This window comes from Proteiniphilum sp. X52 (assembly GCF_003712195.1).
Classification (GTDB): Bacteria; Bacteroidota; Bacteroidia; order Bacteroidales; family Dysgonomonadaceae; genus Proteiniphilum.
This window is the reverse complement of the sequence record NZ_RDSD01000002.1, coordinates 1-115,343: the sequence shown is the minus strand read 5'-3', so window position 1 is coordinate 115,343 and position 115,343 is coordinate 1. Positions and strand designations below refer to the sequence as shown.

Here is a 115,343-nt window from a genome sequence, read left to right as displayed (position 1 = left end):
GACATCTGAAACCGGTGCCGGGCGCGCCTTGCACAGATATTGTGTCCATTGAGGAAGATGCGCTGGGAAACCTGTGGGTGGGCACGGCTTACGGATTGGGGCGTTACGAGCGCGATGCCGGACGTTTCACCAATTACTTCGCATCGGCGGGCATTGGCGGGAATCAGTTCAGCGAACGCGCGTCTTGCCATTTGTCTAACGGCACGTTGGTATTTGGAGGAACACACGGGCTGACCTTTTTCGACCCCATAGACGTGCCCGAAAACCGAAAAATACCGCTGATATTCAAAAACCTGAAAATCCACAACAAATTAATTCGCCCTCAAGATGCGGATGCCGCCATCAACAAGCATCTTTCATACAAGCCCGATATCCGGTTGAGGCATTACCAAAACGGTTTCAGCATATCTTTTGCGGCATTGGATTACAGCGAGTTCAAGCGGGTAAATTATTATTACAAGTTGGAAGGGTTCGACAATTATTGGGTAGATGCCCACAACAACCGCGAGGCGTATTATGCCAATTTGCCGGCAGGTACTTACACTTTCTCCGTGCGGATCACAAACAGCGACCACAGTATTGCGGAAGCACAAGAGTCGATTAAGGTAATTGTGGAGCCCAAACCGTGGGATACCTGGTGGGCGTGGTGCGTCTACATCCTTGCGGCGGGCGCGCTGGTTGTTGCCTTGATGCGCGGATGGTGGCGCATCCGTCAGGAAAAACTGCTGTCGCGGCAGGCTGAGCGGGAGCGGGAACAGGAGCAACGGATTAACCGAATGAATATGCGTTTCTTTGCCAATGTATCGCACGAGTTTCGCACTCCGCTCACGATGATAGCAGGTCCGGTGTCCCAATTGAGTCAAAGTCCGGATATTCCTAAAACCGAAAAAGCCCTGCTCGCTATCGTTCAGCGCAGCGTTGCGCGTATGTTGCAGTTGGTTAACCAGATGATGGATTTCCACAAATTGGAGAACGACACGCTTCTTCTTTCCGTCAAGCAAGGCAACATAATAGAGGTGTTGTGCCGCATCGCGGAAGTATTCCGCGTCAATGCGCGGAGCAAGGGGGTGGATTTCCGCATGCAAGGCTTAGAGGAGAGTTTGGTGATGTGGATGGATGAAGACAAGGTGGACAAAATCGCGGGGAACCTGCTTTCCAACGCTGTGAAATATACTCCATCGGGCGGCACCATTACGATTGATTTCGACCTGGTCACCCGGCGGGATGCCGGCATGCACGTATGCCTGCGTTCCGATGACCGGGCAACCCGATTCGCAAAGCTAACCGTCTCCGATACCGGAAAGGGAATTCCGGAAGGAAAACAAGAGGAGATATTCAAGCGCTTCTACCAAGCAACCGATAGCGGGGGCGTCTATAATTATGGCACCGGCATCGGGTTATACTATGCGCGTAGCTTGGCCGAGCTGCACCACGGCTACCTGAAAGCCGAAAACAGGACAGATACGCGCGGGGCTGTTTTCACCCTGCTTCTTCCCGTGGACGAAGCGAGTTATGCCGACAATGAACGAGCTTGCGAAAAAACGGTTAAAGATGAGAATTATCCGTTAATGGTCGGCGATTCTTTCGCCCCCATCGGGGAAACGGAGAAAACCCCGCATCAGAAAACCGTATTGGTGGTTGAGGATGATTCGGAAGTAGCCCATTACCTTCGGGTTTTACTTTCGCCTCATTACAACGTTATCTGTCATTTTGAAGCCGACAGCGCATTCCGGCAGATGTTGGAGGAAGCGCCCGATGTGGTGTTGTCTGATGTGGTGATGCCCGGAAAAGACGGTTATTCGCTTTGCCGCGACATAAAAAACAGCCTGCAACTTTGTCATATCCCGGTTATTCTGGTAACCGCCAAAGGAACGGTAGAAGAACAGGTGGAGGGTCTCGATACGGGCGCCGACGCCTACGTTACCAAACCTTTTGAACCGGTTTATCTGCTGGCTCTCATAAAATCGCAATTGCGCAATCGGGAAAAAGTGCAGTTGCTGCTATCGGGAAGTACAAAAACCGAAAAAATCGATAAAAACATTCTTTCCCCCCAAGACAACGCCTTTATGACGGAGCTTTACCATCTGATGGAAACCGAATTGTCGAATGCGGAACTGGACATTACGCGCCTGACCGAGCGGATGAGGATTTCGCGTTCCAAATTCTATTATAAGCTCAAAGGTCTCACGGGGGAAAATCCGGCAGTTTTCTTCCGTATTTATAAATTAAACCGTGCAGCCGAACTCATAAAGGAAGGCCGGCACAACATGTCGGAAATTGCCGATATGACCGGATTCGCTACCCTGTCGCATTTCTCCGCAAGCTTTAAGAAACAGTTCGGGATATCGCCGAGCAAGTATAATTTGTGAGGTCAGGCCTTGTTTTTCAGCAGATGCTGATTGGTGATTTCATTCGGTACTTTTGCGGCCTGTTCCAATCCCGGCATAATGATTGGTGACTGTTGCCATTCCTTGAGGATAAGATACAGGTTATCTTCCCTTTGGGTGAGAGCAATCTGTTCGTTCCCGGATTTATTGGCGTTTCGCCACGGCCAGGAAGAATAGATAGCCTCACCGTTCATCTTCATCTGTGGGATCATATGGGTGTCCTCTTCATATAATAATTACCGCATGAAATTACCTATCAGTAATCGGTTGATATCTGGGAACAAGTGATTTCATGATTGTCCATCCGATCAGGTAGGCAAAGGCACAAATACAGAAGATAATGAAATAACCGGCGGGTTTTCCTTCAAATCCCATAAAGGTCATATTGGTTTCACCCGCAAAATGAAATAAATTACCGGCGCTTTTCTGCAGAATCATCGAGCCTACCCCACCGGCCATTCCGCCAATGCCTGTTACGGTTGCGATGGCGCCCTGCGGCAACATGTCGCCGATAGTTGAAAAAAGATTGGCACTCCATGCCTGGTGTGCCGCACACCCGATCGATATCAAAAGGACGGGAATCCAAGCGGCATTTTTGCCGAGATGGGCAAATTCCACACCCAAGGGCTGTGCCAGCAACACCAATAATGGGAAAAATGCAAAGATCAACATCGCCTTCATTCTCGCGGAATACGGATTCTGACCGCTTCTGTTAATGAAGATCGTGGGTAGTTTTCCGCCGTAGATGGATAATACGGTAACAATCAGATAAAGCGTAAAGATCAACGCCATGCCCAATCCTTCAGAAGTCCTGATCCCAAATTGTGTATTCAGATAAGAGGGAGTCCAGAACAGGAAGAACCACCATACTCCGTCGGTCATGAACTTTCCGGCGACAAATGCCCAGGTTTGTCTGTAAGAAAAACATTTTTTCAATGATACTTTTTTCACGCTTGGCTTCTGCCCGGTTTCGGTCAGTTCATGCTTATCCTGTTCAATATACTCCAATTCGAGCCGGTTAACCCTTTTGCTTTCCGCCGGTTTATCGTAGAAGAAGACCCACAATCCCATCCAGAGAAAACCTAAGGCCCCAATAATGATGAACGCCATCTCCCAGCCGAATATTTTAGCCAAAGGGGGAATAGTCAAAGGAGCGAACAACGCGCCGATGGATGCCCCGGAGTTGAAAATGGAAGTGGCATAGGCTCGGTCTTTCTTGGGAAAAAACTCAGCCGTCGCCTTGATGGCCGCCGGGAAGTTACCCGCCTCACCGAGTGCAAGCACACCGCGCGCCACCAAAAAGCACCACATACTGACAGTGGCAATCACAACTGCCACATCCCCTGTTGCCGCGGCCAGCTCAGCCGCACTTCCCAAACCGACGTAAGCCTCGGTTACAATACCGCACGCTGCATGCAAACACGCGCCGAAACTCCACACACCGATGGCCCAGAGAAACCCTTTTTTAGTTCCCATCCATTCAACAAAACGTCCCGCAAAGAGCATGCTGATGGCATAAAAAATGGAAAAGAATGAGGTGATTGTCCCATAGTGTGACTCGTTCCAGTGAAACTCCGGTTTGATAAATTCATCCCACGTGAGCGACAATACCTGCCTGTCCAAATAGTTGATGGTTGTTGCGAAAAATAACATCGCGACCACTGTCCATCGGAAATTGGTCATTTTTACCATTCCTCCTTCTTGTTGTTTACTCATGATTTTTACAATGATTATTTATTTAGAATATTTCCTGACAATCGACAGGCTTTCCGCGCAAAGCTCGGTGATTTTATGCCACTCCCCCTTTTTCAGTACCTCTTTCGGGAAAAGATTTGAACCCATCCCAACGCAGGTCACCCCGGCACGGAACCATGCCGACAGATTTTCCTCCGTAGGTTCCACGCCGCCCGTGACCATGATCTTCGACCATGGCATCGGGCCCTTGATGTTCTTCACAAATGAAGGGCCACCCACATTCCCGCCGGGGAATATTTTCACGATTTCCGCACCCAACTCCTGCGCCAATCCGACCTCGGAGGTCGTGGCACAGCCGGGTGAATAGGCTATCAGCCTGCGGTTGCATATTTTGAATATGTCGGGATTCAGCAGGGGGCCTACAATGAAGTTGGCTCCCGACTGGATATAGAGCGCGGCGGTAGGGGCATCCACTATGGAACCGATACCCAATATCATTTCAGGACATTCCTTATCTGCCCATTTGACCAGATGGGTGAACACCTCATGGGCAAAATCACCCCTGTTGGTGAATTCGAATACCCTGACACCTCCTTCGTAACACGCCTTCAACACCTTTTTCGCCATTTCGGCATCGGCATGGTAGAATACCGGCACGATACCCGTATCTGCCATTGTTTGATAGACTTGCAGTCTGCTAAATTTTGCCATTTGTTTAATTTATTTAAACCAAGAATCAAAATGAATGTGCTAATTTATTGATACGCCAATCCCGATAGATCGCGACAAGTAGTGCGGATGGGGTCATTACTCATCGTACCGGTAAATCAACCTATTCACCGATCATCTCACTACTCTTCCCGATCCGTCGCCCCTCATCAGTGTTTCCACTTCCGCCACACTGACCAGGTTGAAATCTCCGTAGATGGTGTGCTTCAGGCAGGAGGCGGCAACGGCGAAATCGAGTGCCTTCTGGTCGTCCCCGGCATATGTCAGCATGCCGTAGATCAATCCCCCCATAAAGGAGTCGCCCCCGCCCACTCTGTCCACGATATGGGTGATGTCATATCTTGCGGATTGATAGAGTTTGTCGGAATAGAGGCATCCGCCCCATGTGTTGTGGTTCGCGTTGATGGATCCGCGCAGGGTGATGATGACCTTTTTTGCGCGCGGGAATTTCCGCATAAGTTGTTTGCAGACCGATTCGAATTCGGCCGCATCTACCTCTCCCGCGGTATGTTCCACCTGAAAGCCTTCCGGTTTGATGCCGAATACTTTCTCCGCATCCTCTTCATTGCCGAGAATGATGTCACATCCTTCCACCAGTCCGGGCATGATTTCCGGCGCCTTTTTGCCATATTTCCAGAGATTCTTCCGGTAGTTGAGGTCGCATGAAACGGTTACACCCAGTTCATTCGCCGTCCGGATCGCTTCAAGGCAGGCGTCGGCCGCTCCCTGCGAGAGGGCGGGGGTGATTCCCGTCCAGTGGAACCATGAGGCATCCTTCAGTATCTCTTTCCAGTCGAACATCCCCTTTCCCACTTCCGCGATGGATGAATGGGCGCGGTCGTATACCACTTTCGAGGGACGGGCCACGGCTCCGGTCTCGAGGAAATAGATTCCCACACGTTCACCGCCACGCAGGATATGTCCTGTACCGACATTCATTTTCCTGAGTTCGGCGACACACCACCCGGCGATGTCGTTCTCGGGCAGGCGGGTGACAAATTCCACGGGAATGCCGTAATTGGCCAGTGAAACGGCCACGTTGGCTTCACCCCCGCCAAAGGTGGCGGTGAGGTGGTCCGACTGGATAAATCTTTTATAATCGGGGGTGGCGAGACGCAACATGATCTCGCCGAAAGTTACCACTTTTTGCATTTTAGTTAGTCAGAATGATGAGGGGTTGATCTATTTTTTCTTTTTCCTTTTTTACAAACCGGATCCAATCTTCAAAGCTGTCGAAACCGGCTTTGCTCCAGCCTCCACCCGTGTAATAGCTATACGAGCTGCCGGGCCGGTAGTTGTTTAGTCCCAAGTAATGTCCGTCCGCAACCTTGATTTCCTTAAATCCCTCGGGATGGATAGCCGCGGTATAAATAGTGCCGTTGACCCCATCCGTCGGGGTTTCATAGGCAATGATGCCGGATTTGTCGCCGTAGGTGATTTCCGGCTTGCCTTTTTCCATCACGATACCCGTTGCTACGGTCAGAGGATCGGCATCCACCTCGAAGATATTGGTCACTTTATTAAAGAGAGTGTATGCATCCAGGGAGATGACACGCGTTTCGCTTACTGTTTTGCCACCGGCGTTATAAGGATCGTAAGTGAGTTTGAAGGTGATGCGAAGCGGGCCGTTATCGAGGATTTCCGCCGTAACAAAATTATCTCCCAAACATAATGTGTCGTTATCAACGGGAGCAGTCATTCCCAGGCCGAGGGTTCTTCCCACCTTGTAACAATCCAACCCCTCGCCATGATCTTCATGATAAGAAGCCACACCTGCCAGGTCGTCTTTATACCACTTGTCGATGATCAGCGATTCGGTTTTCTTGGCCCAGAAGTCCATGCCGTTGCTGATCTCGCCGGTAGCTTTCAAAGCCGGGCCATAAACCCTGAAGGCACTCCGGTTGTTTTCCCAGGTGAAATCGTCTTTCCGTTCAGGTACCAGACGTCCGTACACAAGAGGTGTAAATGCTTCGGGTTCGCCTGTTGCAATCAGGAAAGAGGCTGTTTGCCCGGCTTGTAAAGAGACCGGGAAGATGAGGGTTTCTTCTGTTCCGGTTCCATTCGTCACAAGCTGATAGGGGAGTTGTACCCCGTGATTATCAGTTACAATAATGGTCTGTCCCGCAGAAAGCGATAGCTTTTGCTGTACAGATTTCCAATCGATTTCCACCATCTCGTTTTCCCTGTCTATAGAGCTTGGGTTGCTCACCTCCACGGACATCTCCTTTTTTGAGGGGGCACATCCGATAAAGATTGCGGTTACCAGAAGTAACGTGAGAGATCTTATTTGCATACCTGTTTGAATTAATTATGCTAAATTGAATTGCGCTAAAGTGAATAGTGAAAAAGTGAAAAAGTGGGAATACCTCATTTGGGATTGGGGATTTCCAGACTTTTTCACACTCTCCGGTCTTTTCCTCCTTACCACTTTTCCACCTCTTTCCACCGTTCCACTTTTTTCACCTAAACTATGGCTGCTTCCCGATATACGCCAGAATACCGCCGTCCACATACAGGATATGCCCGTTAACGAAGTTGGAGGCGTCCGACGCAAGGAATACGGCCGGTCCTGCCAGGTCTTCGGGAGTTCCCCACCGGGCTGCCGGTGTCTTGGCTATGATAAATGAATCGAACGGATGGCGTGATCCGTCGGCTTGTCTTTCCCTCAAGGGAGCGGTCTGCGGTGTGGCGATGTACCCCGGCCCGATACCGTTACACTGGATATTGTGTTCACCGTATTCCGAGCAGATATTTTTCGTCAGCATCTTCAAACCACCTTTTGCGGCCGCGTAGGCGGAAACGGTTTCACGTCCCAGTTCGCTCATCATCGAGCAGACATTGATGATCTTTCCATGCCCTTTTTTGATCATGTGCGGAATAACCGCTTTTGAAACGATAAACGGACCGTTCAGGTCGATATCGATCACCTGGCGGAATTCGGCGGCACTCATCTCGTGCATCGGTATACGCTTGATGATGCCGGCGTTGTTTACCAGGATATCTATTATCCCTACCTCTTCGGTTACCCGGGCAATGAATTGGTTCACCGCTTCTTCATTTGTCACGTCACATACATAACCGTGAGCATCTATTCCCTTCTCCTTATAAGCCGCAAGGCCCTTGTCCACCAAATCCTGATGGATATCGTTGAATACGATTTTCGCTCCCGCTTCCGCAAAGGCGGATGCCATGGCAAACCCTATGCCATAGGACGCTCCTGTGACAAGAGCGATTTTCCCTTCTAATGAAAAATTAACCATAATTGTTATTTCGAGATGAGCATTTCACGCAAGTGGATGATTAAAATTGTCTTGTGTCTTGGCGCTTGAGTTTCAATTTTATCTTAAATCTGTTATTTTTGAAAAGTCCTGATCGCCGTAATCGAGATTCTCGCCCGCCATACCCCAGATGAAGGTATAGTTGGTGGTGGCCGCGCCGGAATGGATCGACCATTCGGGAGAGAGGACCGCCTGGTCATTATGCATCCAGATATGACGTGTCTCGTCGGGTTCACCCATAAAATGGCACACCGCCTGGTCTTCGGGCACTTCAAAATAGAAGTAGGCCTCCATCCGGCGGGAGTGGACATGCGCCGGCATGGTATTCCATACGCTTCCCGGAGCCAGTTCGGTCATTCCCATCTGCAACTGGCAGGTGGGCAGTACTTGGTTGACGATCATTTTGTTGATGTTTCTGTGATTGGAGGACTCTAAAGACCCCATCTCAGCTACCACGGCTTGGGCTTTGGTCACTTTTTTATCGGGATAGTTGCGATGGGCTGTCGCCGAGTTAAAGTAGAATTTCGCCGGTTTGGCCGCGTCGTCGCTCTCAAAAAAGACTTCACGTTCTCCCGCACCGAGGTAAAGCGCCTCTTTGTAGTCAAGCTCAAACACGGTCTCACTTACTTTTACTTTTCCCTTACCCCCCACATTAAATATGCCCAGCTCGCGACGGCACAGGAACATGGGTTGCTTCAACGGGTCTATCGCTTCCAGGTGTAGCGGTTCGTTTACCGGCATCGCTCCACCCACGATCATGCGGTCGTACATCGAATAAACCATATTCACTTCATCCGCGGCAAATACTTTTTCCATGAGAAAATCTCTTCGCAAACGTCGCGTGTCATAAGATTTCGCGTCTTCCGGATGCGCCGCATAACGTAATTGATAATTTGTCTTCATATATTTGTTTTTCTGATTATTTCCCATTCAATCTCTGCAACTCTCTATTCCATGCAGGCTGTGTACCCGCACAAAATTACGATATGTTTTGACGTATTCAAAATAAAACATTAATTTTTTAGAGTTTATTGCATTTCTGTTTTAAAACAGGCATATTGTTTGTCGTTATTATTTCATTTGATACAGGAGAAATAGCTTATTCGGAGATTACACCACTTCCATATCAGTTCAAATCTCAAGGTCCGGAATAACGTCACATAAACTCACCTTTATTTTTTGTCCTTTTACCGTATCAACTATATCGGTAACTCCTCTATTACTGTTTCTATCATAGAAAAGAGACTCACCCGTTTTATCATTCTTGATTGATATGAAACTTCCGCCAGTATTTGTGAGATTACATTCTATGTTCCATCCTGCTATTTTTATATTATTGGCATCCACTATCATGTTGAAATCTTCTCTTTCCGGACCGTGTGTATCAATAATTGCCAAAAAACCGGCTTTTTCACTTTTGGGAGTCTCAGCCGTAAAATGCCAATGGTCAGGGTATTTCACTGTTTTACCCGATTTGTCGGTCACATTTTTCCAGTTCTCGGGCTCTTGGAAAAACTTATCGGTTACAGATGTTTTCATCCTTTGAGAACAAAAAATATGGGCGACTGATTTTCCTCCCGATTTGTTGGTTCCCGTAACCGTTACATATTCTTTGGAGTGGTTAACCTGCATGGGTTTTTCTACGGTGTGGAGTAGAAAGCTCCAGTTCACAGGCTCCATCGCCTCCAGTTCGTCAAATATGACATATACCCCCGACTTCCCCAACTGTATAATGTGTCTTCTAAAAAAAGTCAGTCTGTTTTTATCCCATCCGTTCTGGGGGGTAAATTCAATTTCGGAAAGTCCGGCTCTCTTGAGCCATAAAGCGGAAGTCACTTCTCCATAGGCATTGGAAGCGTCGCCAGCCACATAGGAGATTGCATTTCCCTCGTAATATCTGGGTATCCATCCATAGCCCTCCGTCCCAATCTTTTGTCCCATTCCATCCACCAGAATGGTGTTATGGGCACGGGTATTCCTGTATGAGTACATGCTGTGCGGATCGGAGAATCCTGTTCTATGCCCGCTACTGTAGAATATAGGCTTACCACCGTAAAAAGTATTAAAGCTATTTTGATTTGCCAAAGCATGAGACGTGCTCCCATAAGGACTGGAACGAAAAGAAAGCATTGCATTTGCCTCCGGCATGGCAATTGAAGTATGCATAATTGCCAGTCCCGTAGCCGGGAAAACTTTGTTAAGGGGGATTTCTGTCAGCGTCCTGTTGTCAGCAGGAAATTCTTTTGTAGTGGTGCATCGATACCATGTGAGATCTGCCGGCTTCGATTCGAAGGCGCTTGTAAGAATGCCAGGTGCACTCTTTTTAATCTGGTTCACATAGGCTGCTACCCAGGGGTTCCGGCACTCTCTGGCCAAGGCATCGGCATATCCCACTCGTGCTCCACTGGGTGTCTTCACGTTTTCGTGCGCGTTCCCTTGTCCCGCCGATTTGGAAAATGGAGGTTGGTTATAAACAACATAGTCGGCATTTTTATTATACCATGGATCACTGAAAAAATCGAAACCTGTAACTCTTGTATAAAAAGCAGGGACTTCGATAAGGGTGCGAATATTGACATGGAAATAGGAATCGCCATTATGCCAGCCGCCGTCGTTATTAAGACCCGGAAAACGTGATACCCACAAATTATAACAATAATCGGCCCATTGTGTGGCTTCGGGTAACTCTCCAACGGTGGCAAAAGCAGCCATTGTCAGTATCCGGAAGGTCATTTGCCAGACGTGGTTGTCGGCGATTCTGTTTTCGAGATGATTTACATATTCATGAAAGAAGATGCCTCCTAAAGTTTTTATTTCGTTCAATAATAAGTTTTTTTCGTGGAGGGTGAGAATATTATAAAAAGCATCATAAGCAGAGGTACATAACGACAGGATAGTAGATAAATTGAAATCGCCCGCGAAATATTGGCTATGTTGCCACCCAATTACTTCCGACAATCTCTTCATGCTTTCCGCATAATATTTGTGGTCCTTGGTTAGCAGGAATGCGCGGATCAAAGATTCCATATTTTTTTCCTCGCGGTCGACTATTTTTCGACTTTCTCTGATCAGTACAGCCTTGTACTGAACTTCATTGGATAAATTGGCCAGTTGGGCCGTATCGATCTCTTTATCCAGAGACTTCAAAGGTTTTTTCAGACATTTGTCGGCTGTCTCGAAATATGATTGCGTCTCCGGATTGTTTTTGTTCCGCTCGATAATATTATCCCACTCCTCTTTATCCAATAAAATGCGGGGATGGTGTGAGGGTAATCTCTGTAAAATCTTTTCGAATGACGGCGGATTGAATGCCGGACTGCTTTTATCTACGTAAAAAACAAGAACCGGAGACCATTCCTCGGCTCCATCTCCATCCACAAAAGCATGCTGCCAATACCATTTGCCTTCCTCCAATGGCTCGACCGGGTTAAAGAACGCCCAGTTTCTTTCTCCCGTTATCACATTCGATTGAAATGCCGCGTCTTTTGAGATTCTTATCCGGTAAGTTACCTCCGGCTTCAATTCGGTGTTCTCTACTCCATCTAAGGCTGGACCCCAATGAGGGTGTTTGTCCGGCCACCTAAATCGAGGTGGATTTAATTGAACATGCTCACCCGGCAATGGAGAAGGTGTCGCCCTCACCTCATGCATCATGGTCTCTTTCTTTATTTTGAGAATGCATTCCTGTGAAGATAAAGGTGAAGCGACCAGTAAGAACAGAATAAGAAGATGAAACAAACGCATGATTTTTTTAGTTTATAAGTAATTTGATCGAGTAATGAAAAAGCAAGTGAAGCCGCATCCGCTTTCCCGGCCATATTTCCCATCCGTCGGCGATGAATGGGGTACCTCCTGATACTGTCGCGCTATTGGAATAGCCGTCGAAGAGTTTGCCGTCGATTATTGCCGCGTCGCCAATAGCTGTACTTGCCGTAATGAAAACAATATGGTGGAAATTCTTTCCGGCACCGAACAGAGCTCTCTTAAGCTTTTTCTAACCAAATAGGAGAACTCCATGCCCACTGTTGATTTTTCTGCCTTACGCGCACATAATAATAGTCGACCTCTTTTTCAGCTACGCTGTCTTCCATATAATGCTCCACTTGGAAGGCGTTTTCGGGAATTGCCCTATTGAATGAGATTGCTTCACTGAGCCAACCAATCATGAAATGGGTTTTGGAACCCTCCATCAATTCGCCGATGGAGTGAGTGAATCTCTTTCCATTGAAATCTGCCGTTAATTTCCCCCTTTTCGGCATGGTCAAATCGAGTACGACTCCTTGCATTGCCGGTGTTGTGGTGTTGGGGTTCTTGGAGCTGTACATATCCAGCTCAACCTCTTTCTCAGAAGAGCCTAAAATCCTGTTTACCCTGGTTTCGAACGCTGTCTCTCCGGGTTGGGGTGCGGTATATGCGGCGCCTCTGAAGCAGGGAGTTACCCCATTTATTTTTCCCTGATCAATGGATAATTTACCATTCCAGTGTACATATTCTTCTTCTCGGTTCCAGCCAAATTCAACCTTTATCTTACATCTGAGGGTGTCTTCCTGCGGAATTTGAGGGAGAAGAGGTCCGTTCAAGCGGGCAATGCATTTCCCGTTTTTTATAATATCCACGTAATCAATGGAGTTCTCACCTTCCACGTGCAGGTAGATTCTCCGGTTATTTGCCTTGATTGCTTCACCCATGATAGCGTCATTAATTCTGAAATCGATCTTGATCTTATCTCCTGTGGCACATCCTACATGTCTGTTTTTCAAAGCTTTCCATATTGATTCGCGTTTGAGCGAAGGGGGGAGTGCCATAACGCGTCCATCTCCGTAACTACCCGGGTAGCCGGCATGCTGGTCGGTCGAGCCGATGATACCGAATTTATGGCCTTGCTGCAATCCATATAAAATGGTTCCTTCCCAATGCCTTGGTCCCATATCGTGGAGGTAGTTATAGTCGCCCTCATCACTTTCCGCCAGGCCGTGCCGGGAATACATTTCAACGAAAGGAGTTTGTGTTCCCTCCTCGAATGCATCCCAGTTATAGCCGCGGAAGCCGGTTTGATATCCCATATGATGAGGCGTGACAAATGCTTTTGCGCCTTTGAGTTGTGCTTTCATTCCTGCCACATTGGTAGGATCGATCATCGTTGCTTCCAAGTCATACAATAATGCAACGTGATCTCCATATGCCATGTCATGACACTCATAACCCAGGAATGCGAGGAACTCATCTTCTTTGTTATACTCGTTTGTCATTGCCACATACCTTTCCCAGCCTCCTTCCCGGAGTGCATCAAATGCTTTGGTATGGTAGTCGATTACCCATTGCAGGCGAGGATCATCCCTGCCGGGAATATCTCCCCACATCGCGTGAGGGGTAATCGATACGAAATCGAGTTGTTGTTTGGCTGCTTCAAAAGCATCCCTCATATCCCCGTGTCCGTAAGTAAGATTACAATGATTATGAATATCTCCCCAGTATAATTTCAATCCATGGGGGGCGGGCAGTATCTTTCTTGCTTCTTTCGATGCTGCATTGCAACCTTGCAAAAGGCTACCTGATGCGGCTAAACCTACGAATGTCCATCCGGTATTCTTGATAAATTTTCTTCTGTCCATAATTGTTTAAGTTATTCCACTTGCATATTTACTTCAATTTTTCCATTGGAATCAGGCGTGATAGCGATATGGATGAAACAGAAACTGGTATCGGATTAAAAATTATTCCGTTTGTTTCTGCCGTTTCAATAATCAAAATGTTTCTGCTTTCCAGAATTAAGTCTCCGAAATTCCACAGATTATGAACCACAGATTTTTTGGCATTTTTTTCTTGCGGTTTAAATGTTGTTATCCTTAAAACTTTCATCCTTATAGACTGATTGGATATTTCTCAGTAATTGGATCAATTCACCCCTTTCTTTATTATATTCCGGATTGTCGAATATATTGACCATCTCTTTCGGATCTTTTTTCAGGTCGTACATTTCCCACTCGTCGACATCGTTATAGAAATGGATCAATTTGAAATCCGCTGTACGTATCCCGTAATGGCGTTTTACCGAGTGTTCCCCCGGATACTCATAGAAATGGTAGTACACCGCTTCTCTCCAGTCGGGAGGAATTTCTCCCGCGTTGGCCAATACCGGTTTAAGCGATACCCCTTGCATGTCTTCCGGTATATCTATCCCCGCCATATCGAGGAAAGTGGGGGCGAAATCCACGTTCATGGAAAGTGCCCGGGATACGCTGCCTGCCTTGATCGATTTCGGATAACGGATCACCAAAGGCATACGTTGAGACTCTTCATAGATAAAGCGTTTGTCGAACCAGCCATGTTCACCCAAAAAGAATCCCTGGTCGGAAGTGTAGAAGACAATGGTGTTGTCCAACTCTCCTTTTTCCTCCAGATATGCCAATAACCGGCCTATGTTGTCATCTACCGCGAGCACGGTTGCCAGGTAATCACGCATGTATTGTTGGTATTTCCATCTGACCAATTCTTCCCCTTGCAGCCGGCCGCTTTTGTATTCGGCGATTCGTCCTGCATAAACCGAATCCCACTTTTGTTGAACCTTTTCCGGCATACGCTTGTACACGCTATACAGCCTGTTTGTGGTGTCGTTGAGTAACTCCTGACGGGTAAGGAGTTTTAAATCCCAATCAAGGGTAAGCGTATGGGCGATCGACATGTCTTGTTCTTTTGCCGCCCGGCCCCTGTGGCTATAGTCGTCGAACAGGTTATCAGGTTCGGGGAAAGAGGTATCGTTAAATACCCCTAAATGGCGCGGAGCAGGCATCCAGTTCCTGTGAGGCGCTTTTTGGTGATACATGATCATAAAAGGCTTGTCATTTTCCCTATTGTCGATAAAGTTAATAACCTTGTCGGTAATCACGTCAGTGACATAGCCTTCTTCGGTGATATGCCTGCCGTTTTCGATGAAATCGGGTGTGTAATAATCACCTTGTTCATGTTGCCCGCTCAGGATACACCAGTAGTCGAATCCTTGGGGTTCAGTGATCAGATGCCATTTCCCTATCATCGCCGTTTGATATCCGTTTTCACGGAGTATCTTAGGGAAGGTTTGCTGGTCGCCGTCAAATGCCCCGCTTTGATTATCTTTAAAACCGTTGACATGACTGAATTTCCCCGTAAGAATACACGCTCTGGAGGGCCCTGACAGGGCATTCACCGCATAGGTGTTTTCGAATTTAATTCCCTCTTTTGCCAGACGGTCGATATGGGGAGTTTGTATGAGATTACTTCCATAACAGGAGATCGCATTGGAGGCATGGTCATCCGTCATGATAAAGATGATATTGGGTTGTTTTTCGCCTTCCTGTTTGTCTTTTTTTGTGCTACAGGAGAATAAAGAAGTGGCGGCTACCAGTAAGGATATACCGGATTGATTCAGTATTTTGTTTGGAACGGACATAAGAGATGATTATTTTCTTGGATGTTGTCAAAAATTCAGGTCTTTGATCAACATCTTATCATTTACTTTTTGGGCATGATGTAACAATTCTGCTTTCATCTCACGATAGACATTTTCATAACGGCTATCGCGCATTAAGTTTGTTGTTTCGCCTTTGTCTGTCGATAAGTCAAATAGCTGTTCACGGTTTTTGAAGAACCGGTAAAAAACATACTTGAAATTGTCTTTTATTACACACCACGATCTGCCGTTGATAGCATCGAAATGAGTTTCCACGAAGATACTCCGGTGTGGTTCTTTTGTTCCTTCGATGATTCCTTTCAGGCTTATTCCGTTTAATTCCTCAGGAATCGGTGTATTGCCGTAATCACATATCGTGGGATAGAGGTCAATCCCTATATTCACCAAAGCGCCGATATCACGGTTTATGGTAGCTTTGCCGCCTTTCGCCGGTTTAACGATGAGCGGTACCCGGATCGATTCTTCGAACAATGCGCGCTTTTGGTTCCATTGATGGGCTGCCACGCCATCGCCGTGGTCACTGGTAAAGATAATGACAGAGTTGTCGTATAGGTCTTTTTCTTTTAACAGGTTGATGAGTTCCCCGATATGTGCATCTACCCGTTCGACCAGTCTGTAATAAGCATACAAATAATTTTTCCAATCCTGTTCTGTGTAGTTTTCGGTAGGGTGCAGCTTGGGTGACATTTTTTTATGAAGCGTGAGTAGTTCGGAAAGGTCTTCTGTAGCGTCGAAATTATCAGGCAATTCAGGGAAGACCGCGTCGTCCGCAATAGGTATTTCGCCATAATGAAGCGTTTGTGAACGGGCATATTCACAGATTTCGTGAGGATTGAGGTAGGAGGCGACTAAAAAAAGCGGTTTCTCCCTTTTTTCAGAGAGGGCTGCCTCAATGTGGGCGGCCATATCTGGATCGTACATCCCCGCTATTTTTTTGAAACCAAATTTTTTGTCGGGTATTTCTACGGCAGGGACATGCCACTTTCCGGCATATAAGCAATCATAGCCGGCTTGTAGCATGGTGAACCCTATTGTCTTTTTTTGTTCTTCTTCGGATAGCGGGTCATTATTCTCCAGTACATTTATCTCACTGGGCATTTTTCCGGTCATGATACTTGCGCGTGAGGGGCCACTCAACGGATAGGAGCAGTAGGCTCTTGAGAAAACAATGCCATCTGCAGCCAGTTCATCCATCGCGGGAGTAACCAGGTTCAGGTTACCTCTATTGCTCATCGCGTCCGCGGTTTGCTGGTCCGTCATGATGAGAATAATGTCGGGCTGGTTCTGTGCACTTATTTGCAAGGGAAGAACCGCTATCGATGAGCAAGCCACCACCTTTTTCAAGTATCTGTTACCATTTTGCATATAGGTCGTATTTTTGCTTATTGATTGTCAACGCTATTTGAACACCCTTTTCATTATTACCCGCATTCAGGTATTTTGCAGTGATATCGGGTGCTTTTTTAGAGAAAGGGTGGATTACGGTCACAACCGAAGTGGTATGATCAGACTGTTTCCGGGTTTTATAGGCAAATCCTGTTCTCCTGTTCTTTTGACGATATTCATAGGATACCCAGCTTTCCTCCTCTTCCATTTGAATGGATTCTGGACTAAATCCCTGTACGACAATATTATTTCCGTCACGGTAGCGGGTTGTCAACCGTTTGTTTTTATGGTCGAGCGCCATTTCTCCTTCCGACATGTGGTAATGTGCCGACACATCTCCACGGGCGGTTCCAATGGCATCATCCACGATGACGAAAAAGGTGTTATCCACAAAAAAGATAGTGCGGCGATGCTTTAAATCAGGATAGCCCTGATTCTCCACTACCAGTTTCTGGACATTGTTATTGCTAATATCCCATAATAAGCATGTTGAATTGGTCTCTTCCATGTTTTTTCCGTCGATTGTCAGGGTGTTGTGCACCCGCGTCTGTCGGAACCAATTCCGTTCTTTCAGCACTTCTTCGTCTCCACCATACACATAACTTCCGGCATCGGGGAAGAAATTACGTCCCCTGATATATAATTCAAAAGTGCCGTTATCGGGTTGGTTATGCCAGAATGCGGGAGGACCGGCTTTTACGACCATTACGGTAGATTCTTCCTTCCAGCCGTTCCTCAAGATATAGAAACCGGCGTCGCCATACATCTTCGAGAGGTGATCGGGTTTGCGTCCCTCTTTTCCTTCCGAAGCCATATACTGAATATAAGGATTCTCCGGGAAGAGGGTTGTCCAATCTTTGAAATTGTTCACCATTTGTCTCTTGTTGACCGCTTTGGCATCGCTGAAACAGGGCATTGTGTAGTCAGGAAATGAAACATCGATCAAAGCCATTATCATTCTTTCGAGTGTATCCAGATAACTCTGTGGGAATTCACTTCTGAACCCATTCACATCTGCCATCCGGAGCGCTTTGATAAAAATATTGATGGAAGCCAGATGGTAATGGAGATCCAACTCGTATTGGAATCCATCGTTGAACACTTGTACGTTCACTTCATTGTTCAACGTTTCAATACCGCTTTTACGCCACTTTTGAGCATCTTTGAATTCGGGAAAGAAAGCGCCGGCATAGATAACCCGTTGCGCTTCAAAAAGCAGATGATTCCCTCTTTCCGAATAATTCTCCAGGATAAGTTCCGCATGCCGGTGATAATTGGCCAGAAAAACAGTGAGAAATTCGGGTGTAAAGTGTGGGCTGGGCAAGAAATACATAAACTGCCAGGTTTGATCTTGCAAGCGGTGGCTCACCTCGAGTGGGCGCCATGCAAATCGCATATTTTCTATTTCTCGGGCTTCTTTCCCGGATAAATTATTCTTCTCCGGATTCTCTTTCTCCATATAAGGATTCTTTTCAATCCAGTCGAGATATTGAAAAACCCACTCTTTGGCATATTTCTCATCTTTGGAGACACGATAGGCTTTCCCCATGGGAGACCACCATTTATGGCGGTGCAATTGCCATCTCAATTCATTGTCTTTCACAGGCCAATGGGTCCAGTCAATATCCTCACCGTAAAAGAGTGAAGGCTGGTATCCCTTGTGTGCGAAAAAGCGGTGTGTCAGACTCTCATCTGCCCATTTTTGCTCCTCTTTTGAGATTCTGATATTTTGCAAGTCCACGTCGGGGTGGTTTACAAATGTCCGGCTTTTGTAATAATTTAAAAGTGCTTTTGCCGCAGCATTGTAATTTCCTTCTCCGTAAAACTTTTTCACATTTTCCAACCCTTTCCTGTCCAGATCGAGCAACTCGAAAACCTCCGGTTGAATGTTGGGAAATTCTAATCGGATATTTTCAAAAGATAATTGATGGGAGTCACTCGACTCTTTATGAGTGTTTTGAGCTCTCGAGGAGAAGACACTACATATGACGAAGATATAAATAATTGTCCTTGGTCTCATTTTGCTATTTTTTATGTGGCACCATCATCAGTTTGAATGATATGTCTTGTAACGTTTAAGTGATTCGAGATAGTAATAGTCCGCGTAATTAATCGGTGTGTCAATTTCGGAATTGGCCGGCAAATGCCCGGTAGAGTGCATCAGGATAAATCCGAAATTGTCTCCTACTTTCGATAGATACTTTTCACTCGATAGATTCTTTAAGATCGTCTCCGCGTAGTTATAATATGCTGTTGCATGCTGAGTGGAGTATTTGCTTAATTCGAACAGGGCAGAACAGGTTATCGCGGCGGCAGACGCATCTCTCGGGGCATCCGGAATATCAGGAGCCACGTAATCCCAGTAGGGGATAAGGTCGTCTGTCTTCACATTGTCCATGATAAAACGAGCGATATCCTCAGCGGCTTTCAGGTATTTTTCGTCTTTGGTGTGGCGGTAGCAAACCGTATAGCCATATAATCCCCATGCTTGTCCTCTGGCCCAATGGCTTTCATGGGAATATCCCTGGAAGGTCCCTTTCGAGATGGCATTGCCCGTTATCGTATCATAATCAATCACGTGATAGGATGACATATCATCCCTGAAATGATGTTCCAGCGTTGTATTGGCATGTCTGATAGCGACATCTTTGTATTTGGGGTCGTTGGTGTACTCGCTGGCCCAGAACAACAATTCCAGGTTCATCATGTTGTCGATAATAACCGGATATTGCCATTCACCGAAATCCCATGAACGTATTGTCTGTGTTGCATCGTTGAATCTCGAGATCAGGTTATCGGCAGTTTGCACCATTACGGGAATAATGGTCTTATCTCCGCCGGTAAGACGAAGTTCATTGCCGTAACTGCAGTAGACCATAAATCCTAAATCATGCGTTCCGGTATAATATCTGAGGTCATGAAGATATCCGGTAAATTTGGAAGCCTCATTTTTGAAAAAATCATTTCCTGTCAGTTCGTAGATATACCAGAGGCTTCCCGGGAAAAAACCGCTTGTCCAGTCATAGATATTATCGAGTCTCAGTGTGTCCGCTTTTATTGACCGTGGAAAACCTATTTTGTCTCCCATCTCTTCAATTTGCATGGTTAATTGTGATGAAGCGGTATTCACCGCATTTTGAAACCATGGTTTTTTGGCGGAAGAGCAAGAGCCCAGGAAAAATAAACTTACAATAAAAACAATTGGATAAGGGTTTTGTCTCATACTTTACAATTAAATTAATTTATGGTGCATATTTATCAATTTATCAATAAATTTCTTGTTGCAAATAAAAACCAAATGGTCGTGACCATGGTTAAGGAATGTTCAAAAAGATTTCACTTTTGTTTATCATTTGTCTTTTTTGTATGATCTGAAGGTAGATAACCAACATATTTCTTAAAACTGGTGGAAAAATAGGAAGATGAATTAAAACCCACCATATAACTCACTTCTGAAACATTGTACTTCCCGCTGGACAATAATTTTATTGCTTCGTTGAAACGGATCTTGCGGATAAAATCAATGGCTGATTTTCCGGTCAATGCTTTCAATTTTAAATGTAAATTTGTTCTGCTCATTCCCATTTCCACACATAACATTTCGGTTGTGAAGGAGGTATTGTCGAGATTTCTCAACACAATCTCTTTTGCTTTGGTAAGAAGTTCATTGTCTATCTGATTGGTCGCTATTTTCTCCGGTTCTATTTCTGTGGAATCTGAGTAATAGTTCAGTATCCTCTCTTTCGAAGCTATCATGTTGTTTATTTTGGCTTTCAGGATACTGGCTGTAAAAGGTTTGGTAACATAGTCGTCCGCACCGACCCCCAAACCGGAGAGTTGGTCCTCTACCGTAGATTTAGCAGAGAGTATGATAATAGGAATATGGCAGGTTTTAATATCCTCTTTCAATATCCGGCATAACTCTATCCCATCCATGACGTCCATCATGATATCGGTAAGCACTATGTCTACTTTATTTTGACTTGTCAGATCGAGGGCTTCTTTTCCATTTCGTGCTGTGATGATATTATATGAGGAAGATAAATTATTGGACAAATAGCTTAGCAGATCCTCGTCATCCTCCACGATCATAATAAGAGGTTGTTCATCTCCTTCAAATGTCATGTCATATAGTGTCTCCTGTTCTTCGGAAGGATCATTGACAGGCAAAAGTTTGATGCTATTCAATTCTTTTTTGCTGTAAAGATTTTCATTTTGGGGAATATAGATTGAGAAAGTAGTGCCTTCATTTATTTTACTTTTTACTTCAATTCTTCCATGGTGCAGCTCCACAAGACGTTGCGTTATTGACAATCCAATCCCCATCCCGATATCGTCTTTTTTACTATTCACTTTATGGAATCTGTTGAATATCAAACTCTGTTCATGCTCAGGTATGCCATATCCGGTGTCCTCTACTTCAAGGATCAGATACTCAAAATCTTCTATCAGGTTTACCGTGATTCTTCCGTTGGAAGGTGTGAATTTAAAGGAGTTCGACAAAAGGTTGCTCAATATCATGTCGAGATAATTTTCGTCTATGATATACTCATCATCATTGGTGTAATCTTCAAACGTATACTCAATGTTCATCCGTTTTGCCAATTTATTGAACAGCGCCATTGTTTTCACTATCGTTTTTTGGGGATCTGTCCTTTTGAGATTTAATTCAAAAACACCCAATTCAGCCCTTCGGTAATCGATCAGTTGGTTGGTTAAGTGTAGCAATTTATCCGTGTTGTTTTTAATGACAGTTAATTGTTCTTTTTCCCATGAGTCCGACACTTTTTCAATGATTTCCTGCAGGGGGGAGATGATGAGGGTTAAGGGGGTCCTGAATTCGTGAGAAATATTCACAAAGAAACTCATTTTGGCCCGATTAATCTCTTCGTTTTTTTCTTTGTCGAATCGCTCTTTGATCAGTTGTTTTTTGATCTCCTGCTTTTGATTAAAAAATTGTGATATGATATAGATAATGAATAGGACAACACTTATGACCAGCAGTCTGAACCAGAAAGTCTGGAACCACAAAGGCTTGACAATAACAGATAATTCCGTCATTGTATCACTCCAATAACCTTCGTTATTGGCGGAAAGCAGTAGAAATGTATATTTTCCATGAGGCAGGTTGGAGTAAGATGCAAAACGATTTTCAGATGTGATGATCCAATCTTTGTCATATCCTTCGAGCTTGTATTTAAAAGTATTGTGTTTGCCGGAAAGATAATTGGGCACGGCAAAACGTAATGAGAAAGTTGCTTGGTCGGATCTTAAAACAATCTTATCCGCGTTGATGATATTTTTCTCTAATATGCCATGGTCCGAAGGTGTGATGATGTTATTCTGGACATTCAGTTCTGTGATGATGGGTTGGAAAGAGAAAGGATTGTTTTTTAATTGTTCCGGTATAAAGGTGATAATTCCGTCGATCCCGCCAAAATAGAGTCGTCCTGATTCGGTCTTGCAGAATGAATAGTTATTGAATTGTTGAAACTGTAAACCGTCAGTCATCAGGTATGTCCTGAAGGTGGCTTGTTCAGGATCGAAACGGCTGATCCCGTAATAGGTGCTGATCCATAAAAAACCCATGGAATCTTCAATGATGCCGCATACCGTATTATTGGACAAGCCCTCTTTTTCCGTGTATCTGACAAATTCTTTATCTCCTGTATATTTGTATATCCCGTAATTGGTACCTATCCATATATTTTTCTTTGAATCTTCGATAATACAGTTGACTCTGACATTTTGAAAAGCATCATGGAATTCGATCAGGCTGTGGTTGTCGATCGTAAGACAAGCCAACAACTTGTCCCCCCCTATCCACAGCCTGTTTTTACTGTCTGTCTCCACATAGAGTATGTGGCTGGAAGTTAATCTGCTGATATCAACCTCTTCAACCGTATCTCTTTTTTCATCCAGCCTGAAAAGTCCCGATAGTGTGCCTATCCACACATTGTCGTTTAAGTCATACGCCAGTGAATAGACATCCTTGGAAGGAAGTTTAATGCCAATAGGTTTGTAACTATTCTTGTCGATCGCGATAAGTCCGCCACCATGTGAGCCAATATATATATGCCTGTTATCACGGGATAGAAGGAATGTTTTTATATTATTCGATGATAAGATACTGTTATTCTCTTTTGTAATATGCGAAAACATGCTGTTTTGCGGATCATACACATTTACACCGTTATCGTTGGTGCCTATCCATATCTTGCCATTGCTTTTATCCTCGACAATTCCACTTATAATTCTATCGTTTAAAGAGTTGTTACGCGAATTCTGCTTGATGTGAAAGAACTGGTTCTTGAGCGGATGATAATAATTTACACCACCATAGTAAGTGCCCAACCAAATACCTCCCTGAAAGTCTTGAATAATAGAACGGATGGAGTTCTGGGATATGGTAGTGGCGTCAAATGGATCGCTAAAGTAATTGTGAAACCTTTCACCTCTATCGTTCAGCACACTTAATCCGTGAAAGGTGCCTATCCATAAGCGGTTTTCATTATCAGTTAACAGGGTTCTGATATAATTTGAGCAGATACTCTCTTCTTTGTGTGGGTCATTTAAATAATTCTTCAGAATATTTCCTGTTTCAGGATTAATTGAGAAAAGCCCGGCTCCCTCTGTGCCTATCCACATTTTATTTTCAGACTCGCGCAGTATTGCCTGTATCCTAAAATCCTTAAGCGTGTCGTTAAGATGGTGGAAAGTTTTGTCGCGGTTGCTGTAATTATATAACCCTCTATCTGTCCCGATGAAGATCTTGTCTCCCGTATTTACTAACGAGAGCACCTCCATCTGTGGATGGTGGGCATAAGGAAAGATTTCGAAGTTCTTTCTGATTTTATCGAAAATATAGAGACCTTTATCGGTGCCTAGAAGTAAACTGTTTTCTTCGATGTCAATAACCGCGTTGATCTTCAGCCTGTCGCCCCTGACATCATTTGTGAAGTTTTCAAAAATATCTTTTTCATTTACATATCTGGAGAGGCCCTCGTTAGTGCCTATCCAGAGAGTATTTTCATGGTCAATAAACAAAGTTCTGGTGGAGTTGCTCTGCAAAGAAACTCTGTTCCCCTCTTCATACCTGTACACCTTGATTGAGTATCCGTCGAATTTATTTAAGCCGTCAAAAGTAGCAAACCATATCAACCCGTCCTTGTCTTGTGCAATGGAAATAACCGTGCTGTTAGATAGTCCGTCATTTAACCCGATAACTTCGAAAAAGCATCGCTCATCACTCGCGACTATATGAGTGTATGATAGGAATAGACTGAATATGAAGATTATAATATTTTTCACGCCACCATATTGTTTTTTATTATTCCCAAAGATAATCATTGTGAGACAGGTTTCATGCACCGGATCAATCTCCGTCTATGAGAAAGATAGATTGATCCGGCGCGCACTGTCTTAGTATTGTGGATTGTTTTTACCTTCCAATTTGGAGTTTACCTGTATTTCGTCCAAGGGGATGGGGAATAATTCATGTTTTCCCTTTATGAAATTATTACCCGCCGGGTAGTTGGTCCTGACTCTGGAGTCGGTCTTCCCATTGAACAACACGAGTGCTTCTTTCAGAAATCCCCATCTGATCAAATCAAACTTCCTCTGTCCCTCAAATGCAAGTTCAAAACCCCGTTCCCAGTACAAGGCTGTTCTGAATTTACCTGCTTCAGTGGCGTCATCAATAAACGGAAGGTCATGTACCTTGGGTGATTTTAATAAGTCCGCGTAATTGGCGCCGGTAATCTGCGTGGCGCCTGCCCTTATGCGCACACTATTGAGCAGGGACCATGCGGTGGCTGTCTGATTTAGCTCGTTGTATGCTTCAGCTGCCATCAGCACCACATCGGCGTATCGCAAGTTACAGTAATTTACGTCTGTATTGTTGGGGTCTTTATATCCCAATGGCATCCATTCTCTCCTCCATTTTCCCGGGTACCAGTTCCTTTTATTGCTGTTTTCCACTTTTACGTGGGAGGAAGTCGCGTTATTCCAGTTATATTGATAAGTGCATACCATTACATCCCGGCGCTCGTCGGTCTCTTCAAAGAAGTCTTTCCACTCAGGCACAACTCTGAAGAAAGCATTGGCCCTTCCCATATGATTCAGTGCATCGGAAGCGGGAACATTGGGGGGAGCTACGGCGGGGCCGTTATAGGTAGCCCAGTTACCTGAATCTTCACTTGATCCGTCGGCGCTGTGGAAGGCTATCTCGAACAGGCTTTCCTTGGAATTTAACGTGCCATGGGAAAATCCTTTGAACAATTCAAGGTATCCTCCATTGAAAAAACCATGATATCCCTTCTCCTGGAATGCTCCCCATTCACTGATCACCGCGTTAAAATATTCCTCCCGCTTCGTGTCATCGGGACGGGTGGATACGCCGTCCATTTGGAGGCTGTAGCCTGCTCTTTGCAGTAAAATGCGCATTAATAATCCCCTGGCGGCACCTTGGGTCGCACGCTCAGGTGAGGAGCCCGCATCAGCCCATGCCAGATTTGCTTTTGCAAAATTCAGGTCGTCGATGATTTGATCGTAAATTAATTCTCTGGCTACTCTTGCTCCATATGCACTTTCATAGTCGCCGGAATAGGAGGTCTTGAACGGCACATCTCCCCAATATTTAACCAGATCGAAAGCAAGGAAAGCGCGGAGGAATTTTGCTTCGGCTACCAGTTTCACTAACTTGGGATCAGGCGTATCGCCCTTGTAACCCTCCATGGATTCTATTCCGGAAATAGCGAAGTTGGCACGGTCCAACCCTTGGTATTTGTGGCTCCATACTTGTTCCACCCATTGATTGGCCGAAGAGAGCGTGTAGTGGGAAATATCTCTCCGGGTATTGTCGGTGGCAGTTCCTTGTATGTAATATGTATCGTCGGAACTGTGAAACGCCATTTCAAACTGTCCGTAGTGCTCCAATTTGGCAAAAACGTCATATATGCCTATGATCGACATTTCCGCATTGGCCGGAGAGATAAAGAAATTTTCCTTTTTATAATAGGATGCTGGTTCCTCCGTAAGAAGGTCGCTGCAGGAACTGTGTGCGAATAATGCTATAAGTAATAAAATACAATGATTTGCCTTCATCTTCTGACTTTTATTAGAGAGTTAAATTAATTCCGAATACAATGGTGCGGCTTCTTGGATATGCCCCGAAATCAACCCCGGGTGTTAATCCATTACCTCTGGTGGATACTTCGGGATCATAACCGGAATATTTAGTCCATACGAAAAGATTATTTCCTGTCACATAGAGTCTCAGGTTCCTTACCGATAGCTTGTCTGTGATCTGTTTGGGGAAGGAATATCCCATTGACACATTGCTCAATCTGATGAATGACCCGTCTTCTATGGCCCATGAATGTATATACTTGTCTCCCTCTTCAAGGTCGTGGTAGGCGGCAATTTTCTTGCCACTGTTCAGCGCTGCCAGCTCCGCGGGATCGGTCACAATTTCCCCGGCATGATTGATTGTCATCCAGCGATTGGCGCTATTTACCACATCCAGCACATTTTTGTTAGTTCTTCCCGCCAGGGAATTTGTCAATTTTGTGGCATTGAGGATATCATTGCCGTAATTGAAAGTAAAGAAAACGCTTAAATCGAAATTCTTATAGGTGAATGTGTTATTGAGTCCGCCGTGGAAAACCGGATTGGCTTTCCCTATAATGGTTTTATCGTCTTCGTCGATGATTTCATTGGAATCGTCCACATTCCTGAATTTCCACATACCCGGTACAATCTGATCTCTATTTCCGTGATAGGCAATGCCTTCTTTTAATGTATAGGTTCCGGCAGTCGCATCATAATTGAAATCATCCACACCGTATACACCGTCGGTAATATATCCATAAAATAGTCCTAACGGTTCACCAACTTGTATCAGGTGGGTTTTTAGATTATACCCGAAATTGGCTTCTTCCAGGAAGAAATCCTCACCTGATAAGGCTTTAATACTATTTTTATTATGGGAAATATTGAAGTTGGTGGTCCAGCTAAAATCTTTTTTATCGATATTCACTGTATTGATGGTCAAATCAACACCTTTATTTTCGGTCTCTCCTATATTCCGCATCATGTTGGCATACCCTGATGATTTGGGAAGCCTTGAATTAAGCAGCAAATTGGAACTTCTGTTTATATAGAATTCCGGAGTGATGGTGATGCGTTGATCCAGAAGACCAATATCGAATCCGGCATTGAATGTTTTGTTGGATTCCCACATTAAATATGGATTGGGTATCTGGGTGGAGGCATATCCCGGAGTGGTGGTACTTCCTTGGGGATAGGTGACAGAGCCCAATATAGGGAGTGAACCGTAACTCGGAATTCTGTTGTTACCTGCCATCCCGTATCCTAAACGCAGTTTAAGGTCGGAAAACAGATTCAGGTTTTTAATGAATTCTTCTTCCGACAAACGCCACGCGCCTGAGACCGCGGGAAAATAGCCCCATTTTTTCTTATCACCGAATTTAGAAGAGCCGTCCATACGCATGGATGCTGTTAACAAGTATTTGTCCTTGTGATTGAAATTGAAACGGGAAAAGAATGATAGCAGTTTATCGTCATAATCTGCGTAAGATTGAGGAATACCCGGTGTGGCTCCTAATGACAAATCGTTTAATCCTATGTCGTCGTTGGGAAAATTACTCGCGCTTGCCCTGAAGTAGCGGTTCCACCGCTGTACATATTCCTGTCCCACCATTACTTCGTAGCGGTTCCCTTTACTCCGGGTACTGTAATTTAACACGTTGGATGCTTGCGCGCTACCGGTTTCCCTGTTGGTGATCGACCCGTTAATACTGGATCGCTTGGCAGTAATTGAGCGGTCGCCAAAGAATATTTCATCACGACGTGTTTGATAACGGATACCTGAACTGTTCCTGAAAGACCAGTTCTTTGTGAATTTATAGGTAAAGCTTTCGCTTGCCTGTATGGTCCTGTATTCCTTGTTGTTTGTCTCCTCTTTCGCGGAGATTAAAGGATTTTGCATCACGTTACCACTGTCATCTACTAATAACGGATCTTCATCTCCAAGGAGGAGGTCGTCGGTACCTGTAATACCTGTGGTAGGCCTGTATTGAAGTATATGCTGCATCTTATTGAAACGATCTCCGTTCTCGGACGTGCCCATGCCATATGTTTTTATCTGGTCGTAATTGATTCTTCCGGATATGGAGAACTTCTCATTGGGCTTATGGTTGATGTTGAACAGGATATTATTCTTATCATTTCCACTATAGACCATAGCTCCCTGATCTTTAAAGTACAAATATGATAGGTTATATTGCAGATCTTTGGTGCCGCCATTGAGTCCGACGCGATAATTTTGGGTGTAAGCCGTTCTTCCCAGAGTTTCCTTCTGCCAGTCAATACCCGGACGATTACCGTAGTTAGCATGGATATCATTGAAGGGTCCGTACAATCTTTCGAAATTCTCGATACCCGTATCCCTGTTACCGCCGTATCTTCTTTCATAATCCAGCAGGACAAATTCCTCTGTGGAGAGAACCGGTAATTTGTTGGCCACCTTCTTGACGCCCACATAGCTGTCAAAGGTTACCGTTAATTTTTGCCCGTCTCTTAATCCACTCTTGGTGGTTATCAATACAACGCCGTTTGCTCCGCGTGCTCCATAAATAGCTGTGGCTGACGCGTCTTTTAGGATATCGATAGATTCTATTTCCGAAGGATCCAATGTAGCCAAACCGTCCTCATCGGGAAAACCATCAATAATATAAAGAGGTTCGTTGCTCTGGGTGATAGAGATACCTCCGCGGACTCTTATCGATATTGAGGCTCCGGGTGCTCCTTCGTTTTGAAGTACTTGTACACCGGCCATTCTTCCAGCTAAACTTTGGGTCACATCGGCGGTGGGTACTTTGGCTAATTCTGTGCTTCTTACAGAGGTCACCGAGCCTGTCAGATCACCTCGTCGGGTTGTCCCATAACCAATAGAGACGACTTCATCCAGCATTACCGAGCTGGATTTGAAGGTAACATTCATTACTTTTTGTCCGTTGACCGCTATTTCCTGGGTTTCCATACCTATATAAGAAAACACCAATATGTCCGTGCTTGGGTTGGGCACATTGATCTGGTATATTCCATCAATATTTGTGACTACCCCTGTGGAGGTCCCTTTTATTACCACGGTGGCCCCAATGGCTTCTTCTCCTTGTTCATCCACAATTTTTCCGGTTACCGTATGGGATTGACCAAAGGCATGCATCGCGGAGACGAAAAATAGCAGCAAGAAGAATTTGGCATAATTTTTCATATGATTGTTTTATTGTTTTATTTCGGTATATGGAACCTTTGATGTGCAAAATATTCACTAAAGTTAGATATTTGAGTCGCATTCGCTCCTCGATTTTCAATTCCTCGCTATGGCATAGTCCAAACAAGTTTGTCCTTTGCTCATTTAGCTTAACGGAAATATTCATTCCCTTCGGGTGCTTAATGATTATTTTAAACATGTCGGTTTCATATCTATTCGAAATTTAATGTTGTTGTTTGTTTTTCATTAAAACCTATGTCGAAAGCAAAAATATGGCAGATATAAGCGAATGCGTGTTAAAACACGCCGCTATTACTTTCAAATTTGTGTGTATTTATCTCAAATTTGATATTGATTGTTTTTTATTTTACCATCCGGGATTCTGTTTGAAATTAGTCATCAGGTCCAGATCTCTTTGAGGTATGGGTAAAAGCTCATGTTTATTCTTTTTGGTGTGATTGGCCGGGATATAATACTGAGGGCCGTCACTGTACCAATCCGCAATATCCTGTGCCGTCTTCATGATTGATTCATAATAGATACCCCATCTTGTTAAATCCTGCCGTCTATGACCTTCAAATGCCAGTTCATACGCCCGTTCAGCCCTGACGGCTGCCTGAAACTCTTCGTAGGTCAAATTTGCGGGAAGATCAGCCATGCTGCTGCCCGTGTTCATTGGCAGCCCAAAACCTCTGCGGCGTACACTATTCACCGCCTCATACGCATCGCTGTTCGGCCCCTTGTTGAATTCATTGATTGCTTCGGCATAAAGGAGCAATACATCGGAATAGCGTAGGATATACCAGTTTATGTTGGAGAGATTGGCGTCTACTAAATAATTGGCCTCGTCCACATACTTTTCCGTATCCCATTTGGCCGGCGAGAGGTTGTCCATGAACGGCCTCTTTATATTGTCGCTGGCATCCTGGGCCAGAGCTTCCTGGATTGTTGCATTGTTCGAAATCGGAATTTTAACGCCTTCCTGCCCTGTGCCGGGAGATACGCCGTATCTGTAATCGGCAAACGATATCTGCCATCTTTTATCATTTGAGCGGTTATTCCAGTCCCTTAAGAAAGTGGGGATCACCTTCCAGTTGCCTGCATTCCTTACCCCCCTGATATTGGTAGCGGTAACACCGTTCCATTTTCCGATACGTCCGCTAGGGTCAAAAGCCGCTGTACCCGTAATGGAGGGAGAATAAAAACTGACCTCCAGTAAACTTTCAGAGGGGTCCCATATTCCGTTGCATGTATTCTTCCAAAGCTGTTCGTAGTCATTTATCAGAGTGTGTTTGCCCGAATTAATCAATGTGCCCGCAATTTTTGCGGCATCTTCCCATTTACTTTGATCCAGGACGGGATGGCCGGCCCATGTGGCGTATACTTTTGTAAGTAATCCCATGACAGCGCCTTTGGAAACACGGAAGCTATTGTCTGACCTGAAATTATCATCCGTGGCATAAGGCAGATTGTCGATAGCGTACAGCAGGTCGGTCTCGATGAACTTATACACATCCACCGGATTGGCCTGGACGAAAGTGGCCGGATTCTGATGAGATTGGCCGGTATTGGTCATCAAAGCGACATTTCCAAACCATCTGACCAGTTCAAAGTAATAGAGGGCCCGCAGGGTTCTTGCCTCTGCCATATATATGGCTGCCAGTTGTTGTTCCCTTTCGGAATAGTTGGCGGACTTTCTGCTAAGTTGTTCAATAAAATCGTTGGCATCATAGATGGCGCTATACAAGCTGGACCATGTTTGTTGTACTTCAATCTGTGTGCTTGTATAGGAATTCGACGGTACCAGACGAAGCCCGTCAGGAGAGTTCCCCTGTACCTTGGCAATATCGGTCGGTATTGTAAAGAGCATGGAGAGGTGAAATCTGTACATGCCTTCCTCGACCATCTTCCTGTATACTCCCAATAATACGGTTTCCGCTTCAGAGGCTGTGTTCAAATAATTCTTCTTCTCTATCTCCGTATAACTTGCTTCATCGAGTGTACATGAAGGAATCATCATTACGGCGATGATCATGCATATAATATATGTGAGCTTATTCATCATTCTTGATTTTTATGTTTAAAAATGGACTTCAACTCCTGCGGTCAGAACTCTACTCATGGGATAAGCCCCCCAGTCGAAACCGGGCATTAAGGGGCTACTCTTCATGTTTACTTCGGGGTCTGACCCTTTGTATCTTGTCCAGGTGAGTAAATTTTGGGCAGTTCCATAAAAACGCGCATTGTTGATATATTTTCTGTTCAATAATTTTTTTGGTAGTGTGTATCCCAATGTGATATGCTTCAGTCTTAAGAAGGAACCATCTTCAACGAAACGGGAATAAAGTTCATACCTTACATAACCGTTGGCCGAGGGAACAACATTCGATGCATTGGTCGGTGTCCATCTGTCTACCACTTCAGCAAACTGGTTGGCCCTCTCGCTTTGCGTTTGCGTGTGGAACATGCGGGTTGCGTTGTACACGTCGTTCCCGTAAGTGAACTGTAACAGTACGCTCAAATCGAAACTCCTATACATGAAAGTATTCGTCAATCCGCCATAAAATTTAGGTAATCCGTTTCCGATAACTGTTCTGTCTTCCGTTGTGATCACACCGTCGCCATTGATATCCTTATACTTTACCATTCCCGGCTCGACCGGTCTTCCCGAGTGGGTGCTTATATCGGTAACACCGGGTTTTAAGACGCTCCTTCCGTCGGGAGTGATATTGAAGTCGGAACTTTGATACACGCCATCAAAGACATATCCATAGATCTGCCCGATGGATGATCCGACACTTGCTATATAATCATATCCCGAGAAGTTACTGTTAAACCTTGTGGCGGCATACATCGAGTTGGCACCACTTTGCAGTGATTTAAGTTTGTTTTCTATGAATGAAATGTTAAAGTCAGATTGCCAGAGGAAATGACGCTTCTGCATATTGACCGTGTTCAGGTTAATTTCGAATCCCTTGTTTTGGATCTTACCTATATTCTGCCACTGGGAGTTGAAACCGGTCACATGGGCAAGGTCCTGCGCCAGCAGCAAGTCTTTGGTGTTCTTTACAAAGTAATCAACGGTAAGATTCATGCGGCCGTTAAAGAAACCCAGGTCAAAACCGATATTTGCGGTGCTGGATCCTTCCCATTTCAGGTTCTTGTTGGCCAGCTGTTTCGGGTTCATTACTGTCACCAGCTTGTTCCCCACCCCGTACTTGCTATCTGTGTACAGGTCGAGTGACAGGTAGTTGGCTATCCGGTCATTTCCCACAACTCCCCAACCTAAACGTATTTTGAAATTGGAAAGGAATGGTATATGGGGCATGAACTCCTCTTCCGATACACGCCAGGCACCTGCGAACGACGGGAAGTAACCCCATTTGTTCCTGTCGGAGAAAACGGTAGAACCATCGGCCCTGAGGGTGGCGGTTAACAGATACCGGTCGGTGTAATTGAAGTTTGCTCGTGTGAAGTAAGAGAGTAGCAACTTGTCATTTTTTGATGTTTCAACCCTGCTTGGGGTGGCGCCAAGTCCTAAATTGTCATTTCCCAGATGATCGAACGGGAAGTCCTTTGTTTGCCCATAGAGGTGTTCACCGCTTCTGTAGGTAGCTTCCTGCCCGAGCAACAGGTCGTAAGAGATTGCTTTGTTCACTTTATTTCTGTAAGTAAGGGTATTACTATTCCCCCATCTGACATCTTTGTTCATTTGGGTAGAACCGTATACACCACCACTCCTGTAGGCCTGGCTTGAGTTTTCCCCATAGAATATGTCCCTTCTTGAATGGGTTGCATTGTATGTGGCCGAAGACCTGAAAGTCAACCCTTTTGTCAGTTGTATGTTCAGGGCTGCATTGATGCCCCACATTTCGAGATTGCGTTTATTGGTTACTGCCTCGGTTTGCTTGATGGGATTGATTTGGGAGAAAGTGGGATTTTCACTCAACTCCAGAGGGTCGAATACTGAGTTAAGCAACTCTTCGTTTGAAACCCGCAATCCTCCCGTATTCCTCGCGTTCAAAAGATTCGACAGCACGGTAAGCGTGCCTCCGGTACCCGAGGTGCCGATTCCTTCCTGGGTAGTGTTCGCGTAATTGACCGTGGTATTTAAGGTCACAGCCTGAGTGATCTTCTGGTTAAACCGTAACCTCCCCGTATATTTCTTGAAACCACTGTTTTTGAAAATCCCTTTCTCATTAAAGGCGGAAAATGAGGCTGCATATTGAGACTCCTTCGTCCCGCCGGTCAGGCTAATATCATGGTTCTGAGACCATGTGGGCTTGAAAGCCTCACTTTGCCAATCCACGCCACCCTCATGGATATAATCATCCAGGTTTTGGTATTTATACGGATTCCCTTCGCTGTCGACACCCTCCTGAAAATAAGTATTCCCATATTTACCCGGGTTAAGTTCCAATTGCAATTTCACAAATTCGTAGGGACTTAACAGGTCGAATTTCTTGGTTATTTCACGATAACTTGATGAACCGTTATAGGATATTTTGGGCTTGCCTTCTTTTCCCGATTTGGTGGTGACAAGCACAACCCCATTGGCGGCGCGGGCTCCATAAATGGCGGAAGCCGAAGCATCTTTCAGAATGTCGATGGATTCAATATCCGAATTGGAGAGATAATCTATATTCCCCACCTCAAATCCATCCACAATAAACAAAGGGGAAGCATCGCCGTTCAGCGTTCCCACACCACGGATTTTTATGTCAAAACCGGAACCGGGAGTGCCATCCGACTGAGTTACCTGCACTCCGGCAATTTGTCCACCCAATGCCCCTACCACAGAACTTGTCTTGAAGCCTTCGATGGCTTTGGAACCTACAGACGATACGGATCCTGTCAGGTCACTGCGTCGCATACTTCCATATCCAACCACCACCACTTCGTCAAGAAGGAGATCATCAGGTACTAGCCGAATGGTAAGGTTGCTCCTTCCCGAGACATTTATTTCCTGTGCCTGGTATCCGAGGTAACTGATGACTAACGTTGAATTAGCTTTCGTGGAGATGGAGAAGTTACCGTCCATATCGGTAACCACTCCCTTGCTCTCGCCTTTTACCTGTATGGCCGCCCCTATGGCCGGCATCTCCTCCTCGTCATATACCACACCGTTCACGGTGATTTCATTTGTCCTCTGTGCAAAAGCATTGACAGATATAAAGAAAATAGAGAAAAAGGAGATAAATATGAATCTAAAGATTTTGCTATTCAGAAATATCATATTATTATTCTGTTTTAATTTTAGAAATTTGTATCAAACCAGATGGCCAGCGGGAAAACTTGTGTGCCGGAACCCACGGAGCCTTCATTGCCGTTGGTGGCGAAAGTCATTTGGCCTATGATCACTCCATTGGCGTATCCGTTGTCGTCTTTCCATTTGTCGGGATTCACGATCACAGAAAGGTCGGGATTCACGTACGCGGCAGGTACCGATGTCCTGGTCTTGTTGTCAAGGTATGACATGGGGCTTCTGGCTCCGGTATTTACACTGGGTGAGCCAACAGCATCATAATAGGCCTTCCATATGCTATACATAAAAGAACGGGTATTGCTTGGTTGTCCATTCAGGTGAGAAGCCGGTCCATTGACATTATAATATTGGAAATTGCGCCTGTAATCCATAAGGAATTGGTCCATATTTGTCCCGGTTACTACCGGTCGCGCGGAATGGCCTCCTGTACGGGGGTTGACCTGCAGCACGAATGGGGTGTATTCTATCGTTACACCGGCAGCTGCTCCCGAGCAGTGAATAAATAGCGGTACCCTTACTACGGTTTCTTCCGGTAGTCCTTTACCGGTTGTAGCCTCCACAACTATTACAAATGTTTTTGAGGTAATCCATCCCTGGTTGAATGTAATGGCCCCCTCGCCATCTATGGCTACACTTCCCCCGGAGAAGTTGGTGGAAACTATCCGCCAATCTACTTCAACACCTTCCGGTATGTCAGAATCAACGACGGGGATAGCTAAATTTAAAAGGTTGCCACTTGATTGCACCCTGAATTGGCTCGCATAGTTTTCAGCAGGAGATAAATTCAGGTTATTACCCCACCTGAAGTAGGTGAAATAGTAGGGATTTTTCTTGATCCGGAGATTTATTGTCGCCCTCTTCTCACTTTTTATATTCGTTGCCGATACTGTCATGTTGTAATCCCCTATGGCTATTTTATTGCCTTTCTCGGCGGTAATTTTTCCGGTAAAACGATCGATTTGTAAATCAGCGAGGCCTGAAGGCAGATCGACAAATTCAAAAGTCACCTCATCTCCGTCGATCTCAGAAGGCGTTATTTCAAATCCTAAGGCTTGCGAGAATTCATTCGGCGTGGTGTAGCTAAAGTTCTCAATTGGATTGATAAACGCGACGATATCGATGGTGTATGCATTATCGAAATCGGCAGAGCCAAACTGGTTCATGACTGTGACAGATATTTCACATTGCGTGCCTATCGGAAGATCATTGTTTTCACTCAAAGAGATCTCACCGGTAGTTTCATTCATTGTAACGGGTGCGGATGCCGGTGTGACAGATTTAATGCTATAGCGTAGCATCTCATCCGAACCAATTAAGACGGGGGCCAAAGATGTGGCTCCTGAACCGAATTCAACCCGGGCATTATTGGGAGTATATGTGAGGGCCAAGGGTTTGGAAGTGATGTTTACCACTAATGCATCCGGGAAAATACCTTCTTGGGACTCCTCGTCAACGGCCGAAGTTGTTAACCGCAGATCAATGATATATTTACCCGGTTGGATATTCTCAGCCCCCTTATCCAAAGAGATTACCCCGGAAGAAGAGATATTGAATAATCCTTCATTTTTAACCACCACATCATTTTTCCGCACACTTGAAATAATATATTTCCGTATGGTGATATGATCGCCATCTGTGGTAACTTGTGCGGTGGTGATCTCATTGGTATTATCCGGATCCAACAAATCTTCCAACGAAACTTCAATCATATCAGGCTCAACAGAAATCCCTTTGGGAATCGGACGCATCATATTGATCGCGACGATATCCTCGAAAGTATAATGTTTGCCATTCGATATGCAAGAAATAGTCAAAGTATAAAGGCCTATCCCAAGATTATTGGTGTTGGCAATTGCAATGGCACCCGTAGTGGGATCGATCGTGAAACTGTTTGTTTCAACAGCATTGCCGTCAAGTTTAATATTGGTAATGCTGAAATCAGAGGGCTTTCCTCCATGATAGGTGGGGCCGTTGAGATTAAAACTCATCGATGGTCCGATATCGGTGACACCACTGTAATATAACTGAAATCCCTTGTTGTCTAAGCTGTCCATATCCGTACAGGATATATTGAACGCGAGTAAAGCGGATACAATATAAAAGTATAGTAATTTACTCCTCATGCTTATTTTTTTTATTATCATTGTTTTAGGCATGTTTTTATTGTTTAGTTTAATGTATAACTCAACTGATAATTGATCCCATTTATAGTGACTTCGGCAGAGGTTCCCCGGCCATTGAACAGGCCTTGGGAGTTATCAGTGAACTTTGCAGTGATATCCATACCGGCAAAATCAGCCTCGTTGGTAAACGGGTGGATTACCGTGATAAAGCGTGCCGCCCCATCTCTTGGTTTTTTTATGCTTACCTGGTAAAAGCGGCGTTGTGCTGATTTTTCTCCCAGTGTGTGTGAAATATAATTGGTGTTATTCAGTGCGGAGTAACCATCGGTTGTGCCGACAAAAGTCTTGAAGAGCATGTTGTTATTATCACCATAATTGGTATGTGCGCCGTAAATAAAATCGGCGGCATTATCATCGATGATTACGTCATCCCTCATGGGAGACAGGTTGAAGTTCACATTCACCAGGGGAGCCGCGCCTTCGCCATGTCCCTCATCGACTATAACAAAGAATCTTTTTTCTACAAAAAACACTGCGCGTCGGTGGGTCAGGTCTGCGTACGACTGGTTTTCAGTGACCAGCAGGTCATAGTCATTGGTAGATTCCAATTTCAAGAATTTACCATTCATATAGCCATCGGCGATATCCAGGCTGTTCTTGGTCATGGTATTATGCATCTTAGTCGCGCGAAAGGCCCTGCGGTCAGCATTGCTCTGCGAAGTACCTCCGTAAGAGTAGACGCCTGCATCGGGAGTGAAATTCCTGCCATTTTTATATAGGCCGAAAGTACCGTTGTCGGGTTGGCAATGCCATTTGTTATCGGGATTATAATTATTTTTCAGGATCATGACTGTCGAGTTTTTGCCCCAGCCATCTCTCAGCATGTAATAACCGGAATAGGTATAAGCCTGTGTCAATTCAGTCGGCTTTTTACCCATTTTACCCTCTGAGGATATCCATTTCAACTTTTCATCTTCCGGAAACATCTCGGAATATTGTCTCAGATTCCTTAGCAATACACTCTTAGTGTAGGACGAAGACCTTGTGTCATTGAAGTTGTCGATAGAATAGTCGGGGTAGATTATATCAGCAACAAACCCTACCGCCTTTCTCAGACTTTCGATGTATTCAGCGGGGAATAAATTGAGTTTGTGGTTGCTGCCGGCAATCTTATATATGTTATAAAAATCGGCAATAACACCTATATGATAACTGGGATCCAATTCGTTTTGGACTCCGTCTTCAAGGAATTGCGCCACCACCTGGTCTGTAATTTTGTTGGCTCCCTCGGAAAGCCATTCGGCAGATTTCTTGAATTCGGGGAATAACATGCCGGCAGTGACGACAGCTTGTGCCTGAGTCACATAAATATTGCTGCCATCTGTGTAATAGTTGTTTCTAATAGTCTCAACAGTATCATGAAAGGCTGTAAGGAAGAGTGTTAACCATTCAGGCGTAAATTGAGCCGAGAACATGAAATAATAAAATAAATCCACCTGAGAGATCACTCTTTCAGCCGGTTGCAAGGCATACCATGCCAGATTACTTTTGTTTACACTTCCTTCCGGAACAGGATAAGTATTCAACCAGTCGGTATATACTTCGATCCACGATTTCACATAATTTTCATTCTTTGTAACCCTGTAGGCCTTCGCTTGCGGCAACATCCATTGATGACGATGTTTCTGGTTGCCAAACTCTTGGTCCGTAATGTCGGAAGGCATGAGTTCCCAATCGATTTCATTGTCTTTTTTAAACAGGTAATAGACCTCCTTGTCATCAATTACATCCTCCTTGAAGTTCCGCACGTAAAACCGGTATTCAAGTGCCTGATTTGCCACATTGAGATCGAAATCGGTAATGCCGAGGGTGATTAAGTTGACATTGGGGTTGACAACATCAGCCCTGGATCTGTAATATTTTAAAAGCTCATATGCCGCATAATATAATTGGCGGTTTTCATAGTAGCTTTTCACTTTTTCAAGTCCTGGATAATCGAGATTGATCGCTTCGAATAATTTTTCATTGACAGACTCATTGGGCTTATCCGTCGGTATCAAATTTAATTCTCCGTATCCCTCTTCATTTTCTATTATCCCGGCTTCTTTACATTGAATAAAGAACAAACAGAGAATTAGTAAACTCGCAGAACTTAAAATTCTACCCTTTTTCATGTACATGATTGTTAAATAAATTATGATTTTAAAACTAAGATGATCTAATATCGATGCTCTGACCCTGCAAAATTACATACTTCCGGAAGAAATAATTGAAGATCTTGTTTTAAATACTTTTAGATTTGTGTATTTTATTTTCAGATTTGTTCAAATAGGGGAAAGGGAGGTGCCTTCGTGTGCTGGAAACGACGTGTTTTTTTTCTTCCAGCGCGGACAACTCGGATTCTGTCTGTGCGGTACCGAACCTTATCGGAAATGTATGATGACCATGGCTTTTATCTATGACTTGAACGCTTGCGTTTTGTGGGCCGATGTTTCGGTTGGATTGGCATACATCCCAATAATCCAGGTCATCCCAGATTCCGCCGTCATCCCCGTTGCCGGCTTCCTCCACATCCGGCCATTAGGGTTCGGGCCAGTCCGGCCAATCGGGATCGGGATCCGAATCGTCGGGAGTAATGATCACATCGTCAAGCCATCCGCCGTCGATGATATCGTCGCCCTCGAATCCCGAGCGGGCGGAAACCGGGGTATATAACCGCGGGGACAATCCGGTGGATGATTTTTCCACCCTTATACTCCCAGCCATTCACGATTTTTCTTGAAAACCTGCAAGGGAATACCGGCGATGGCAGGGTCTGTCACTCATAGGGAATCATATCTGCCAGGATCCTCTCGTTGTACCAGGGGTCTTCCGCTTTTTGGAGAAGCAGGGCCAGCTCTTTCAACAGCTCTCTTTTCTGGGCAGGATGATCGTCTAATGAGAGGTTGTCGAGCTGGTAAGGATCGGCAGCATCATCAAAGAGGAGAATCTCCTTCAACTTTTTTGTCTCTCTGTCGATGGTGAGTGCCAAGGTAAACTTATCCGTCTTCACGCCTCTCGATTCGGGGAAGTAGGTGGTCACTTGGCCGTTTTTGTCTTTCATTCCGTCTATGTTGCGGATGTAGAGCGCACTTTCCGGCAGTGGTTGAGTTGTCTGGCCGGTGAGCAGATAATCTGCAAAATTGTGACCCTGCACCTCTTGCGGGATGGCATCGGATAATCCGCATAATCCGAGGAGTGTAGGCATGATGTCGGGTGTTGAGAGAAGTGATTCTTCTACTTTTGGTTTGAGTTTGCCGGGATACCGGATAAGGAAGGGGATGTTTGTGGACTCTGTGTGGGGTGAGTTCTTGGGGTCGTTGAGCCCGTGGCTGCACATTGTTTCGCCGTGATCGGAGGCAAACACCACTATTGTATTGTCTGTCAGCTCCAAGCTGTCCAAAGCCTTGAGAAGCCTCCCAAACTCCCGGTCTACTCCGGTAACCTGTGCGAAATAGTAGCGGACCGATGCAGCTTTTTGCAGGGTGGTGTCCACATTGTCGCGGATCAGTAATTCTTCCAATGACTTGTCTTTGTAGAGATTGTAATCTTCCTCCATGCAATCGTCGAGTGAACCGTAGGGATGATGGGGCGGGTTCATGCTTATCATCATGAAAAAGGGTTTGGAACTGTCGCGCTGCCCGGCATTGTTCTTTAAATAGTCAATCGCTATGTCGACCTCGTGTTTGGGAGACCACTCGCGTATCTCATGTCTGGTACCCTTTGTATCCCAGTAGTGGGGTTTCTTGTGCACATCGAACGTGCCGTAAGAGTACCAGAAATCGAAGCCGTGTCTTTTTTCGGGGGGGGTGTAAGCATCCCACACCGGGGCTTTGTCCTCAACGTAATGTCCCGGACGATCGGGATCGTTGGGGGTGGGATAGTCGAGATGGTATTTCCCGATATAGGCGCAGTTGTAACCGTTTCGACCGAGCAGGTCACTGATGGTGACGACATCATCGCGCAGCGAGCTGACCGGTCGGGAGGAATTCATGTTCAACATCGCGCCGTTTTTGTTTGGGTACATTCCTGTGAGCAGTGAACCCCGGTGGGGACTGCTAAGCGGGCAGTTACTGAATGCCGAGGAGAAGACGACCGACTCATCGGCAAACCTGTTCAGGTTGGGTGTGATCACCGGGTCGCCCTTGTAGCGGATGTGTCGGGCATAGCGTTCGCTGCTCCAGAACTCCATGGCGCTGTTGCGCATCTGGTCCGGGAAGACGTAAATCACGCTGGGAGCCATTTGTGCCTTACTGTTGGAATCTGTTTTTCCAAAGCAGGATGAGAGAGGAATCAGGCCTATCATCCCGAGATATTGAAATGTCTGGTTGAGATTTTTCATTTTCACCTTTTGTGTCAACGGTTTAAAATTTTTCAGTCGGCAGGGATGATTTCCCTCCCTGTTGTTTCGATGCGGTTGTCAACGATCCACTGGTTGAGGAGCTTGCGGTGCCGGTTGAGCAGCTCCTTCTGTTTTTTTTTCTACTGCAAGATTGATCCGTTCACTCCTGTCGGTTTGCATGTCGAACAATTGTCAGTCTTCGGCCGAATAACCGGTTACCGGATAGGTGGGAAAATGACGCTGTTGTTCCTGCCTTCACGCAGCCCAATGCCGACGCTGTTTGCTGGTCGGTCATGATGTAGATGATGTGGGGCTGTTGCGCCTGCAGTCCCGTGGCCAGGCAGCCTGTGACGGCTGTAAAAATGAGTTGTTTCATCTTAATCTTATTTACGAATGAGCAATACCTCTTGTGACAATCCGTGCCGGCACTCAAATTCGACGAGGGTGTGGTCATTACCGCTCTCAACGATTCTTGCGTGAGGGTTGGCCAGACCCATTTCCCAGCTTCCGTCCAGCGTTACATTCAGGTAAGAAATCCCCGCCGGGTTATCGATCCATTCCCTGGAGTAGACGCTTCTCTCCGCCCTCTTGCCGTCGGCATCATACACCTCGTCCGAAGCTCCTTCGTAAAAGCGGAGATCGGGATCACAGGCGGAGAGGATCAACTTGTCCGGGTCGATTTCCCGAATCATGACCAGAGCCGGCAGGTTCACCTTTCGCAGCAGTTCATCGGCTGATATCGCTCCCGCTTCAAAAAGGACATAGCCGGTGGTCCGCGTCTCTCTGTCGCGGACAATATGAGCCAGTGAGTCCTGTTGCAGCACCTTGTAGAAAGCACCTGCCGCGGAACCTTCACGATGGATATTCTCTTTCTCTTCCTGTGAGGGTTGTACGAGAACCATGTACTCGTATGATCCATTCGCGGGGGCCGGCCCATGGTTGATGGCCGCCAGTGCGAAGTTGTTTTGCGTGGGAGCCCCTGTCTCCTCGTGCAGGGAGTGTTGCAGTTCTTTCTTGAAAATCACCTCTCCTTTTGGAACATGGAAATAGTTTCCCAATCCATCCGAGAGCAGGTTATGCCCACCCTTCAGGACGCACTGAAAGGGGAATTTGTTCTGCATCTCTCCATTCAGATGGAACGGCATTTTTTCATTCCCGAGGTAAACCTGGAACAGGGTGGTGTGCGTCTCTTCCGGTAGCGCGGACTCGATGTTGCTGCCCAATGCCACAACCCTGTTGTCGAAAAAGAAGACCGATTTCCTGGCCCGCAGCGAGCCGTTGTATTTGTCATGCTCGTGCAGTTTCATGCCGAAGGCCCCATTTTGGTGGCTGATGGAGATTCCCCCGCAAAAGGATTCATCGGAGAGCAGCATCTCCTCGAATCCCGACTGATTATCCACATTCTTCACATCGGCTTTCAGTTGCTCCATGGGAAGTACGGTGGCGGTGGTACCCGGAAAATGGTTCCAGTCCCATCCTTCCTGCCGGAATCCCGAGCCCTGGTTCGAGACTGGGTCGCCCGTAGCCAGTATTTGCAAAGAACCATGGTTGAGGTATCTTCCGTAAAGATTCTCACCGCGATAGCCCTCACTGGCCCACAGATACCTGCTGTGACCCATGGCGGAGACCATCCAGTCGTCCCTCCTGTGCACATTCAGGCCGGAATAATTGAATGTGCGGTTTCCAGCCGGCGATTTTTCAGGCGTAAAGCCTTTACTGAGAAAGAGGAGCGCATGGTCAGTGTTCCGGGTAACCAGTCTTAAATAGGCCTCTGCCATTTCCTTGTCGATGTCGTTCTTCCCGTCTGGTGTGCCTGCCAGGGCCAAGAGAGCGAAGTGCTCGGGATTCAGGCTTCCTTCCCCGTCGGGATGTCTCCCCGAGAGCGATAACGGCCAGGTTTGCAGGTTACAATATGTCCGCATGGCCAGCAGTGCTTTTTTTAATATTCTATGGCTCTGTTCCGATATTCTGAAAGGAGTGTTTCTCAGCAGATAAACGGCTGCCACGGCTCCATCAAGTCCTCCCACCGCATAAGCGGGGTAATTGTGGCGATGGTGAAACATGGTGCCGTCAATCTTAAAAGTTCCCCGAGTACCATCGGCATATTGATATCCGTTGTCAAGCCATCGGGAAAAAGCCTGCATATAGCGTACTTTATCGGGTATTGAATCGATCATTAAAATACTGGTTAATCTGGCTATCAGGTTGGTGTTGAAAGTATCCACATCCATTCCGGGCGTCAGGGGGGCTGTTTTTACTTCTCCTGTGCCGGCAAACCATTCCATGGCTTGCTGGAGTTGATTTTTCAACCGATGGCGGTCTAAAACTTCAGACATGAGAAAAATAGCCGGGTAATAATCGCGCATACTGTATCCGAGGTGGTGAAGCGTGCCCATGGCGCTGCCTGCCTGGAAGCCCTGATCAAGCATGTGGCGGATCATTTTCACGAACATCTTCTCCATTGCTCTTTTCTCCGATTCATCATCCGACAGGTTGTATGCCACGGAAAGATTCAGAAGAGTGGTGTTGAATTGGCTTATTCCCAATATGTTGTTATATATCCCGGAATATTTTTCGGCTCCAAACGCCTGATAGGTTTCACCGAACCGCTCGAAGAAGAGCGGCACCCCTTTGAGGGTTTTGTCGGGGTTCTCCGTGATCTGATATTGGCGCACCTGATTTTCCAGTTCGTGCACCGGTTTTGCTTTCCGGCCTTTCAGCAAATAGTCCTTCACCCTGTTTTCAATCTCGCGTATGTCATTGATTTCAAGCGGTGAGGCATCGGTTAGTGGCAGATCGAACTTTTTCATCCACGATTCATGCAGAACGAGCCAGTGATTGGAGGTTGCCCGGTTGATAAAAGGGGCCTGGAAATCGGCTGTGTGATGTCTGGCATCTTGCATGGATGAGAGGATGAGGTGGTCAAAATAGAGCGTGCCGGCAGGTTGACCCGGTACGGAGAAGCGGACCTCGTCCATCCCCTCCTGCGGCTTTCCCTGCATATCGCGATCAAAGGCAATCCAAGCGCCCCGCCAACCGGTAAAATCCAGTCCGTAATCAAACCAGCATTGCACTGTCCCCTGCTTCAGGAACTCCACCTTCAATTTTTTTTCGGTTATGGGTTCTTTTGCATATATCCAAAACACAAAGGAAGAGATGTACGCATCATCCGCTTTTTTAGGATGTTTATAACCAATGTCTTGCTTTATTCCCCACTTTGCTCCCGCACTTTTCCATTCCCATTTCAAACTATGTTTCAAGTGTTTAAAATGGTCATCGACAACAGCCAGTGACGATTTTTTGCTGTTAAACACGTTCCCGGTCATTTGTTCAAATGAAAATATGCTTTCATGATTGTATTCCTTATAATCTTGTGCCGATACCATACACAGGACAATACAAGAGAGAGCCCATGAGAGAAAATACCTTCGCATAAAAATCCAGATTGTTCCGGGGTGCAGATCTACTCCACGTCCCGGATATGTTTTTGAAAGAATCTATTTTATTAATATCCTTTATAATTAATTTGTTTATCATCCGTGAGACAAGTGTTGTCTTGTTTGTTTCGCCTGAAAATCATTACCTTGGAAGAAAAATTCCGCTCATTGTCCCAAGCATTGAACCCAAGGGAAAAGAGCAAAAAATTAATCCAATATGTTTTTCGTGTGCCGGTTGGTTTCCCAAAAGTCAGATCCTCCAACGGATTGTTCGTACATAAATTCGGAAAATGGGCGATCGTTTTCATGTATCTTGTTTTTCAATCCTGGATTCCGCATTATTAATCCAAGAAAGATTTACTCCCCGATTCTTTTTTCCGTGCCAATGCCTCGAGAAAGTAATAGTCGGCATAATTGATGGGCACATCAATTTCGTTGCCGTGGGGGATGCTTCCCACCGAATGCATGAGTAAAAAGTTGCCGTTTGTACCCACTATTGCCTTGTATGCCTCTCCGGCAAGCGAGGTCATTATTTTATCGGCGGTTTCCTCGTATTCTTTTAGTCCGAGAGTAACCAGTTCATATAAGGCGGAGGCAATGACGGCGGCAGCGGAAGCATCGCGGGGTTCGTTGGGAATATTCGGGGCGTTAAAATCCCAGTAGGGAACCAGGTCCTCCGGTAGATTGGGATGGGAAAAAATGAAGTGGCGGATCTTCTCAGCCATGGTGAGATAACGTTCGTCGTGCGTAAACCTGTAGGCCACGGTAAAGCCGTAAAGCCCCCATGCCTGTCCTCGCGCCCAGGCCGATTCATCTGCATAACCCTGTGCATTCTGTTTGCTTCTCACGCCACCCTGCTCCTTGTCGTAGTCTACTACATGATAACAGCTCCAGTCATTTCTGTAATGGTTCTCCAGGGTTGTATTGGCGTGAGATACAGCTATTTTGTGATAGGTTGAGTCGCCTGAGATCTCGGTCGCTTTAAACAGCAGTTCCAGGTTCATCATGTTGTCGATGATCACCGGGCACATCCATCCCCGTTTCGCTTGCCATCCCCTGTCTTCATCCCAGCTTTGGATCACGCCTGCGGCAGGTCTGAACCGTGTAGCCAGCGAATTGGCCGCTTCCACAATCACCTCTTTATACGCCTCATTACCGGTGGCCCTTAAAGCATTTCCAAAGCTGCTGTTGATCATGAAACCCACATCGTGGTGCCATTTGAGATGTTTGATGGAGTCAAGGTCTTCCGTATATTTTATTCCTGCATCCAGCCACTTAGGATCTTTTGTCAGATCGTACATGTAAAACAGGGTCCCGGGAAAGAATCCGCTGGTCCAGTCGTCTTTAGATATGTATCGCACATACCCGTTTTCGACTGTCCTTGGATTCAATATTTTGCCCGATTCTTCGATCAGCTTCACCTGATACCCTATTTGCTGTTCCGCTGTTTTTATTACTTCTGAAAATAGATCGTTATGGTCAGTAGACTGCTTTTGTCCCTTTTTTTCCGTACATGCGACGAAAGCGGTAGTAAGGAAAAATAATATCGTTAACCTTCTCATTATCATTTTTTTATTCTATGTGTTTATATTTACCGGTGGATGAAATATTTTCCGTTGTTCATAATCTGAAAATTATGTTGTTTTAATCGATTTTATGCAATCTGAGTTCTATGGGTATGCCATGCCGGCATATCCCTGTAATCACTGTGTTGTCCCCCGAAATGCGGAGTGATATGGAGTCTACCGGATTATCCAGGGAGTAATGTCCTTTTAGGGTGATCTCTTTGGTGACCGGTTGGCTTTCTTTTGGAGTGGTGTAGGTATACTCCCCTAAATTGAGATCAGGATGGCAAATACTCATGTTGAGCTGATTGGCTGCGGGTTGTAACATGATCATGATTTCCTTGTCGCTCCTAAGGAGAAACTCGTCCGCATCGGTGGTCAACTCTTCAAAGATTGCATATCCCACGGTGTTGCTTTCATTATCCAGCACGATATGTGCCGTTTTGTCCTTCCTTTTCACTGCATATCCGGTAATTCCTTTGTTCAGTTGGGATAATTGGGATGTGGTTGCGTCCAGCAATATCATGTACTCGTATGTCTCGTTTTGCGGAGCCACTCCGTGATCGATATAGGCTGTGGCGAATTTACCCTGGGTCGGATTCATCTGTTTATTCTCTTTGGAATCTTGCGTCTTCTTTTCAATCACGAATGATTGACCGGAAGGAATGTAGAAATAATCGCCTGTTAGACTTTTCACGAGAAGGTTTTCTCCACTGTTTTTTTCGACTGTATGGCGATAAGGAAACTCTGTTATCTTTTTCTTGTTGACAGTAATTTCCTCTTTTTCTTCCACTAATGCTTGTTGAAAGAGTGTAGTCTCGACGGGATATTCTCCTTTTTCATTCCCTATTGCCGAACCAAGGGCAATAATCCTGTTTCCAAAAGTGAAGACCGATTTATGTGCTTTGAATGATGGGGAAAAGTTCTCCCTGTCCCGCTCACCTAATTTCATGGCGAACATTCCCGATTCACCGCCATTCAGGCGACTGGCGCCGGCAAATGACTCCGGTTGGCGCAACATATCGCTTCCCCTGAGAGGTGAGTTCAGCAACTCCAAAGGGAGATGGATGGAGGTTGTCCCGGGGTTCCTGTTCCAATCCCACCCTTGCTCCCTGTACCTGCTTGCCTCTTCCGTAATGGGAAATCCTCCATTTACCGCCTCGGGAGAGGGGGTTCCGATGATTTGTATCGATCCGTAACTCTGGTATCTGCCAAAGCGGTTATCACGTGTATATATCTCGCTTCCCCATACGTTTCGGGTAAATCCTTTTAAACTGACCATTTTTTTATTGTACCGGTAGATACCCTGTGAAGCATAATTGTATACATAAAACCCCTGAGGATAAGGATTGGGTTTGATGCCTTCCGACTCGAATTGTTTAATTAGGATATTATCTTCGGAAAATCTTCCTGCCCCTTCCATCAGACGTAGATATTCGCCCGCGAGTTCTTTATCCGTTTTTTCCGGAATCATAGCTGCATAGGCAAATGTCAGAATGCCGTTTTTGTTGATGGAGCCATTGAAAGGGTGCCTTCCCGACACTCCGATACCCCAATCCCGCAGATTGGATTGCCGGGCGATTGTTAACAAGGCAAATTTTAATACTTGAAAAGCCTCTTCATCCAAGGTAAACAGGGTATTGTTCACAGACTTCAGATATCTCCCGACATAAGCCAGGCCGGGAATCGAATAAGCCGGATAGTGCCCTCCGTGATGGAATGCTGTACCGTCTATTTTGATGCCTCCAATGGTGCCGGGAGAGAACCTCATTGATCCGTTTACCCATCGGGAGAGTTCTTTTAAGTCTCTAAAACGCTCATTTTCATTATCACCCCAGAGGGCGCAGATCAGTCGGGGAATGATCAGGGTATTCCATGAGTCGGTGATTTCATCTCTCAGATTATTAAACGGTTGACGCGCTTCCTGCAGGCCGCTCCAATAAGTAACTGCCCTGCGTGTCTCCTCCCATAATCCCTGTTCCTTGAGTACATCTTCCATCCACCATATCGCACCGAACAGGTCCCTGACCTGATACCCGTAGTGATGATTCGTCCCCATTCCGCTCCCGTAGGCAAAACCCTGATGTAGCATGTACCGGATGGCTTTCACGAATGTGTGTTTGGCTTCTTTGTCTCCATCCATATACCATCCCCGGGCTGACAGGTCCAATAACTGGTCCAAATGTCCGAAGTGAACATCTCCCGGCAACATGTTATCTTTCTGCATAAGGGGAGCGCCCCTCTTTCCGTCATCCGAGATAGCAAAACGATTGATAAGTTGTTGGAGTTGCTTTTTTTCTTTATCGGACAAGCTCCTCTTTTTGGATGATAGCTTGAGTTGATCATACACGAGGGAAAGGTGTTTTGATTCCCGGGGAGTTAACCGGGCAGGGATATCTATGTCATGTGTCTGTTGTTCCCACTTGTGGAGAAGTCCCCAATGCCATATTTCCCTGTTCAGGTTCCGGTTGTTCTCGGGTATCTGTGCATCGGGAATAGCCTGTCTGTCCACAGAACTGGTGAATTCCATCCTGTCGATCCAGAGTTTTCCCGTTGGAACATTTTCAGGAGAAATAATCTCCATTGAAACCACATTCTGCCGGGAAGTTTTCCCTCCGTCGGGAGTCCACATATCACTATAGGCAATCCAACCCGCCCTCCAGCCTGTGAAGTTCATATTGAAGTCAAAGGTGTATTGTATGGTGTTGTTCGTATCCCTGAATTGGAAAACCAGAGGATATGAATGAGGAGTCTCATTGTATATCCATAACTTTACGCCGCTTCTTTGGTCGAAAGAATCAACGACACCATGAATTTCAGCGTCAGTGAACAAAAGTGAGGCCTTCTCCGCCCTCCAATTCCACTGTAAAGATTGTGCCCCATCCTTGAAGTAATCCCGACTCAGTGACAATTTACTTGTGTTGTCATCCACCACAATCGTGGACGGAATGGCATTCCCTTCAAAACTTTGCGCAGAGAGCGCAAATGCTCCGGTAAACACTATCAACAGGGATATGAGTTGATGTTTTTTCATCTGTGATTCATCATTTAATTTGGCCGGGAAGACACCAGTCGCAGGAAAAACAATCTATTTTTCCTGTGACCCATATCTTCTTTCAATATGGCTAATTAACAGTAATGGTCATAGTTATGACCTGCTCTTTGTTCCCTTTGTAATTGGTGTTCCCACCAACGAAAACTACCTGGTAACTCCCCGGTGAATCGTAAATATATGCGTAGGTGAGTAACTCCTTGGTTATTGATTTGATGCTTGTTCCGTAAGAATCCGGATAAGTACGGCCTTCCTCTCCGGAGTAAAAAGTCACCCAATCGGGGGCATCGGCAAACCTGAAAACAACCTCTTCTCCCGCTGTGTAGGATGTTTTGTTTGGCGTTACGGTAAAATCCACATCCTTCAGGATATCCTCGCAGGAGGATAAAAAGAAAACAGGTATCAAAAACAAAATTGTATAAAAAGACTTCATATGATTCAAACTTTAAATTTCACCACAATGGATTCTGTTCTAACTCGGTATTGATAGAGAGCTCTCTTAAAGGAATGGGTAAGAACTCATGTTTTTTCTGGGTTCTTTCGGCAAAAGCGCGCGCTGTCGAGTAGTTGCTTCCACCCGGCCATCTGCTGTTATAGGTTGCTTCCCCCAATGCCTGGATCGCGTCGGTGTAAATTCCCCATCTTACCAGGTCGTATTTTCGCAGTGATTCAAAACATAGTTCCCTGCCTCTCTCATCACGAATTTCCTGTTGAAATTCTGTATACGAGAGTCCCGAAAGAGGATCGATACCGGCCCTTTCCCTGACGATATTGAGGGCTTCATATGCCAGGGGGGTGGGTGACTGGTTTGCTTCGTTCTCTGCTTCAGCCAGCATTAATAACACATCGGCATACCGGATGATCGGATAATTCTCCTGTGTGTAATTTTTGTGCCTGGGCATAATAGTTTCCCATTCCCTTCTGAATTTACCGCAAGCACGCTGTACAATCTGGTTCGCTTTCCAGTATACATAATTATCATTCGCATCAATCTGATAAGGAGCCATTGACAAGTCTCTGCGTTTGTCATGCGCGTCAAAAAGATCCCATAGGATCAATGATCCTGAGTAGAACCAGTAGCTGTATCCCAATCCTTCCGTGGACCCGTTTTTTTGTACGTTCCCGATCACGTTCCCGATACGCCCGTTTGTCCAGTTGCCATCCAGCTCCCTCGCGCCGATGAATTCGACTTCCCACATCGACTCGTTATAATCGGTATCGTACCGGTCACTTGCCATCCGCTTCCACATTTCATATACATCGGGATTGAGACTATGCTTCCCGGAGTCTTTTACCGATTTGGCATATCGGGCTGCTTTCTCGTAATATGGTTTCCCTCCGTTGGTGGGATATCCCGCCCTGGTAAGACAAACCCTTGCCAGCACACCTTCAACGACTGTCTTTTTTACGTACGACGGGCGCTTGTCATAGACCTCATCATCCACCATCGGCAGAACCTCCTCCATCTCACCGATAATCCAGTCCAAGGCATCCGCCTGAGGAGTGGCGGCCAATGTCGACTTCGAAACATCCTTAAAAGACTCTTTTCTGATGGGAACATCTTTCCATGCTTGTACCAGCAGAAAATGATAATAGGCCCTGAGAAATTTGGCCTCTCCCTTGATCCGGGTCTTTACCGGCTCATCGATTGATGAGCCTCCTATCCTTTCCATCAGGATATTTGCACTTTCGATACCTTTATAAATCGCGGTCCATGCATTGTAAATATCGGTGTTGCTTGTATTATGCCCATTCCCGAACACATCTGAAACGGTTTGCGTAGCCGGACGAGCAAAAAAACTCAGATCATCGATGTTGGAAATCATGCAGGAATACCTGTTGCCATATACATCCTCCGTGGCCAAAGCCGAATAAACACCGGCCAACGCCATTCGGGCATCATTTTCGTCTTGATAAAACTCTTCCGGCGATACGAAATTGTAGGCGCGCGTGTCAAGGAAATCGCTACATGATCCCAGGCTCAGTGCCAATAACAGTGTGAATATTGTTTTTTTCATTTTCCTTGTTTGCTTTTTAAAATGTCAGATTAAGTGATACGGAGTAATTCCTGGATCGTGGGTAAGGCGACCAGTCGAAACCGGGGGTTAAGACGGTATTCCTTGTTGAGACCTCCGGGTCGTTCCCCGAGTATGAAGTGAAAGTAAGTAGATTTTCTGCCGAAAAAGCAATCCTTGCCGCTGCGATATGCAAGCGTAACAGAAGTTTCGGCTGAAAATTATATCCCAGTGAGAGTGATTTTAACCGGATGAAAGAACCGTCTTCAATGTACAAGCTGCTGTACTCTTGTGAACCCACTGCCCTGGACCTGGGAATGTCGCTGGTGGGATTATTTTCGGTCCACCTGTCGGCATAGGCTGCAAACATATTTGTATGTCTTCTTCCATGGGGGTTTTCAAAAACCATTCTGTTGGCATTTAAAATATCGTTTCCTAAACTGAATTGGAAAAAGAAGCTGAGATCAACGTTCTTGTATGCAAAACTATTGTTGAGCCCGCCGATCGCGATGGGATGTCCCTGCCCGATAATGGTTTTGTCATTGTCGTTGATTACCCCGTCGTTGTTGATATCCCGATACCGAGGGTCTCCGGGCCTCGATTCTTTCGAATATAGCACTACACCTTCTTTGGGCGTATACACTTCAGCGCCGTTGTCATTTACAGTGATATTAAAATCTTCTTTTTTATAGGTTCCTTCATATAAAAAACCATACATCAATCCCGCAGACCTACCAATGGGGCTGATATAGGCTGGCATTGTCCTGTATTGATTATCCCAGTATATTGATCTCGTCATGGCTACCTGGTCATCGTTTAATTTTGAGATTTCATTTTTATTGAATGAAATGTTGAATGAAGAATTCCATTGAAAATCCTTGGTTTGTATGTTTTTAGTTTGGATTGAAAATTCAAGCCCTCTGTTTTGCAGTTCACCTATATTCATTATGGAGGTGGGATATCCTGAAGAGGGTGCCAAATCTGCTTGCAGCAGGAGATCCCGGGTGTTCTTTATATAATAATCTACCACGATATTCACTCTGTCGCTCCACAATCCCAGGTCCAGTCCCACATTATACTGGTCGGTTGTTTCCCATTTCAGGCTTTCATTATGCATGCTGCTGGGGATATACGCGATAGATTTATTGCTGTCGAACGGATACAAATAGTTGTCACCTGTCGTCAACATACCTCTGAAGGCATAGTTATCCACCCTGTTGTTCCCTGTTTGGCCATAACTTAACCTAAGTCTCCCGTTGGTGAGAATATTGCTCTCCTTCAGGAAATCTTCACGACTGAATGTCCAAGCGAGCGAAGCGGAAGGAAAATATCCCCATCTGTTCTTGGGTGAAAACTTGGAAGAGCCGTCGGCCCTGAAAGAGGCTGTGGCGTAATATTTGTACTTGTAATTGTAGTTCACCCGGGCCAGATAGGACGACAGGGTATTTTCTCCCTTGGATGATCCCACCGAAGGAGTACCGCTGCTTCTGCCAAACCCGGCCATTTCAAAAATTTCGTTTGTAATGAAGGTGCTTGTCATGTCGTGTGCATAGTACGATTCTTTCTGAAAAGTGATCCCGCCTAACAGATTCACATTATGCCCTTTTCTCCTGAATTGGTAAGATAGTGTGTTTTCATTCAGCAACCGGTCTGTGCTTCTTTGACTGTAATACGCGTTCACGCCCTTATACGAAGCGTTTTTATTGTGATAAAAACCGGTTCTTGTCTTTGAGTTATTAAACTCTTCCGTGGTGTAATTGACCAGTTGATAACCTCCGGTGGTTCTCAGGCGCAGATTCTGGATGATATCGTATTCGATCATCCCGTTGATACTTAAATTATCGGTTATCGTCTTACGATGCTCGTTATATGCTGACAGAACCGGGTTAAAACGGTAATCCTCTGTCATCTCTATCGCGTCGTCATAAAGTTCCTCCATCAGATTCTTACCGGATGGTGAAACGGGACGGTATCCCCATACACTATACATGAGAGCATTGCTTACAGAGGTGGCGCCTCCTGTCGGGTCGGCTCCGTTCCTTTCCGTTCGTGTGGCATTAGAGATGATTCTTACCCGCAATTTGTTCTCATATAACTTCTGGTCTAAGCTTATTCTCCCCTGATACCGGTTTAAACTCGAATTGACAATAATTCCTTCCTGATTTAAATAGGAACCGGAAGTGGAATATTGCATGTTTCCCTGTACACCGGATAGTGAAAGGTAGTGATTGTTTGTAATGGCAGTCCTGTAGATCGCATCCTGCCAGTCATACACGGGTTCTGTCTTGTATGACTCGAGTGTCCGCCCATCACGTAAATAGTTCTCCGCAAAAACATCGTAGTCCATCGTGATCTCTTTCTGCAGTTCAACAAACTGATAACCTGTGAGCAACTCTTGTTTTTTGGCTATATTGCTGACCGTAACGTTGCCGTTATACTCTATTTGGGGACGGCCTGCAATCCCTCTTTTTGTGGAGATAATTACCACCCCGTTGGCACCGCGGGAACCATAAATTGCGGTAGCGGAAGCATCTTTTAGCACGTCAATGGATTCGATATCGTTGGGATTAAGCGCTCCCAAATTGCTCGACTCCAGCGGGAATCCGTCTATGATATATAGCGGAGCCGTACTTTGTGTCAAGGACCCTGTGCCTCTGATCGTAATACTGAAGTTATTACCTAATCCCCCATCATCGGAAGATACCCGGACCCCCGCGATACGGCCCCCCAATGATTGGGCGATATTATTCACCGGTATTTTGGTTATTTCCGACAAATCTGCCGAGGCAATGGCCCCGGTCAGGTCTCTCCTTCTCACATCACCGTAGCCCACGGCTACAACCTCTAACTCCTGAATCTGGACGGAGGCTTCTCTCAATACAATTTCGATTTTTGTTTGGTTCCCTACCAAAATTTCTCGAGACTCAAATCCCATAAAAGAGGCCTCCACCACTTCGTCTGAGTTTGCCGCGATAGAGAACGCCCCGTCATAATCGGTTATCGTACCTCTTGATGTGCCTTTGATAATAATATTGACACCAGGCAGTGTTTCACCTCGTTCATCCAATACGATCCCGGATACTTTTTTCTGAGCCAACACGAGCGTGGGTATCAGAAGTATCAAAAGAACGGTAATTGTTTTTAAATTTAAAGTTTTCATTTAGGTCTGTTTTAAATAGTCATTAAAATAAAAAAGATTTAAAGTTTTTTATCCTTCAAATTTTAATTTCTCGCGACAAAGTTATGGACGGGATATCGATGGAAGGTTCAAAAAAGTTCAAAAAGGGTTGGTTTTAGTACAGTTGAAAAGATTTAACTTTTTTTGTTGTGTGAAGATAAAAATGCAAATTATCAGTTAGTTACTTTTTGGACCTGTATTCAGAAGGAGACATCCCGAATTGGTTTTTAAAACATGTTGAGAAATATTTTGGAGAATTAAATCCGAGGCGGTAAGTGACGTCAGATATATTCAATTCGGGATGGTTGGATAGTAAAAAGGTAGCCTTTTTCATTTTTACAGTAATAATAAAATCATTGGGAGTTTGTCCGGTAATCCCTCTGATCTTATTAAACAGGCTCGTTCTGCCCAAACTCATTTTCCGTGAGAATTCGTTAATCCCAAAACCGGGGTTGTCTATGTTCTCTTCAATTATTCTATTGGCTTTTTCAAGGAAGGCCTGGTCGATTTCGTTGGCTGTGACAACACTTACGTTAAAATCGGTGGATTGGGCAAATCGTTCCTGTAATATTCTCCGGCTATTTACCAGATTGTTACACCGGGCCAATAGCACTGGGAGGTTAAAAGGCTTGGTGATATAATCGTCCGCTCCAAATTGTAAACTCTCTATATTGGACTCTATAGCTGTTTGCGCTGTAAGAAGGACTACCGGAATATGGCAAACCGCGAAATTGTTTTTTATCTTTAGGCACATCTCACTCCCCGACATCACGGGCATCATTAAGTCACTCAGTACAATGTCAGGTTGACTTTCAATCGTTTTAAACAACCCTTCTTCTCCATTGATGGCTGTTATGACTTCGTAAGCCGGAGCAAAAACCGTTTTTAAAACATCCAATAACTCTTCATTATCCTCCACTATGAGGATACGGCTCCGGTTTTTATCCGGATCATCCCTTTTCGAGTTATCACCACAGCTCAATAAGCTTGGAGTGTTGGCGTCGCTTGGTTCCCGATTGTTAATTGTTCGTTCGGCAAAGCGAGTAAATTGATTTTGCTCTTGCTTGACCAAAGAGTTCTTCTCCGGTAAATAATCCTTGACTTTTTGGACAGTTATATCATTGGGGTTTCTTGTTTCAATTTTTTCTTTATCGTGGAAATGAGCTGATCCTTTCCGCAGGAAGATTTGAAAGTTGCTCCCCTGACCCGGTTTGCTCTCGAGTGTTATCTCTCCGCGGTGTGCATCCACTATACCTTTTGTTAAAGCTAATCCCAAACCTGTACCGGATGATATACTATCTGAATTGTATTCGTTGTTAACCTGATAAAAGCTGTCAAAAATCTTCTCTATGTTCTCCGCGGAGATACCTATACCGGTATCTCTTACACAGACACACACATTCTCGCTATCCTGATGGATATATATTCCTATCTTGCCATTTTCCGGAGTATATTTAAACGCGTTTGATATGAGGTTGAAGAAAACCTTCTGCATTTGATGCTGATCAAACCATACCAGAATGATATCGTCTGATGTGCTGAATGAATAAATGATTTTCCTATGTTTGGCATAAGTTTCAAAAGTGAGATATATCTCATGTAGAAAATCTACAATATTATATTCTCCTGCATTTATCGAAAGCTTTCCATTATCGATTTTCCTAAAGTCCAGTAATTCGTCGATCAGGTTCTTCATCAAAGCGGTATTTTTACCGATATTTGAGATACCTGAGAATATTTGCGGCGATAATTTGTCTTCCTTCAATAGCATATCTACATAACTTGCAATTAAGGTGAGTGGTGTTCTGAATTCATGTGAGATATTTGTGAAGAACCTAATTTTCGATTGATTCACCTCTTCGAGATGCGCTTTTTCATTCTTCTCGAACTCCAATGAGGATTCCAGTCTGATTTTATATTTCGCATATCTTATATAGGATCCTATCAATGCCATGGCAGTCAAGAGATACAACATATAAGCAACAGTACTCTTGTAGAATGGTGGAGTTACCTTGAAAGGGAGATGAGCTCTTCCCAGTTCAACTTTCGACCGGGGAGATATCCCCATTAATTCCAGGGTATATTTACCAGCGTTGAGGTTTATGAGGTTTATTTCATTGATGCCGTCTTTTAGCAGGATCCATTCATTTGACAACCCCTTCACCCGATACAAATACTGATATTGGTTATGCGCGATGATATGGTCGGAGGCAAACTCAAATTTTAGAATAGACTGTTTATGATTGAATTGCAAGCTTTCGGTATAAGGGAGTGTTGTTTTAAGTAATTTGGTTTCATCGTGTGGTGAAACTTTTTGATTATTAACCCACAAATCGCTGAAATGTAGTTGTATGGGATCGAGATCACTCAATATGCTTTGTTCTTGAAATGAAATCATCCCGTTCATCCCTGCCACATAAATTTCCCCGTTCTGTTTTATGGTAATTCCCCCGTTGAAAAAAGAGTGGATGGACAATCCGTCGTGTGAGACAGGATAGATATCTATGCTATCTTTGGGACTTATATATGAAAGCCCTTGGGTTGTCGTCAAATATATGTATCCCAAGGGAGACTCGGTGATATTGCTTATGTAATTATTCCTGAGACCGCTGTTTTCCACGGTAAACCGCTTAAATACAGACGTGGTATAATCAAACAAGTTCACTCCTCCGCCGCTTGTCCCGATCCAAAGCCTGTTCAGGGAATCGATGAATATTTTTGTCGCATCGTTGTTGCTTATGGTTTTCTCATTGTTCGGATCATGAAAAAAAGGCTTGATCTCTTTGGTCTTGATATTATACTTGTATACACCACGGCTGGCGACCCATAAATTATTTGCATTGTCTATCTCAATATCTACGAAATAAGTAGTATGTTGATGAAGTTCTTCCGAGAATACGGAAAAAGAAGCAGTCTCTTTGTCAAATAGATATAGCCCATTGTGGGTTGCTATCAGATAGTTGGTGTTATAGGGCAGTATTTTTCTCACAACATTCGATTGGTCCAACTCCGGCCTGATATCCCGATATGTCTGGATTGAGTAGTTTTGAAGATCTAAAATGCTTAACCCTCCCAAATGTAGTCCCAAATACAATTTTTCATTTGTTTCATCGTAATAGACCGATTTGATATTCTCATTTTGTAGCCCGGAGAGGCTCTTGTAGCTTTTATTGTCTGTGTCATAGATGATTAGTCCATTTCCCTCGGTGCAAAGGAAGAGGGTATTCTCTTTGTACGGAATTATCTCGCTGATAACGGGAAAAGGTTTGGTGGTAAAGATCCCTTTTTCCAAATTGTGGAAAGTGTAAATGCTCTGTGTGGGGTTGAAATAATTTACTCCCCCAAAATAGGTTCCAATCCATATGTTACCGAAACGGTCCTTGTGCAGAGACCATACCGATTCATTTGAAAGGTGTCGGTCATCATTTATTTCGGAGTCATAGTGGTGGAATAGCGATTGCTCCTTGTCCAGTCTGTCCAATCCTAATTTGGTTCCAATCCATATATCTCCGTAATCGTCCTCATGTACCGCTCTTACAAAATCGGAGGATAATCCTTCAGCCGGATTGACCGGATTTTTCCTGTAATTTAAAATCCCCTTATCTTTTTCAATCTTGTAAAGGCCATTTTCCCAAGTACTTATCCATATATTATGATCTGAATCTTCGAAAAGGGATGATACACGGCTGCAGTGAGGAAGTATCTTGTGCGCTTTTTTATTTTGGTCAATTTCATAGACTCCCGATGAGATTGTCCCAACGAAAAGACGATTGTCGGAAACAGGAAGAAGGGTGATTATCTGATCCCCGCCCTCAATCTCGCAAAATAGGTAATTCTCCCCATTTTTATAAATATAAATAGCATTGTTTTTTGCATACCATAAATTGTTGTTACCATAATTCATGGCATTTACCTGCATCTTCACCAATGGTGATATGGTTTCGGTTTTGATGTCGAATTTATCTACTCCGTTTTGGGTGTGTATAAATATTGAACCTTTCAAATCGCCACAAATAGTCTTTATTAAATTGCCCGACAGCGAATTCTCTGAGATCCCTTTGGACTGAAGGATTCGCATGGTGATCCCGTTATAGATATTTACACCTTCCCGTGTGCCAAACCATATATTACCCAGTTCGTCCTGGTAAATGGTCATTACCGAAAGTTGTGAAAGCCCCTCTTCAATACCGATTTTTGAAAAATTGATATCGCCGGAACCATAGGTGAAAAAGTGATGTGCGAACAGGATTAAAAGCAACAGAACCCTTTCTTTCCTGCAAAATGAGAAAAAATTTCTATTAAAGAGAACTGTTGTTTTCTTATTTAAGCATACCGTTGTCTTTTCATGCATATCTTCCACTATACCCTCCTGATATATGAATCCGGAAACAAATATAGCAATCAAATTGTAAACTACAATTCAAGGAAGATAATAAACGGATAAAATAGTCATTATCATCGGTAGTGACGATGGGCGATTCGATTCTGGTTTTGCGCATTTTCAGATCAAAATCGGTGACAGTTGTTGAGAATATACCCGAACTCCACCTCTTTGGGTGTGCTTGCCGCGGTAACATGTGAGTTTTTCTTACAATGGATATTACCCTTTTCGAAGCATGCGGTAGAGGGGCTGAAAATAAAATCCGCGGTTCCCCCACCCATCAGATGATCCACGAGGCTGTTGAGATAAACTTCGAGATAAGTGTATCCGTTGCTATCCGTTTCATCCGCTTTTTTTCCCGGATAATTCTCTTCCAGCCAACCATCGGGAATACCGTCGGAATCAGAGTCAACATACTTATCATAGGTTTTATATTCAGGCCAGCCGCCTACATCATTCTGACTGTCAATCAATCCGTGGGTGCTTCCTCCGGATCCTTCGAAAGAGTAGGAGCGGTTCTTTACATTATCCACATATCGAAGGTCATGCATGTCCCTTACCAGAGCGCATCCCCCATATCTCAACACTTTCCCGTATGCCTCTTCCGCCTTGTCCGTGGTGACGGGTAAGAATGAAAATTCCTCGTCGGTGATAATGTCATTCAAGGTAACATCCGGGGCAAATTCAGTAAACGACCTGCCCATCTCGATCCCCAGCCTGTTATCCTGGGTCACCTCCGGATTTCCGTCCAGATAATTTCCCCTGATATAGAAGTGCCCGTAAGTTCCTTTCGGTTGTTTGTTTTCTCCATTATCCGCGTCGGGATTTATAAGCCGTTTCTTTGAGCCGCTGCTTGAAGCCGGGCCATATTTGTAATAATTGTGGATGATATTATAACTACCCCCTTCCGCCGCATAGATGTTGTTGGATCCCCAGTTATAGATCACATTATTTCTGAAATCCACCTTTTCCTCCCCGGGCCGGTTGGAATAGCGGCTACCGCAGAAACGAGGATTGCGACTGTCGTTGTGCGCTAGGAGATTGTGGTGGAAAGAAGCATTCTGTCCTCCCCATATGCCACCGTAGCCATGTTTCCCTTTTCCGTGAAAGGAGTTTCTCAGACTTTCGGTGATGAAACACCACTGCATGGTGAAATTGGCATTATCGTAAAAAGAAGAGAGCTCGTCGATAGCCCAGCTCATACTGCAGTGGTCGATGATTATATTCTCATTCCCGTATCCCGAAAGGACATCTACAGCCCTTTTTGTTTCATCACCCAGTCGGAAGCGGAGAAAGCGTATGATCACATTATCGGCGCTGATCACGGTTTCATCGTCGCTGATACAGATACCGTCGCCGGGAGCGGACTGGCCGGCAATGGTGAGGTCGCCGTGATTGATCTTCAAAGGGCTTTTCAGGCGGATACGGCCCGATATCTTGAAGAGAATGGTCCGAGGCCCCTTCTGTTTCACTGCCCACCGCAATGTGCCGGGTTGTTCCGAATCTTCCAGGGAGGTGACATACAGCACCTTGCCTCCTCTTCCTCCGGTAGTATATTTGCCGGCCCCCTCCGCGCCGGGGAAGGCAGGGATTTGTGCTGCTACCCCGGTTGAAATGAGCAGAAGCGTCACGGTTAACTTGATGAGGGATGAATGTAGACTCATGGTTGGATCGTTTGTTGGTTTTTATCTTTCCAGCAGCATGCTGGTCATTATAAACGGGCCTACCGCTTTGGGATCGTCGTCTCTTACCGGCTCTGAAATATAGTATTCGAAACTGCCGTCACGGTATATCTTTTCTCCCCCTAACCCCGCCACGGCGCATACGTTTGTGACGGAAATGGTACCGTCGCCGTTCTCACGGATAAATTGCTTCAGGAACTGATTGTAGGCAGTTGCTCCCTTGTCGGCGAATTCTGCCGGCAAAAAGCCTTTCTGAGCCCCTTTCACCCATGTATAGACAAACATGATAGAACCCGACGATTCCAGGTAATTTCCTTCCTTGTCGGGCAGGTTTGTCACCTGGTACCACATACCGGTTTCGGGATCACGATATTGATCAATCGTGGTAGATATGGTATTCAATAAATCGATGATATGGCTCCTTCTGGGATGATCTTCCGGCATGAAATCGAGCACATCTACCAACGCCATCATATACCATCCAATGCTTCTTGACCAGAAGTTGGGCGATTTTCCTGTCACGGGGTCGGCCCAGCGTTGTTCGCGGCGCTCATCCCATCCGTGATACAATAGGCCGGTCTCTTCGTCAATCAGATCCTCCCAGGCGGTGGTGAGTTGCAATACCACCTCATCGAACAGAGCCGGTTCATCGAAAGTCTTCCCATACTCGGCGAGAAAGGGACAAGCCATATACAATCCGTCCAGCCATACCTGGTGCGGGTAGATCAACTTGTGCCAAAAGCCTCCGTTGGAGATGCGCGGGTGCGTTTCCATCTGGCTCCTGAGTAATTGTAGCGCTTTCAGGTATTTGGGATTCCCTGTTTTTCCATAGACGGGGAATAACATTTTTCCGGGGTTGACATGGTCGATATTGTATCGTTCCAACTGATAAGTTTTGATGCTTCCATCCTCATTGACCATCGTATCGGCATAACTCTCCGCGTAATTGAAGTATTTCTCGTCGCCGGTTTTTTCCGCTACTTTGATAATAGCCTGAAGCTCCAGGCCGTGGGTATAATTCCATTTGATCTTATCCGAAAAGTCGACCATCCAGCTTTCCGGATATCTTTTCATTTCCGAATCGGCCATTCTCACGTAATAGGGATCGAGAGGCGTTTCTTTCCCGCCACCGCAACTCAGGAAAATGGTGATAAGCACTAAAAGCAGTACTGACGTTTTCTTACCACTCATACGCTATTTGATTAAATCGATAAAATTAATTCGTCCTTGTTTTTCGATTTAGTGAATCGACAGTTTATATCTACAGTTTGCAATATTACTATTTATTTATAAATGAAAGTTGTATAAATTGGTTTTATAGGGTGGACAGATTGTTTTATCGATTGCAGATTCATAAAAATCTGCAGTTTTGTCGGCATAAACAAGCTTATATTCATTTATAGATTGTCGGGTTATAAGAACCTCACAACATAACTGCGCAGAAACACCTATTACCGGTAAGAATCCTTCAATTTGGTGAAGGAAACTTCTTCAGGACCTTTGTGGACTGGATGATCAACAAGGCCAATGATGAGGCGATTATGAACATCCTGACATTACTGTTGTGCAGCCTATTCATGGGGATACGATCTGAATACCTGATAAATCAAAATACCACCCTTTAAAAAACAATCTGTCCGCCTCTGTCTTGTGGTTTATTATTTAATTTGCCGTAAGTAGTTCAACAGAATTAGTTTAGATGATAACTTTCAGCCTCCATATGTGTGATCCCAATACTAACCGAAGTAACAAGCATGGGAAAAATCAAAGATCATGCAGCTTAAATTATGAGGACTTAGTTAAGTTAAAAAAATAAATACGATATTGATGAAATGTAATATCTCTTAATCTGACGCAGAGAGTAAGATTAACAGGATATCAGGGCCAGGTAAAAGTTTACGCTCTCCAATAACGACTACTTACCTTATTACTTATAGATAAATTGATTTGCTAAATGTGAATAAACATGAACAGGAAAAATGAATTTAGGATGAGGCTGAGATTTTCAGTCGGATTGCTACTGCTGTTTTTTTGTTCCCTGAATGTTTTTGCTCAGGATAGAACAATCAGAGGTGTGGTGAGAGATACACAGGGCGAACCTATTATTGGAGCCAATGTGATGGTAAAGGGTACCGGTATCGGTTCAGCTACTGATATCCACGGAAATTACACTCTCACCGTGCCGGGATTGGCCGATGCGCTGCAGGTTTCTTACATCGGGATGAAGGATATTGAAGTACCTATTACCGGTAGTGTGGTAAATATCACAATGGAAGAAGATGTGGCCAGCCTGGAAGAAGTAGTGGTTGTTGGTTATGGCACGATGAAAAAGAGTGATTTGACGGGATCTATCAGTTCTGTTTCTTCAGACAGGATTACTTCGGTAGGAACAAGTTCTGTAATGGGAGCTTTACAGGGAGCTTCAGCCGGTGTGGATATTATTACCAATTCTACCAGACCGGGGGCTTCGTTCAACATTCAGATTCGTGGACAAAACTCATTACAGGGAGGCAGCCCATTGTATGTTGTCGACGGGGTTATAGTGGGAGATATCGACTTTCTTAATCCTTCGGATATAGAAAAGATCGATGTGCTTAAAGATGCTTCATCTACAGCGATTTATGGTTCGCGTGGCTCCAACGGTGTGGTCATTGTCCAGACAAAAGGCAGTGCTGCGCGGGTTGCCAGGACTACCGTTTCCTACGACGGATATTATGGAGTAAGGAATATTGCCAGGATCCCCGACTTTATGGATGGAAGGGAATGGATAGATTTTCGTACTTCAAGGTATTATACATGGGACGGCACCAATAATAAATATATTCTTACCGCCTCTGATAGAAATGCTGTCACACAGAACTCCAAAATAGTCAACACGGCCCTTTATAATGAAGATTATACCGATTGGCTTTCTTTAGGGACCAAGAGCGGATCGCAGCAGAACCATTACTTAAATATAATGGGAATGGGAGGGAATATCACCTATAATATAGGCATGGGGTTTCAAAATGAAATCGGAAATTTCCTCCTGGAGCGGATGGATAAGTACTCCCTTAACGGATCAATCAACCATGAGATAAATGATAAATTTTCCGCCGGTGCCAATTTCATCCTTTCACATCAAATAGTGAATACCGGATCCCAGTATGGTTACAGGGATTTGTTACGCTTGCCCAATGTCTTGAAAGCTTATGATGAGGAAGGGAAATTGATCGGACAACCGGGAATTGCAGCAGAGATACAGGGAGACGGTAATTTTACCTCATCGGCCAACCCGCTCATCGAGATTGAGTCAGGTTCTAATGAGACCCGTCGTTTTGATGTGCTGGCAAGTGCATTTCTGGAGTTCAGGCCAATCAAGGACCTCTCGTTCAGAGCCACTCTTTCACCCCGTTTCAACCGCACCCGGATTGGTTACTACAGGGAAGCCAATGCTAATCGTACAAGAAACCAGGCTGCCAATGACAACAGGGAGTATTTTGACTGGACATGGGACAATGTGATGAATTATCAAAAGAGCTTTTCCGGCTTGCATAATTTGAATCTTACACTGATTAGTTCTATGTATAAAACCCAGTATGAGAGGCTCAACGTGTATGCCGAAGATTTCCCCTACAACTCGGAATGGTATAATATCTTTAACGGTACGGTGCAGTATGGAAACAGTAGCGGTTCCTACTCACAGACCTCATTGCTGTCGTATGCCGCCAGGACAAATTATGATTTTGCAGGTAAATACATGTTGACAGGTACAATTCGCTATGATGGAAGTTCAAAACTGGCAAACAAGTGGGCGGCATTCCCGTCGGTGGCTGCGGCCTGGAGGATTTCTGAGGAGTCGTTCCTGCAGCAGCAAAGCTGGTTAGACAACCTGAAACTGCGTTTGAGTTATGGATTTTCAGGGAATAATAACGGGGTTTCGGCGTATGGTACGCAGGCAGCACCCAATACAGGCAATACTGTTTATTATGATTTCAACGGGAATATTGTTTCCGGTTTCGGTACCGGAGCGCCGGTAAATACAAACCTGACCTGGGAAAAGACCAGAGAACTTAATTTCGGGATTGACTTTGCTTTTTTTAATAGCAGGGTTAACGGGACTATCGACTTGTATGATAAACTGTCAGACGGATTATTAATGAACAGAACGCTCACGATTGAGTCGGGAGTATCGAGTATGGTGGATAACATAGGTTCTGTAAATAACAGGGGTTTTGAAGTCACATTGAACACCCTCAACGTAAAGACAAAAGATTGGGACTGGAGAACCACACTTGTTTTTGCAATGAATAAAAATGCCATCCGGAGCTTATACGGAAAGAAGGAAGATGTGATCAATGAAGCCAGATTTATTGGTAAACCGATCAATGTGATATATGATTATCTGGTAGATGGTGTATACAGTCATACTGAATGGACTGCGATGAGCGCACAACAGCGCACCGATATGGGAGCCCTCCAACCCGGTTATGCCAAGGCGATAGATACCAATGGCGATGGAAGAATGACGACAGAAGACAGGATTATTCTGGGACAAATCGATCCGAAATGGACAGGTAGTATTAGCTCGAATCTGGCTTACAAGAACTTCGATTTCGGATTTAATATATATACCCGGCAGGGAGTCTTTCTTGACGATAATTTTCTGGCTGAATTCAGTCCTGCAGGCAATAATCAACGGGGACGCCCCAAAGTGAATATGGATTATTATATTCCGGGCGATGTAGCCCGTTTTGATTGGAGCATGCCATTCTCCATCGATGAGAACGGACAGGTATGGGCGCCATGGGGAACTTCCACCGAAACGCCGAATGCCCAATACCCCATAAACGGGTTTACCGGTAATTTTTATGGTGGCAACGGAAGATACCAGGATGCCTCATTCGTGAAAGTAAGAAATATTACGCTGGGTTACTCACTCCCCGCAAATCTGCTGCACAGATCCGGTATTTCATATGCCCGGGTTTATGTGAACGTGTTGAATCCTTTTACTTTTACCGATTATATAGGGTGGGACCCGGAATATGCAACTACCTCTCTCCAAAACGGGAACGGGCCCTCCACTGTCACATATCAACTAGGTATTAATTTAAAATTCTAATCAAAATGAAACCAATCATATATTCAATAATCTTAGTAATCTCATTCTATAGCTGTAGCGGATTCCTTGATGAAGATAATAAAGCGGGTATTTCAAATGCTGATTTATACTCAACGGCAGAGGGATACCAAACGCTGAGAGTGAATGTGTACAGCAGCCTGAGGAATATTTACAGCGAAGCACCGTTGGTTTTATTGGCCGGTACCGACCTTTACCAAATGCCGAGAGGTATGACGGAGAACGGAATTTATGACTATGTGCGTTTATACGATACCAATGGCGATGTAAGCAGTTTCTATTCGGATTGTTATAATGTTTTGCAACAGGTAAATACTGCCGAACATTATCTCTCTATAGCCGATATCAGCGAAGCCGATAAAAATCTGTATCAGGCAGAATATGATTTCCTTAAGGGATTTCTGCATTTTCTATTAATTGAGCAGTTTGGAGGCATCGTGGTCAATGATGAATATACACAATCCCCCCGGATGGATATGCCGAGAATGTCTTTAGAGGCTTCCTACGATTATGTGATTGGTAAGCTGGAAAGTTCCCTGGCCGGTCCTCTGCCTCAAACCAAAACAGACGGACAGATATGCAAAGATGCTGTCAATCATTATCTGGCAAAAGTTTATCTGACCCGGGGATGGGATCTAAGGAACCAAAACGACTTTACTAAAGCAAAAGAATATGCATCAAGTGTGATCTCGAGCAGAGGAGAATTGAAATACAGCATGGAGGAATTGTGGAGCCCTTCGAATGAGAATAACGAAGAATTTATTTTTTCCATACAATACGATGCTGAATCCATAACAAGTACCACTAACGGTAACAACCAGGAGTCTGTATTTGGCCCTTATCTGGGGGGTAACGAAAGAGGTCACAAATACATGGCTGGCAGCCTATATCCCAGTTGGGCCTTAAATTCATGGTTTGACAAAAATGATACACGTTATGAAGCCACTTTCATGTTATCAATCTGGGAACATTATTATGACTACTATCAGGGGAGAAATATACCCGGGGTAAATGCTATTACCGCTATTTACCCGCGTGCCTGGGAGAGATCGGAAGAGATGTTTGAAGACTATATCCAACTGACCAAGGGCGTATCGAATGGTCAGTTTAACGATGTGACCATGACAGATAACGACAATAATCTGATCTTCGGTGCGAAGGAATTCTTACAGAAATGGTGCCCCGAGTATGCGGACATACCTCCTGTGAATGCATTGAACCCGAACGGGGGCAATTATTTGAGGATATACCCCTTTTTCGAACATTTTCCAACCCAAAAAGAGAATGAGACCTACTGGCGTTCAGGATTCAATAATGACTTTAGTCAGCCGGGGATTAAGAAGTTCGATATGGACCGGTTAGTGGTCTTTAGTCAGACTCAGAGCTACCGGGATATTGTACTTGCTTCCCTCTCCGAAACCATGTTGTTATATGCTGAAGCGTGCATCGGTGAAGAAAATTATTCGGAAGCACAAACCTATCTCAACAGGGTGCTTGCCCGCCCAGCCAATTCGAGGAATGGTTCTCCTTTAACCGTTCAGTTGCCTAGTTCACAGAAAGGTGCGTTGGAAGCCTACCTGAAAGAGTCCGGAAAAGAACTGGCTGGCCAGTATTCTGGACGTTGGCCCGAACTACGACGTACAGGCATGCTGAAAGATATGTTCTATACCTACAACTATGACTATCTTTCCGGCAATCTGGGATCAGATCCTATCGGTGAGAAACTTTACAGGCCTATTCCCCAATCGGCTATTGATATCAATGAAGGGTTGAGTTCCGATGATCAGAATCCTGGATATTAATAATACTTGTTTAGAGTAATTTTCAACAAAATCTACTTGCCTGTTTATTGAATGGGTAAGTAGATTTATTTTTAGCCACTAGTGTCGCATTAAAATTGGGACGTTATTAAAAATCAAATAAACTTGGAATGGGAAGAGGGAAAAGTGAAAGAATTGAACATCTACTCCCAAGGCAAGATATCGTTGACCCTTTCGGAGATGGAAACTGAGATCCGAATCCTTTTTATCAAACGAAAAAAATCAAATAACCACTGATCAGTGACAAAGCAAAAACCAAAATGTCTACGCAGTAAAACCAATTTTTCCACTAAATATCTCATTAATATGCAATAATTTTACCATCACAAATTTTTCAAAGATAATGTAAATTATATATACTAAGTGTCCGGTCGAAATCAGTTTAAACTATCTGTCCGGATACTCGATTGAAAATTAGCGCATTAGCAACAAAAAATAATGGAAACTAATTTGTATCTCTTACTTATAGAAAAAATGTTTTTTTAATCCGTGTTGATTTTATTTAGAGACTTGTTGTTTTTATCCAAATGAGGTGTGGCTATAAAGGCTTGTATTAACTTAATCTAACTTAATTACTAAACCTATAATGTGAATGTATGAATGAAATGAAGACTAAAATGAGGTTTTCAGTTATTTTTTTGCTGTTAACTTTTTGTGTGGTGAATCTCTTCGCACAGACCAGAACGATCAAAGGTGTCGTGATGGATACGAATGATGAACCCGTTATCGGAGCAAATGTGAAGTTGAAAGGGACCAGTACAGGTGCTTCCACCGATATCAATGGTAATTTTTCCATGGAAGTCCCGCCGTCGGCAGAAATTTTGCAAGTCTCCTATCTCGGCATGAAGAGTGCGGAAGCGCGTATCGAAGGGGACTTTGTGAAGATCGTGATGGAGGAAGATGTCACCGGTCTTGACGAAGTGGTTGTGATTGGTTACGGAACAGCACGCAGACGGGATCTGACGGGAGCCGTAGCTTCTATATCCGATAAGGCGTTGAGAGATACCCCTGTGGCATCCGTAGCGGAAGCGATGACCGGACGTCTTGCCGGCGTGAGTGTGACTACACCGGAAGGCTCACCCGATGCGGAAATACGTATTCGGGTACGTGGGGGAACCTCTATCTCGCAAAATAATGATCCTCTTTTTATTGTAGACGGCATGACGGTGAGCACGATCAGCGATATACCGCCTTCGGATATAGCATCGATAGACATATTAAAAGATGCTGCCTCTACCGCTATTTACGGAGCACAAGGTGCGAACGGGGTAGTGCTCATTACCACCAAAAGCGGACGTGAAGGGAAAGTCTCTGTCACCTTAAACTCCAGTTTCGGGGTTAAAAAGGCCACCGACTTTTTCGAAGTGTTGAGTCCCTACGAATATGTCTATTACCAGTATGAGATCGATCAGGGAAATACTTTCCAGAACTATTATGGGAGATATCAGGATCTGGAGCTTTATAAGGCTGATCCGGGAACGGATTGGCAGGCTCGTGTATTCGGAAATACAGGTGTCCAGCAGACGTATAATCTGGGTGTTTTCGGAGGAACCAAATCCACTACGTTCAGTGTGAATCTGTCGCGTAACGACGAAGATTATATAATGATCAACTCGGGCTATAAGAGGAACAATCTGAACTTTAAAGTAAATACTAAGCTAAATGATAATGTCAGCCTTGATTTTAATGTGCGTCTGGCCGACGAGACTATCATCGGCCCCAGCGTATCATCAGGATCGGGTGCCAATACCAAATTGCGCGATGCGGTGAAATACCAGCCGACTAAAGGTCTTGCCGCATTCGACCCGAGTATCAGTGACGATGATGATCAGGCCGGTATCGGAGCCAACAGTTTGTTGAATAACCCGGTACAGAATATTGAAAATGAATACAAGAACCAGAATAAGTTTACTAATACTTATGCCGGAGCGCTTAGATGGAAGATTATTGATAACCTTACTTTCAACAGCAATATGAACTATATTTACCGGAAGAATAAAACCGACAATGTATGGACAAACGGTACGAGTACTTCCAAAAACTACGGAGGGCAACCGGTAGCGAGAATTGAAGATAGGAAGGGCTATGCTTGGAAGATATCCAATACATTATCGTATCGGTTCAACTTCAATAAGGAGCACAATTTTGATATGCTGGTGGGACAGGAAGCCAGCGAATCAAAAACGAATAATCAGATTATCGAAGCACGTTACTTCCCGGTGGACTTTTCGGCCACGGAGGTGTTGGCTGCGATGAGCGCCGGACAGGCTGAACCGCTTCGTACCACTATTGGAGAGCCCAACAGGATGGTCTCATTCATAGGGCGCGTCAACTATAATTACAAAGATAAATATATGCTCACACTCACCGGGCGTGAAGATGGAACGAGTGTATTCGGACCGGGACTCTTCTGGGGATTCTTCCCGGGAGGAGCACTTGCTTGGAGAGCTTCGGAGGAGGCCTTTTTAGAATCTCAAAAAGGGTGGCTCGATGATCTTAAATTCAGGTTGAGCTATGGTGCTGTGGGAAATGCAAGGGTAAATCCCTATTGGCGGCAGACCTATGTGTTGGGTACCTCTTCCGTGTTTTATCCGAACGAAACCCCTACAAGTATCGCTACTCCATCTGGCACATTAAAAAGTAATGGTTTAACATGGGAGGCCACCAAAGCGACTAACTTTGGTATCGATTTCGTAGTATTGAATCAACGCCTTTCGGGAACTGTCGATATATATAACAATATCACCGATGACCTGATTGTGGCCGTACCAATTCCCAGTACTTCCGGTTACAACCAGCAATATCAGAATGTGGCCAAAACATCCAATAAGGGAATTGAGATCGGGCTGAATGCTTATCTGGTAGATACCCGCGATTTCTCCCTGTCAGCTACATTTAATGTCGCATTCAATAAAAATAATGTGATGAGATACCCGGGTGAAACTAAATTATACGGATCGTCATGGAATGGTTCGGCAGAACCGAATTACGATTTTCTTATAGAAGAAGGCCGCCCACTCGGTCAGATGTACGGTTATATTACCGACGGCATGTACACTTTCGACGATTTCACCTGGAACGAAGAGCGGAAAGTATGGGATCTTAAGGATGGGGTTGCAGATAACAGCGCCATGATCAGCGCCGGTAATTATTTTGGTCCGGGAGCATTGAAATTCAAAAAGATTGCAGACGACGGAACCAACAAGATTACAGAGAACGACCGTCAAGTCATCGGGAATGCCTTGCCCAAACATACCGGAGGATTCGGTTTCAACGCTGCCTATAAAGGTTTCGATGCCGCCATCTTTTTCAACTGGTCGTATGGAAATGATATTTACAATGCCAACAAGTTGGACTATTCAGCACAGTTGTTAAGCCGTAAATATCAGAACTTGGGAGGATTTATGAGTCTGGAAAACCGTTTTACGACGATCGACCCGGCAACCGGAAATAATATTTACTACGGGAATAATGCTGACCCCGATTTGCTTAAACAGGTGAATGGGGGAAAAACTATCTGGCATCCGCTTATGACAACTACTGCGCTTCATTCTTGGGCGATAGAAGACGGTTCATTCCTGAGATTAAATAACCTGACAATCGGGTACACCATACCAGGCACACTCTCGAGAAAATGGCTGATCGAGTCTGTCAGGATTTACGCGACTGGCTATAATTTGTACTGTTGGACAAACTATTCCGGTCCCGACCCAGAAGTAAGCACCCGTACAAATACGCCGTTCACACCGGGTGTCGACTATTCAGCATACCCAAAAGCAAAAACTTTTGTAGGTGGAATTAATATCACTTTTTAAAAAACAATCATGAAGAAACTTATATATATGTGTATTGCGTCACTGATAGTATTTTTCAGTTCTTGCAATGATTTTCTTGAGACCAGTAGTCCGTCCGATCTGGACGATGGAACCGTTTATTCCTCTATCTACTATTCAGAAGCGGCCGTAAAGGGTTTGTACGACAGGGTTGCAGATGCACAGATGTATGCCCAGCGCTTATCGATCAACTGGACCACCAACAACGATATAGAATTTGTGGGTGCCGATGAAAACAGCTACAACCAGGCAAGCAACAGAGGTAGCTCCAATTATTACGCTACAGCGGGAAATTCTGTCCTGCAGTGGACCAATATATTCCGGATGCTTGAAAGGGCCAACCTCGTGATACAGGGAATAGGGAACAGTCCCCTGCTGGAATCCGGCACCGAAAGTGAAAAAAGCGCGATGAAGGCTTTGCTGGCCGAATCAAAGGTGATAAGAGCAATGGGATATTTTGAACTGACAAGGTTGTGGGGTGACATTCCTTTCAAGACCGAACCGACCAGTAACGACCTGTCGAATGTCTATTTGCCCAAGACCGACAGGGATAAAATCCTTGACTACCTGATCAATGAATTAGTTGAAGCAGAGAACGATCTTCCCTGGATAGGAGAGAGCGCCGGTGCTGTTTCGTATGGTACCGCAGAGCGGATATCAAAGGGGTTTGCTAAGGGGTTGATAGCTCGTATGTGCCTCACCCGCGGAGGATATGCGCTCAGGGATAAACCCGGATTTCCGACTGAAAGAGGAACCGATTGGCAGAAATATTACGAGATTGCCCATCAGCAGTGCAAAGAGATCATTGAATCAGGAAGATATCAATTGAAACAAAATTACCTGGACATCTGGAAAGATATCAATTCTCTTGTAATAGACGGTTTAAATGGCGAAAACCTGTATGAGGTGGCGTTGGGTCTTTCGCAGAGCGGTGAGATCGGCTACAGTATAGGTGTCCGTTTTTATACCAACTCCAAATACGGATATGGCAATAACTCCAATGTGGTGAATACAAGTGCTTATTATTACTATTCGTTTGACAGGAACGATCCCCGCAAAAATGCCACGGTGGCGGTTTCCATGTATGGTAATTCGAGCGGTGAGCAGAGAGAATTTTTCCAGACGAATCCACTCTCTTACAACTTTGCGAAATGGGATCAACGTTGGATGAGCCAAAATTCGAGATGGCTGGCCCAAAACCTTGCTGCTAATGGAAAATGGGGATATGGTATCAACTGGATCGGAATGCGCTATGCTGACGTGTTATTGATGTATGCCGAGACCGAAAATGAATTGCACGGACCGACAGATATGGCGAAAAATTCCTTGAGAGAGGTAAGAGCCAGGGCATTTAATGGTGTGTCCAACGCTGTGGATAAAGTGGATAATTATGTGAATGCGCTTACTTCCAAAGAAGATTTCTTTGATGCTATCGTGAATGAGCGCGCGTGGGAGTTCGGAGGTGAAGGTATCCGTAAGTTCGATCTGATACGATGGAATCTGTTACAGGAAAAAATCCAGGAACAACGAGACGCATTTAACGATATGATTGACGGGAATGTAGCAAAAATAATGGATAAGGAGTATGACGCATTTCCTGTAAATCTCTATTACAGGTATAAGAGCGATAATGAAAACCTGGATATGGATGCTATCAATTTCTATACCTCCAGACCAGATCTGGATGATCTGGACAATAATGAAGTAAGAAATCAGGGCTATACCAGAGTAGTATGGATGACGAATTTCTCGGATGAAAACAAAGTCCGCTACAAAGACCGGGTCAGACTGTTCAGTTCCGGGCTTCTGAAAGAGTATAACGGAGTATGTGATAATCGATATCTCTACCCGATTCACAGTAGTGTAATAAGTGATTATCAGGGAATATTATCCAACTCTTACGGTTATTAACACTATAAAAAGATTTTACAATGGACAAACATTCTATTACCAATAAAGTCATGATCCGGCTTCTTATGTTAAGTGTAATAATCCTGTTTCCGGCTTGTGTGGATAAAGTGAATGATTGGGAGGTGGATGAAAGCAAAGCCGGGATGTTCACGCCGGTCTTTTTTGAGACCTCCAGGTTGAATTCTACTTCTGTTGAACTCCGCTACTCAAGGGTGCCGAATGACAGGTCTTATATAGTAGAGTTGAGCAAGGATAGTCTGGAATTCAATTCCATCGAGCAGATCATTGAAATAGTGAAAGAGGACATGCTGCCCGATGATGCTGCTTCGTCGGAGAGATATCTTGTTACTATTTCCGATTTGGATGCTTCGACAAGATATTCGGCCCGTATTAAATCCATATCCGATAAGGATCTGCCCGATTCGAAATGGGCGGCGATTACCTTCCGGACACCGAGTGAACAGATCGTCTCTTCATTCGCTTATGGTGAAGACAATGCCACCTTAGTATGGGAGCCGGGATTAAAAGTGACCCATTATATAGTCACGATAGACAATGAAAGGACAAGGACAGCTCTCACTCCCGAAGAAATCGCGAATGGTGAAGTGCATCTAACCGGGCTGGAACCCGATACCGAATATGTAGTGTCAATTATGAATGACGATAAGATCCGGGGACGCGCGGCATTCAAGACTTATCCACGGGTTTCCGGAGACGGGCAGAGATATTATCTGACGGGAGATGAGGATATTGTGGAGTACCTGAAAGAGGTGACTGAATCGGAAGTAGTACTGGTTCTCCCAGCCGGCTCGAGCTATGAGATAGGCGCTACATGGGCTCTTCCTGCCCATATCACATCACTTACGTTGTGGGGATTACCCTCCGCTACAGACTCGCAACCCTATCTGAAGGTGAGAGAATTAAGGTTCGATCCTTTGGGAACCGGTTTTAAAGTGTGGTTGCAGAATCTTTATATTGAAGGGGTAGATGGTGATGCCGATTATGTGATTAATGATAAGCCGACCCATACCAGGGATATATCCATGTTCCGGATGGAGAACTGTACGGTACACTCTTTCAGGGGAATATTCCGTACCAACGGAGTTGTTACCGTGGAGGATGTGGATATAAACTCATGTGTGATCTATAATGTAGGTAACTTTGGTATTGTGAATGGAGATGCCAGTTCACTGATAAAGAATATCAACATACGCAACAGTACAATTTACAAAGTGAAGAATACGCATGTACTGTCGGTCAGAACCAAAGGATCTTCATTACAAATAGATCACTGTACTTTCTACGATATTCTGGCATCAGGTAGATACCTTATCCATTTTAACGGTTCAGGGAATGTGCCGGATTTGCTTACGATCAGCAATTCCATATTTGCTGCGTCGGATGCAGCCGTAGAAGCCAGGGGTACCAATCCGAAAATTGAAAGTCCGTTTGTATCGAACTCCTACAGGACTGCAGACTTCTCTGTTGCTTCGGGTTATCCTTTGTCGGGTATTTCAGATTATCTGAAAACTTCGGACGAACTGTTCGAGAATCCGGCTGAAGGGAATTTCTCCATTATTGATATTACCATTGGAGGGGAAAGCCAACCCGGTGATCCTCGCTGGTGGTAATGGATAAGATGCCACAGGGAAAGAAAACCGCCTTTCCCTGTGAATTCTTTTTCTTTTCCCGCTACACAAAACAGATTGAAAAATGAAACCGATCTATTTCATTGTATTCTTTTTACTGGTATCAGATTTTTCCACCTATGCCCAGAACTATCCTCATCAGTCTGACATATTATGGGTTACCACACCCCATAAGAGAGATCAGTATGTGTCCGGCTACTACCAGTTATATTGTATATAATATCCTCGATGCCAATAAAAAGGCATTGATAATTCCGATGAACGAGCATTGGATATCACTCGAGACCGGGCATTCGATCATGGAGTGGATCGGCAAAAATCTCAAATAAATGAAAAAACGTAGTCTCCTGATATGTATACTATTGGTTATATTTCACTTTTTCTTTCTTTCCTGTTCAAAAGATGACGCAAGAGCAGATCCCGACACAGAGCGGACAGATCCCAAAGAAGAAGAGGATTACAAGCCTAGTCCTGTTGAAGAAGAGGCTTTTGCCTTTCCCGGGGCTGAGGGTTTTGGAAAGAATACTACCGGTGGACGAGGTGGTAAGGTTATTAAGGTGACGAACCTCAATGATTCCGGACCCGGCTCGTTGCGTGCTGCCCTGTCTGCCAGCGGCAAGCGCATCGTGGTTTTCGAAGTGTCAGGTATCATTGAGCTGAAGAGTCGTATTACAATAAAGAACGGTGACCTGACCATCGCCGGGCAAACTGCTCCCGGAGATGGTATCACCATTGCCAATCATGAGGTGAATGTGGATGCCGGAAATGTGATCATCCGGTTTATACGTTTTCGAATGGGGGATCGCCTTCGTGCCGAGGCAGACGCATTGGGCGGCCGCTTTCAGAAGGATATTATCATCGATCATTGCTCTATGAGCTGGTCTACAGATGAATGTGTCTCATTTTACCAGAATACCGATTTTACACTGCAATGGTGTTATATAACGGAAAGCCTGCGTAATTCTTTCCATGAGAAGGGAGCGCATGGTTACGGCGCTATCTGGGGAGGGCGCAGGGCCTCTTTTCATCATAACCTGATTGCACATCACGACAGCCGTAATCCGCGATTCGGCGAGTATGAGGGGGATGCTTTTGCACTTACCAATCTGGTCGATTTCCGGAATAATGTGATTTACAATTGGGGAAATAACAGCGCGTATGGTGCCGAAGGAGGGAATATCAATATTGTAGGCAATTATTATAAGCCGGGACCTGCCTCACGGCACCGGGAGCGTATTATCAGTATAGACAAATATACCAAGGATCCTTCTAAAGCTACCTATGACATCTGGGGTAAGTTCTTTATCGATGCTAACTTTATGGCCGGGAGTGACCGTGCCACGCAGGATAACTGGACATACGGCGTATACAACCAGTTCCATGGTTCCTACGGAACAGTTTCGGATACCGATAAGAAGGCCATGCGCCTGTCGGAACCTCTTCCGATTGAGAATAATGTAACCACACATTCAGCAGAAGAGGCCTATGAGCTCGTGCTCGAATTTGGAGGCGCCTCCTATGTCCGCGACGCAATTGATGCCCGTATAGCGGAGGAGGTTCGCAATGGCACATATACCTACGAGGGATCTAACGGTAGTACCAAGGGTATCATAGACTCTCAGGAAGATGTGGGTGGATGGCCGGAACATAAGAGCAGTGAAGTGCCGAAAAACAGCGCGGGAGACGGAATACCCGATGACTGGAAGATGAAATACGGCCTTGATATTGAAAAGGATGTCTCTTCCGGGCATGATCTGAGTACCGGATATACCAATATCGAAGTATATATCCATAGTTTGGTTCAGCCTTTGATGGATGCCAAATCCAAGTAGCGTTATTATCGATATTTCAGAGATAAGTCAATCTGTCTGCCTTATAAAACCAATTTATACGCTACTTTATTACTCAATAAATAATAGTTTTGTGGATGTAGAACTAAACAATCTTTTTTTTGATCACTAATTATTAACTTGGATAGATATTATGCAGAAAATTAATTTCCTTGTATTGTTTGCACTTCTGTTTACATATGGTTGTAATACACAACAGGCACAGAACTACAAATATGCCCAATTATACGAGGATCTTCCTTTTGAAATGCCTTATATACATGCGCCGGTATTTCCCGATAATCAGGTGAATGTGGCTGATTTCGGTGGCAATCCCAACGGTATAGCGCTGAATACCGAAGCGTTTGAGAAAGCAATGGAGGCTCTTTCACAGAAAGGCGGAGGTACGCTGGTTGTTCCCAAAGGAGTCTGGTTTACCGGTCCTATTGTCTTTCGCTCCAATATAAATATGCATTTGGAAAAAGGGGCTTTGATACTTTTCTCGCCCGATTTCGACCTTTACCCTCTGGTGGAAACCATATTCGAGGGATTGGACACACGCCGTTGCCAGTCACCCATTTCAGGAAGAAACTTGGAGAATATCGCTATTACGGGCCAGGGCTCCATCAACGGATACGGCGAAGCATGGCGTCCACTGAAAAAAGAGAAGGTGCCCGATCGGAAGTGGAAACAAGTGGTTGCTTCCGGTGGCTTTGTACATAACGAAAACTACTGGTTCCCTACCGAAGGGTCGCTGAAAGGGCACCTGATGAGCGATATGAATGTGCCGCGCCAGGATATGACTGAAGAACAATGGATTGAGATAAAGGATTTTCTGCGTCCGGTGATGGTAAGTTTTATTGAATGTAAAAACGTCTATCTCCATGGTGTGCTGTTTGAAAATTCCCCGGCATGGAATATTCATCCATTGATGTGCGAAAATGTGATCATTGATGGCGTATATGTGAAGAATCCCAGCTATTCCCAAAATGGAGACGGCCTCGATCTGGAATCGTGCGTCAATTCAATTGTGGTGAATAGCATATTCGACGTGGGGGATGATGCCATCTGTATCAAATCGGGGAAGGATGAAGATGGCCGCCGCCGTGCCCGTCCCACTGAAAATCTGATCGTGGACAATTGTAAAGTATTCCACGGACATGGCGGTTTTATTGTCGGCAGTGAAATGTCGGGGGGCGTAAAAAATATCTCTGTGAAAAATTGCCAGTTCCTCGGTACCGATGTCGGACTCCGGTTCAAGAGTAATCGTGGTCGTGGTGGGGTAGTGGAGAACATCTACATTTCAGACATATATATGTATAACATCCTAACCGAGTCGTTTTTGTTCGACCTTTTTTACGGTGGTAAATCGGCATCGGAGTCGTTGGACGATGGAGATACAACACCTGCCGGCGGACAACCGTTCCCGGTTACTGAGGAAACTCCGGTATTTAAAGATATCTATGTGAAAAATCTTGTATCGAGAAATGCCCGTAGGGCGATGTTCTTCAACGGGCTTTCCGAGATGAATATAGAGAATATCAATCTCGAAAATGCATTTATTACTGCACGTTATGGTGCCGAGTTTTCGGAATCGAAAGATATTACTTTCAAGGATGTGACGGTGATTCCGGATGAAGGGCCTGCCTATTTATTCAATAATGTGAAGAATTTCAAGAGCACCAATCTCACTTTCGAGGTCAATGAATCGGGTAAGGCGGCCAGGATAACCGGAAGCCAGAACTCAGGAATACAGCTCCCGGGTTTGCCACAGGATCAGGTGGAGATAGCCCCCGAAGTCGATAGATCGGAAATAATATATCAGTGATATGCGATCCAGAATTATTCCGTGCATTTTATTGATCGTTTCGATGATACTGATTAACTGCAGCGGTGGGGAAGAGGGAACAGCCAAGATTCTTATGATGGGTGATTCCACGATGGCCGATAAGCCGCTGTCCAAAAGTGTGACAGACACAATCACAGGTGAGACTTTTGAAGAACCGTTCCTTGAAAGAGGTTGGGGGCAATTGTTGCCGGAATTGGTCTCCGGGGGAACAGAAGTGCTGAACTATGGTCGTAACGGCAGGAGCACGCGCACTTTTATTGAAGAGGGGTTGTGGACCGAACTTTACGACAATATAACCCCTGGTGACGTTGTTATTATCCAGTTCGGACACAATGACGGGGTGGTCACAAAAAGGAGTTATACCATGCCCGCACAATTCCGGTTGAACTTCGTGGCTTTTGTCAACGAAGTCAAAGATGCCGGAGGGCATCCTGTCCTGTGTACTCCTGTGGCCAGAAGGCGATTTGACGACAGCGGCCATCTTGTTCCCACCCACGGTGAATATCCCGATATCATCCGATCTGTGGCAAAACAGACCAATGTACCGTTGATAGATATGGAAGAGATGACCTCGGAATGGTTACAAAATGCAGGAGTAGAGGGATCAAACGCATTCTTTCATAAGCTTCCTCCCGGGGTGAGCAGGTTATACCCTAACGGCCTGGATGATAATACGCATCTCAATGAGGAGGGTGCTCGTGGAGTGGCGCAGCTGTTCGTGAGTGAAGTGAAAAAACAGGGATTAACCCCCTTGGTTCGTTTACTCAATGACCATTGAATATTTTCGATAAGCAATGAGCAGAAGGCAAACTTGGTTCTGTTATACCATTGCGGGAGAATATCCAAATTTACAAAGTAAGTTTGAAAAGAATGAGAAATAGTGCATTGGTATTTATTTTGTGCTGTTTGGCCATCTCATTGTATGGTCAGCAAGGCATCTCGAAATCCTGGGTCGCCGATTTAGGAAATGGAACCTATAAAAATCCTATCCTTTATGCCGATTATTCTGATCCTGACGTGTGCCGTGTGGGGGACGATTACTATATGACCGCATCGAGTTTCAATGCTGTTCCGGGATTGCCCATACTGCATTCGAAGGATATGGTGAACTGGAAAATCATAGGCCATGCCATAGACCGGTTGGAACCGGATTCCGTTTTTTCCCATCCTCAGCATGGGAATGGGGTGTGGGCGCCGTCGATCCGTCACCATAACGGTGAGTTTTATATCTATTATGGCGATCCTGATTATGGAATTTATATGCTTAAGGCGGAAAATCCTTCCGGTCCGTGGAGTGATCCGGTGTTGGTGATGGCCGGAAAAGGATTGATCGATTCATGCCCGTTGTGGGACGATGGCGGGAACGCTTATCTGGTATATGCCTATGCGGGAAGCCGGGCAGGGATAAAGAGTGTATTGGCCATCGCGGAGATGAACAGCGAAGGAACCAGGGCTGTTTCTGCCGGCAGGATCATTTATGATGGACATGAAAATGATCCTACTGTGGAAGGTCCTAAATTCCATAAACGAAATGGTTATTATTATATTTTTGCTCCCGCGGGCGGTGTGGCAACCGGCTGGCAGATTGTATTGCGTTCAAAGAACGTATTTGGTCCGTACGAGCGTAAGGTGGTCATGGCGCAAGGAAATACCGATATCAACGGCCCACATCAGGGTGCCTGGGTAGATACGCCGATGGGAGAAGATTGGTTCTACCATTTTCAGGATGTCGGTGCGATTGGGCGAATTGTCCATTTGCAACCCATGGTCTGGAAAAATGACTGGCCGGTCATCGGGATCGATAGAGATGACAAGGGTTGGGGTGAGCCTGTTGCTATCCATCGTAAACCGCGCGTGGGCGGAAACCATCCCATAGTAACACCTGCCGAGAGCGATCAATTCGACTCCGGCACGTTGGGATTGCAATGGCAATGGCATGCCAACCCCATGGACTGGTGGCATTTCGCAGATGCCGGTACCGGGACATTGCACTTGTATTCTGTTCCTGTACCTGATGATTATGCCAGTCTTTGGGATGTTCCCAACCTTTTGTTGCAGAAATTCTCTTCGAACCGGTTTACAGCCACCGCCAAGGTAACGTTCCATCCGTCGGCGGCGATCAGCGGTGAGAGATTCGGCTTTGTAGTGATGGGGATGGATTATGCGCTGTTGTCCTTCCAGAAAACGGAACAAGGGTTTGTCCTTTCTCAGAATGAATGCTTACAGGCCGATAGAGGAGGTAAGGAAACGGTGAACGAACAGGTGTCGTTGAATGACTCCACCCTCTTTTTCAGGGTGAGTGTGACGCCTGGCACACAGTGCCTGTTTAGCTACAGTACCGATGGCAGGTCATTCCATACACTCGGGAAACCGTTCAACGCGAAAGAAGGCAAATGGATAGGGGCGAAAATGGGATTTGTCTGTTCGCGTCCTGTAAAGAATAACGATGGTGGAAGAGCCATTATCGATTGGTTTATGGTCGAATAATAGGAGCATATGAAGATAATCCGGATACTGTTTTTCGCTGTTTTCAGCACTTTGCCCCTCACGGCTCAGACTATAATGATAAACGGGTTGCCACGTGACACGAGCTACACCCTTCAAAGTTCGTATCAAAAAGAGGTGAAACGGTTTCCTTTTATCCGGATAGCGGAGGCAAAGGGTAGCCACGAAATGAATGTCTATCCGGATATCGTTTACAAGACTGTCGGGGACACGAAATACGGCGACCGGGAATTGCGGTTGTCGGTCTATCGACCTGCAGATGAGCATGATTATCCGGTGGTGATGATGATCCACGGGGGCGGGTGGAATTCCGGCTCTCCCGATATGCAGGAGGTGTTGGCTATACATCTGTCCCGGAAAGGATTTGCAACAGTTACGGTAGAATACCGCCTCTCACCCGAACAACTTTATCCTGCAGCTGTGGATGACCTGAACGATGCCGTTTCATGGATCAGCCGCAATGCGGAAGAGTACGGTTTCGATGCGGGTAAAATTGCGGTATCAGGATGTTCTGCCGGAGGACAACTCGCGGCGCTGATAGGCACAAAGAACAGGGATAATCTTATCAAAGCAGTCATTAATATCGATGGTATCTCTACATTTATTGAAAGAGAAACCGTCGACAGGGCGGAAAAGGCGAAAAACGCGGGTGACAAGATGCCGGCAGATGCATTGTGGTTGGACGGGGCATACAGCGAAAAACCGGAAGTATGGAAAGATGCTTCGGCAATTTATTGGGTAGGCACCCATTCCGCACCGGTCTGTTTTATCAACAGTTCCATCGCCCGGTTCCACAACGGGCGTGATGAGTATATTCGCCGTCTGGACAGCCTTGGCATCTATTCCGAGAAACATACTTTCGAAGATACGCCCCACACATTCTGGCTTTTTCACCCGTGGCATCTCTCTGCTGTCAACCTGATGGCCAACTTCTTGTGGAAGCTCTTTGACGAACCGGCTGTCATCGACAGATCCCATTATGATATCGTTGTGGCCCAGGATGGGACAGGAGACTTCAGGACGGTACAGGAAGCAGTGAATGCCGTTCCTGATTTCCGGAAATGGCCTACCCGCATTTTTATCCGCAATGGTATCTATCGCGAGAAAATCATTATTCCCGATACGAAGCAGTATCTCACCCTTGTTGGAGAGGACAAGTACAGAACCATCCTGTCGTACAATAATTATGCTTCAAAGAAAAGTCCTTTCGGTGATGAAATAGGCACATCGGGGTCAGCCAGCATGTATGTTTGTCCCGATCTCTTCAAGGCGGAAAATATAACCTTCGAGAATGCCGCAGGGCCCGTCGGGCAGGCAGTAGCGATTATCGTCCGTAGTGACCGGGCACGTTTTCACAATTGCCGTTTTCTCGGCTTTCAGGATACGCTTTATACCCATAAAGCGTTCAGCCGTCAGTACTATTCCAATTGTTACATACAGGGGACGGTTGACTTTATTTTCGGGGCATCCACAGCCTGGTTCGAAGAGTGTGAAATTGTGTGCAAGGGGAACGGGTATGTGACAGCCGCCTCCACACCGCGGAATACTCCCTTCGGATATGTTTTCCGCAAATGCAGGATAACCGGAGAGCAGGCACATTCATTCCATCTCGGTCGTCCGTGGCGCCCCTATGCCCATGTGGCTTTTATAGAATGTGAACTGGGCAATACCATTAAGCCCGAGGGTTGGAATAACTGGAATAACGAGAAGAATGAATCCACAGCCCGTTTTGTGGAGTATGGCAATCGCGGGGAAGGTGCTGCCACGCAGGCACGGGTAAAATGGTCACATCAACTTACAGATACGGAAGTCCAAAATTATTCCAAAGAAAAAGTATTGGGTTCCGATTTTTGGGAGTAGGGTGTCTATCCTTTAACTAATTTTTGCCCCATCCTCACATGGGTTTGCTATTATTTTCACTACATTTGGAGAATATGAATTAGTTATTCAAATTTTGTAAGCAGTATGGTTGCAACTAAAGCATTCGTCTGACAATGTTTTGTGATCCATTATAGCTTTCGTTCACTAAAGTTAGATATTTGCTCGCCAAGGCATAGTTCAAGCAAGCTCGGCCCTGCTCAATTGGCTTATCGCAAATATTCGCTAAAAGAGTGGAACTCGCTTCGCTTTGGACACCTACTCTTTTTACGCTTATCTCAATCTGTGGAATCCGTCGCGATATTTAAATGTCTCTACTTTAGTTGTATACGTATCAAATTTACAATGAAAACAGGATTAGTTGTTGTTATTCCTTGTGATTCTGGCAATAGAATGAAACCAAAGTTGAAAATAGTATTCCTCTTTTTATCAATATTCCTTCTCGGTACAGGAACCGTCATGTCCCAACCCCCCGCCTACTTCGTGCATTACGGCTCTGAGGACGGACTTCCCCAACATACCGTCACTGATATCCTGCAGGATTGTAAAGGTTTTATGTGGTTCAGTACTTGGGATGGATTGAGTAAATTTGACGGATACACATTTACCACATACCATTTACCATCGGGCCCATTCGAATCCCGAAGCAGCAGAGTAGACAGATTGTATGAAGATAAACACAACAATATATGGGTTCTCTCTTATGATAACCGGGCATACCGGTTTAATGTAGATACGGAATCTTTTATGGGGACAAACTCCATAGAAGCCTATAAAGATAAAAACTATTACGTATCCCAGATTATTCCTACCGAAAGCGGAAAGGTCTGGCTTTTATCGGAAAAAGAAGGATGTATTTCAATCGTGGATTCCCTGTTCAATGCAGAGGTATATAGTATCCGGGATCGTAATCTCAGCGGAGACGTTGTGCATACCATCCATGAAGATATGCACCAGAACTCGTGGATCCTCACCGATAAAGGATTGACCTGTTTACCTGCGGATGGTGCCGGCCCCCTCTTTTATTTCCATTCCTTGTCCGAAGGCAATTTGAAAGAGGAGACTCCCTTTTTCAGTGTGATGGAATTCGGCGATGAACTCTGGTTCGGTTCAAGAGAAGGAGTTGTATGGGTATATGACCCAAAACGGGGCACATTTGAGGAACTTCCCACCGAACTGACATCCGATATTATTTCCATACAAGAGCTCTCTTCCGAGAAGATCCTTATTCTATCCAACCACAGCGGCTTTGTTATATACTCTACTCACGACGGCAGAATGGACCTGTACAACAGCAAAACTTTTCCGGCAATGCAATTCGATGAAATAATGACACCTTATGTCGATAGTTCAAAAAATATCTGGTTGGAGACCGATAGGCTGGGTGTTTCAAAATTCAATCCCTATACCGGAAAATATTTTCATTACACACCTTATGTGGAAAGCGCTGTTTCCTCTGTTTTCCTGCCCAATTTTTTTATCTTCGAAGACAGGGAAAACCGTTTATGGGTTCATCCCAGAGGAGGGGGATTCTCCGTGTATGACAAAACGGAAGAGAAGCTTATCCCCTTCTATAATGAGCCCTCCTCTCCTCGATCCCTGTTTTCCAATATGTTGCATTCTGCCTATTCCGACAGGCAGGGTAACTTGTGGATGTGTACCCGCTCACCCGGCTTGGAGAAAGTGATTTTCTATGATGATTCCAGCTTCAAAGCATTATCCATCAGTGATAACGATAATTCGACAATCAGTAACGAAGTCCGTCCCATCTTTGAAGACTCTTACCGGAATATCTGGGCCGCCACGAAAGATGGTAAGATACATGTCTATGATGCCAGATTGAATGAGAAAGGTATTCTCACGCAACAGGGAGAAATTGGGAGAGGTATCCCCCTGAACGGAATAGCTTATTGTATTACTGAAGACTCGGAGCGAAATATATGGATTGGCACAAAAGGGGAGGGTGTCTATAAGCTTATCCGCAGAAATGAACGGAACAGTTTTGAAGTGTACCATTTCTGTAATGATCCTTCCGACAGATACTCATTGAACAACAATGATGTGTATTCCATCTTCGAAGATAAAAACAAAAATATTTGGATAGGCACTTACGGAGGAGGGCTTAATCTGATCCTCCATTCCGGTGAAGGGCGGGTTATCAACCATCTCAACGATCTTACCCGGTTTCCCTTCAACCACGCTGATCGGATAAGGATCATATCGGAAGACAGACACGGAAATATCTGTGTGGGAACGACTCTCGGATTCATCATGTTCGATGCCGATTTTAAAAAGCCTCAGGAAATAGATTTTAGAATATATACGAGAAATACCAGCGATTCGAACAGTATCGCGGCCAACGATATCATGGATATCTGTACAACAGAGACAGGCGAGACCTATATCGGCACTTTCGGGGGAGGTATCAGTAAAATTAATGAAACAGATAGTATGGGATTCCCGGTTTCATTCGAGACATACCACCCGGCACACGGATTACCTTCCAACATTACCCTTTCACTGCAGGAAGATAATAATGGCAACATCTGGATCGGCAGTGAAGGAGGATTGACAAAATTCAACCGTAAAGAACAAACATTTGAGAATTTCAGTGAGATCAAACGATTGATGAAACGGAACAATTTTTCCGAAAATTCAAGGTGTCGTTTACGTGACGGCAGAATACTTTTCGGTTATTCACAAGGGATGGTTGTTTTTAATCCCGAGAATGTGAGAAACAATACCTTTAGTCCCTATCTGGCACTTGTGCAATTCAAGCTGTTTAACCGGAATCTGCCCATATCCCCTGAGGGAGTGCTCAAAAAAGATATCAATATACAGGATAGGATAGTGCTAAAGCATAACCAGAATTTTATCGGGATAGAATTTGCCGCCCTCGATTATGTCGATCCGGAAAATATACTCTATATGTATAAGATGGAAGGATTCGATAAGGAGTGGATATATGCCGGCAATCAACGGACAGCCAATTACACCAACCTCTCGCGGGGAAAATACCTGTTCCGTGTCAAGTCGACCAACAGCGACGGGGTATGGGCCGACAACGAGAGGATGCTCTCCATTGAGGTATTACCCCCGTTTTGGGCCACCGGATGGGCTTATCTTATTTACACTTTGGTGACAATCATGCTTTTATATGTCACGTTCAAAATACTCCACACATTTTATAAAATGCGCAACAAGATCGTGCTGGAAAAGCAGGAGTCGGAGATCAAAACACGTTTCTTTACCAACATTTCGCACGAGATACGCACTCCGTTGACAATGATCGTCTCCCCGATCGAAAACCTGTTGCAAAGCAAAACCACACCACAACCGGTAAAAGATCAACTTTCGCTGGTGTGGAAAAACACCAATAGGTTGCTGAAAATGGTGAACCAGATCCTCGACTTCCAAAAGATGGAACAATCGCCGCTAAAGGTGACCAAAGTGGAAATAGCCTCTTTTGTGGAAAATATTTATGGCAATTATATCAAAAATGCGGAGATAAAAGGGATCGATTATAGTTTCGAGAACAGGGCCGGTATTCAAACGGTATGGATTGATACCGAGGCAGTGGAAAAGATTATTGTCAACCTGCTTTCCAATGCTTTTAAATATACTCCCCGGGGAAGAACCATCCGGGTGTCTGTCTACAATGAAAACAATGAGGTGGCCATCCGGGTAAAAGATACGGGGATCGGTATCTCGAAAGATAAACAGGAGCGTCTGTTCAAGAGATTTGAGTCCTTTAATGAAGATCCAAGCAAACCCAGTACCGGGATAGGGTTGTCTATCGTGAAAGAGATGGCCGACAAACACCGCGCCAGGATAGTAGTGGAGAGTGATGAGCAGAAGGGGAGTACTTTTGCCATTTTGTTTAAAACAGGCACTTCCCATTTTGGAGCCGATGTGATCATCGACGAGGCTTCCGCTTCCATGTTGCCAGACCAAAACAAAGGTTTGCGGGTAGTTGCTGATGAATTCACGCGACTCCACCAAGAGATCAGTGATACCCCCTGCGTGCTCATCGTGGAAGATGATGACGATCTCCGGCAGTTTATCCGCTCCATCCTCGAAGATGAATATGAGGTGCATGAAGCTTCGAACGGAAAAGAGGGTTTTGAGAAAGCATTGGAGCTTATCCCTGATTTTATCGTGAGCGATATCATGATGCCGGAAATCGATGGCATCGAGTTCCTCGAAAATATCCGGAAGAATGTCCTGACGAGCCATGTGCTCTTCTTGCTCCTCACCGCAAAAGCCACATTGGACAGTAAACTGGATGGTTTTGAACATGGCGCGGATGAGTACATTACCAAGCCTTTCAGCGTCTCTTATTTCAAAGTGAGGGTGAAAAACCTGTTGCAACGGAGATCCGAGTTACAGGAATATTACAGGAACAGGACCCATGGAACATCCCCAATTCCGTTCAGGAAAGAAAACCTCGCCAATGGGCTTGTCAATGAGAAAGATATTGACTTTATCCGGTCTGTCAACTCTTTTATTGAGAAACAGTTGGGCGATAATGATTTTGTAATAGAAGATATGGCTGTGGAAGCGGGTATGAGCCGTACGGTATTCTTTAAAAAACTGAAAGGGCTTACAGGGTTGGCACCTGTCGAATATGTGCGGGACTTTTTGATGCAACATGCGGCAGAACTTCTCCAAAACGGAGACTATACCATAAAGGAAGTTGCCTACAAGGTGGGTATCAACGATGCCAAATATTTCACCAAATGCTTTAAAAAGAAATTTAATATGACACCCAGCGAATACAAAAAGTCATGCGCCAGTTGGTCAAACAAAGGATTATAAAATCAATACAGACCGTGTTATTGCCATTTTTCTGAGAAATAATAAAATAGCCGGAATGCTCGCGGTCATCCAAAAAAATGAAAAAGAATTCCGGAAATGTCCGGATGAGATGGTGAGAAAATTAAATCATTCTGTATCGGTAATTATCAAATAAAAATATATAACTTTGGGGACTTGTATGGATTGTGTACGACAACAGTGAGTCCTGGTACGGAAAATATCCATTTTAAAATAATTTTGGTATGAAAAGTTTTATTCATGAAGATTTTTTGCTTCAAACAGATGCGGCGAAAGAGTTGTATCATGCACATGCAAAAACGCGACCTATTATTGACTACCATTGTCATCTGAACCCTGAGTATATCGCCAAGGATCACGCTTTCGATAACCTGGGTCAGATATGGCTCGAAGGAGACCACTATAAGTGGCGTGCCATGCGTACTAACGGTGTGGAAGAAAAGTACTGCACCGGTAAAGACACCTCCGATTGGGAAAAATTTGAGAAATGGGCTGAAACGGTACCCTACACCATGCGGAACCCGTTGTATCACTGGACTCACCTGGAATTGAAAACAGCTTTTGGTGTTGATAAGCTTCTGAACCCCGAAACGGCAAAAGAGATATTCGACCAATGTACCGGGCTGTTGCGTACACCGGCATTCTCTGCACGGGGATTGATGAAAAAATTCAAAGTGGAGGTGGTCTGCACTACCGATGATCCTGCCGACAGCTTGGAGCATCATCTTTCACTGAAAGAGGAGAATTTCAGTATTAAAGTTTTACCCACCTGGCGTCCTGACAAGGCCATGGCTGTGGAGAATCCGAAAGAATACCGCGCCTACCTGGAAAAATTATCCGAGGCGTCGGGTGTGACCATCCACCGGTTCAGCGACCTGATTGAGGCGCTTCGTAAGCGGCACGACTTCTTTGCCGGCGCGGGTTGCAAACTTTCCGACCACGGTATCGAGGAGTTCTATGCCGAACCCTACACCCAGGCCGAAATTGAACGGATATTCGATAAAGTGTGTGGTGGGAAAGAGCTGGCAAGAGAGGATATCCTGAAATTCAAATCGGCCATGCTCTATGAGGGTGCCGTGATGGATTGGGAAAAAGGATGGACACAACAATTCCATTATGGAGCAATCCGTAACAACAATACCCGGTTGTTCCAACAACTCGGCCCAGATACCGGTTTCGATTCTATCGGTGATTTTACTGTGGCAAAAGCGATGAGCCGTTTCTTCGATCAACTCGACAAAGACAACCGGTTGGCCAAGACCATCATTTATAACCTGAACCCCAGGGATAACGATCTCATCGCTACCATGATCGGCAACTTCCAGGACGGCTCGGTCGCCGGAAAAATGCAATTCGGTTCAGGATGGTGGTTTCTTGATCAGAAGACAGGGATGGAGGCGCAGATGAACTCTCTCTCTAATCTGGGACTGCTGAGTCGCTTTGTGGGGATGCTGACCGATTCACGCAGTTTCCTCTCTTATCCGCGTCACGAATATTTCCGGCGGATATTATGTAATCTCATTGGGAATGACGTCGAGCAGGGACTGCTGCCCGCTTCGGAAATGAAATTCCTCGGGGAGATGGTGGAGAATATATCTTATAACAATGCAAGAGAGTTTTTTAGATTTTAGAATCACCATCCATTTATTTGCAAGTAAACAACAAGAAAAATAACAATCATTATGCAATTAGGAAAATACAGTATAGGAGTAGGAGATAGGTTCACACACCAGGGAAAGGCGCAGTTGAGGGCTGTCATGAAAGCGAATGAGAAAGGAGGATTGGATATCAGTCCGGTATGGAACAAATCTAACAGGGAACATATCTATGTGGGCACACAACCGGCAGATACCCGCAGGGAGGCCGACGAGGCTGTCAGTGCCCTGGATTTCAAAGGGCTCTATTTTGTGGATGCCGACCATATCAATCTCAGCACGGTCGCTAAATATGTGGAGGTATCTGATTTCTTCACGTTGGATGTGGCTGCCTTTATCGGCAGTGAGAGCAGTCCGGAGGAAGTAGCCGCTTTTGTCGCTTCCTGTCAGAAATATATGGGCAGGTTGCAAATTCCCGGTATGGAGGAGCCTTTGAATGTGACCGAGGAGTTATTGCGTGGCATCGCCGCCCGATTCCTTGCCGCCACACAGCACGCATCGGAGATATATGCCTATCTGAAGAAGGAAAAGGGGGAAGGCAATTTCATCACGGAAGTTTCGATGGATGAGGTGGATTCGCCGCAGACGCCCGTGGAATTGCTTTTTATTCTGAAAATGCTGGCAGACAAGGGTGTGCCCGCCCAGACCATCGCACCCAAATTTACAGGCCGGTTCAATAAGGGGGTGGATTACGTGGGAGATCTGGCACAGTTTGCCAAAGAGTTTGAAGAAGATGTGCTTGTGATCGATTTCGCAGTGAAGGAATTCGGATTGCCGGAAGAGTTGAAGTTGAGCGTCCACTCGGGAAGCGATAAATTCTCCATCTACCCGGTCATGGCCGGTATCATTGCCAGGCATGACAAGGGATTACATCTGAAAACTGCCGGCACCACCTGGTTGGAAGAGGTGATCGGTTTAGCCGTGGCAGGAGGAGAGGGCCTTGCCTTGGCAAAAAAGATATATGAGAATTCATACAACCGGCAGGAAGAATTGTGCGGCCCCTATGCCGACGTGATTGATATCGATGGATCGAAATTGCCTTCCGTGGAAGAGGTAAACGGATGGACAGGAGAGAAATTTGCCAACACGCTCCGGCATATACCGGGACATCCTGATTACAATTCCAATTTCCGTCAACTCATTCATGTGGCCTATAAAGTGGCCGCGGAAATGGGAAGCGAATATACCGACCTGCTTGTCAAATATGCCGATGTAATCGGTGGATGTGTGGAAGAGAATATCTACGACCGGCATCTCAGGAGACTGTTTAATATATAGGGTAAGCTGGTGTCATGTTAAGCCTGTTTTGTCAATTGGTTCGTAAGAATCAGTCCTGCGGTTCGTAGGATATGAACAGAGAGGTCTGGCATTTTAACATTAGCATGGCACTGGATTCAATGAAGAAGATTTTAGAAGAAGATTTTACGGGAAATAAGGTTGAAAGATAGAACAGGTAGCCTATTTTTGCCGGATCATTAAATCAATAAATTATGTACGAATTATTTGATATTAAGGGAAAAGTGATTGTTATCACGGGTGGGACCGGAGTATTGGGTTCTTCCATGGTGGAGTATCTGGCCGCGCATGGTGCGAAAGTGGCGGTACTGGCGCGAAACAAGGCAAAAGGCGACGAACTGACACAAAAAGTAAAAACTGCCGGAGGGGACGCCATGTTTCTTCAAACCGATGTGACTGATGAGGTGGTGCTGAAGAGAAATGCGGAAGAAATCGCGGCCAAATACGGCAGGATAGAGGTGCTGATCAATGGTGCCGGTGGAAATATGCCGGGCGCGACCATCGGTCCCGACAATACTGTCTTCGATTTGAAAGCTGACGATTTCCGGAAGGTGGTCGATCTGAACTTGATGGGAACGGTTGTCCCCACACTGGTTTTTGCCGAATACATGGTCAGGGAGAAAAAGGGGAATATCGTGAATATCTCTTCCGCGTCAGCTTTACGTCCGCTGACACGTGTCGCGGGATATGGAGCGGCCAAAGCAGCAGTGACCAACTTTACCAAATATATGGCAGGCGAGATGGCTATTAAATTCGGGGAGGATTTTCGTGTGAATGCGTTGTGTCCGGGCTTTTTCATTACGGAACAAAACAGGACGTTGCTCACCAATCCCGACGGATCTTATTCTGCGCGGGGGAATACTATTATCGCACACACCCCTTTCCGCCGATTTGGAAATCCTGAAGACCTGTTAGGCACGCTCCACTATCTGGTGAGTGACGCTTCGAAATTTGTGACGGGAACGGTGGCAATCGTCGACGGAGGTTTCGACGCGTTCAGTATTTGATGGGATTTGGAATTTCATCATTTCAAGATTCCAGCATTCAATGCTTCATTGTCAATCGTCGATTATCGATTGTCCATTGAGTAAATCATCAAATTAAAAATCATCATATCAACCAAAATGTCTTTAACATTAAAAAAAGAATTCAAATATTCATTGGTGGTACCTACCAGTATGGGGGTACGTATTACGCCGGTAGACGCACAGCCGGTGCAGAGTGCCAATATGTTCCGCATGCAGGCGACCAGCGCGGAGACCAATGTGGCAAGTATCTCCTCCTATCTGGGTCTGCCTGTAAAGGTACTCACCACTTTCGTGAAAGATAGCCCGATCGCTGCTTTTATCAAGGCTGACCTGAGGGCGCGCAATATGGAGTACGAGGGGCCCGAGGTGCCCCAGGGCGATCCCTGGGGGTACCGGCATCAATTCAATATTGCCGACAGCGGTTTTGGATTGCGTGGCCCGCGGGTACAGAACGACCGGGCAGGTGAAGTGGGAAAAACGCTGAATGTGAAAGATTTTGATCTGGAACGGATCTTCGGCAAGGAAGGCGTACAAGTGGTGCACCTTTCCGGCCTTATTGCGGCACTTTCTCCCGACACAAGCAACTTCTGTCTCGAAATAGCGCGTTATGCCAAAAAGCAAGGTACGGTCATTTCTTTCGACCTGAATCACCGGGCTACCTTCTGGAAGGGCCGGGAAAAGGAGCTGAAAGAAGCCTTTACGGAGATTGTTTCTCTTTCCGATATAGTTATCGGCAATGAAGAGGATTTTCAATTGTGTCTCGGCGTGGAAGGGCCGAAAGCAGGAGGTGAAAATATTGGTGGAGCGCTGGATGCCTTCAAGGGGATGATCCTGAACGCGCATAAAGCGTTTCCCGGTGTTTCGGTCTTTGCCAATACGCTGCGTGAGGTGATTAGCGCCAATGAGCATCTCTGGGGTGCTATTGTTTATGAAAACGGGAAATGGCACGAAGCGCCGTTGCGTAGGATCAACGTGATGGATCGTATCGGTGGTGGCGACGGTTTCGTGGGCGGATTGCTCTATAGCATCCTGAAAGGGATGGAACCCGAAAAGTGGGTGCAGTTTGCCTGGGCAAGCGGTGCGCTGGCGACTACCTTCCTGACAGATTATGCCCAGCCGGCCGATGAGCAGGTGATATGGAGCATCTGGAAAGGCAATGCGAGAGTGGTCCGTTGAAGACCGGGGAGTTTTTAGCCATTTTTCGATGGATTTGGATTTTCATTCATTGAGATGTGGCGGGCCCCTGGAAAGAAATGAAAAATCGAAGGCGCGGAAAAGGGCAAGAAACAAGATGAAAGAGTGGAAAAACAAATGTGATATGATTTCTCGTAAAATTCAAAACAGTTTCTGAAATATAATATGCAATGAATAGAAAAGCAGATATCGGATTGATCGGATTGGCCGTGATGGGTGAAAATCTGGTCTTAAATATGGAAAGTAAGGGCTATACGGTGGCCGTGTTCAACCGTACGGTTGACAAAGTAGATGCGTTTGTCAACGGACGGGGAAAAGGGAAAAATTTTATCGGCGCGCACTCCCTGTGGGAGTTGGTCGAATCCTTAGAGCGGCCACGCAAAGTGATGATGCTGGTAAAAGCGGGCAAGCCCGTGGACGATTTTATCGAACAACTCATCCCGCTGCTTGAACCGGGCGATATTATTATCGACGGTGGGAACAGCCATTTCCCCGACACCATCCGCAGAACCAAATATGTGGAGGGTAAAGGATTGCTCTATATCGGTACCGGCGTTTCCGGTGGTGAGGAGGGAGCCCTCAAAGGCCCTTCGATGATGCCGGGCGGATCGCCGGAGGCGTGGCCTCATGTGAAAGAGATCTTTCAGGCGGTTGCCGCTAAAGTCGATGGGGGTGTTCCCTGCTGCGACTGGGTGGGAGAGAACGGTGCCGGCCACTTCGTGAAGATGGTCCACAACGGCATCGAGTACGGCGACATGCAGATTATCAACGAGGCATATCACCTGATGAAAGAACTGCTCGGCATGGATGCTTTTGAGCAGCATGAAGTGTTCAAAAGGTGGAACAGCGGCGTGCTGGACTCCTACCTGATCGAGATCACCACAGATATCATGGCATATAAGGATGAGGATGGAAGTCCATTGGTGGAAAAAATCCTTGATACCGCGGGCCAGAAAGGTACCGGTAAATGGACTGCCGTGACGGCGCTCGATCTGGGTATTCCCCTTACACTGATCGGCGAGTCGGTCTTCTCGCGCTGTCTCTCGGCTCAAAAAGATCTCAGGGTGAAAGCTTCGGAAGTCCTCTCCGGGAAAAAATCCGATTTCAAAGGTGACAGACCGCAATTCATCAATGACCTGGAGAAAGCGCTTTATGCCGCCAAAATTATCTCCTACGCACAGGGTTACGACCTGATGATGGAAGCAGCCAAAGAATATGGATGGAACCTTAATTACGGAGGTATCGCGCTGATGTGGCGCGGCGGTTGCATTATCCGCTCCCGTTTCCTGGGAGATATCAAAAAGGCGTTCGATAACAATCCTTCGTTGGAAAACCTGTTGCTCGATGGGTTCTTCAAAGAAGCCGTGCTATCGGCGGAGGAAAGCTGGCGCAGGGTTTGTGCCACGGCGTTGCAGAACGGGATCCCCGTGCCGGCACTTACTTCGGCGTTGTGTTATTTCGATGGGTTCCGCAACTCACGTCTCCCGGCAAACCTTTTGCAGGCACAGCGTGATTACTTCGGTGCGCACCAGTATGAACGGATAGACAGGCCTCGCGGCGAGTTCTTCCATACCGATTGGACAGGACGCGGGGGAAACACTGCCTCTACCACGTATGAAGTTTGATAATGTATGAAGTTTGATAATTGATAATTGACAATGGAGAATGGACAGTTGAGAATTAATATCCCAAATCTTAAATCCGACTTCCCAAATCCTACAAATTTTTCACTATTAATTATTCACTTTTCACTTAAAAAGGATGATCTATTACGAAAATGGTTCTCCCACGACTGCTCTTTCTCATGATGATCTGAGGAGTGGATTGTATGAAGCACTGCGGAAATTAGGCGGACGGCGGAAAGTGCTTGCCGTTCCGCCCGATTATACCCGCCTGCCCAGTCGTGCCGGTGAACTGACCGAGATCGCGTGGGAATATTATGGTGAGAAACTTACCGACATCCTCCCTGCTTTAGGCACCCATACCCCCATGACCGAGGGACAGATCGATCATATGTTCGGGAAGACCCCTAAAGGACTTTTTCGAGACCATGACTGGCGGAATGATGTGATCACCTTGGGTGAGGTGCCGACCGAATACATACGTGACATCTCGGAAGGGAAAGTCGATTTCTCCTGGCCGGCACAAGTAAACAGGTTGCTGGTAGAAGGCGGTTTCGACCTTATCCTCTCTATCGGACAGGTAGTACCCCACGAGGTGGTGGGGATGGCCAACTACAACAAGAATATCCTGGTCGGCACCGGCGGGAGTGAAGGGATCAACAAGAGTCATTATATAGGGGCGGTATATGGCATGGAGCGGATGATGGGTAAATCGGATACTCCGGTAAGGCGTGTATTTAACTATGCGACTGAAAAGTATTTGAAAGCACTGCCCATTGTGTATGTCCTGACTGTGGTAGGGGTAAATTCCGAAGGAGCGCAGCAGACCTACGGCCTGTTTGTGGGGGACGATTCAGAGGTGTTCGACCGCGCAGCCCAACTCTCTTTGCAGGTCAACTTCGTGATGGTGGAAAAACCATTGAAGAAGGTGATCGTATGGCTCGATCCTGCCGAATTTAAAAGCACCTGGTTAGGGAATAAATCGATCTACCGCACACGGATGGCTATTGCCGACCGGGGTGAACTGATCGTGCTGGCCCCGGCATTGAAAGAATTCGGAGAAGACAAAGTTATTGATTTGCTGATCCGTAAATATGGCTATTTCGGAACGGATTATACTTTGAAAGCGGTATCCCAAAACCGGGAACTAAGGGATAATCTGGGTGCGGCAGCACATCTTATTCACGGATCTTCTGAAGGGCGTTTTTCCGTCACCTACTGTCCCGGCAAAGAGGCCTGGAATCTTACCCGGGAAGAAATAGAGAGCGTCGGTTTCCATTGGGGCGATATCGATGAGATTATGCAGAAGTATGATCCTTCGCGCCTCAAAGAGGGCTTCAATATGCTCGACGAGGGAGAGGAGGTCTACTATATTTCAAGTCCCGCGCTCGGTTTGTGGGCACATAAAGACCGGTTTGCATAATTCTATAACTCCATATATACATATCATGACAACGAGAAGAGAATTTATCAGAAACGCGGCTCTGGCATCCGCAGGGCTTGCCATGGGCGGCATATCGACTACAATGAGTGCCGCCAGTTACAGTAGGGTTGCAGGTGCCAATAAAAAGGTGAATCTGGCCCATATCGGTATTGGAAACAGGGGATGGGAAATCATCAACGATTTCGACAAGACGGGATTGGCCAACGTGGTTGCCCTTTGTGACGTTGATTTGGGAGCTGAACATACCAAGAAGGCACTCGACAAGTTTCCAAAGGCAAAACGGTTCAAAGATTTCAGGGAAATGTTCGACAAGATGGGTAACGAGATTGAGGCAGTGGCTATTGCCACGCCCGACTTTGCCCACTTCCCGGCGGTAATGATGTCGATGGCCGAAGGTAAACATGTTTACGTGGAAAAACCCCTGACCCGTACTTTTCATGAGTCGGAACTGCTCCTGAAAGCGGCAAAGAAGTATCCGAATGTGGTCACCCAGATGGGTAACCAAGGCCATTCGGAGGCCAACTACTTCCAGTTTAAAGCTTGGAAAGAGGCTGGTATTATCAAAGATGTGACGGCTGTCACGGCGCATATGAACAACCCGCGCCGCTGGCACGGATGGGATCCCAATATCAAAAAATTCCCCGCTGCCGAACCTATTCCCGAAACATTGGACTGGGATATATGGTCGATGGCACAGCGATACCATGACTACAACAAGGATTTCCATTACGGACAGTGGCGCTGCTGGTATGATTTCGGCATGGGAGCCTTGGGCGATTGGGGCGCGCATATTATCGACACGGTGCACGAATTCCTCGATCTGGGTCTACCGGAAGAAATCACTCCATTGAAACTAAAAGATCATAACGATTATTTCTTCCCGATGTCGAGCACCATAGAATTCAAGTTCCCGGCACGGGGCACCATGCCGCCGCTGGTTATCACCTGGTATGATGGTCTGGACAATATCCCGTCTGTTCCCGACGGATACGGTGTGTCGGAACTCGATCCCAATATTCCTTCCGTGGGAGGTGGAAAGATACAACCGGCCAAGTTGAATCCGGGTAAAGAGATCTATAGCAAGGAGCTTACCTTCAAGGGCGGATCGCATGGCAGCACGCTAAGCATCATTCCGGAAGAGAAGGCGAGGGCTATGGAGAAACAGCTCCCCGAAGTGCCGAAGAGCCCTTCCGACCATTTCGCCAATTTCTTACTGGCTTGCCAAGGCAAGGAGAAAACACGTTCCCCGTTTGAGATATCTGCCCCATTGAGCCAGGTGTTTTGCCTGGGTGTGGCGGCACAGCGGCTAAACCGTAAGATTGTGTTCGACCGCAATACCAAGAGGGTGACCAACGATGCCTTTGCGGATGCTTACCTCATCGGAGAGCCACCCAGAAAAGGATGGGAAGATTTTTATAAGATTTAAATTTTAGAGTCAACAGTCAAGTCGGGAAAATCCCCACTTCTAATTTCTAACTTCAACAAACAAAAGCAATGATGAAAAAAATAGTAATAACAGCTATGGTGGCGATAGTAACCATTTCTGCATGGGGGCAGGAACCGAAATGGGAAAACCTGTTCAATGGGCGTAACCTGCGCGGATGGGAAAAACTGAACGGTACTGCGGAATACAAAATAGAGGACAATGCCATCGTCGGTATTTCAAAAATGAATACTCCCAATACATTCCTCGCCACAAAGAAAATGTATGGCGATTTTATCCTGGAGTTTGAGTTCAAGGTCGACGAGGGTCTGAATTCCGGTGTCCAGTTCCGGAGTAACAGCCTGAAAGAGTACCAGAACGGTCGTGTCCATGGTTACCAGTTCGAAATCGATCCTTCCTCCAGGGCATGGACGGGCGGTGTCTATGATGAAGCGCGTCGCGGATGGCTCTACCCAATGAACTACAATCCGGAAGGGCAGAAAGCATTCAAAACCGGAGAGTGGAACAAAGCCCGCATCGAGGCTATTGGCAGCTCTATCCGTACATGGGTGAACGGCGTTCCCTGCGCCGACCTGCTGGATAATACCACACCATCGGGTTTTATTGCCCTGCAGGTGCATTCTATCGGTAATGCCGGCCTGGAAGGAAAGAGTGTCGCCTGGCGCAATATCAGGATACTTACACAAGATCTGGAGCGGTTTAGAACCCCTGAAAATGATAAAGTCAAGCAGATCAATGCCATCGCCAATACGATCTCTGAACGGGAAGCGGCGGAGGGATGGAAGCTGCTGTGGGACGGCAAGACCACCGAAGGATGGAGAGGTGCGAAATTGGATCATTTTCCCCAAAAAGGATGGTCTATCGATAACGGTGTGCTGAAAGTGCATAAAAGCGGTGGAGGCGAATCCACCAACGGAGGCGATATCGTTACTACCCGCCCCTACAAGAACTTTATGCTGAAAGTAGATTTCAGGATTACTGAAGGTGCTAATAGCGGGATTAAATATTTTGTGGATACCAACCTGAATAAAGGGGAAGGATCGGCTATCGGTTGTGAATTCCAGATACTGGACGACAAGAGCCATCCCGATGCAAAACTCGGTGTGGAAGGCAACCGTACACTGGGTTCGCTCTACGACTTGATACCCGCGCCCAAGGATAAACCTTTCCGTGGCGGATTCTTCAATACCGCCATGGTGATTGTCAAGGGGAATCATGTGGAGCATTGGCTCAATGGCGTCAAGATCATCGAATACCAACGGAACAACCAGATGTGGGAGGCACTGGTGAACTACAGCAAATACAAGGACTGGCCTAATTTCGGCAATGCCCAGGAGGGATTGATTCTCCTGCAGGATCATGGTGATGAGGTATGGTTCCAGAACATCAAGATAAAGGAACTGGATTAGTGCCATTCCTGCCTCAAGCGCAAGAAAGAGGAGAACTTGTTCCTGAAAGAAGGGAGTTTGTTCTCCTTATTTCATACGACAACAATAGTGGCTACCCACTTGAAACAGTTTCTTCGTTTCCGGAGAATCGGGCAAGGAGTAGCCCTGCATTGCAGGAATAGACAAGCCCGGTCAGGGGAATTCTTCTTTTAAAGTTTCGACCCATTTTGTCAGGCGCTCCTCGGTCAGATCGTACTCATTATCCTCGTCGATGGGAAGACCTACCCAAAAGCCATCCATCACAGCGGTGGAATCGTCGTAAGTGTAGCCTTCATCAGGGACACGTCCCACAATCTCGGCCTTATCACTTATCTCGTCATAGACCACTTTCATCGATTCGGCAAAACTGGTCGAGTAGGAAGCACTGTCACCCAGGGCGAAAATGGCGACCTTTTTTCCGGTGAAATCCATTCCGGCAAAACTCGGGAGAAATCCGTCCCAATCGTCCTGCAGATCACCGATCCCTGTCGTGGAGGTGCCTAATACGAAGTAGGGATAATCTTTTATTTCATCAATGGAGACATGCTCCACATTGTATAGGTCCGCGTTTCCGTCGAACAGGTCCTGCACCTGCCTTGCCACAGATTCTGCGTTCCCGCCGGATGAACCGTACAGAATAGCTATTTTATTCATAATTCTTGTAATGACTTTTTGGGATCTATTGATTAACAACTTACAATGAAAATTGTTTGTCTGTGTGTGGTGCAAATCGCTTTTCTTATGTCGGTTTCTTTTGCGGATAAAGGGAAAAATACTACTTTTGCATTTCTTTCCGGCTCTGTAGTTCAATGGATAGAATAGCGGTTTCCTAAACCGTAGATCCGGGTTCGATTCCCGGCGGAGCTACTTAAAACCCTGTCCTTACAAAAGACAGGGTTTTTGATAGCTCTCTTACGGCAAAACATACATTTGCGATGTCAATGTCCTGCAAGGGTTCCATAAAGAGGGGAGAGCGTTACAAGTTCCGGTTTATCACTTTGTTTTTCCCGCTTCCTGTTGTTCTGTCGCTCCTTTTGCTTTGCCCTGTGTGCCGTCGTTGTACACTTCTTGTTGCCCGATTTTCATGGTTCCATCGTACTTGCTGCCCATTTCTACTTCCAACAAATCCGAAACGATATCGCCTTGGACCGATCCGGTAGTTTTTAAAACCAGTTCTTTACTTTTCACAGAGCCTTTGATATGTCCGAAGATAATGATATGATCGCTTTCCAAAAAACCTTCTACATTTGCTTTTTCTCCCAAGATGATGCCTTGTTTTGACGATATGTTTCCTTCCACTTTGCCGTCGATCCGGACAATGCCGTCACCGTGAATATCCCCTTTGAAAACCATGTCGTTACCGACTACGGTGGTGATAGGCAGGGAATCCAACTTTGAAACCCCGATATCCTTTTTTCTCTCTTCTTTAGCCATAAATTTCTTCCTCTTCATCAATACCTATGTATTTTTTAGGGTTGATTCTCTTCCTGTTATAAATAATTTCATAATGTAAATGTGAGCCCGTGCTCCTGCCGGAATTGCCCATCAATCCGATAAATTGTCCGCTCCGCACATAATCACCTTTCTTCACATGGATCTGCCAGAGGTGCGCGTACAACGTTTGGAGATTCTTATCGTGTTCAATGATCACGCATCTCCCGTATCCGCCTTTGTATCCGGCAAAAGTAACTATCCCGCAACCGGTGGTTTTAATGCTGTCTCCCACCTGGCCTTTAAAATCTATGCCCCCATGAAACTCCGTGTTCTTTCCCGTGAACGGGTTACGGCGATACCCATATTCCGAAGTTATTTTTCCGTCAAATGGTTTGCCTATCGGCACCGAGTTTAAGGTTTCCTCCAACCCCAATACCTGCTTTTGATAAAAATCGGCAAAATCATTGATATTTGTGATGTCAAATTCAGTGCTTATCCCCCCCATATTGTCCATTTTCAACTTTTCCAACCCCCTGTCCTGAAGGAATGAGTTGATCCGGTACATCCCCGAATCGATGGAGGCAAAAGCGGTGAGGGCTTTCTGGAGATCGATCCGGTTCCGGATATAATTGGCCCTGTCCAGCCTTTCCTGATAAACCCGACTGGTATTCTGATAGATCAGAAAACCGGAAACCAGGATAAAACAGATGATAAGCAATGAGAGAAATGCCGCATATTTCCGCCAGTGGATAATGATGTGAGTGGGTACCTGACGGACTTTGCTGGTCTTCTCCCTGGAATTAACAATTAGAACTGAGGTCTTATGTTTCATTGCTACACTTTACCAGTTTTAAGTGAATTACGGCAAGAACAATCCGGTAAAAAAATGTATCTATACTTAAACGTATTGATTATAAGCGCATTGTGTTCAGCCTTCGTGGCGTGATCATTTTATCGCACGCTATTGAAAAAATACCTGACAGTCAAGCAAAAATAACAATAAATATTTGAATAAGATTTTATTTACGATTTTTTAATCGATGTTTTCTGTCGATTTTTAAGTTAAACTATACGATTATTTCGCAAAAATTATTTGCTCCAACAGGACGCGGAAGAATTGCCGCGCCTCAGCCTGTTTAGAACAAAAAGAACTAAATATGCTAATAAACAGATGTTTGTCGTGTATGCCAAGGCGACATATAAAAAAAATCGATAAGTGATATTGTAACGAGAAAATTACTTTAATAATGTTGTCAAAACAAAAAATATACTAACAGTCTATCCTGGCGGTTGGCTATGGGTTTGAAATGGGTGAAACTAAAGAGGAAACCTTGCGAAACTTGAAAAAACAATTATCTTTGTGCCTTATTATTCAATGACATTAAATATTTTTCACGCTCGGTAAAACAACTGACGACAAACCGAAGCCAAAAACAAATTTGTTTGGATTTCGGTGAGGCGCAAGGGAAGAAAAAGAAAATGTTTATTTAAACCGCTCACGATCATGAACTATAGCAAGTTATTCATTTTTTTCAGTGTTATTTCAATGGCATTTCTGGTTTCCTGTAACGGGAAAAGCAGCGGTGAAGCCGAATGGGTACAGCTCTTTAACGGTAAAGATATGACCGGATGGACACCGAAAATTACCGGATATGAAATGGGAGATAATTTCGGAAATACCTTCCGGGTAGAAGATGGAATGATCAAAGTGCGCTACGATGGGGGCTATGATTCATTTGATAACCGGTTCGGACACCTGTTCTACAAAGATCAGTTCTCGCACTATAAGCTTCGTGTTGAGTATCGTATTGTAGGAGAGCAATGTCCGGGGGCACCCGGTTGGGCATATAAAAACAGCGGCATCATGATCCACGGACAGACACCCGGATCGATGGAGAAAGGTCAGGATTTCCCTACTTCCATCGAGGTGCAGTTGCTGGGCAGCGACTCCCTGGTGGAGCGTACCAATATGAATGTATGTACGCCGGGCACCCATATAGTCATGGACGGCGAGTTGATTCTGGATCATTGTGTCAACTCCTCTGCCGGTTATTTTTACGGAGAGGATTGGATTACCGCCGAAGTGGAGGTGAGGGGCCACGAAGTGATCAGGCATATCGTCAATGGCGATACCGTGCTTCAGTACTCTCAGCCGCAACTCGACGAAAGGGACGCCACTTATGCCAAGCTGGTTGAACTCAATGGTGGCGACAAAATGCTGAGCCGTGGCACTATCTCCCTGCAGAGCGAGGGACATCCTATCGACTTCCGGAAAGTGGAGATCATGATACTGGAAGAGTAAATCACAAACTACTGATATCCTCTTTCACTGTGCCTTCACGGAGCACTGAAAAATAATTAGCAGGGTCCGGTGACAAACCGAAACCAAAGAAAAAACCCGCCTCATAGCTGAGAAGCGGGTTTTTTATGGACAAAGGACGACGAATACGCCGTGAAAATTAACCGTTAGGCAAATTCCCAATAACTTGTCAGTCTAATTGCGGTCCTGAAGGGATCAATGCTATGGCAGCATCGTTGTCGCAATATTGTTTGAAGTTTTCGATATACATGGCGGCCAGTTTCTTGGCTTTGGCTTCCCATTCGCTCTTGTCGGCGTAAGTATTACGCGGGTCGAGGATGTCGGAAACGCCTTCCAGTTTTGCGGGAGCCGTCAGGTTCATGATCGGGATGTGTACCTTTTCCGCATTTTCGATTGAACCGTCGATGATCGCGTCGATGATGGCGCGGGTATCTTTCAGAGAAATACGTTTTCCTGTTCCGTTCCAGCCGGTATTCACCAGATATGCTTTGGCGTTGTGCTGGTTCATCTTTTCAACCAATGTTTTTGCATACACAGTGGGATGCAGCGTGAGGAACGCTTCTCCGAAGGCGGGAGAGAAGGATGGCTGCGGCTCGGTGATGCCACGCTCGGTGCCTGCCAGTTTGGAAGTAAATCCGCAGAGGAAGTGGTACTGTGCCTGGTTGTCGTCGAGGATAGACACCGGAGGCAATACGCCGAATGCGTCGGCCGACAGGTAGATGATTTTGTTGGCGTGACCGGCCCGTGAGGGAAGAACGATCTTGCTGATGTGGTAGATAGGATACGAAACGCGGGTGTTCTCAGTCGTGGAACCGTCAGCGAAATCGATATTACCTTCATCATCCACAGTTACGTTTTCCAGAAGCGCGTCGCGGCGGATAGCCCGCCAGATGTCCGGTTCGTTTTGTTCGCTCAGGTTGATCACTTTTGCATAACAACCCCCTTCGTAGTTGAATACTCCATGTTCATCCCATCCATGCTCGTCGTCTCCGATCAGGTAACGTTTCGGGTCGGCCGACAAAGTGGTTTTTCCTGTTCCGGACAGACCGAAGAATACCGCCACGTCGCCATCTTCGCCCACGTTGGCAGAGCAGTGCATCGAAGCAATTCCTTTCAACGGCAGATAGTAGTTCATCAGGGCGAACATGCCTTTTTTCATTTCACCGCCGTACCAGGTGCCGCCAATGACCTGCATTCTCTGGGTAAGGTCGAACAGCGTGAAGTTCTCAGAGTTCAGTCCCTGCTCTTGCCATTTGTCGTTGGTCACTTTCGAACCGTTCAAGCATACGAAATCGGGCTCACCGTAGTGGGCCAGCTCGTAGTGTGAGGGACGAATGAACATATTGGTCACGAAGTGGGCCTGCCAGGCCACTTCCATCACGAAACGCACTTTCATGCGTGTGTCGGCGTTGGTGCCGCAGAAAGTGTCCACTACATAGAGTTTTTTTGCTTTGGAAAGCTGGTTGGCCACCAATCCCTTGCAGTAGTCGAATGCTTCACGGGTACAAGGACGGTTGATAGTGCCATCCCACCACAGTGTGTCTCTTGTGATGTCATCTTCAACGATGAATTTATCTTTGGGAGAACGGCCGGTGAATTTGCCGGTGTAAACGGCTGTGGCGCCGCTCTTCGTTAATTTAGCTCTCTCGAAACCTTCGTTCGCCGGATTCATTTCATCCTGGTAAAGCGTCTCGTAGGAAGGATTATGAACGACTTCAAAATCGCCCGTAATGCCATACTTGCTCAAATCTAAATTTGCCATTTTGATAAAATTTGGGTTTAATATTATGAAAGAAAAAAACTTGCATGTGGACTAACCTAAAAACAGGCATACAAAAATATACAAATTCTTTTAAACAGGAAAATAATTAAAGAAATTTTTCTTTAATTGGGTGTTTTTTATCCGCGGATCTGCTTTTCAACAAAAAAAGAGGGTGAAAAGTTTAGCCAAGCAGAGAAAATCATTACCTTTGTTTTCCGGAAATAATTACTTCGTCCAGTCGGTAGCGGAACAATCCCGTCGAGTCAACCGAGCCGAGGATAAGCTTGCTTATGCTGTCTCTTGCGTGAATTGGAAATATTTGTTCCACACCGTGATAAGCTGGAAGAGATAAAATTGATTTATAAAAATGGAAGTAAACAACTTTTCGGACAGTAACTCTTTACTTAACTCTTTTATCCGTGAAATAAGGGATGTCACCATTCAGAACGACCGGCTCCGTTTCCGCCGAAACATAGAACGGATCGGTGAGATCATGGCTTACGAAATCAGTAAAGGATTCCATTACAAGAAAATTGAAGTAAGCACCCCGCTTGATATGGCTGAGGTGAGTGTGCCGGAAGAGGATATTGTAATCGCTACTATTCTCAGGGCCGGACTTCCGTTCCATCATGGCATGTTAAATTATTTCGACGGAGCGGAAAATGCATTCGTCTCCGCATACAGGAAATACAAAGAGACCGGCCATCAGTCGTTCGACATCCATATCGAATATATCGCGTCGCCCTCGATAGAGGGGAAAACCTTGATCCTGGTCGATCCGATGCTGGCGACAGGAACCAGTATGGAGTTAACCTACAGGGCGCTGCTTACCAAAGGTACGCCGGCAAATATCCACATAGCCACGATCATTGCCAGCAGACAGGCGATAGACTATTGCATCGCCAATTTTCCTGAAGAGAAAACAACTATCTGGGCTGCCGCCATTGATCCCGGCCTGAATGAATCGTCCTATATCGTGCCGGGTATCGGGGATGCGGGTGACCTTGCCTACGGTGAGAAGATTTAATCATAAAAATTTTTTTCGAACGCTTTGAATTCACCTTTTTTCAAAATCAACCGTTTCCATAGGGCGGATAAAAAACCTGTGCCATAGCCCGTCAATTGGATCCAGGCTGCTGCTATACTGTAAAGCGCCACGCCGGATGATCCGTTTTTTATGAGGGAGTCGATGAAGACCAGTAGCGAGTAAGACAGCGGAATAAGAAGAAACGGAGGGTGGATGACCGACAGGATCAGGGTTAATGTCATACCGGTGACAAAAAAGGCGGGTAACAGATGTACTGTCTTCAGTGATCCGGGGTGGGCAAGATGCAGGTTGATACGCGCTATGCCAGAATTATACACCTGCTTGAAGAATTGCCCGAAGGTGCTCCTTCGTTTGTGGTAGACAAAAGCACCGGGGATAAGTGCCGTCCGGAAGCCGTTGCTGAGTAATCGCAGGCTAAGGTCGATATCCTCTCCAAAGCGCATAGAACCATATCCTCCTATCCTATCGAATGCTTTTTTGGAAACTCCAAAATTGAAACTCCGGGGATTGAATTTCTCCAAAGACCTTTTACTGCCGCGAATTCCGCCGGTGGTAAAGAAAGAGGTCATGGAGTAATTGATCGCTTTTTGTATTGTGGTGAACGTAGGGTGTGCGGCGTCGGGGCCCCCATAAGCATCGGCGTACTCCTCACGGAGGGCCTGGGAAACAGTCCCTATGTAACCGGGGGGTATGATGCAATCCGAGTCGAAGAAGATGAGATAATCGTATTTTGCCCGGGCCGCACCCGCATTTCTGGTAAGGCCCGGCCCGGAATTGGGCTTCTCGAAGTAAGTAAGATCGAGTTTATCGCGATATTTTGTCACTACGGCATCGCTTTTTCGGGTAGACCCATCCTCAACGATTACTACTTCAAATCGTTTGTCTGTTTGTTCACAGAGGCTTGCAAGAAGTTCGTCCACTTCATCAGGACGATTATAGAGAGGTATAATAATTGAAAAAAACATAATATCCACCCGTTTATTCAACGCAAAGCTAATTATTTTATTTTATTTTCCCATTACAGGCCATCGATCTCTTCTTATTCTCTCACTTTTTAAGCCTCGACCTGATTCCTCTTATATCTTTTTCTTCTCAGATACTGTTTAGAATTGCACGAGAAATCATATCACACTTGTTTTTCCACTCTTTCATCTTGTTTTTTGCCCTTTTCCGCGCCTTCGAATTTTCATTTCTTTCCAGTGCACCGCCACATCTCAATGAATGAAAATCCAAATCCATCACAAAAAATGGCTAAAAACAATGGATGAAAAAATTCAAAACAGTCTTCCACTTCCGGATTTCTCGTTTAAAAACAAAAAACAGTTAAATAAATGTGAAAAATAATTGAATATATAAAAAAATAGAATATCTTTGTCCTTCTGAATAAATATTGTTTTTTGGCAAGTTGCGAAAAGATGGCAGAGTATCAGTAAAAATGAGAGAAGAGAAGTGGTTGGTGTATGGTAAGGTTTTGTAAAATAGCTGTTTACTTACTTGTTTTATATTCCGTCGTATCCTGTAAAAATGGGGATGGGATGCTCATCAGGGGGGAGATTTCGAATTTGGAAAATCCCTATATCCTGGTCACCTTTCTTTCTGCCGATACGCTTGCCATCGATACCATCACTGTGGATGGAAAAGGAAAGTTCAATTACAAAAGTCAGATCGATACACTTACCTCCTTTTCGCTCTATCTGAATAATTACGAGAGCGCTGCCGTGGTTTTTGCTGATAAGGGTCAGACCCTGAAAGTGAAAGGAGACGCGTTATTGCCGGATCTCATTGAGGTGAACGGAAATGAGATTAATAATGATCTCACGCTGTTCAAGACGGAAAACCGGGAATTGCTTGCCCAACGCGGTCAGTTGTTGCTTAACCTGAGTATGGAATCGCAGTGGGACACTATCGGCAATAAGTCAGTCATCCGTCATGATGAGATTGCCAAGTTGCAATTACTCAATCACGAACTGATATCACAAGCTGAAGAATTTATAAAAAAGAACCCCGCGAGATTCTCCAGTCTTATCCTTATCAATAATTTTTTCATAAACAGTGACAATCCCCAGGCGCTGGAACGTGTACTGGCGTATTTACAGGGAAATGTGACCCATACTCCGTTCGCAGCCCGGTTGAGATCCTATTCTGAAAAGATCAACCGTTCGGCTGAAGGGGTGCGTATGCCCTATTTTATGCTTAAAGATAAAGAGGGCGGAAATATTTATTCTCATGAGTTTAATGGGAAATATCTGCTGCTCTCTTTCGTTTCCACAGCGGGAATCGAGTCACGCGAAACGATCGATCTGCTGAAAGAAGCTTACCGGCAAGTCAATAGGGACAGCGTGGAGTTCCTGACTGTGTACATCGATTCGGATATCTATCCGGTGGAATATGTGGAGAATGATTCCATTCCCTGGAGGGTGGTTCCCGAGAAAAGAAGTTGGGGTTCGGATATCGTGGAGGCGTACAATGTGCAATATATACCCTTCAATATTCTGATCACCCCTGACGGCCATATCAAAGTGCGCAATATTCCCGCGCAGGGAGTAGCGAATGCGATCAGAAATTCTTCCGAGGAGTAACCGCGAAAAAAAGACTTGGTAACATGCTGGTCAAATTGTTTGGAGCGGCTGTGCAAGGTATCGATGCAACGCTCATTACCATTGAAGTGAACTGTTCAAGAGGGATCAGGTTCATGCTGGTAGGCCTGCCCGACACTTCCGTGAAGGAAAGTCATGAACGCGTCGTATCCGCCATTGAAGTGAACGGGCTGAAATTCCCGCGTCAACAGATCGTTATCAATATGTCGCCTGCCGATATCCGGAAGGAAGGTTCGGCTTACGACCTGCCACTGGCCGTCGGTATCCTCGCCGCCTCCGGCTCCGTGGCTTCCGCCAGGCTGGGTGATTACCTGATGATGGGTGAATTGTCGCTCGACGGAACCATTCTCCCTTTAAAGGGAGGGCTCCCTATCGCATTGATGGCGAGGGAGAACGGATTCAAAGGGTTTATCCTGCCTGTGGCAAATGCGAAAGAGGCAGCCGTAGTAGAGGGATTGGAGGTTTATGGAGTAAACAATATCCGCGAGGTGGTCGCTTTTTTTAACGGTGAAGAGAAGTTGCAACCTACAACGGTCGATTTGCGGAAAGAGTTTTTGGAAGGGCGCTCTTCTTTCGCGTTCGATTTTTCCGATGTAAAGGGACAGGAGAATGTGAAGCGGGCGTTAGAGGTGGCTGCTGCCGGAAGCCATAACGTTATTATGGTTGGTCCGCCGGGATCCGGCAAGTCGATGATGGCAAAACGAATGCCCTCTATCCTGCCTCCTTTTTCGTTGGAAGAGGCGTTAGAGACGACGAAGATACACAGTGTGGCAGGAAAGACCGGCCTGGGCAGTTCCCTCATGACCAACCGTCCCTTTCGTTCACCCCACCATACTATCAGCGATGTGGCGATGGTGGGAGGAGGTTCATACCCCCAACCCGGTGAAATAAGCCTGGCACATAATGGCGTGCTTTTTCTCGACGAGTTGCCGGAGTTCAGTAGAAATGTGCTTGAAGTGATGCGACAGCCGTTGGAAGATCGTAAGATCACTATATCACGCGCCAAATTCACGGTAGATTATCCTGCCGGATTTATGCTGGTGGCGGCGATGAATCCCTGCCCCTGCGGCTACCATAATCACCCCGACAAAGAGTGTGTATGCCCTCCCGGGGCGGTGCGAAAATATCTCAACAGAGTCTCCGGACCACTTCTCGACCGGATTGATATCCAGATAGAGATAGTGCCGGTTCCGTTCAAAAAGATCTCCGACAGCATACCGGCGGAACGGAGCGCGGATATCTGCAATAGGGTTGTGAAAGCAAGGGAGATTCAGTTGCACCGCTTCAGAAACAGGAAAGGTGTCTTTTGTAATGCCCAGATGAACGGAAGGATGTTGCGTGAATATGCCTCACCCGACCAAAAAGGGATGAAATTGCTACAGGCAGCGATGGAAAGACTCCATCTATCCGCCCGTGCCTACGACCGTATACTGAAAGTATCCCGAACTATTGCTGATCTCGACGGGAGTCAACAGGTGCAACCCCCGCACTTGGCGGAGGCGATCAACTACCGGAATCTCGACAGGGAGAATTGGGCGTTGTAAGGTGGAAAGGTGGGAAATTGAAACGCGCCTTCCCGCTTTCCCACTTTTTCACTTTTTCTCAAAATGATGATCGTCGTGGAATTTTGTAAAGGAGTGTCCCCATCGGAAACCGAGTCTGCGGAACTCTTCCACTACCGGGTGACCGGGATAGAGGGTGCCGTTTACCGTGGTGTCCAGTACCGCTCCTTGGGGTTTGTTGGGACGATCTTCTGTTTTCCATCGTAAAGGATTGAACCGCGGGTTGATGTCAATGGCCATCCCCGTCGCATGTTTGGAATATGCAATGTCGCGGTAGCAGAAGCTGTAACTGTTATTATCCTCCATTGACAGACTGTCGTTCCAGCCGTATTTTACAATAGGGATTGCCTTCTCAATGACGAAACCTTTGTCAAGCATGAACCTGAAAATCTTCTTGATATCATTTGCTATTGTCTTGTTGGAAAGGATCTGCCCGCAATGGATCTTTCCGTCGGTGGAGAGATACACTACCCCGAAAAGGGTTAATTGATTGATAATGCCCGGGGGTGCTTTGGTACCGGCGATCGCTTCTTCAAAACTATAATCGGCATCGATGATGGTATCATTCCCTGCCGATGTCGTCTCAGCGACTTCCAAGGTATCGTGAAACCAGTAGTTTCGAGTTGTGCCGGCAATTTCAGAGGGTTGTCCGCACCCTGCCGTCGTATCTCCGCTCCCTGTCAGCGGTCGTTTGTCTCTTTTGCACTCAGTGCATGAATAAAAAAAGCAGAGGATGGAAAAAAGGGAAAGAATGATTTTCATCGAGGACGATTTTTATGGCTTTTCCTGTTCGACTTTTTCCTGAAGAGGCGACCCGATGAAACGGACTGTTAACTCAGTTCCAGTCCGAACTCATCGGAAAGTTTTTGGAGTGAAGGGTTTTGTTGTACCATCTCGTCGAATATCTCACGGGAAGTCAGCGGTTTTTTAATGGCATTCACCTCTGAGATCCTGATGGTCATGGTGATATCGCCATTGTTTAATTTCTCCCTCAGGAAAGAGAGAAGCGCGATACTGTGGTCGGTGAGGTATTGCTTGTTAAGCTCCGTATTCACTTCCACTTCGAACAGCGTGTCGCTTAGCATTCTGGGATGATAGAGCGTCATGGTATTCTTGAGAAGTTTCTCTTCATCCAGGTTGTTTGCATATTCCTTCCAAGCGTTTATCAGCTCATTCTCGGTGAAGAGATTGTTTCCATTGTGCTGTTGCATGTCCGTAGCGGAGGAGGAGGTCTCTTCTTCTTTCTTATTTGAGATGGAGGAAAGTGACACGCCCATCCCCGCGAGGGAAACCGTTCTCTTTTTCAGTGTCGCGGCTGCTTCAGCAGGCTTACGTATGCTGCTTGCTGCCGGTTTCTGCACATCGGGTTCAGTTCCTGAAACATCTTTTTTTCTGGAGTCATCTTCTTTTGCGGAGTTTGTCTTTTTTTGCGAGGTGTCTTCTCTGTCAGAGATTTTTTCCTTTTCGGGAGCCCTCTCTTGTCGGGTATCTGTTGGTGTCGGTTTTTCTTTCGGGGTTATCGGTTCAATGGTTCTTTTTTTTTCCGTTTTTAAGGCGGATGCGCCATCCGGAGTAGATAGCTGGCATAGCCTTATCAGCGTCAGTTCTAACAGGAGTCGTTTGTTCTTGCTAAGCCGGTAGTTCAGGTCGCATTCATTCGATATTTCAATGGCCTGATACAGGAATTGGTTGCTGCACCTTTGGGCCATTGCGATGTATCGCTCACGGATGGAGGCCCCTACCTGGAAGAGCTGTGCGGTCAAAGGATCCCTGCATACCAGCAGATCGCGGAAATGATTGGAAATACCACTGATAATGTATTGTCCTTCAAAGCCCCTGTTGAGGATATCGTTCAATATCAGCAGGCAGTCCACCACATTGCCGTCAAGGATGGCGTCGGACAACCTGAAATAATATTCATAGTCGAGTACATTCAGGTTTTCAATCACAGCCTGGTAAGTGATGTTCCCTCCGGTATAGCTCACTGTCTGGTCGAAGATGGAGAGCGCGTCGCGCATCCCCCCGTCTGCTTTTTGAGCGATGATGTTCAACGCTTCCGCTTCAGTCTTTACCCCTTCCTGACCGGCCACATATTGCAGATGGGCGACCGTATCGGCAATGGTGATGCGGTTGAAATCATATACCTGGCAACGCGACAGGATAGTAGGGATAATCTTCTGTTTCTCCGTAGTGGCAAGAATAAAGATGGCATGTGCCGGCGGCTCTTCCAGTGTTTTCAGGAAAGAGTTGAAAGCTGCCTGGGAAAGCATGTGCACCTCGTCGATGATGTACACCTTATATCTCCCTATCTGTGGTGGGACACGCACCTGGTCGATCAGGCTGCGGATATCATCTACCCCATTATTGGAGGCGGCATCCAATTCGTGGATGTTATAGGAGCGCTGTTCGTTGAACGCCACACACGATTCGCATTGGTTACATGCCTCATGGTCCACAGCGGGGTTGAGGCAATTGATGGTTTTCGCGAAAATGCGGGCACAGGTGGTCTTGCCCACCCCTCGCGGCCCGCTGAACAGGTAGGCGTGTGCCAGCTTATTACCGGCAATCGCATTTTTCAGCGTGGTGGTGAGGGCCTCCTGTCCCACTACTGACTTGAATGTGGAGGGTCTGTATTTTCGCGCGGAAACAACAAATGTGTCCATAGCTCTATTGGGCAATTATTCTACAAATATAATGAAAGTCGGGAGGCAAGCCAAGCTTGTTTGAGCTTGCCCGAGACGCATCTTATATTCTACAAATATACGAAAAATATTCTGAACTTGTCTGTCGGTCATCTCCCATCTTCTTTTATGAGAAAATGGTATTTTTGCCCGTATGTGTGGTTTTAAAAAGAAAATCATGTAATTTTGAGGTGTAATCGAACTACTTCTGAAAAAATAGTCTGTTATAATTGAACATATAGAAAATGAAACATATTTTTTCAATCATAGTGTTGGCGGGGGCGATGCTGATAGTTGGCTTTTCCTGTCTCTCCAGTAAAAAAGCGCGGACGGAAGCCCCTGACGAGAAAACCGCGCAGGTGCAAACCATCGTGCATGACACGTTTATTCTGCCCCAGATACCTGAAATGATGAAAGATCCCCAGGAGAGGGCTAAATATTTGGTAATGCATTACTGGGACAGGTTTGATTTTGCCGATCGTAGTCTGATCCAGCGGCCGGAAATTACGGAGCAGGCTTTTGTGGATTATATCAATATCCTCGGTTACGTGCCCCGGGAAAATGCAGATGTTTCAGTTGTATATACGTTACAGAAGGCAGCGGTCGATACAATGATGTATGTGCATTTTACGGAATTATTTGAAAAATATCTCTACGATCCAAATTCCCCTTTTCGCAACGAGGAGTATTATTTACCGGTATTGCAGGAGATGGTGAGCTCACCGTTGCTGACGGAAGAGAAACGGTCGCGCTATGGATTCCAACAAGAAATGTCCAGACAGAACCGTGTTGGGGAGAGTGCCAATGATTTTACATATACGGTCTCTTCGGGACAATCATTCCGCCTGTATGACCTCAAGAGTGAATATACGCTGGTGATGTTTACCAATCCCGGCTGTTCTACCTGTGCCGCGGTGACAGAGCGCCTCAGGGAGTCTGCAGAGTTGAAGGATGCGATGGCTTTGAACAGCCCGACACGTACCATGCTCACCATTCTCGCCCTTGTTCCCGATAGTGATCCGGAAGAGTGGAAGGCACATCTCTCCGAGATACCTGCCCAATGGATATATGCATATGATAAAAGCGGAGAAATTACAAAAAGGAGATTGTACGATATTAAAGCGTTTCCCACCCTTTATCTGTTGAACAAGGAGAAAAAAGTGATCCTGAAAGATACCTCCATAGAGGCGGTTGAGTCATTTTTCTCTGTTCGTTAGTGTATGCAAAAGCCGTCGTCTTGGCCAAGCTTTCGGGTGGTTATGTAATTGACTTATAATCAAGCCTTTATTTTTAACCAGACATTGATATTAACATTTAGAAATATTTTTTTTGGCAAAATAGTTTCCCGATAGGAAAAAGTGACGTACTTTTGCAAGCCTAAGAATGAGACTTTTAGCGAAAAGTCGTATAGTTAATGGATTTAGTCTGCTGCGTGAAGCAATGGCTTTATCTGAGTATTAATCTAACTAAATTTTTATGAAGTACTTGAGCTTTTGCCTTGTATCGGTGGTGGCATTCGTGTTATCATCCGGTTCGGTAAAAACAGCGTTGCCTTCCACGGGTTATCATCCGGGAGAGATGATCCCTGATATTGTTTTGACGGATTCGGAAGGTAATTACCGTAACCTGGGCGATTATAAAGGCAAAAAAGTGGTGGTCAATTTTTGGGCCACTTACCATGCCCAATCCAGAGCGAACAATGTTCAACTCTATAACTATCTGCAAAATAGCAATAGTGATGTTGAATTTGTTTCAGTGGCTTTCGATGAAAACAGGAATGTTGTGGAAAGAACATTGATTATGGATAGGCTGGAGAATATATCTCAATTCTATGAGATAAGTGGGACCGGTTCAGAGACCCATAAAGATTTCAAACTGGACAGGGAGTTCCGTAACTACTTAATAGATGAGAACGGAGTAATCATCGCGATGAATATCACTCCCGAAGATTTGAAAACAATCCTTTAAGTTTTTATAATGAATTAAAAACGGGCATCGAAATATAATTCGGTACCCGTTTTTTGTACGTCGGGCATGGTATTAAACTGGCAGGGTGTAAGTCCCTGTATGTGCCGAGCCAGCTAGGAAACATTAGCGAATGACAAGGGTGTCAGGGGTGACCCTGAATCTGAAGGAAGTCATCAGCAAATCTGAAGTACTGACGAACAGAAATTCGATATAAGGCTCATCCGAGGGGGCAACCGGGCAATGGATCGGGAACACCCAGGCTCTTCAATAATCTTCATAAGTTCTCTAACTTCTTTCCCTGCAATCCCGGCTTTTGCTTGTCGCTCTTCCTTAGTTATCTTTTCCTCGCTTACGGGCTTACTATTGGAACGGTCACTATCACAAGAAGCAAATAATAAGATGGAAAGAATCGGTATGACAAATAAGATTTTTAATAGGAAAAAATTAGTTTTCATAATAAACTAATTTTAAAATGTTTAATAAATGGTTTGTAAAGTGATGTTATTATATAACAACGCAGATGAAAAAATGTTTGTTAAGTGTTTGATATACAAAGCGTGATTTGTCGTTGGGGTGAGGAGGATTTTATAATTTTTTTCAATCAGTTACCAATATGTTCGGGCGTTTGCCTACCTGCCCGGGCTTTCCGTTGCAATCTTTAAATTACTTACCTTTCGATGTATAGGTTAATCGAAATTTTTATTGCAACAATTAGTATTAATCAATTAAAAAACATTACATTTGCGTATGAAAAAAGAATTTGGTAAATGGTTGATGGATATTGCTAAATATATGACAACGGCAATTTTGTTGTCAACTGTTTTTAGTGAAATCCAAAACATTTGGGTTTATCTATCTGTTATTTTAGCAGTAGTTATTACACTCGTATTAGGTTTATTGCTTGTGCAAGATAAAAAGAAAGGAGAGAAATAATGGCAACAATTTTAATTTCAAGTGCTGTATCTTTGATAGCAATAGTCGGTTTTATTTATTTTACAGTACAGGACAGAAAACAAGATAATCGACCACATAGTGAGCAATCAAATAAAAATTAATTAGAAAAAGGTAGGGAGCAATCCTTACCTTTTTCTGTTTATTAATTAAGTTCTACCATTTATCGAGTGGTAGATTTTTTTGTACGTCGGGCATGGTATTAAACTGGCAGGGTGTAAGTCCCTGTATGTGCCGAGCCAGCTAGGAAACATTAGCGAATGACAAGGGTGTCAGGGGTGACCCTGAATCTGAAGGAAGTCATGCAAATCTGAAGTACTGACGAACAGAAATTCGATATAAGGCTCATCCGAGGGGGCAACCGGGCAATGGATCGGGAAC

Annotated in this window: 67 protein-coding genes and 1 tRNA gene (1 of these 68 running past the window's edge); 29 read left to right on the top strand and 39 right to left on the bottom strand. The window is 45.4% G+C overall.

Going from position 1 to position 115,343, the window contains the following annotated elements:
• Positions 1-2,369: the 3' portion of a two-component regulator propeller domain-containing protein gene (locus D7D25_RS02790; RefSeq protein ID WP_255417155.1), read on the top strand. Its footprint begins 1,681 nt before the window's first position; only the last 2,369 of its 4,050 coding nucleotides appear in the window; the start codon falls outside the window, past its left edge; it ends in the stop codon at positions 2,367-2,369.
• Positions 2,370-2,371: 2 nt separating this feature from the next.
• On the opposite strand, the gene D7D25_RS02785 is transcribed toward D7D25_RS02790, so the two are convergent.
• The 32 genes from D7D25_RS02785 to D7D25_RS02620 all read right to left on the bottom strand — a co-directional run bounded on the left by D7D25_RS02785 (position 2,372) and on the right by D7D25_RS02620 (position 61,491).
• Positions 2,372-2,599 carry a hypothetical protein gene (locus tag D7D25_RS02785; RefSeq protein ID WP_185140204.1) on the bottom strand — a complete coding sequence of 76 codons (228 nt, stop codon included), beginning with the start codon at positions 2,597-2,599 and terminating at the stop codon, positions 2,372-2,374.
• 37 nt (positions 2,600-2,636) lie between these two features.
• On the bottom strand, positions 2,637-4,070 hold the full coding sequence (locus D7D25_RS02780) for an MFS transporter (RefSeq protein ID WP_370453824.1): 1,434 nt from the start codon (positions 4,068-4,070) through the stop codon (positions 2,637-2,639).
• Between the two features lie 51 nt (positions 4,071-4,121).
• A complete protein-coding gene (locus D7D25_RS02775) occupies positions 4,122-4,793 on the bottom strand; it encodes a bifunctional 4-hydroxy-2-oxoglutarate aldolase/2-dehydro-3-deoxy-phosphogluconate aldolase (RefSeq protein WP_122967441.1) in 672 nt (223 codons plus the stop codon).
• Positions 4,794-4,925: 132 nt separating this feature from the next.
• Complete coding sequence (locus tag D7D25_RS02770; RefSeq protein ID WP_122967440.1) at positions 4,926-5,963, bottom strand: sugar kinase; 1,038 nt, start codon at positions 5,961-5,963, stop codon at positions 4,926-4,928.
• A 1-nt stretch (position 5,964) separates the two neighbouring features.
• Entirely contained in the window at positions 5,965-7,104 is a 1,140-nt protein-coding gene (locus tag D7D25_RS02765) for a DUF4861 domain-containing protein (RefSeq protein WP_255417154.1), read from the bottom strand.
• Between the two features lie 175 nt (positions 7,105-7,279).
• Positions 7,280-8,071, bottom strand: a complete 792-nt coding sequence (locus D7D25_RS02760; RefSeq protein WP_122967438.1) for a gluconate 5-dehydrogenase — start codon at positions 8,069-8,071, stop codon at positions 7,280-7,282.
• A 78-nt stretch (positions 8,072-8,149) separates the two neighbouring features.
• Entirely contained in the window at positions 8,150-8,992 is an 843-nt protein-coding gene (kduI, locus tag D7D25_RS02755; protein ID WP_122967597.1) for a 5-dehydro-4-deoxy-D-glucuronate isomerase, read from the bottom strand.
• Between the two features lie 228 nt (positions 8,993-9,220).
• A complete protein-coding gene (locus tag D7D25_RS02750) occupies positions 9,221-11,833 on the bottom strand; it encodes a DUF4962 domain-containing protein (protein WP_122967437.1) in 2,613 nt (870 codons plus the stop codon).
• Between the two features lie 239 nt (positions 11,834-12,072).
• A complete protein-coding gene (locus D7D25_RS02745; protein ID WP_122967436.1) occupies positions 12,073-13,701 on the bottom strand; it encodes a Tat pathway signal sequence in 1,629 nt (542 codons plus the stop codon).
• Between the two features lie 218 nt (positions 13,702-13,919).
• The gene (locus tag D7D25_RS02735) at positions 13,920-15,515 is read right to left on the bottom strand and encodes a sulfatase (protein ID WP_122967434.1); all 1,596 of its coding nucleotides are present in this window, start codon (positions 15,513-15,515) and stop codon (positions 13,920-13,922) included.
• Positions 15,516-15,542: 27 nt separating this feature from the next.
• Positions 15,543-16,901 (bottom strand): sulfatase, encoded by a 1,359-nt coding sequence (locus D7D25_RS02730; RefSeq protein WP_122967433.1) that lies wholly within the window; start codon positions 16,899-16,901, stop codon positions 15,543-15,545.
• On the bottom strand, positions 16,888-18,942 hold the full coding sequence (hepC, locus tag D7D25_RS02725; RefSeq protein ID WP_122967432.1) for a heparin-sulfate lyase HepC: 2,055 nt from the start codon (positions 18,940-18,942) through the stop codon (positions 16,888-16,890). The genes D7D25_RS02730 and hepC (D7D25_RS02725) overlap by 14 nt, the downstream gene beginning before the upstream one ends.
• A gap of 27 nt (positions 18,943-18,969) precedes the next feature.
• Complete coding sequence (locus tag D7D25_RS02720) at positions 18,970-20,145, bottom strand: glycoside hydrolase family 88 protein (RefSeq protein ID WP_122967431.1); 1,176 nt, start codon at positions 20,143-20,145, stop codon at positions 18,970-18,972.
• A gap of 113 nt (positions 20,146-20,258) precedes the next feature.
• On the bottom strand, positions 20,259-24,233 hold the full coding sequence (locus D7D25_RS02715; protein ID WP_158602521.1) for a hybrid sensor histidine kinase/response regulator transcription factor: 3,975 nt from the start codon (positions 24,231-24,233) through the stop codon (positions 20,259-20,261).
• A 111-nt stretch (positions 24,234-24,344) separates the two neighbouring features.
• Positions 24,345-26,027, bottom strand: a complete 1,683-nt coding sequence (locus tag D7D25_RS02710; protein ID WP_122967429.1) for a RagB/SusD family nutrient uptake outer membrane protein — start codon at positions 26,025-26,027, stop codon at positions 24,345-24,347.
• Positions 26,028-26,040: 13 nt separating this feature from the next.
• Complete coding sequence (locus D7D25_RS02705) at positions 26,041-29,220, bottom strand: TonB-dependent receptor (RefSeq protein WP_255417153.1); 3,180 nt, start codon at positions 29,218-29,220, stop codon at positions 26,041-26,043.
• 367 nt (positions 29,221-29,587) lie between these two features.
• Entirely contained in the window at positions 29,588-31,282 is a 1,695-nt protein-coding gene (locus D7D25_RS02700) for a RagB/SusD family nutrient uptake outer membrane protein (protein ID WP_122967428.1), read from the bottom strand.
• A gap of 18 nt (positions 31,283-31,300) precedes the next feature.
• A complete protein-coding gene (locus D7D25_RS02695) occupies positions 31,301-34,456 on the bottom strand; it encodes a TonB-dependent receptor (RefSeq protein WP_122967427.1) in 3,156 nt (1,051 codons plus the stop codon).
• Positions 34,457-34,476: 20 nt separating this feature from the next.
• Entirely contained in the window at positions 34,477-36,609 is a 2,133-nt protein-coding gene (locus tag D7D25_RS02690; protein WP_158602520.1) for a surface glycan-binding family protein, read from the bottom strand.
• A gap of 44 nt (positions 36,610-36,653) precedes the next feature.
• Positions 36,654-38,783, bottom strand: coding sequence for a heparin-sulfate lyase HepC (gene hepC / locus D7D25_RS02685; RefSeq protein ID WP_122967425.1), 2,130 nt, complete (start codon positions 38,781-38,783; stop codon positions 36,654-36,656).
• 406 nt (positions 38,784-39,189) lie between these two features.
• Entirely contained in the window at positions 39,190-39,375 is a 186-nt protein-coding gene (locus tag D7D25_RS02675) for a hypothetical protein (RefSeq protein ID WP_122967423.1), read from the bottom strand.
• A 52-nt stretch (positions 39,376-39,427) separates the two neighbouring features.
• On the bottom strand, positions 39,428-40,990 hold the full coding sequence (locus D7D25_RS02670) for a sulfatase (RefSeq protein ID WP_122967422.1): 1,563 nt from the start codon (positions 40,988-40,990) through the stop codon (positions 39,428-39,430).
• Between the two features lie 160 nt (positions 40,991-41,150).
• The gene (locus D7D25_RS17820; RefSeq protein ID WP_148038827.1) at positions 41,151-41,366 is read right to left on the bottom strand and encodes a hypothetical protein; all 216 of its coding nucleotides are present in this window, start codon (positions 41,364-41,366) and stop codon (positions 41,151-41,153) included.
• Between the two features lie 7 nt (positions 41,367-41,373).
• Positions 41,374-44,424, bottom strand: coding sequence for a chondroitinase family polysaccharide lyase (locus tag D7D25_RS02665; protein ID WP_122967421.1), 3,051 nt, complete (start codon positions 44,422-44,424; stop codon positions 41,374-41,376).
• Between the two features lie 344 nt (positions 44,425-44,768).
• Complete coding sequence (locus D7D25_RS02655) at positions 44,769-45,989, bottom strand: glycoside hydrolase family 88 protein (RefSeq protein ID WP_122967419.1); 1,221 nt, start codon at positions 45,987-45,989, stop codon at positions 44,769-44,771.
• A gap of 82 nt (positions 45,990-46,071) precedes the next feature.
• Positions 46,072-49,026 carry a chondroitinase family polysaccharide lyase gene (locus D7D25_RS02650; RefSeq protein ID WP_122967418.1) on the bottom strand — a complete coding sequence of 985 codons (2,955 nt, stop codon included), beginning with the start codon at positions 49,024-49,026 and terminating at the stop codon, positions 46,072-46,074.
• Positions 49,027-49,117: 91 nt separating this feature from the next.
• Complete coding sequence (locus D7D25_RS02645) at positions 49,118-49,477, bottom strand: DUF5017 domain-containing protein (RefSeq protein ID WP_122967417.1); 360 nt, start codon at positions 49,475-49,477, stop codon at positions 49,118-49,120.
• Between the two features lie 19 nt (positions 49,478-49,496).
• On the bottom strand, positions 49,497-51,062 hold the full coding sequence (locus D7D25_RS02640) for a RagB/SusD family nutrient uptake outer membrane protein (protein WP_122967416.1): 1,566 nt from the start codon (positions 51,060-51,062) through the stop codon (positions 49,497-49,499).
• 16 nt (positions 51,063-51,078) lie between these two features.
• Positions 51,079-54,219 (bottom strand): TonB-dependent receptor, encoded by a 3,141-nt coding sequence (locus tag D7D25_RS02635; RefSeq protein ID WP_122967415.1) that lies wholly within the window; start codon positions 54,217-54,219, stop codon positions 51,079-51,081.
• A gap of 199 nt (positions 54,220-54,418) precedes the next feature.
• Positions 54,419-58,495, bottom strand: coding sequence for a two-component regulator propeller domain-containing protein (locus D7D25_RS02630; protein WP_158602519.1), 4,077 nt, complete (start codon positions 58,493-58,495; stop codon positions 54,419-54,421).
• 248 nt (positions 58,496-58,743) lie between these two features.
• Entirely contained in the window at positions 58,744-60,282 is a 1,539-nt protein-coding gene (locus D7D25_RS02625; protein ID WP_255417151.1) for a polysaccharide lyase family 1 protein, read from the bottom strand.
• A 21-nt stretch (positions 60,283-60,303) separates the two neighbouring features.
• Positions 60,304-61,491, bottom strand: coding sequence for a glycoside hydrolase family 105 protein (locus D7D25_RS02620; RefSeq protein ID WP_122967413.1), 1,188 nt, complete (start codon positions 61,489-61,491; stop codon positions 60,304-60,306).
• A gap of 799 nt (positions 61,492-62,290) precedes the next feature.
• Between D7D25_RS02620 and D7D25_RS02615 the strand changes: the two genes are divergently transcribed.
• The 20 genes from D7D25_RS02615 to D7D25_RS02520 all read left to right on the top strand — a co-directional run bounded on the left by D7D25_RS02615 (position 62,291) and on the right by D7D25_RS02520 (position 98,621).
• Positions 62,291-65,401 carry a TonB-dependent receptor gene (locus tag D7D25_RS02615; RefSeq protein ID WP_158602518.1) on the top strand — a complete coding sequence of 1,037 codons (3,111 nt, stop codon included), beginning with the start codon at positions 62,291-62,293 and terminating at the stop codon, positions 65,399-65,401.
• A 5-nt stretch (positions 65,402-65,406) separates the two neighbouring features.
• The gene (locus D7D25_RS02610; protein ID WP_122967411.1) at positions 65,407-67,221 is read left to right on the top strand and encodes a RagB/SusD family nutrient uptake outer membrane protein; all 1,815 of its coding nucleotides are present in this window, start codon (positions 65,407-65,409) and stop codon (positions 67,219-67,221) included.
• Between the two features lie 635 nt (positions 67,222-67,856).
• Positions 67,857-71,054, top strand: a complete 3,198-nt coding sequence (locus D7D25_RS02605) for a TonB-dependent receptor (RefSeq protein WP_255417150.1) — start codon at positions 67,857-67,859, stop codon at positions 71,052-71,054.
• Positions 71,055-71,063: 9 nt separating this feature from the next.
• Positions 71,064-72,983, top strand: a complete 1,920-nt coding sequence (locus D7D25_RS02600; RefSeq protein ID WP_122967410.1) for a RagB/SusD family nutrient uptake outer membrane protein — start codon at positions 71,064-71,066, stop codon at positions 72,981-72,983.
• Positions 72,984-73,003: 20 nt separating this feature from the next.
• Positions 73,004-74,614, top strand: a complete 1,611-nt coding sequence (locus D7D25_RS02595; RefSeq protein ID WP_122967409.1) for a DUF5123 domain-containing protein — start codon at positions 73,004-73,006, stop codon at positions 74,612-74,614.
• A gap of 137 nt (positions 74,615-74,751) precedes the next feature.
• Positions 74,752-74,961, top strand: coding sequence for a hypothetical protein (locus D7D25_RS02590; protein WP_148038826.1), 210 nt, complete (start codon positions 74,752-74,754; stop codon positions 74,959-74,961).
• Entirely contained in the window at positions 74,962-76,464 is a 1,503-nt protein-coding gene (locus D7D25_RS02585; protein ID WP_122967407.1) for a polysaccharide lyase family 1 protein, read from the top strand.
• 151 nt (positions 76,465-76,615) lie between these two features.
• On the top strand, positions 76,616-78,289 hold the full coding sequence (locus D7D25_RS02580; RefSeq protein WP_122967406.1) for a glycoside hydrolase family 28 protein: 1,674 nt from the start codon (positions 76,616-76,618) through the stop codon (positions 78,287-78,289).
• A gap of 1 nt (position 78,290) precedes the next feature.
• Positions 78,291-79,088 carry a rhamnogalacturonan acetylesterase gene (locus tag D7D25_RS02575; protein ID WP_122967405.1) on the top strand — a complete coding sequence of 266 codons (798 nt, stop codon included), beginning with the start codon at positions 78,291-78,293 and terminating at the stop codon, positions 79,086-79,088.
• A gap of 92 nt (positions 79,089-79,180) precedes the next feature.
• Positions 79,181-80,797, top strand: a complete 1,617-nt coding sequence (locus tag D7D25_RS02570; RefSeq protein ID WP_122967404.1) for a glycoside hydrolase 43 family protein — start codon at positions 79,181-79,183, stop codon at positions 80,795-80,797.
• A gap of 9 nt (positions 80,798-80,806) precedes the next feature.
• Positions 80,807-82,675 carry a pectinesterase family protein gene (locus D7D25_RS18430; RefSeq protein ID WP_122967403.1) on the top strand — a complete coding sequence of 623 codons (1,869 nt, stop codon included), beginning with the start codon at positions 80,807-80,809 and terminating at the stop codon, positions 82,673-82,675.
• Between the two features lie 411 nt (positions 82,676-83,086).
• The gene (locus D7D25_RS02560; RefSeq protein ID WP_122967402.1) at positions 83,087-87,511 is read left to right on the top strand and encodes a hybrid sensor histidine kinase/response regulator transcription factor; all 4,425 of its coding nucleotides are present in this window, start codon (positions 83,087-83,089) and stop codon (positions 87,509-87,511) included.
• 242 nt (positions 87,512-87,753) lie between these two features.
• Positions 87,754-89,160, top strand: a complete 1,407-nt coding sequence (gene uxaC, locus D7D25_RS02555; RefSeq protein WP_122967401.1) for a glucuronate isomerase — start codon at positions 87,754-87,756, stop codon at positions 89,158-89,160.
• Positions 89,161-89,211: 51 nt separating this feature from the next.
• Positions 89,212-90,462, top strand: a complete 1,251-nt coding sequence (locus tag D7D25_RS02550; protein ID WP_122967400.1) for a tagaturonate epimerase family protein — start codon at positions 89,212-89,214, stop codon at positions 90,460-90,462.
• Positions 90,463-90,674: 212 nt separating this feature from the next.
• The gene (locus D7D25_RS02545; protein WP_122967399.1) at positions 90,675-91,487 is read left to right on the top strand and encodes an SDR family oxidoreductase; all 813 of its coding nucleotides are present in this window, start codon (positions 90,675-90,677) and stop codon (positions 91,485-91,487) included.
• Positions 91,488-91,604: 117 nt separating this feature from the next.
• The gene (locus D7D25_RS02540) at positions 91,605-92,684 is read left to right on the top strand and encodes a sugar kinase (protein WP_122967398.1); all 1,080 of its coding nucleotides are present in this window, start codon (positions 91,605-91,607) and stop codon (positions 92,682-92,684) included.
• 188 nt (positions 92,685-92,872) lie between these two features.
• A complete protein-coding gene (gene gnd / locus D7D25_RS02535; protein ID WP_122967397.1) occupies positions 92,873-94,327 on the top strand; it encodes a decarboxylating NADP(+)-dependent phosphogluconate dehydrogenase in 1,455 nt (484 codons plus the stop codon).
• A 136-nt stretch (positions 94,328-94,463) separates the two neighbouring features.
• The gene (locus tag D7D25_RS02530; RefSeq protein WP_122967396.1) at positions 94,464-95,747 is read left to right on the top strand and encodes a lactate racemase domain-containing protein; all 1,284 of its coding nucleotides are present in this window, start codon (positions 94,464-94,466) and stop codon (positions 95,745-95,747) included.
• Positions 95,748-95,772: 25 nt separating this feature from the next.
• The gene (locus D7D25_RS02525; protein WP_122967395.1) at positions 95,773-97,194 is read left to right on the top strand and encodes a Gfo/Idh/MocA family oxidoreductase; all 1,422 of its coding nucleotides are present in this window, start codon (positions 95,773-95,775) and stop codon (positions 97,192-97,194) included.
• A gap of 95 nt (positions 97,195-97,289) precedes the next feature.
• Positions 97,290-98,621 (top strand): DUF1080 domain-containing protein, encoded by a 1,332-nt coding sequence (locus D7D25_RS02520; RefSeq protein ID WP_370453823.1) that lies wholly within the window; start codon positions 97,290-97,292, stop codon positions 98,619-98,621.
• Between the two features lie 171 nt (positions 98,622-98,792).
• Here the strand turns inward: D7D25_RS02520 and D7D25_RS02515 are convergent, their stop codons facing one another.
• Positions 98,793-99,293, bottom strand: a complete 501-nt coding sequence (locus tag D7D25_RS02515; protein ID WP_122967394.1) for a flavodoxin — start codon at positions 99,291-99,293, stop codon at positions 98,793-98,795.
• A gap of 141 nt (positions 99,294-99,434) precedes the next feature.
• Between D7D25_RS02515 and D7D25_RS02510 the strand changes: the two genes are divergently transcribed.
• A tRNA-Arg gene (locus tag D7D25_RS02510) sits at positions 99,435-99,506 on the top strand.
• A gap of 126 nt (positions 99,507-99,632) precedes the next feature.
• Here the strand turns inward: D7D25_RS02510 and D7D25_RS02505 are convergent.
• Both D7D25_RS02505 and D7D25_RS02500 read right to left on the bottom strand, forming a co-directional pair.
• The gene (locus D7D25_RS02505) at positions 99,633-100,091 is read right to left on the bottom strand and encodes a polymer-forming cytoskeletal protein (protein WP_122967393.1); all 459 of its coding nucleotides are present in this window, start codon (positions 100,089-100,091) and stop codon (positions 99,633-99,635) included.
• Positions 100,066-100,905: a M23 family metallopeptidase gene (locus D7D25_RS02500; protein WP_122967392.1), complete on the bottom strand. Its 840-nt coding sequence runs from the start codon at positions 100,903-100,905 to the stop codon at positions 100,066-100,068. Before D7D25_RS02500 ends, D7D25_RS02505 begins: the two co-directional genes overlap by 26 nt.
• 714 nt (positions 100,906-101,619) lie before the next feature.
• Between D7D25_RS02500 and D7D25_RS02495 the strand changes: the two genes are divergently transcribed.
• Positions 101,620-102,375: a DUF1080 domain-containing protein gene (locus tag D7D25_RS02495; RefSeq protein ID WP_255417149.1), complete on the top strand. Its 756-nt coding sequence runs from the start codon at positions 101,620-101,622 to the stop codon at positions 102,373-102,375.
• Between the two features lie 187 nt (positions 102,376-102,562).
• On the opposite strand, the gene pckA is transcribed toward D7D25_RS02495, so the two are convergent.
• Complete coding sequence (gene pckA / locus D7D25_RS02490) at positions 102,563-104,155, bottom strand: phosphoenolpyruvate carboxykinase (ATP) (RefSeq protein WP_122967390.1); 1,593 nt, start codon at positions 104,153-104,155, stop codon at positions 102,563-102,565.
• A gap of 367 nt (positions 104,156-104,522) precedes the next feature.
• Here pckA and upp point away from each other — a divergent pair, with 367 nt between their 5' ends.
• Positions 104,523-105,182, top strand: a complete 660-nt coding sequence (gene upp / locus D7D25_RS02480) for a uracil phosphoribosyltransferase (RefSeq protein WP_122967388.1) — start codon at positions 104,523-104,525, stop codon at positions 105,180-105,182.
• Here upp and D7D25_RS02475 read toward each other — a convergent pair.
• Positions 105,179-106,168 (bottom strand): glycosyltransferase family 2 protein, encoded by a 990-nt coding sequence (locus D7D25_RS02475; protein WP_122967593.1) that lies wholly within the window; start codon positions 106,166-106,168, stop codon positions 105,179-105,181. The genes upp and D7D25_RS02475 overlap by 4 nt on opposite strands.
• A gap of 570 nt (positions 106,169-106,738) precedes the next feature.
• On the opposite strand from D7D25_RS02475, the gene D7D25_RS02470 reads away from it, so the two are divergent.
• Together D7D25_RS02470 and D7D25_RS02465 are read left to right on the top strand one after the other, a co-directional pair.
• Entirely contained in the window at positions 106,739-107,782 is a 1,044-nt protein-coding gene (locus tag D7D25_RS02470; protein ID WP_158602517.1) for a thioredoxin family protein, read from the top strand.
• Between the two features lie 23 nt (positions 107,783-107,805).
• On the top strand, positions 107,806-109,344 hold the full coding sequence (locus D7D25_RS02465; RefSeq protein WP_122967386.1) for a YifB family Mg chelatase-like AAA ATPase: 1,539 nt from the start codon (positions 107,806-107,808) through the stop codon (positions 109,342-109,344).
• A gap of 48 nt (positions 109,345-109,392) precedes the next feature.
• Here D7D25_RS02465 and D7D25_RS02460 read toward each other — a convergent pair whose 3' ends face one another.
• A complete protein-coding gene (locus D7D25_RS02460; RefSeq protein WP_122967385.1) occupies positions 109,393-110,124 on the bottom strand; it encodes a M15 family metallopeptidase in 732 nt (243 codons plus the stop codon).
• Between the two features lie 68 nt (positions 110,125-110,192).
• Positions 110,193-112,025, bottom strand: a complete 1,833-nt coding sequence (locus D7D25_RS02455) for a DNA polymerase III subunit gamma/tau (protein WP_122967384.1) — start codon at positions 112,023-112,025, stop codon at positions 110,193-110,195.
• 263 nt (positions 112,026-112,288) lie between these two features.
• Here D7D25_RS02455 and D7D25_RS02445 point away from each other — a divergent pair, with 263 nt between their 5' ends.
• The 3 genes from D7D25_RS02445 (at position 112,289) to D7D25_RS02430 (ending at position 114,944) form a co-directional block, all read left to right on the top strand.
• Entirely contained in the window at positions 112,289-113,260 is a 972-nt protein-coding gene (locus D7D25_RS02445) for a DUF5106 domain-containing protein (RefSeq protein WP_122967382.1), read from the top strand.
• Positions 113,261-113,519: 259 nt separating this feature from the next.
• On the top strand, positions 113,520-114,011 hold the full coding sequence (locus D7D25_RS02440) for a TlpA disulfide reductase family protein (RefSeq protein ID WP_122967381.1): 492 nt from the start codon (positions 113,520-113,522) through the stop codon (positions 114,009-114,011).
• A 747-nt stretch (positions 114,012-114,758) separates the two neighbouring features.
• Positions 114,759-114,944, top strand: coding sequence for a DUF6722 family protein (locus tag D7D25_RS02430; RefSeq protein ID WP_122967379.1), 186 nt, complete (start codon positions 114,759-114,761; stop codon positions 114,942-114,944).
• The last annotated feature ends 399 nt before the right edge of the window (positions 114,945-115,343 follow it).

Excerpts from the sequence above, each read along its gene's own strand:
- D7D25_RS02785 (WP_185140204.1), bottom strand. The coding sequence starts at position 2,599 with ATGATCCCACAGATGAAGATGAACGGTGAGGCTATCTATTCTTCCTGG.
- D7D25_RS02780 (WP_370453824.1), bottom strand. The coding sequence starts at position 4,070 with ATGACCAATTTCCGATGGACAGTGGTCGCGATGTTATTTTTCGCAACA.
- D7D25_RS02775 (WP_122967441.1), bottom strand. The coding sequence starts at position 4,793 with ATGGCAAAATTTAGCAGACTGCAAGTCTATCAAACAATGGCAGATACG.
- D7D25_RS02770 (WP_122967440.1), bottom strand. The coding sequence starts at position 5,963 with ATGCAAAAAGTGGTAACTTTCGGCGAGATCATGTTGCGTCTCGCCACC.
- D7D25_RS02765 (WP_255417154.1), bottom strand. The coding sequence starts at position 7,104 with ATGCAAATAAGATCTCTCACGTTACTTCTGGTAACCGCAATCTTTATC.
- D7D25_RS02760 (WP_122967438.1), bottom strand. The coding sequence starts at position 8,071 with ATGGTTAATTTTTCATTAGAAGGGAAAATCGCTCTTGTCACAGGAGCG.
- kduI (WP_122967597.1), bottom strand. The coding sequence starts at position 8,992 with ATGAAGACAAATTATCAATTACGTTATGCGGCGCATCCGGAAGACGCG.
- D7D25_RS02750 (WP_122967437.1), bottom strand. The coding sequence starts at position 11,833 with ATGCGTTTGTTTCATCTTCTTATTCTGTTCTTACTGGTCGCTTCACCT.
- D7D25_RS02745 (WP_122967436.1), bottom strand. The coding sequence starts at position 13,701 with ATGGACAGAAGAAAATTTATCAAGAATACCGGATGGACATTCGTAGGT.
- D7D25_RS02735 (WP_122967434.1), bottom strand. The coding sequence starts at position 15,515 with ATGTCCGTTCCAAACAAAATACTGAATCAATCCGGTATATCCTTACTG.
- D7D25_RS02730 (WP_122967433.1), bottom strand. The coding sequence starts at position 16,901 with ATGCAAAATGGTAACAGATACTTGAAAAAGGTGGTGGCTTGCTCATCG.
- hepC (WP_122967432.1), bottom strand. The coding sequence starts at position 18,942 with ATGAGACCAAGGACAATTATTTATATCTTCGTCATATGTAGTGTCTTC.
- D7D25_RS02720 (WP_122967431.1), bottom strand. The coding sequence starts at position 20,145 with ATGAGACAAAACCCTTATCCAATTGTTTTTATTGTAAGTTTATTTTTC.
- D7D25_RS02710 (WP_122967429.1), bottom strand. The coding sequence starts at position 26,027 with ATGAAGGCAAATCATTGTATTTTATTACTTATAGCATTATTCGCACAC.
- D7D25_RS02705 (WP_255417153.1), bottom strand. The coding sequence starts at position 29,220 with ATGAAAAATTATGCCAAATTCTTCTTGCTGCTATTTTTCGTCTCCGCG.
- D7D25_RS02700 (WP_122967428.1), bottom strand. The coding sequence starts at position 31,282 with ATGAATAAGCTCACATATATTATATGCATGATCATCGCCGTAATGATG.
- D7D25_RS02695 (WP_122967427.1), bottom strand. The coding sequence starts at position 34,456 with ATGATATTTCTGAATAGCAAAATCTTTAGATTCATATTTATCTCCTTT.
- D7D25_RS02690 (WP_158602520.1), bottom strand. The coding sequence starts at position 36,609 with ATGAGGAGTAAATTACTATACTTTTATATTGTATCCGCTTTACTCGCG.
- hepC (WP_122967425.1), bottom strand. The coding sequence starts at position 38,783 with ATGAAAAAGGGTAGAATTTTAAGTTCTGCGAGTTTACTAATTCTCTGT.
- D7D25_RS02675 (WP_122967423.1), bottom strand. The coding sequence starts at position 39,375 with ATGGCTGGGAGTATAAGGGTGGAAAAATCATCCACCGGATTGTCCCCG.
- D7D25_RS02670 (WP_122967422.1), bottom strand. The coding sequence starts at position 40,990 with ATGAAAAATCTCAACCAGACATTTCAATATCTCGGGATGATAGGCCTG.
- D7D25_RS17820 (WP_148038827.1), bottom strand. The coding sequence starts at position 41,366 with ATGAAACAACTCATTTTTACAGCCGTCACAGGCTGCCTGGCCACGGGA.
- D7D25_RS02665 (WP_122967421.1), bottom strand. The coding sequence starts at position 44,424 with ATGCGAAGGTATTTTCTCTCATGGGCTCTCTCTTGTATTGTCCTGTGT.
- D7D25_RS02655 (WP_122967419.1), bottom strand. The coding sequence starts at position 45,989 with ATGAGAAGGTTAACGATATTATTTTTCCTTACTACCGCTTTCGTCGCA.
- D7D25_RS02650 (WP_122967418.1), bottom strand. The coding sequence starts at position 49,026 with ATGAAAAAACATCAACTCATATCCCTGTTGATAGTGTTTACCGGAGCA.
- D7D25_RS02645 (WP_122967417.1), bottom strand. The coding sequence starts at position 49,477 with ATGAAGTCTTTTTATACAATTTTGTTTTTGATACCTGTTTTCTTTTTA.
- D7D25_RS02640 (WP_122967416.1), bottom strand. The coding sequence starts at position 51,062 with ATGAAAAAAACAATATTCACACTGTTATTGGCACTGAGCCTGGGATCA.
- D7D25_RS02635 (WP_122967415.1), bottom strand. The coding sequence starts at position 54,219 with ATGAAAACTTTAAATTTAAAAACAATTACCGTTCTTTTGATACTTCTG.
- D7D25_RS02625 (WP_255417151.1), bottom strand. The coding sequence starts at position 60,282 with ATGAGTCTACATTCATCCCTCATCAAGTTAACCGTGACGCTTCTGCTC.
- D7D25_RS02620 (WP_122967413.1), bottom strand. The coding sequence starts at position 61,491 with ATGAGTGGTAAGAAAACGTCAGTACTGCTTTTAGTGCTTATCACCATT.
- D7D25_RS02615 (WP_158602518.1), top strand. The coding sequence starts at position 62,291 with ATGAGGCTGAGATTTTCAGTCGGATTGCTACTGCTGTTTTTTTGTTCC.
- D7D25_RS02610 (WP_122967411.1), top strand. The coding sequence starts at position 65,407 with ATGAAACCAATCATATATTCAATAATCTTAGTAATCTCATTCTATAGC.
- D7D25_RS02605 (WP_255417150.1), top strand. The coding sequence starts at position 67,857 with ATGAGGTTTTCAGTTATTTTTTTGCTGTTAACTTTTTGTGTGGTGAAT.
- D7D25_RS02600 (WP_122967410.1), top strand. The coding sequence starts at position 71,064 with ATGAAGAAACTTATATATATGTGTATTGCGTCACTGATAGTATTTTTC.
- D7D25_RS02595 (WP_122967409.1), top strand. The coding sequence starts at position 73,004 with ATGGACAAACATTCTATTACCAATAAAGTCATGATCCGGCTTCTTATG.
- D7D25_RS02590 (WP_148038826.1), top strand. The coding sequence starts at position 74,752 with ATGCCCAGAACTATCCTCATCAGTCTGACATATTATGGGTTACCACAC.
- D7D25_RS02585 (WP_122967407.1), top strand. The coding sequence starts at position 74,962 with ATGAAAAAACGTAGTCTCCTGATATGTATACTATTGGTTATATTTCAC.
- D7D25_RS02580 (WP_122967406.1), top strand. The coding sequence starts at position 76,616 with ATGCAGAAAATTAATTTCCTTGTATTGTTTGCACTTCTGTTTACATAT.
- D7D25_RS02575 (WP_122967405.1), top strand. The coding sequence starts at position 78,291 with ATGCGATCCAGAATTATTCCGTGCATTTTATTGATCGTTTCGATGATA.
- D7D25_RS02570 (WP_122967404.1), top strand. The coding sequence starts at position 79,181 with ATGAGAAATAGTGCATTGGTATTTATTTTGTGCTGTTTGGCCATCTCA.
- D7D25_RS18430 (WP_122967403.1), top strand. The coding sequence starts at position 80,807 with ATGAAGATAATCCGGATACTGTTTTTCGCTGTTTTCAGCACTTTGCCC.
- D7D25_RS02560 (WP_122967402.1), top strand. The coding sequence starts at position 83,087 with ATGAAACCAAAGTTGAAAATAGTATTCCTCTTTTTATCAATATTCCTT.
- uxaC (WP_122967401.1), top strand. The coding sequence starts at position 87,754 with ATGAAAAGTTTTATTCATGAAGATTTTTTGCTTCAAACAGATGCGGCG.
- D7D25_RS02550 (WP_122967400.1), top strand. The coding sequence starts at position 89,212 with ATGCAATTAGGAAAATACAGTATAGGAGTAGGAGATAGGTTCACACAC.
- D7D25_RS02545 (WP_122967399.1), top strand. The coding sequence starts at position 90,675 with ATGTACGAATTATTTGATATTAAGGGAAAAGTGATTGTTATCACGGGT.
- D7D25_RS02540 (WP_122967398.1), top strand. The coding sequence starts at position 91,605 with ATGTCTTTAACATTAAAAAAAGAATTCAAATATTCATTGGTGGTACCT.
- gnd (WP_122967397.1), top strand. The coding sequence starts at position 92,873 with ATGAATAGAAAAGCAGATATCGGATTGATCGGATTGGCCGTGATGGGT.
- D7D25_RS02530 (WP_122967396.1), top strand. The coding sequence starts at position 94,464 with ATGATCTATTACGAAAATGGTTCTCCCACGACTGCTCTTTCTCATGAT.
- D7D25_RS02525 (WP_122967395.1), top strand. The coding sequence starts at position 95,773 with ATGACAACGAGAAGAGAATTTATCAGAAACGCGGCTCTGGCATCCGCA.
- D7D25_RS02520 (WP_370453823.1), top strand. The coding sequence starts at position 97,290 with ATGGTGGCGATAGTAACCATTTCTGCATGGGGGCAGGAACCGAAATGG.
- D7D25_RS02515 (WP_122967394.1), bottom strand. The coding sequence starts at position 99,293 with ATGAATAAAATAGCTATTCTGTACGGTTCATCCGGCGGGAACGCAGAA.
- D7D25_RS02505 (WP_122967393.1), bottom strand. The coding sequence starts at position 100,091 with ATGAAGAGGAAGAAATTTATGGCTAAAGAAGAGAGAAAAAAGGATATC.
- D7D25_RS02500 (WP_122967392.1), bottom strand. The coding sequence starts at position 100,905 with ATGAAACATAAGACCTCAGTTCTAATTGTTAATTCCAGGGAGAAGACC.
- D7D25_RS02495 (WP_255417149.1), top strand. The coding sequence starts at position 101,620 with ATGGCATTTCTGGTTTCCTGTAACGGGAAAAGCAGCGGTGAAGCCGAA.
- pckA (WP_122967390.1), bottom strand. The coding sequence starts at position 104,155 with ATGGCAAATTTAGATTTGAGCAAGTATGGCATTACGGGCGATTTTGAA.
- upp (WP_122967388.1), top strand. The coding sequence starts at position 104,523 with ATGGAAGTAAACAACTTTTCGGACAGTAACTCTTTACTTAACTCTTTT.
- D7D25_RS02475 (WP_122967593.1), bottom strand. The coding sequence starts at position 106,168 with ATGTTTTTTTCAATTATTATACCTCTCTATAATCGTCCTGATGAAGTG.
- D7D25_RS02470 (WP_158602517.1), top strand. The coding sequence starts at position 106,739 with ATGCTCATCAGGGGGGAGATTTCGAATTTGGAAAATCCCTATATCCTG.
- D7D25_RS02465 (WP_122967386.1), top strand. The coding sequence starts at position 107,806 with ATGCTGGTCAAATTGTTTGGAGCGGCTGTGCAAGGTATCGATGCAACG.
- D7D25_RS02460 (WP_122967385.1), bottom strand. The coding sequence starts at position 110,124 with ATGAAAATCATTCTTTCCCTTTTTTCCATCCTCTGCTTTTTTTATTCA.
- D7D25_RS02455 (WP_122967384.1), bottom strand. The coding sequence starts at position 112,025 with ATGGACACATTTGTTGTTTCCGCGCGAAAATACAGACCCTCCACATTC.
- D7D25_RS02445 (WP_122967382.1), top strand. The coding sequence starts at position 112,289 with ATGAAACATATTTTTTCAATCATAGTGTTGGCGGGGGCGATGCTGATA.
- D7D25_RS02440 (WP_122967381.1), top strand. The coding sequence starts at position 113,520 with ATGAAGTACTTGAGCTTTTGCCTTGTATCGGTGGTGGCATTCGTGTTA.
- D7D25_RS02430 (WP_122967379.1), top strand. The coding sequence starts at position 114,759 with ATGAAAAAAGAATTTGGTAAATGGTTGATGGATATTGCTAAATATATG.